At 51.1% G+C, this 115,343-nt stretch carries 85 protein-coding genes and 1 pseudogene (2 of these 86 cut by a window edge); 52 read left to right on the top strand and 34 right to left on the bottom strand.

The annotated features are described in order from the left end of the window. Positions 1 to 104 carry the end of a rhomboid family intramembrane serine protease gene (locus ACG2E4_RS02090; protein WP_395275567.1) on the top strand. It extends 523 nt beyond the left edge of the window, so the window shows 104 of its 627 coding nt (coding positions 524-627); the start codon falls outside the window, past its left edge; it ends in the stop codon at positions 102 to 104. Positions 105 to 436: 332 nt separating this feature from the next. On the opposite strand, the gene ACG2E4_RS02085 is transcribed toward ACG2E4_RS02090, so the two are convergent. Continuing rightward, on the bottom strand, positions 437 to 1,048 hold the full coding sequence (locus tag ACG2E4_RS02085) for an inorganic pyrophosphatase (protein ID WP_395259263.1): 612 nt from the start codon (positions 1,046 to 1,048) through the stop codon (positions 437 to 439). A 123-nt stretch (positions 1,049 to 1,171) separates the two neighbouring features. Between ACG2E4_RS02085 and purB the strand changes: the two genes are divergently transcribed. The 4 genes from purB (at position 1,172) to ACG2E4_RS02065 (ending at position 5,940) form a co-directional block, all read left to right on the top strand. Then, a complete protein-coding gene (gene purB / locus ACG2E4_RS02080; RefSeq protein ID WP_395259262.1) occupies positions 1,172 to 2,467 on the top strand; it encodes an adenylosuccinate lyase in 1,296 nt (431 codons plus the stop codon). Positions 2,468 to 2,512: 45 nt separating this feature from the next. Then, positions 2,513 to 3,313, top strand: coding sequence for a DUF1080 domain-containing protein (locus tag ACG2E4_RS02075; RefSeq protein ID WP_395259261.1), 801 nt, complete (start codon positions 2,513 to 2,515; stop codon positions 3,311 to 3,313). A gap of 64 nt (positions 3,314 to 3,377) precedes the next feature. After that, a complete protein-coding gene (locus ACG2E4_RS02070) occupies positions 3,378 to 4,361 on the top strand; it encodes a hypothetical protein (protein ID WP_395259260.1) in 984 nt (327 codons plus the stop codon). A gap of 505 nt (positions 4,362 to 4,866) precedes the next feature. Further along, a complete protein-coding gene (locus ACG2E4_RS02065; RefSeq protein WP_395275566.1) occupies positions 4,867 to 5,940 on the top strand; it encodes a hypothetical protein in 1,074 nt (357 codons plus the stop codon). Between the two features lie 148 nt (positions 5,941 to 6,088). On the opposite strand, the gene ACG2E4_RS02060 is transcribed toward ACG2E4_RS02065, so the two are convergent. The 4 genes from ACG2E4_RS02060 to rsmI all read right to left on the bottom strand — a co-directional run bounded on the left by ACG2E4_RS02060 (position 6,089) and on the right by rsmI (position 11,685). Further along, complete coding sequence (locus ACG2E4_RS02060) at positions 6,089 to 7,093, bottom strand: metal-dependent hydrolase (protein ID WP_395275565.1); 1,005 nt, start codon at positions 7,091 to 7,093, stop codon at positions 6,089 to 6,091. Between the two features lie 124 nt (positions 7,094 to 7,217). Then, entirely contained in the window at positions 7,218 to 9,179 is a 1,962-nt protein-coding gene (locus ACG2E4_RS02055; RefSeq protein ID WP_395259397.1) for a fructose-1,6-bisphosphatase, read from the bottom strand. Positions 9,180 to 9,413: 234 nt separating this feature from the next. Beyond that, complete coding sequence (lnt, locus tag ACG2E4_RS02050) at positions 9,414 to 11,012, bottom strand: apolipoprotein N-acyltransferase (RefSeq protein WP_395259257.1); 1,599 nt, start codon at positions 11,010 to 11,012, stop codon at positions 9,414 to 9,416. Continuing rightward, a complete protein-coding gene (rsmI, locus tag ACG2E4_RS02045) occupies positions 11,002 to 11,685 on the bottom strand; it encodes a 16S rRNA (cytidine(1402)-2'-O)-methyltransferase (RefSeq protein WP_395275564.1) in 684 nt (227 codons plus the stop codon). Before rsmI ends, lnt begins: the two co-directional genes overlap by 11 nt. A 356-nt stretch (positions 11,686 to 12,041) precedes the next feature. On the opposite strand from rsmI, the gene ACG2E4_RS02040 reads away from it, so the two are divergent. Genes ACG2E4_RS02040 through dnaJ form a run of 4 tightly spaced genes read left to right on the top strand, consistent with a single transcriptional unit; the run spans position 12,042 to position 14,471 of the window. Beyond that, positions 12,042 to 12,434: a VOC family protein gene (locus tag ACG2E4_RS02040; protein ID WP_395259255.1), complete on the top strand. Its 393-nt coding sequence runs from the start codon at positions 12,042 to 12,044 to the stop codon at positions 12,432 to 12,434. Continuing rightward, positions 12,424 to 12,579 (top strand): hypothetical protein, encoded by a 156-nt coding sequence (locus tag ACG2E4_RS02035; RefSeq protein WP_395259254.1) that lies wholly within the window; start codon positions 12,424 to 12,426, stop codon positions 12,577 to 12,579. Before ACG2E4_RS02040 ends, ACG2E4_RS02035 begins: the two co-directional genes overlap by 11 nt. Before the next feature lie 52 nt (positions 12,580 to 12,631). Next, a complete protein-coding gene (locus tag ACG2E4_RS02030) occupies positions 12,632 to 13,282 on the top strand; it encodes a nucleotide exchange factor GrpE (RefSeq protein ID WP_395259253.1) in 651 nt (216 codons plus the stop codon). A gap of 19 nt (positions 13,283 to 13,301) precedes the next feature. Next, positions 13,302 to 14,471, top strand: coding sequence for a molecular chaperone DnaJ (gene dnaJ / locus ACG2E4_RS02025; protein ID WP_395259252.1), 1,170 nt, complete (start codon positions 13,302 to 13,304; stop codon positions 14,469 to 14,471). Between the two features lie 25 nt (positions 14,472 to 14,496). Here dnaJ and ACG2E4_RS02020 read toward each other — a convergent pair whose 3' ends face one another. From ACG2E4_RS02020 to ACG2E4_RS02000, 5 genes are all read right to left on the bottom strand, one after another. Then, entirely contained in the window at positions 14,497 to 15,270 is a 774-nt protein-coding gene (locus tag ACG2E4_RS02020) for a hypothetical protein (RefSeq protein ID WP_395259251.1), read from the bottom strand. Positions 15,271 to 15,322: 52 nt separating this feature from the next. Beyond that, the gene (locus ACG2E4_RS02015) at positions 15,323 to 15,760 is read right to left on the bottom strand and encodes a hypothetical protein (RefSeq protein ID WP_395259250.1); all 438 of its coding nucleotides are present in this window, start codon (positions 15,758 to 15,760) and stop codon (positions 15,323 to 15,325) included. Between the two features lie 4 nt (positions 15,761 to 15,764). Next, on the bottom strand, positions 15,765 to 15,977 hold the full coding sequence (locus ACG2E4_RS02010) for a hypothetical protein (RefSeq protein WP_395259249.1): 213 nt from the start codon (positions 15,975 to 15,977) through the stop codon (positions 15,765 to 15,767). Between the two features lie 136 nt (positions 15,978 to 16,113). Beyond that, positions 16,114 to 16,851 (bottom strand): NYN domain-containing protein, encoded by a 738-nt coding sequence (locus tag ACG2E4_RS02005; RefSeq protein WP_395259248.1) that lies wholly within the window; start codon positions 16,849 to 16,851, stop codon positions 16,114 to 16,116. Positions 16,852 to 17,042: 191 nt separating this feature from the next. Further along, positions 17,043 to 17,726, bottom strand: coding sequence for an MliC family protein (locus ACG2E4_RS02000; RefSeq protein WP_395275563.1), 684 nt, complete (start codon positions 17,724 to 17,726; stop codon positions 17,043 to 17,045). Positions 17,727 to 18,017: 291 nt separating this feature from the next. Between ACG2E4_RS02000 and ACG2E4_RS01995 the strand changes: the two genes are divergently transcribed. The 3 genes from ACG2E4_RS01995 to ACG2E4_RS01985 are packed head-to-tail and all read left to right on the top strand — an operon-like array spanning position 18,018 to position 21,631. Then, on the top strand, positions 18,018 to 19,112 hold the full coding sequence (locus ACG2E4_RS01995) for an efflux RND transporter periplasmic adaptor subunit (RefSeq protein ID WP_395259246.1): 1,095 nt from the start codon (positions 18,018 to 18,020) through the stop codon (positions 19,110 to 19,112). A 13-nt stretch (positions 19,113 to 19,125) separates the two neighbouring features. Further along, positions 19,126 to 20,364 carry an ABC transporter permease gene (locus tag ACG2E4_RS01990; RefSeq protein ID WP_395275562.1) on the top strand — a complete coding sequence of 413 codons (1,239 nt, stop codon included), beginning with the start codon at positions 19,126 to 19,128 and terminating at the stop codon, positions 20,362 to 20,364. A gap of 22 nt (positions 20,365 to 20,386) precedes the next feature. Then, complete coding sequence (locus ACG2E4_RS01985) at positions 20,387 to 21,631, top strand: ABC transporter permease (RefSeq protein ID WP_395275561.1); 1,245 nt, start codon at positions 20,387 to 20,389, stop codon at positions 21,629 to 21,631. Positions 21,632 to 21,651: 20 nt separating this feature from the next. Here the strand turns inward: ACG2E4_RS01985 and ACG2E4_RS01980 are convergent, their stop codons facing one another. Beyond that, complete coding sequence (locus ACG2E4_RS01980) at positions 21,652 to 22,677, bottom strand: Kelch repeat-containing protein (RefSeq protein ID WP_395275560.1); 1,026 nt, start codon at positions 22,675 to 22,677, stop codon at positions 21,652 to 21,654. A 179-nt stretch (positions 22,678 to 22,856) separates the two neighbouring features. On the opposite strand from ACG2E4_RS01980, the gene ACG2E4_RS01975 reads away from it, so the two are divergent. Both ACG2E4_RS01975 and ACG2E4_RS01970 read left to right on the top strand, forming a co-directional pair. After that, entirely contained in the window at positions 22,857 to 23,330 is a 474-nt protein-coding gene (locus ACG2E4_RS01975; protein ID WP_395259242.1) for an aminoacyl-tRNA deacylase, read from the top strand. 502 nt (positions 23,331 to 23,832) lie between these two features. Then, entirely contained in the window at positions 23,833 to 25,356 is a 1,524-nt protein-coding gene (locus ACG2E4_RS01970) for a glycoside hydrolase family 28 protein (protein WP_395259241.1), read from the top strand. Between the two features lie 191 nt (positions 25,357 to 25,547). Here ACG2E4_RS01970 and ACG2E4_RS01965 read toward each other — a convergent pair whose 3' ends face one another. Continuing rightward, positions 25,548 to 26,051: a Fur family transcriptional regulator gene (locus tag ACG2E4_RS01965; protein WP_395259240.1), complete on the bottom strand. Its 504-nt coding sequence runs from the start codon at positions 26,049 to 26,051 to the stop codon at positions 25,548 to 25,550. Positions 26,052 to 26,257: 206 nt separating this feature from the next. Here ACG2E4_RS01965 and ACG2E4_RS01960 point away from each other — a divergent pair, with 206 nt between their 5' ends. Beyond that, positions 26,258 to 28,141: an AMP-dependent synthetase/ligase gene (locus tag ACG2E4_RS01960; protein ID WP_395259239.1), complete on the top strand. Its 1,884-nt coding sequence runs from the start codon at positions 26,258 to 26,260 to the stop codon at positions 28,139 to 28,141. Between the two features lie 160 nt (positions 28,142 to 28,301). Beyond that, positions 28,302 to 28,781 (top strand): hypothetical protein, encoded by a 480-nt coding sequence (locus ACG2E4_RS01955; protein ID WP_395259238.1) that lies wholly within the window; start codon positions 28,302 to 28,304, stop codon positions 28,779 to 28,781. A gap of 10 nt (positions 28,782 to 28,791) precedes the next feature. Here ACG2E4_RS01955 and ACG2E4_RS01950 read toward each other — a convergent pair whose 3' ends face one another. Genes ACG2E4_RS01950 through ACG2E4_RS01940 form a run of 3 tightly spaced genes read right to left on the bottom strand, consistent with a single transcriptional unit; the run spans position 28,792 to position 30,999 of the window. Beyond that, a complete protein-coding gene (locus tag ACG2E4_RS01950; RefSeq protein WP_395259237.1) occupies positions 28,792 to 29,256 on the bottom strand; it encodes a DUF1499 domain-containing protein in 465 nt (154 codons plus the stop codon). A gap of 37 nt (positions 29,257 to 29,293) precedes the next feature. Next, positions 29,294 to 29,836: a TIGR00730 family Rossman fold protein gene (locus ACG2E4_RS01945; RefSeq protein ID WP_395259236.1), complete on the bottom strand. Its 543-nt coding sequence runs from the start codon at positions 29,834 to 29,836 to the stop codon at positions 29,294 to 29,296. Next, positions 29,836 to 30,999: a cysteine desulfurase family protein gene (locus ACG2E4_RS01940; protein ID WP_395259235.1), complete on the bottom strand. Its 1,164-nt coding sequence runs from the start codon at positions 30,997 to 30,999 to the stop codon at positions 29,836 to 29,838. Before ACG2E4_RS01940 ends, ACG2E4_RS01945 begins: the two co-directional genes overlap by 1 nt. A 286-nt stretch (positions 31,000 to 31,285) precedes the next feature. On the opposite strand from ACG2E4_RS01940, the gene ACG2E4_RS01935 reads away from it, so the two are divergent. The 14 genes from ACG2E4_RS01935 to pabB all read left to right on the top strand — a co-directional run bounded on the left by ACG2E4_RS01935 (position 31,286) and on the right by pabB (position 48,755). Then, the gene (locus ACG2E4_RS01935) at positions 31,286 to 32,482 is read left to right on the top strand and encodes a phosphoglycerate kinase (RefSeq protein ID WP_395259234.1); all 1,197 of its coding nucleotides are present in this window, start codon (positions 31,286 to 31,288) and stop codon (positions 32,480 to 32,482) included. A gap of 482 nt (positions 32,483 to 32,964) precedes the next feature. After that, positions 32,965 to 33,414, top strand: a complete 450-nt coding sequence (locus ACG2E4_RS01930; RefSeq protein WP_395259233.1) for a single-stranded DNA-binding protein — start codon at positions 32,965 to 32,967, stop codon at positions 33,412 to 33,414. 248 nt (positions 33,415 to 33,662) lie between these two features. Then, positions 33,663 to 35,063: a hemolysin family protein gene (locus tag ACG2E4_RS01925; protein ID WP_395259232.1), complete on the top strand. Its 1,401-nt coding sequence runs from the start codon at positions 33,663 to 33,665 to the stop codon at positions 35,061 to 35,063. 12 nt (positions 35,064 to 35,075) lie between these two features. Further along, a complete protein-coding gene (murB, locus tag ACG2E4_RS01920; protein WP_395275559.1) occupies positions 35,076 to 36,113 on the top strand; it encodes a UDP-N-acetylmuramate dehydrogenase in 1,038 nt (345 codons plus the stop codon). A gap of 7 nt (positions 36,114 to 36,120) precedes the next feature. Then, the gene (locus tag ACG2E4_RS01915) at positions 36,121 to 38,022 is read left to right on the top strand and encodes a DUF2779 domain-containing protein (RefSeq protein WP_395275558.1); all 1,902 of its coding nucleotides are present in this window, start codon (positions 36,121 to 36,123) and stop codon (positions 38,020 to 38,022) included. Positions 38,023 to 38,181: 159 nt separating this feature from the next. Further along, on the top strand, positions 38,182 to 39,675 hold the full coding sequence (locus tag ACG2E4_RS01910; protein ID WP_395275557.1) for a M48 family metalloprotease: 1,494 nt from the start codon (positions 38,182 to 38,184) through the stop codon (positions 39,673 to 39,675). Between the two features lie 162 nt (positions 39,676 to 39,837). Beyond that, positions 39,838 to 40,689: a rhomboid family intramembrane serine protease gene (locus ACG2E4_RS01905; RefSeq protein WP_395259228.1), complete on the top strand. Its 852-nt coding sequence runs from the start codon at positions 39,838 to 39,840 to the stop codon at positions 40,687 to 40,689. Positions 40,690 to 40,787: 98 nt separating this feature from the next. After that, positions 40,788 to 42,053: a flavodoxin-dependent (E)-4-hydroxy-3-methylbut-2-enyl-diphosphate synthase gene (gene ispG / locus ACG2E4_RS01900; RefSeq protein ID WP_395275556.1), complete on the top strand. Its 1,266-nt coding sequence runs from the start codon at positions 40,788 to 40,790 to the stop codon at positions 42,051 to 42,053. A gap of 225 nt (positions 42,054 to 42,278) precedes the next feature. After that, a complete protein-coding gene (locus ACG2E4_RS01895) occupies positions 42,279 to 43,040 on the top strand; it encodes a hypothetical protein (RefSeq protein WP_395275555.1) in 762 nt (253 codons plus the stop codon). A 43-nt stretch (positions 43,041 to 43,083) separates the two neighbouring features. Next, entirely contained in the window at positions 43,084 to 44,073 is a 990-nt protein-coding gene (gene pfkA, locus ACG2E4_RS01890; protein WP_395259225.1) for a 6-phosphofructokinase, read from the top strand. A gap of 87 nt (positions 44,074 to 44,160) precedes the next feature. Further along, positions 44,161 to 45,930 (top strand): glycoside hydrolase family 13 protein, encoded by a 1,770-nt coding sequence (locus ACG2E4_RS01885; protein ID WP_395259224.1) that lies wholly within the window; start codon positions 44,161 to 44,163, stop codon positions 45,928 to 45,930. A gap of 13 nt (positions 45,931 to 45,943) precedes the next feature. Beyond that, positions 45,944 to 46,480, top strand: a complete 537-nt coding sequence (locus ACG2E4_RS01880; protein WP_395275554.1) for a TlpA family protein disulfide reductase — start codon at positions 45,944 to 45,946, stop codon at positions 46,478 to 46,480. A gap of 26 nt (positions 46,481 to 46,506) precedes the next feature. Next, the gene (locus ACG2E4_RS01875; RefSeq protein ID WP_395275553.1) at positions 46,507 to 47,346 is read left to right on the top strand and encodes an aminotransferase class IV; all 840 of its coding nucleotides are present in this window, start codon (positions 46,507 to 46,509) and stop codon (positions 47,344 to 47,346) included. A gap of 74 nt (positions 47,347 to 47,420) precedes the next feature. After that, complete coding sequence (gene pabB / locus ACG2E4_RS01870; protein WP_395275552.1) at positions 47,421 to 48,755, top strand: aminodeoxychorismate synthase component I; 1,335 nt, start codon at positions 47,421 to 47,423, stop codon at positions 48,753 to 48,755. A 38-nt stretch (positions 48,756 to 48,793) separates the two neighbouring features. Here the strand turns inward: pabB and mgrA are convergent, their stop codons facing one another. Beyond that, positions 48,794 to 49,789, bottom strand: a complete 996-nt coding sequence (gene mgrA, locus ACG2E4_RS01865; RefSeq protein ID WP_395275551.1) for an L-glyceraldehyde 3-phosphate reductase — start codon at positions 49,787 to 49,789, stop codon at positions 48,794 to 48,796. An 819-nt stretch (positions 49,790 to 50,608) separates the two neighbouring features. On the opposite strand from mgrA, the gene ACG2E4_RS01860 reads away from it, so the two are divergent. Beyond that, positions 50,609 to 51,595: a glycoside hydrolase family 43 protein gene (locus ACG2E4_RS01860; protein ID WP_395275604.1), complete on the top strand. Its 987-nt coding sequence runs from the start codon at positions 50,609 to 50,611 to the stop codon at positions 51,593 to 51,595. Positions 51,596 to 51,668: 73 nt separating this feature from the next. Here the strand turns inward: ACG2E4_RS01860 and ACG2E4_RS01855 are convergent, their stop codons facing one another. The 3 genes from ACG2E4_RS01855 to ACG2E4_RS01845 all read right to left on the bottom strand — a co-directional run bounded on the left by ACG2E4_RS01855 (position 51,669) and on the right by ACG2E4_RS01845 (position 54,778). Continuing rightward, positions 51,669 to 52,604, bottom strand: coding sequence for a matrixin family metalloprotease (locus ACG2E4_RS01855; RefSeq protein ID WP_395275550.1), 936 nt, complete (start codon positions 52,602 to 52,604; stop codon positions 51,669 to 51,671). 227 nt (positions 52,605 to 52,831) lie between these two features. After that, the gene (gene purE, locus ACG2E4_RS01850; RefSeq protein WP_395260574.1) at positions 52,832 to 53,323 is read right to left on the bottom strand and encodes a 5-(carboxyamino)imidazole ribonucleotide mutase; all 492 of its coding nucleotides are present in this window, start codon (positions 53,321 to 53,323) and stop codon (positions 52,832 to 52,834) included. A gap of 288 nt (positions 53,324 to 53,611) precedes the next feature. Continuing rightward, a complete protein-coding gene (locus tag ACG2E4_RS01845; RefSeq protein ID WP_395275549.1) occupies positions 53,612 to 54,778 on the bottom strand; it encodes a 5-(carboxyamino)imidazole ribonucleotide synthase in 1,167 nt (388 codons plus the stop codon). A 338-nt stretch (positions 54,779 to 55,116) separates the two neighbouring features. Here ACG2E4_RS01845 and prfA point away from each other — a divergent pair, with 338 nt between their 5' ends. Continuing rightward, a complete protein-coding gene (gene prfA / locus ACG2E4_RS01840) occupies positions 55,117 to 56,190 on the top strand; it encodes a peptide chain release factor 1 (protein ID WP_395275603.1) in 1,074 nt (357 codons plus the stop codon). A gap of 106 nt (positions 56,191 to 56,296) precedes the next feature. On the opposite strand, the gene ACG2E4_RS01835 is transcribed toward prfA, so the two are convergent. From ACG2E4_RS01835 to ACG2E4_RS01825, 3 genes are all read right to left on the bottom strand, one after another. Beyond that, positions 56,297 to 56,989 (bottom strand): NAD(P)-dependent oxidoreductase, encoded by a 693-nt coding sequence (locus ACG2E4_RS01835; protein ID WP_395275548.1) that lies wholly within the window; start codon positions 56,987 to 56,989, stop codon positions 56,297 to 56,299. Positions 56,990 to 57,448: 459 nt separating this feature from the next. Continuing rightward, positions 57,449 to 60,175: a tetratricopeptide repeat protein gene (locus ACG2E4_RS01830; RefSeq protein ID WP_395275547.1), complete on the bottom strand. Its 2,727-nt coding sequence runs from the start codon at positions 60,173 to 60,175 to the stop codon at positions 57,449 to 57,451. A gap of 404 nt (positions 60,176 to 60,579) precedes the next feature. After that, a complete protein-coding gene (locus ACG2E4_RS01825) occupies positions 60,580 to 61,155 on the bottom strand; it encodes a sigma-70 family RNA polymerase sigma factor (RefSeq protein WP_395275546.1) in 576 nt (191 codons plus the stop codon). A gap of 458 nt (positions 61,156 to 61,613) precedes the next feature. On the opposite strand from ACG2E4_RS01825, the gene ACG2E4_RS01820 reads away from it, so the two are divergent. The 12 genes from ACG2E4_RS01820 to ACG2E4_RS01765 all read left to right on the top strand — a co-directional run bounded on the left by ACG2E4_RS01820 (position 61,614) and on the right by ACG2E4_RS01765 (position 92,122). Next, a complete protein-coding gene (locus ACG2E4_RS01820; protein ID WP_395275545.1) occupies positions 61,614 to 63,638 on the top strand; it encodes a PKD domain-containing protein in 2,025 nt (674 codons plus the stop codon). A 36-nt stretch (positions 63,639 to 63,674) separates the two neighbouring features. Then, positions 63,675 to 64,898, top strand: coding sequence for a DPP IV N-terminal domain-containing protein (locus tag ACG2E4_RS01815; protein WP_395260567.1), 1,224 nt, complete (start codon positions 63,675 to 63,677; stop codon positions 64,896 to 64,898). 218 nt (positions 64,899 to 65,116) lie between these two features. Further along, positions 65,117 to 66,823: an IPT/TIG domain-containing protein gene (locus tag ACG2E4_RS01810; protein ID WP_395275544.1), complete on the top strand. Its 1,707-nt coding sequence runs from the start codon at positions 65,117 to 65,119 to the stop codon at positions 66,821 to 66,823. Between the two features lie 50 nt (positions 66,824 to 66,873). Continuing rightward, on the top strand, positions 66,874 to 67,740 hold the full coding sequence (locus ACG2E4_RS01805) for a carbon-nitrogen hydrolase (protein WP_395275543.1): 867 nt from the start codon (positions 66,874 to 66,876) through the stop codon (positions 67,738 to 67,740). 1,039 nt (positions 67,741 to 68,779) lie between these two features. Next, positions 68,780 to 68,998 (top strand): hypothetical protein, encoded by a 219-nt coding sequence (locus ACG2E4_RS01800; RefSeq protein ID WP_395275542.1) that lies wholly within the window; start codon positions 68,780 to 68,782, stop codon positions 68,996 to 68,998. Between the two features lie 236 nt (positions 68,999 to 69,234). Then, complete coding sequence (locus tag ACG2E4_RS01795; RefSeq protein ID WP_395260561.1) at positions 69,235 to 69,405, top strand: hypothetical protein; 171 nt, start codon at positions 69,235 to 69,237, stop codon at positions 69,403 to 69,405. A 413-nt stretch (positions 69,406 to 69,818) separates the two neighbouring features. After that, complete coding sequence (locus ACG2E4_RS01790) at positions 69,819 to 71,591, top strand: hypothetical protein (protein ID WP_395260560.1); 1,773 nt, start codon at positions 69,819 to 69,821, stop codon at positions 71,589 to 71,591. A gap of 50 nt (positions 71,592 to 71,641) precedes the next feature. Next, on the top strand, positions 71,642 to 83,800 hold the full coding sequence (locus ACG2E4_RS01785) for a hypothetical protein (protein WP_395275541.1): 12,159 nt from the start codon (positions 71,642 to 71,644) through the stop codon (positions 83,798 to 83,800). Positions 83,801 to 83,827: 27 nt separating this feature from the next. Beyond that, complete coding sequence (locus ACG2E4_RS01780; protein ID WP_395275540.1) at positions 83,828 to 85,852, top strand: fibronectin type III domain-containing protein; 2,025 nt, start codon at positions 83,828 to 83,830, stop codon at positions 85,850 to 85,852. Positions 85,853 to 85,859: 7 nt separating this feature from the next. Further along, entirely contained in the window at positions 85,860 to 87,935 is a 2,076-nt protein-coding gene (locus ACG2E4_RS01775; protein WP_395275539.1) for a tetratricopeptide repeat protein, read from the top strand. A 22-nt stretch (positions 87,936 to 87,957) separates the two neighbouring features. Continuing rightward, positions 87,958 to 90,918, top strand: a complete 2,961-nt coding sequence (locus ACG2E4_RS01770; protein ID WP_395275538.1) for an IPT/TIG domain-containing protein — start codon at positions 87,958 to 87,960, stop codon at positions 90,916 to 90,918. 127 nt (positions 90,919 to 91,045) lie between these two features. Continuing rightward, on the top strand, positions 91,046 to 92,122 hold the full coding sequence (locus tag ACG2E4_RS01765) for an agmatine/peptidylarginine deiminase (RefSeq protein ID WP_395275537.1): 1,077 nt from the start codon (positions 91,046 to 91,048) through the stop codon (positions 92,120 to 92,122). A 74-nt stretch (positions 92,123 to 92,196) separates the two neighbouring features. Here the strand turns inward: ACG2E4_RS01765 and ACG2E4_RS01760 are convergent, their stop codons facing one another. After that, positions 92,197 to 92,742, bottom strand: coding sequence for a hypothetical protein (locus tag ACG2E4_RS01760; RefSeq protein WP_395260548.1), 546 nt, complete (start codon positions 92,740 to 92,742; stop codon positions 92,197 to 92,199). 242 nt (positions 92,743 to 92,984) lie between these two features. On the opposite strand from ACG2E4_RS01760, the gene gatB reads away from it, so the two are divergent. The 5 genes from gatB to ACG2E4_RS01735 all read left to right on the top strand — a co-directional run bounded on the left by gatB (position 92,985) and on the right by ACG2E4_RS01735 (position 98,842). Then, positions 92,985 to 94,433 (top strand): Asp-tRNA(Asn)/Glu-tRNA(Gln) amidotransferase subunit GatB, encoded by a 1,449-nt coding sequence (gene gatB, locus ACG2E4_RS01755; RefSeq protein WP_395260546.1) that lies wholly within the window; start codon positions 92,985 to 92,987, stop codon positions 94,431 to 94,433. A 32-nt stretch (positions 94,434 to 94,465) separates the two neighbouring features. Continuing rightward, positions 94,466 to 95,845, top strand: coding sequence for a TlpA family protein disulfide reductase (locus ACG2E4_RS01750; protein ID WP_395275536.1), 1,380 nt, complete (start codon positions 94,466 to 94,468; stop codon positions 95,843 to 95,845). Further along, positions 95,842 to 96,627, top strand: a complete 786-nt coding sequence (tpiA, locus tag ACG2E4_RS01745; RefSeq protein ID WP_395260542.1) for a triose-phosphate isomerase — start codon at positions 95,842 to 95,844, stop codon at positions 96,625 to 96,627. The genes ACG2E4_RS01750 and tpiA overlap by 4 nt, the downstream gene beginning before the upstream one ends. Before the next feature lie 226 nt (positions 96,628 to 96,853). Next, on the top strand, positions 96,854 to 98,137 hold the full coding sequence (gene purD / locus ACG2E4_RS01740) for a phosphoribosylamine--glycine ligase (protein ID WP_395260541.1): 1,284 nt from the start codon (positions 96,854 to 96,856) through the stop codon (positions 98,135 to 98,137). An 81-nt stretch (positions 98,138 to 98,218) separates the two neighbouring features. After that, entirely contained in the window at positions 98,219 to 98,842 is a 624-nt protein-coding gene (locus ACG2E4_RS01735; RefSeq protein ID WP_395260539.1) for a bifunctional 4-hydroxy-2-oxoglutarate aldolase/2-dehydro-3-deoxy-phosphogluconate aldolase, read from the top strand. Between the two features lie 516 nt (positions 98,843 to 99,358). Here the strand turns inward: ACG2E4_RS01735 and araD1 are convergent. The 6 genes from araD1 to ACG2E4_RS01705 all read right to left on the bottom strand — a co-directional run bounded on the left by araD1 (position 99,359) and on the right by ACG2E4_RS01705 (position 106,681). Then, entirely contained in the window at positions 99,359 to 100,324 is a 966-nt protein-coding gene (araD1, locus tag ACG2E4_RS01730) for an AraD1 family protein (protein WP_395260537.1), read from the bottom strand. Between the two features lie 81 nt (positions 100,325 to 100,405). After that, positions 100,406 to 101,770, bottom strand: coding sequence for a GntP family permease (locus ACG2E4_RS01725; protein ID WP_395275535.1), 1,365 nt, complete (start codon positions 101,768 to 101,770; stop codon positions 100,406 to 100,408). Positions 101,771 to 101,782: 12 nt separating this feature from the next. Then, positions 101,783 to 102,745, bottom strand: coding sequence for a 2-dehydro-3-deoxygalactonokinase (locus ACG2E4_RS01720; RefSeq protein ID WP_395275534.1), 963 nt, complete (start codon positions 102,743 to 102,745; stop codon positions 101,783 to 101,785). Between the two features lie 455 nt (positions 102,746 to 103,200). Next, positions 103,201 to 104,694, bottom strand: coding sequence for a class I adenylate-forming enzyme family protein (locus ACG2E4_RS01715; RefSeq protein WP_395275533.1), 1,494 nt, complete (start codon positions 104,692 to 104,694; stop codon positions 103,201 to 103,203). A 2-nt stretch (positions 104,695 to 104,696) separates the two neighbouring features. Beyond that, complete coding sequence (gene menC / locus ACG2E4_RS01710; RefSeq protein WP_395260529.1) at positions 104,697 to 105,791, bottom strand: o-succinylbenzoate synthase; 1,095 nt, start codon at positions 105,789 to 105,791, stop codon at positions 104,697 to 104,699. Between the two features lie 2 nt (positions 105,792 to 105,793). Continuing rightward, positions 105,794 to 106,681: a 1,4-dihydroxy-2-naphthoate polyprenyltransferase gene (locus tag ACG2E4_RS01705; RefSeq protein WP_395275532.1), complete on the bottom strand. Its 888-nt coding sequence runs from the start codon at positions 106,679 to 106,681 to the stop codon at positions 105,794 to 105,796. A 440-nt stretch (positions 106,682 to 107,121) separates the two neighbouring features. Here ACG2E4_RS01705 and ACG2E4_RS01700 point away from each other — a divergent pair, with 440 nt between their 5' ends. Next, positions 107,122 to 108,135, top strand: coding sequence for a glutamine synthetase beta-grasp domain-containing protein (locus ACG2E4_RS01700; protein WP_395260525.1), 1,014 nt, complete (start codon positions 107,122 to 107,124; stop codon positions 108,133 to 108,135). A 63-nt stretch (positions 108,136 to 108,198) separates the two neighbouring features. Here ACG2E4_RS01700 and ACG2E4_RS01695 read toward each other — a convergent pair whose 3' ends face one another. From ACG2E4_RS01695 to ACG2E4_RS01680, 4 genes are all read right to left on the bottom strand, one after another. Next, complete coding sequence (locus tag ACG2E4_RS01695; RefSeq protein WP_395275531.1) at positions 108,199 to 109,038, bottom strand: 1,4-dihydroxy-2-naphthoyl-CoA synthase; 840 nt, start codon at positions 109,036 to 109,038, stop codon at positions 108,199 to 108,201. A 231-nt stretch (positions 109,039 to 109,269) separates the two neighbouring features. Continuing rightward, positions 109,270 to 110,097 (bottom strand): 2-succinyl-6-hydroxy-2,4-cyclohexadiene-1-carboxylate synthase, encoded by an 828-nt coding sequence (gene menH, locus ACG2E4_RS01690; protein ID WP_395260522.1) that lies wholly within the window; start codon positions 110,095 to 110,097, stop codon positions 109,270 to 109,272. Between the two features lie 4 nt (positions 110,098 to 110,101). Continuing rightward, positions 110,102 to 111,808 carry a 2-succinyl-5-enolpyruvyl-6-hydroxy-3-cyclohexene-1-carboxylic-acid synthase gene (menD, locus tag ACG2E4_RS01685; RefSeq protein WP_395260520.1) on the bottom strand — a complete coding sequence of 569 codons (1,707 nt, stop codon included), beginning with the start codon at positions 111,806 to 111,808 and terminating at the stop codon, positions 110,102 to 110,104. Continuing rightward, entirely contained in the window at positions 111,786 to 113,267 is a 1,482-nt protein-coding gene (locus ACG2E4_RS01680; RefSeq protein WP_395260519.1) for an isochorismate synthase MenF, read from the bottom strand. Before ACG2E4_RS01680 ends, menD begins: the two co-directional genes overlap by 23 nt. 195 nt (positions 113,268 to 113,462) lie before the next feature. Between ACG2E4_RS01680 and ACG2E4_RS01675 the strand changes: the two genes are divergently transcribed. Then, a complete protein-coding gene (locus ACG2E4_RS01675; RefSeq protein ID WP_395260517.1) occupies positions 113,463 to 114,029 on the top strand; it encodes a GNAT family N-acetyltransferase in 567 nt (188 codons plus the stop codon). A gap of 140 nt (positions 114,030 to 114,169) precedes the next feature. Here the strand turns inward: ACG2E4_RS01675 and ACG2E4_RS01670 are convergent, their stop codons facing one another. Continuing rightward, a complete protein-coding gene (locus ACG2E4_RS01670) occupies positions 114,170 to 114,490 on the bottom strand; it encodes a DUF4290 domain-containing protein (RefSeq protein ID WP_395260516.1) in 321 nt (106 codons plus the stop codon). A gap of 136 nt (positions 114,491 to 114,626) precedes the next feature. On the opposite strand from ACG2E4_RS01670, the pseudogene ACG2E4_RS01665 reads away from it, so the two are divergent. Beyond that, positions 114,627 to 115,343: pseudogene (locus ACG2E4_RS01665) on the top strand (PLP-dependent cysteine synthase family protein); its annotated part runs 270 nt beyond the window's last position; the annotation flags it as partial.

The following is a 115,343-nucleotide window of genomic DNA, read 5'->3' as shown; positions in this document are numbered from 1 at the left end:
TGGGTACCGCCACGGGGGTCGCTCACTTTGCTCACCTCGGTGGAATGATCGTCGGCTATTTCCTGATCAAATACTGGGGATTAAAGGGAGAACAGTACTATTAGGGAGGTCTCTGCAAAACCCTCAATTTCTCGTTCAGAGGGAGTTATACTCCCGTTTAAAGATCAATAAGTTCGGTGGGATAACCACTTCCCAACAACGTAGCAGGTTCTGCAAAGGTCCCTGTTAGTTCCGTGTCCTTCACACCAGGGACACCTTGCAAAACCAGGAGTTTTAGTCCAGGTCGTCTAACAGACATACCATTTTGTTGATGAAGAAATCCGGGCTGGAACGTCCATCGGTTAACAAGTGAATTGGTTTTCTGTACACAACGTTTCAGCCTCTTTCCCAGGGGCGACTTGTAACAAAAGTGGGAGGAACCATCATGGTGATCTCATCATTTTCCAAACGCCCGGTCATAGTCCTCCATCGCGGCGTCGATCACCTTAATCGCCTTTTTCTTGTCATAGACTTCTTCCACCGTCACGGTTTTATCTTCACCCTGCACCAGCTTGTAGGTGGCAAAGTAGTGCCTCAGACGGTCTCTTATATTGTCCGGCAGGTCAGAGATATCGTGGGCGTCAGCCCAGAACTTGTCGTTGTTCAGCACGGCAATGATTTTGTCATCTGCTTCTCCGTTGTCGATCATATGAATACCTCCGACAACCCGTGCTGTCAAAATGACCTCCGATTTACTGATGGGGCGCTCACTCAAAACGCATACATCGAGCGGATCGTGGTCCCCCTCGTCGGTATAGTCGGAGAGCGCTCCCACCCGGTTCCCGCAATAGGTACGGGGGATAAATCCGTAAAGCGATGGCGGGAGCGAGGAGCTCTGCTGGGGGCGGTCAACACGGAGATATCCCGTGGCTTTGTCCACTTCATATTTGACCAGGTCAAATGGAGTGATTTCAATAAAAGCGTTAATAATACCGGAATCTACATCACCGGGTTCGAGTCCGTGCCAGGGGTGCGGGCGCCAGCGGTAAAAAGGGTCGGGAAAGCTCATTGGCTTTATTTATTCGGTTAAGGGGTCTTTGTCACAAGAAAATAAGATAACCTGTTAATTTTACAAGACATCCTGAAGTAAAACCAATATCTTTGGCTCTAATTCGAACCAACAATATATTACATGATTGACCGATATTCGCGTAAGGAGATGGCAGAAATATGGACCGAGGAAAGCCAGTTTCAGGCGTGGCTGGATGTGGAGCTGGCCGCCTGCTGGGCCTGGAGCCAACTGGGGCATATTCCCGAAGAAGATGTCGAAAAACTCTACCAGAAGGCCACCTTTGATGTGGAACGGATTAAAGAGATCGAAAAAGAAACCCGTCACGATGTCGTGGCTTTCACCCGTTCTGTATCAGAGTCGCTCGGTGAGGAGAAAAAGTGGGTACACTACGGCTTAACATCCACCGATGTCGTTGACACAGCCCAGGGAGTACGCCTGAAGCGGGCGAATAAAATTTTGCGTGATGATATCGAGCACATTATTGATGTGCTGGCCGCCAAGGCCAAAGAGCATAAATACACGGTGATGATGGGACGAACCCACGGCGTGCATGCCGAGCCGACGACGTTTGGCCTCAAGTGTGCTCTCTGGTATGCAGAAATGAAGCGGAACCTCGAGCGTTTTGAGAAGGCGGCGCGCGATGTCGAATTCGGAAAAATGAGTGGGTCTGTGGGCACGTTTGCCAACATTCCGCCGGAGGTGGAAGAGCTGGTTTGCGAGCGACTGGGCCTTCAGCCGGCGCCCATCTCCACGCAGACGCTCCAGCGCGACCGCCACGCCCATTATATCGCGACGCTGGCTCTTGTAGGTTCCACGCTCGAAAAAATGGCGGTGGAGGTGCGTCACCTGCAGCGCAGCGAAGTTCGTGAAGCCGAAGAGTTTTTCCGCAAGGGACAGAAAGGCTCCTCCTCCATGCCGCATAAACGGAACCCCGTGGGATCGGAAAATATCAGTGGCTGTTCGCGCGTACTCCGGGGTTACATGCTCACTTCGTATGAGAATATTCCCCTTTGGCACGAGCGCGATATCTCTCATTCCTCTGTCGAGCGGATCGTCTTTCCCGATGCCACAATCCTGCTTGATTACATGCTGAAACGGTTTTCCGGGATCATTGAGAAGCTGACGGTTTACGAGGACAACATGGAGGAAAATATCTACAAAACGTACGGCCTGACATTTTCGCAGCGCCTGCTCCACCTGCTGATTGACAAGGGGATGTCGCGCGAAAAAGCCTATGACACGGTCCAACCGCTGGCGATGCAGTCGTGGGAGGAAAAACGGATGTTCCGTGAACTGGTGGAGGAGGACCCCGCGATCATCGAATATCTCACCACGGAAGAGATCGAGAAGGCGTTTGATCTCGAACATCACACCAAAAATGTGGACCGGATTTTTAGCCGGGTCGGATTGGAGTAATGAATCTCAATATTTTTATAACTGATAGCCATAAATCACAGCATCATGAAAAAAATAATACGTGTTACACTGGTCGTCTTGTTTGGGGTGGCCGCTTTTGCCGTGCAACAGGGAGTAAACTCCACGGGTGAGCGCCAGGAATGGATCCCGATCTTTAATGGAGAAAACCTGGACGGCTGGACGCCAAAATTTGCAGGGCATGAACTCGGGGTAAATTACAAGAATACCTTCCGGGTCGAGGACGGGCTGCTGAAGGCCTCCTACGAAAATTATGATCAGTTTGACGGGGCGTTCGGCCACCTGTATTACAAGACGCCCTATTCACATTATAAAATCAGGGCGGAATACCGGTTTGTGGGAGAGCAGGTTCCGGGAGCCCCCGACTGGGCCTGGCGCAACAGTGGACTCAAGCTGCACAGCCAGCCCCCGGAAACGATGGGAAAAGACCAGATGTCACCGGTATCCGTGGAGGTACAGCTGCTGGGTGGAAACGGCACGGATGAGCGTCCCACGGCGAATATGTGCTCTATGGGAACCCATATTGAGATGGATGGGGAATTGGTTACCCAGCACTGCGTGAATTCCAGCTCCGAAACGTTTCATGGCGACCAGTGGGTTACCGTGGAGGCAGAAGTGCGGGGTAGTGAACTTTTCCGACATTTTGTGAATGGCAGGAAGGTGCTGGAATACACCAACCTTCAGTATGATTCGGAAGATGCCAACGCACAAAAGCTGATCAAAGAGGGACAGCAAAATTTACTGATCGATCACGGATACATATCGCTGCAGGCCGAAAGCCACCCTGTTCATTTTAGATCCGTGGAGATTTTACCGTTGGAGAAGTAGAAATTTTTAAAATGTATGCGAGCCCGTTTCAACGAACGGCGCGCATGTTGAATTTGTCCCTGTTATGACCGACTGGAACGAGCTGATCTTTGATGACGAGGTGGACTTCTCGGCGAAGCTGGAGAACGTGTTCACGTACCAGTATAGAGAGAACAAGGTTTACCGGCGGTTTTGTGATGCGCTCTCCTATTCGTTTGATCCGGATACCGAACCGCCTCTGCTGCCGATCCGGGCGTTCAAGGATGCGGTGGTGACCTGCAAGCCCGATAAAAAACCGGATCTCGTTTTTCAAAGCAGTGGCACCTCCGGCATGGATCGAAGCCGGCACCTGGTGGCTGATGAAACGTTGTACCGGCAATCGCTGCTTCGTGGTTTCCGCCAGTTTTATGAGCTGGATCGATCGGTAATATGGGCGTATACGCCCGGCTATTCCGACAATCCGGTTTCTTCACTCATCTGGATGCTGCATGAGCTGATTGAGCAGGAGCAATCCGGACTGAGCCGCTTTCTCCCCTTGGGTGAACCGCTGGATCGGGCCGATATAAGCCAGGTCGAAAAGACGGGCAAGCAGCTTATACTCTTTGGAGCTGCTTTTGGATTGTTGGACCTGCTGGATATGGGGGCACCTCAACTTCCGGGCAACAGTATCGTCATAGAAACGGGTGGAATGAAAACGCACCGCCGGGAGATCGGCAAAGAGGAACTGCACAGACGGCTGGCGGCCGGTTTCGGGCTGGATCAAAGTCGGGTCCATTCGGAGTACGGCATGTGCGAGCTGCTCAGCCAGGCCTACACCACCGGTGGTCAGTGGTTTAAGACGGTGCCCTGGATGAAGGTGTCAATCCGAAATCCCGACGACCCGCGGTCAGAGATGCCGCCATTCCAGGAGGGGCTGATCGGTGTCATCGATTTGGCCAATGTGCACTCCTGCTCCTTTTTGTTGACCGGGGACAAGGGAATTCGTCACAAGGATGGCCGGTTTAAAATTCACGGCCGATGGAATCCAAAAGACCTGCGCGGGTGTAATTTTTTGATCGATGAGGATTAGAAGATAAACGTAAAGCACACATATTTTAATCCAGGTACTTGAATCGTCATAACCCTTAACCCGGATTATTCACCAGGAAATTCGGTTGTGAACGAGGTGAAGGAAAAAAGACGGCGGAAAGGCACGGTTGTACCTTGAGTACGTCATTTTTCCTCCAACGAAGTGCACGGCCCAATTTCGCAGCCGTTGCAGCTATCTTCTATAAATTTGGGGCATAAACAATTTTCGATATGCAGAGTAATAACAATGACTTACCCATCCATTGTCAGCATTTCGTGAATAATCCGGTTAAAGAAACCATCCGGGGACACTTGTTATTCCCGTTTTGGATTATTTGATTGAGAGCTTTGCAACCCCCCCAATTCCTTGTTTATAGGGAGTTGTACTCCCGTTTAACGGACAATAAGGTCGGTGGTACAATCACCTCCAACAACATAGCAGGTTCTGCAAACGTCCCTAATAATCAGATTTTTTTGTTGAAGGAATAAAACTAAAAATTATCAGTATGCATTTGGAAAAACGGATATCGGCTCTTCTGGAAGCCACTCAAAACTGGCTGAACAAGGATAACGAGTATCTCAGTACCGCGTATGACCAGACGGTTCGGGAGGGTTTTTTTAGTTTTGAAGATGTGAAATACGCCCTCCTGGCAATCAGGGAAGCAGTCAGTGAGACAGCCGTCCGAGATTGGGTCCAACGGGCCGGACTCTCCGATACAAGCAGCGCAGAAGGGCAGAATGTGCTCTGCCTGCATGCCGGAAATATTCCGTTGGTCGGGTTTCAGGACGCTTTTGCCGCGATTCTCAGCGGAGCAACCTATTACGGTAAAATATCGCGAAAAGATCCCTACCTGCTACCTACTTTTTTGAATGAGGTGAAAAAGACCGGGGTTTTTTCAGATATCGATATCCAGTGGGTCCACAGCCTGAAGCACCTGGAAGGCTTGCAGACGGATAAAATCCTGTTCGCGGGTTCCGAAGACTCGGTGCCCGGCGTCAAACAGAGGATTGAGGAACTCCACCTGGCCAGCAGCAAAACCCGGTACCTGGTTCGCACGGCCCACTTTTCGATAGCTTGCCTGGCAAACCCGCAGGATTTACGGATGGAGGAGCTTGTGGAAGCAGTGTTTCGATACGGAGGCAAAGGATGCCGTTCGGTTGCGATCGTTGTGGCTCCTGTTGGACTCGATGAGGTGAAAAGTGAACTGACCGATCATGTCCGCGACTTCTGGTCAAAAAATCCACAACAGGAGTCGCCGGGTCCCCGCCTGAAGTACCGTTATGCCTACAACAGGGCGATAACACGAACCCAGGTGTGGCTGAATGATTTCCTGCTGCAGGAAGGAGGATTGGAGATGGACCAGGATTTTATCTGTTACTGGGTGCAGGGAGATGAGCAGAAGGCTGCTGAATTGGCAGCCGGGGCCGGCGATCGGCTGCAGAGCGTGTATGTGACGGACTCTGAAACCAGGATTCCCGGTTTCGAAGAGCGAACGGAGCTGCTGTCTGTGGCCCAGGCTCCCCCGCTCGACTGGAAACCCGACGGTACGGACACGCTGGAGTGGTTAACAGAAAGGTAACGTGTTGTCCCGCCTGTACTTCCCTTCGACTTGCTGAGGAATAAATTTCTTGATGAGAAATTTGCGCTGGTTCCGGTAAGTCCGTGAAAAAACTCCTGTAAAAAGCCTGCTTGAAGCATATTCAGATTGTATTAACAGTAAAACAGCCCTAATCGGGATATTCTCCCCGTAACATACGCAGAAATGCATTTCGGATCTCGGGACTTGCATCCCGGTAGGTTTTGAATTCGACATGCTGTTTGGCCCGGGTGGTGTCGGCTACAATACCCCACAGTGGCGTTACTGAAGTAGGAAGCATGGCATAGCGCCCGTCGCCGATCACCTGTGGACGGTCCGGGTGCGCCACGAGGAGTCCTTCCGAGAGCGTGCTGAATCGTTTAATATCGTTGTAGAGCGTTGTTCCCTTGTAATGGGCATAGGTTTGCTGCCAGGGAATAAGCTGGGTCGACCGCCCCCGGAATACCTGGGGTTTGGAAAAGGGAATGATCCGCACCCCGTCGGCATATATGCGGTTGCCGCTCACATAGCGGGTGCTCCACAACAGCTGATTGGCAATGGTTGGCTTTACGACAAGTCGCTCGACAAAGTGGTTGCGCTGACTGGCCAGTGCCCGGGCCGTCAGCCGGGCCTGTTGCTGCTGGGTTATCGCAAAAAGCAGGTAAACCGTGATCCAGATAAAAGAGATTCGGGCAACTCCCTTTTGCTTCCGGTACAGGGCAAGTCCGACGGTAAGGATTAAACCGAGAGAGAAAAGCGGGTCAAATACGGAGACAAGATTCCAGGCAAAGCGCTCGTCGGTCAGTGGCCACAGCAGCTGAACACCGTAGCTGGTGAAAACGTCAGCAATGCCGGCCGTTGCAGTACCCAGCAGGGTGAAGCTATATGTTTCTTTAAAGCTCAGTTTCTTTTTGACCAGCCACCAGCAGGCGACAGCGGCGAGCAGGGCACCGACCGGAATAAAGAGGAGGGCGTGGGTAAATTGACGGTGGAACTCCAGGGTGAGCAGCGGATCCGAAGAGGTGCCGATCAATATATCGAGGTCCGGCAGCATGGCACCGGTGGCTCCAGCCAGTGCAGCAAGTCGCAGCTTCTCCTTGTCAGCAAAAGACTGGGAGGCAGAAGCCCCGATAAGGCCGTGAGTAACGGGATCCATTTGGCAGAACGTTTGTTATATGATCGTTATTGAGATGCCTTTATTCCGGCAGTTCACAAAAGATAAACGCATGAAGATAAAGATATTGGATGCTGAGTCCCCAGAAATCGGCAAGTTTTACCCCCTATGATTCCTTGATTAACCCAGACCGATATGCTTCCAGCAGTTGCTTAAGATCCTCAATCTTTCGCTGGATCTCGCGACCGTTGTCGGTATCGCGTACACGGATACGTTCCGTATTTTGTTCCAGTATTCTTGTATTGGAGTGGATGTCGATCTCTTCTTCAATGGCTTTCTGGCGCGACTCAAACGGCTCGTGGGCGGCCAGTATCAAACCGTACGAATTAAAGATGAGGGTATAGCCGGCGATGCCCGTCTTTTCCTGGTAGGCCTTGGCAAATCCCCCGTCGATAACCAGCAGTTTTCCGCCTCCCTTTACCGGGCTTTCACCCCGGGTGACTTTTACCGGAACGTGACCGTTTATGATATGGCCGTTTTCCGTATCTGCGCCAAACTCTTCCAGGATCTTTACGGCTACCTCTTCGTCGCCCCTGTAGTCGTAGTAGGGATTCATCTGCTCTTTGTGGGTAGAGGGATCTTCAATAAAATAGCGTTCAAATGTAGCCATCTTGTCTTTCCCGAAAAGCGGAGACTGGGATCCGCTCCACAGGTACCACATCGTGTCCATGCCGTACTGTTTTTTTTCAGGATTGTCTTTGGCAAAGTATCCCTGGCGGGCCAGCCGGTCCAGTCGATCCATAAAGCTGCTGGGGCTGTGCGCCACCCCGTCAAACGTAAAGTGGCGCAGGCGGCCGTTTTGTGTCATCGGGATACAGCCGTGATACAGGAGGTTGCCGTTATACGCAAGATACATGCTGCCTTTGGAGAACAGGAACCGTACATGCTCCTGCAATCGCTCGCTGTTCTGGAACGAGAGGCGGATTTTATCCATTACCGACTTCTCCTGGGCCGAAAGTGCATATGGATTTTCAGGATCAACTGTGGGAAAATGGGTATCAAGCAGCGGGTAGGATTGATCACCGACCCGGACAGTGCCCTGCTGGAAATCGATCTTGTCGAGCAGCAGCCGATCCTGCATCTGGTATTGAGGCCGCCGCTGTATAATCTGTCCCTCCAGTTTGAGCTGTATCATGGTAATCGCCTTCTGCATCTGGGCCATCAGCAGCTGCTCGTTTTCCGTGAACTCCTCATCAGCATCTTTGGGACGGAACTGCTCGCATGGGTCGTCACCATACACATCCACGGCAAGTGAAATCAGCGGGAGCATGCTGATGCCATAGCCATTTTCCAGGGTTTCCATATTGGAATATCGGAGGGAGACACGAATTACATTCGCAATACAGGCTTCGCTACCGGCCGCCGCGCCCATCCACACGATGTCGTGGTTGCCCCATTGAAAATCGACGGCGTGATGTTCCATCAATTTATCCATGATGATATGCGCCCCGGGACCGCGATCGTAGACATCCCCGATGACATGCAGCCGGGCTATGGTGAGCTGCTGAATCAGGCGGGCCAGGGCGACGATAAAGGCACCTGCCCGGTCGGTCTCAATGATCGATTCAATGATACTGGTGTAATACTGTTCCCGGTTTTTAATGCTCTCCTGTTCGTGCAGCAGCTCCTCAATAATGTAGCTGAAATCTTTCGGCAGGGCCTTGCGAACTTTGTTACGCGTATATTTCGAGGAGTACACCCGGCAAAGCTTTATAAGCTGAAACAGGGTCTTCCGATACCACTGCTTCGGATTTGAGATCTTTTTTAAAATAATGGCCATCTTTTCCTCGGGATAGTAGATGAGGGTGGCCAGGTTTTGTTTCTCCTGTTCATTTAGCGAATATTCGAATATTTCGTCGATCCTTCGTTTAATCGACCCCGACCCGTTGCGAAGTACATGTAAAAATGATTCGTACTCTCCGTGGATGTCAGAAATGAAGTGCTCGGTCCCTTTTGGTAGTTCCAGGATTGCACTGAGATTTATAATCTCAGTTGATGCCGCCTCGATAGAAGGATATTGCCTGGAAAGCAATTTGAGGTAGCGCATTTGACTTTCGGATGCCTGCATGAAATACTCCCGGTGGCTGTTTTTATAAATTGATGCGCAGCGCGGCCGCGTGAAATCCCGTTGTCTTTGTACTGTCAAATCTGATGATTGAGCGTACGGCTGCACTGTTGAATGTACCCCGACATTGAGATGAATTCAATCGATAAAACGGATCTCCCGCTAAGACAGGGGGACAGACCATTAATTCAGACTCCCGCAGCTGCTGCCGTGCCCGATCCCTAAACCGGACCAACATTATGTTGAAGGGACCTTTCTTCTGGTTTCTGCAATAACGATGAACCCGAGCCCGAGGAACGAAAAGGCGATCATGCTAACCGGGAACCAGTCGCCCCAGCGGGCGTAAATTGTTTGTTTTACGAGAATGGGAACAGCGTAGCGAAAGGCGGTTTTTTCCCAGTAGTCGGTCTTAATCTCGATATTTCCGTGGGGATTGATGATACCGGAGATCCCGTTGTTGGCACTGCGGACCACCCACCGCCGGAACTCGATCGCCCGCAGCCGGGCAAAGGCAAAGTGTTGATGGTGCCCGCTGGTATTGCCCCACCACCCGTCGTTGGTGATAATGCTGATAAAGCCGGAACCCTGCTCTACATATTGGCGAACCCAGTTGGGGAAGACCGAATCGTAGCAGACCAGTGCCGGTGTTGCGGTGCCATTGACCTGGAACTGCTGGGCGGTGGTCCCTTTCCCATAGCCCTGAACATCAGCCCAGTTCACCATCCCAAAAATGTCAAGCTGATGGAGCGAGTGGACAAAGGGAACGCGTTCTACGATGGGGACCAGGTTGTATTTCCGGTACACCTCGTATGGCTGATCGGGGTAAAACGCCAATGCCGCATTATAATAAAGGTAATGGGAGTCGCCCGACGTTCGCGCCAGCGGGGGGATGCTGTCCGGCGGAAAGTAGTCGAAGTAGGTGGACCCGGTTATCAGGGTGCTGTTCCACTGTTGGGCAGTATTGCGAAGCTGGTTCTTGATTTCAAGAGCGGTTGACCCCTCCACTTCCCGGGATGTCAATGAGGTGCGCACTGCATTTTCCGGCCAGAGGAGGAGATCTGTGGAGTCGGTCCGGAGTGAATCCGAAAGTTCCAGCAACACTTGCTGGGTTTGAAAAATGTTCTCATAGCCCCCATAGGTTTGGTAGGTGTCAAAGTTGGGCTGCACTACTACCGCTTCAATTTTTTGATCAGAAGAAAAATTGGCTGAATGGTACTGTATTAATGAAAGGGCGGGGAACAGGAAAGCGGCGGTCGCCGCCCCGATAGTGAGCCGGTTGTCATTCGTCCTGATCGCCTGCCACGCCAGGCTTGCCGTAACCAGTATCCAGAAGGAGATACTCCAGTAGCCGGTCAGCGAAATGTACTGGACCAGTCCCGGAACGTTGGACCAGGCGTTGCCGAGGGTCAGCCAGGGCCACGCCAGGTCCCAGTTGTGATGCAGGAACTCGTAGCTGATCCAGGCGGCGGCGTGCAGGGGAGCAGTCAGCCAGGGCGATGCAAGCTTTGCCTGGAACTGCCGCTGGATTACGAAGGGGATCGTCATGACCGCCGAATTGGCCAGTATGGCCGCTATTCCACCGGCCAGGGTCGCCATCATCAGCCAGTAGGTAGTGATCAGGTTCCATATTACGAACGAGATGTAGCTCCAGAAGGCGGCTCCGCGGTTGCTTTCACATAGCTCTGCCAGCCGGAACAGCAGGATCCAGGCCGGAAAGACCAGGAACGGAAAGGGCAGGGGAGGAAAACTGAGTCCCAGCAGCAATCCGGCCAGGATACTTAATCCCCATTTACTGGACCATATATTGGTGGTGATTTTGGTCAGACTACTCATCATATCCCTTTGGTGCCAGGACAATAACAAATTCTCCCTTCAGTTCTGAACGACTGCCAAATTCCCCCAGCAGATCTTTCAGACGCCCCCTGACCACTTCCTCAAACTTTTTGGTCAGTTCGCGGCAGACGGCTGCCCACTGGTTCTCGTCAAAATACTCAACCAGTTCTTCCAGCAGCTTAACTACCCGGTAGGGGCTTTCATAAAATACAATGGTGCGATCTTCGTCCACCAGCTGCTTCAACTGTTTTTGGCGCCCCTTTTTGTGGGGAAGGAACCCCTCATACACGTAGCGGTCGCAGGGCAGGCCGCTGGCCACCAGGGCCGTAGTGGCGGCATCGGGACCAGGAATGACGGAGACGGTATGGCCCTGCTGGTGAGCGGCGCGTACTGCCAAAAAACCGGGATCGGAAATGCCGGGCATTCCTGCATCGGATATCAGCGCTACGGGTTGGTTGGCATCCAAAAGCTGAATAAGATGCTCCACTTTTTGATGCTCATTGTGCTGATGGAATGAAAAAGTGGGTGTATCTATGCCGTAGCGATTCAATAGTACCCCCGAGTTCCGGGTATCTTCACAGGCGATATAGGAAACCGAATTCAGTACCTCGGCCGCACGGGGAGAAAAATCATCCAGATTTCCGATCGGGGTTGCAACGATATAAAGTGTAGACACGGTGGCTCACAGTTGAGGTTCAAGATCTGGATGAAGATAAGAGCTAAAAACGTTATTATCAGGGCTAATGAAGAAAGAGTGAATGACGGACAAATGATTTTGATACGAACAATGTATCCATTTCCTTTGGAAGTAAGAGAGCTTTGCAAAACCAGGGTTTGGTTCAGGGTCAAAGCATAAGCGAATTCGAATCCGCAGTTTATATCTCATAAATGAGGATTTCGAATCCGCGAAAATACAGAGATTGGACAAGACAACGGTTTTGCAAAGATTTCAGTAATTACAGGCAGCCCCGGAGTTCGATGAGGGGTTTACAATACATTCAACATATTAATTTCGATCACAAATAGAAGAATATGGCAAAATTTAATCCTTCAGGACTGAATCACATAACAATCAGGGTGAATGACATTGAGAGAGCTGAAGAATTCTACGGTGAGATTCTTGGCTTTGAGCTGGTTCGAAAAATGGGTAAAAGCATGGCGGTCTACCAGGTGGGTGAAGAAGATACCCTTGTACTGGTGGAAGCTGAAACCAGCTATGATCCCAATTCCCGTGATTACCGCGTGGACCATTTTGGATTTTATGTCGATTCCCCAGAAGAGGTGGATGAAATGGCAGAATATTTCAAAGAACAGGAAGTCAGTATTTTGAGCGGACCCGCGAACCGGAAAAGGGGACGATTTGTCTTTATCTCTGATCCTGATGGCAACATGATTGAAGTTTTTTACGAAGAGGATGAAGACTGAAGCCAGGCAAACAGCCGGACTGGGTAGCCTGGAGACAGGCTCCCGGCGGTTCACTTTTCTGGCCCCGAGCCCGGGAAACATCCGGTATCCCCACAACAGGTTGATGTTTGCCGGCAAGTACGATACTGCGAAACTTTGGCAGTAAAACGGGGTTCAAAACCGGGTGGCATGTTATTTGCATAAAAAGATAGCAGTGCATGAAGCGATTTATTGAATTTTTTAAAAATGACAAGGATATGAGCGACACGAATGAAAAGGTGAAAAAGGACCAGGAAACCCAGGATGAGCCGGAAGAGCTGGATACTGCAGAAGGCAAACAGTCTGCCGACAAAGAAGAAAGTAAATACGCCGATTGGCAAAGGGAAGAGCTGATCGAGAAGCTGGAAGAACAGGACCTGCTTATCGAAGAGCTCCAGAAGGAGATGGAAACAGCCAAAGAAAATCATCTCCGGAAAGCCGCTGAACTGGAAAATGTACGAAAACGGTTCAAACGCGAGCGAACCCAGCTTTTCGAGACAGCCCGCGCCAAGGCCCTTGAAGATTTCCTGCCGATCAATGACGACTTGCACCGGACCCTGAAAGCGTTTGAAGAATCGGAAGTAAATGAGAACTTTATGGATGGAGTGGAGCTGGTTGCCAGTAAGTTCGAAGAGGTATTACATAAATACGATGTGGAGCGAATTGATGAAGAGATGGTCCCGTTCGATGTAGATCTGCACGATGCGATGATGCGCCAAAAACCGGAAGATGACAGCATCGACAGTGATATGGTTTTGAAGGTTGTTGAAAACGGGTACCGCATGGGCGACCGCACCATCCGACATGCAAAAGTAATTGTAAGCGAATAACGGAAGGACATAACTTAGTATGCCCCGCGATTATTACGAAATTCTTGGAGTGACAAAAGATGCCAGCCAGGACGAAATAAAAAAAGCCTATCGAAAGCTGGCCATGAAATATCATCCGGACCGAAACACGGATGATCCCAAAGCAGAAGAAAAATTTAAGGAGGCCTCTGAAGCGTACGAGGTGCTCCGCGACGAGCAGCAGCGTGCCAAATACGACAAATTCGGCCACCAGGGCGTAAACGGTGGCGCAGGATTTGGCGGCCGTGGCCAGTACCAGGATGTTGGATTTGATGATATCTTCAGCCGGTTCAGCGAAATTTTCGGATCTGATTTCTTCGGCGGAGAGTTCAGCGGCGGCGGTCGTGGTCGCTCGCGGGGGCGCCGTTCGTCGGGCCAGCCGGGCTCCGACATGAAGCTCCGTGTTAAGCTCAGCCTGGAGGATATCGCCTTTGGTACCGAAAAAAAATTGAAGGTAAAAAAGCAGGTCAAGTGTGATGAGTGCAACGGAACCGGCGCTGAGACCGAGCACGACTTTGAAACCTGCAGCACCTGCGACGGCATGGGGGAAGTGCGGCAGGTACACCGCACGATGCTCGGACAGATGGTTAACGTGCAGCGATGCCCCGACTGTAACGGGGAGGGACGAATAGTCAAGAACAAATGCTCCAAATGCCACGGCGAAGGTCGCTACAAGGGAAAAGAGACCGTCAAGATTCGCATTCCCGCCGGAGTTTCGGAGGGTAACTACATCACGATGCGCGGCCAGGGGAACGCCGGTATCCGCGGAGGTGAAGCAGGCGACCTGATTGTATTAATTGAGGAGGAAGAGCACGAGGATTTCGAGCGCGACGGCAACGATATTTACTATGACCTGGTCTTGAGCGTCCCCGACGCCATCCTGGGCACCGAGGTGGAAGTGCCAACCCTGAAAGGCAGGGCAAAAATCAAGATTGAGCCCGGTACGCAACCCGGCAAGTTGTTGCGGATGAAGGACAAGGGAATTCAGAAGCTGAACAGTTCGCAGACCGGAGACCAGTTTATCCGGGTCAATGTTTATATCCCGGGCAGTCTTACCAAGGAGGAGCGCGAGCATGTGGAAGCGCTCAGGGGACAAGATCATTTTGCCGCCACCAACAAGGAGGATGACGGCAAAGGCTTTTTCTCAAAAATAAAAGATGTATTTACCTAGCCTGTATTACCGGGCAATCAGATGATTAACCTGGTTCGTGATTCCACCTCATTTCCGGGGTAAATAGCTGGTTCAGGATTATATCCAGGATGTGATTGCTGTTTCTGATTCCCCCGCAATACCGGGGCTCTGTTGCCAGCGTGATCCCTTCCAGGCGTTCCTGCAGAAAGATGAATAAGCGGCTGTTGGGATCGATCAGGCTTTTGATCTCCTCATCCCCGTAGAGCTCGACCTTTTCACGCTGATAGGGAGCGACTTTGTTTTTGATGAAGTAGTCGAGGTCGATGTCGAGGAAAAACCGCTCGTTGTCCCGGCTCACAATCTCTGACTGAAATCTGCTGGGATCCCTGAATTCCAGGATCTGATGGGCATTATCCAGCTGATCAGGCCAGACATCCTGCTGTTCCATCCCGTAATTTTTAAGCAGTATGATGTCCCCCACCAGGTTCAGCCATGCCGCCGAAAGAATTTGCCCGTCGTTGTGGGGATCAAGCCCGTTGGTGGTAAACTCCACGACTGTTTGCAGATTCTGTTGGTGAAGGTCGTTTAACATCCGTTTTTCAGCTTCCGAAGGAGGAGCGAGGTCGCGGTGCCAGTCAATGGTCACGAGCGTGGGTGGCGGGGTATTCCAGCCGTTTTGGAGCTTCCTGGTCCACTTCAGCCAGTAAAAAAAGGAATAACGGTGATCGTTGAAAATCGCCAGTTCAATCTGCCGTCCTGAATCTTCACACGGGAGAATGATATCCTCAGCATATGTCCCGGGGGGAGCGGGGTCCGATATTTTGGGATCTTTATGCATAGGCTGGGCCAATCATAACATTTCTCAATCACTCATTCTTTCAAGTATCAAGTCACTCAATCACCAAATCAGAAACCTTCCACACGTCATCCTCGGTTTGATGGACTGATGCAGTGAAATGCGCTTTGACGGTATCACCAGACCGGGTTTGGTATTCGGCATAACTTTCTACCCGGTAGGTCTGTTTTTTGCCGGTTCGACGGATGCTGACAGCCGAATTCCAGGGAAATTCTACCGGTCCGGTGTCCTTGAGTTGTTCCCGAACTTTGTCCTGAACGGCCAGGTATGCGCCCATCCAGTCATCCTCGTTGCGGAACTCTTTGGCCTGTGACTCCACCTCTTGTTTTTGGGAAACGGTGGAGTCCGTTTGAGTGGTTTGCGAAGAGGGGTTAAATGAAAAGTCACTGCTGTTGATATACTGCATCGCCCACAGGGCCAGCAAGCCCAGTCCGAGGCTGATTACAATTTTTTTAACAGGGTATTGTCTCATGATTTTATCGCTTTTTCATGGTGACTCCCATGCCGGCGCCATGCATCAGCAAGAACATGGTTTCGAGCACGGGATTTTGTGTAATTGCTTCAATATAATCGGGGTCTGGACTGGGATACCGCATGTTGTGGGCGATAACCAGTCTGCCGGGCAACACCGGAAAAGAGACAGCAACAAGCATAAAAAAGGTCGTCAAAAAAATCATTGAATATTTCATGCTATTCTCCCCGGTTTTAACACATGGACGTTGCACAAGACATAACGAACAAGGTATACATTCAAATTTATATTTATTGGTTGCGGCCTATTATTATTCAATTTCCAGTCACTCATTCACTCATTCACTAAATCATTCATTTTCGCCTGTCTTTAATATAGATCGCTTTCGACTGCCCTTCGCCCACGGGACGCTCCTCCATCTCAAAAAGCCTGGTGGCCTGTACCAGTTCACCCAGTTTTTGATACCCGTAATTCCGGGGATCGAAATCGGGTGACTGCTTGGCAATATAGCTGCCCACCGGCCCCAGGTGCGCCCAGTTTGTTTCGTCGGACGAGGCCTCTACGGCATTGCGGAGCAGGTTAACCAGCTTGGTATCCTGCTTCAGCTCGTTGGTGGAGCGGCGCTTCATCTGGGGCTTGTCGTCCTCTTCGTCGCGCAGTACCTCGGTATACACAAATTTGTCGCAGGCCGCTACAAAAGGTTCGGGCGTTTTTTGTTCGCCGAATCCATATACCACCAGGCCGGATTCACGAAGCCGGGCCGCCAGCTTGGTGAAATCACTGTCACTGGAAACCAGGCAGAACCCGTCAAACTTGTCTGAGTAGAGCAGGTCCATCGCATCGATGATCATGGCACTGTCGGTGGCATTTTTCCCCTTCGTATAGCCAAACTGCTGGATCGGCTGTATTGAGTGCTGAAGCAGCACCTCTTTCCAGCTGCTGAGTCGCGGGGAGGTCCAGTCGCCGTAGATCCGTTTTACGTTGGCCGTTCCAAATTTGGCCACTTCTGCAAGCAATCCCTCAACGATCGAGGGCTGGGCATTGTCAGCATCGATGAGTACCGCCAGTTTATCTGTGGTTTCAGATTCCATATCCCGATATCCTGATGTTTTGTAATGATTGATTACTGCAATATAAGGAAAAGCAACCGACTGAATTACATGAGGCGATATAGCTGTTTCTGTTGCTTTTACATTCAAGGTCGTTAAAAAATGAGAGGCATGCAGACTCCCGGGACTTCTTCAAAAAATCGTGGCAGCTCAACGTCCGGGAAAGTCCCCAGTCACTCAAATGACCGTCCACAGCCGCGGTAGGTTTTGTCATCAACCGTTAACAGGGTGGTAGAAGGAAACTCCTTGCCCGAAGGGGCGATACACTCTTGAGCCGTTATCCTGATCGAGATATGGTGATCCGCCACATTCATCTGGTATACCGTCTCCGTGCTATCCGGGTTGTAATCGGGTTCCGTGGTGGGTGCGGAGAATGAATATTCGCCATAGTCAAGGACAAAGGTAGTGGTGTCTGGAAATAGTTCAAGGTGCCACCCCGGCTCAAACCCGGAAGCCCGAAACGCAGCTCCCCGGAATTTGGCATCCTGCCAGACCGCTTCCTCCGGGTCCAGGTCGCAGTAGCCGTAGCTTTTGTCGTCGATCTCGATGATCGCATCATCGCCTTTCGACCAGTACATATAATCCCCGCCTTCAGACATAAACCGTGCTCCCGAAGCCGACCTGCGCCGGGGGAGATGCACCGTGGTGTCCGGGAGTATCAGCCAGGCATCCCTGGTATCCACTTTCACCACCAGGTCCCACTCCACGAGGCAGTCATAAACCAGGGTTTTGCCGGTGGGCTGCGGAGCTGACGGCGTAACTTCGCCGGGCGGCTGATCTTTTTCAGTACTGCCGGTGCAGCCCGTAAATGAGAGAGAAAACAGGAGCAGGAGGGATAGCAAAAGTCGAGATCGCATAAAATGGTTTTGGATTAACATGTTGCCAGGATTAGGGATTGGCATCTTCATGACCCCAGAGGGAGATTCCTATCCACGACATTCTCACATTTTTTTGGAATAACGGCAAAGCTGGAAAATAAGCTTGTGCCCGGAAAAGCTAAAATGTATTCCTTCCTGTGGCCAGAGAAAATAAAATAACTGGCTGCCTGCAACCTTGCGTATCCCAAAGCCGTAGAGCAGGTATGTTTAATTTGAAAGGGAAGCTCATATCAAAACCCCAACTTTATAATCGACCAAAAGATATCTGATATGAAAAAATGGCTTAAAATTACAATAGGGATCATAGTCATCGGCGCAGTGGGAATGGCTGTCTTTGCGATGGTACAAAACGATAACACCGACCAGGAAGAAGTAAAAACGGTGGAGGTAAACCGCAGCAAGCTGCAGGATATCGCCATTGCAGTGGGAGCCATAGAACCACGAGTAGAGGTGGACGTAAAATCCAAAATATCGGGAGTGGTGGAGAAGCTGTATGCCGAGGCGGGAGAATACATTGAAGCCGGCGAACCGCTGATGGAGATCAAACCGACGCCGACCCCGCAGGAGCTGGTGGACGCCCGCCGGGAGCTGGAACGCATGCAGTTGTCGTTCAACAACGCGGAAACCGAATTTGAGCGGATCTCCAAATTAAAGGAGAAAGGATTGATTGCGGATCGGCTGTATGAGGAAACAGACCAGTCGTACCAGCAGGCCCGGGTAAACCTGCAGGCCGCCCGGGAACGGCTGGACCTGATTGAAAAGGGAAGCATTACGACCTATGGACAGGAGATTAAGTCTGTCGTTACAGCCCCGATTTCCGGCTACATACTGGAGAAAGCCATTGAAATCGGTGATCCTGTGGTGCCGCTTACCTCATACCAGGAAGGGACCGTATTGATGACCATGGCGGATATGGACGACCTTTTGTTCCGGGGAACGGTGGATGAAATAGATGTAGGAAAGCTGCAGGAGGGCATGCAGGCAGATATCAAAATCGGGGCGCTGCCGGATGCCGAGGTACGGGGAGTTCTTTCAAAGATTTCGCTTAAATCCCGTGATGAGGACAACACTATCGTTTTTCCTATTGAAATAATGCTCACCGACCTGGGGGGAAATGTGCTCCGGGCCGGATATTCCGCGAATGCCGAAATTATGGTGGAGGAGCGAGATAACGTACTCACGATCCCGGAACGGCTGATCACCTTTCGGGGAGATACCGCACATGTAAACGTGCTGCTGGCCGACGGTTCCCGGGAAGATCGGGTCATCGAGATGGGACTCAGCGATGCGATCAACGTGGAAGTGAAAGAGGGGCTTGCCGAGGGCGAAAAAGTGATTGAAAAAGAAGCGAAAGAGATTGAGTAACCGGAGATCAACGATGTCGATATGGGCCTTTTTACAGCAGTTTTGGGTGGACCTGAAAGCCCAGAAGTTACGGTCAACGCTGACTATACTCGGAATTACGTGGGGTACCGTTTCCGTGGTGGTGCTGCTTGCGTTCGGGATGGGACTGGAAAAACAGAATCGAAAAAACATGCACGGTATGGGGCAGGGCATCGTAATACTTTTTCCCAACCAGACGACCAAGCCATACAAGGGGTACCCCGACGGGCGAAGAATTCGGTTCACCCCGCGTGATGCCGAAATCCTGGAAGCCCAAATCCCCCATATTACCAGTATCAGCCCGGAGTTCAGGCGCTATGGCACACCGGTTCGCTATAAAAACAATCGAACGCTTCCCAATATTATCGGGGCAAATGAGAAGTACGGGGAGATGCGTAACATTATTCCGGACGACGGAGGACGCTATATTAACCGGCGGGATGTGGAGCTGCGACGCAGGGTGGCCGTAATCGGCGACAAGCTGAAGACGTTGCTGATGGGAGATGCACCCGCTATCGGGGAGACAATATATATTGCCCAGTCTCCCTTTACCATTGTGGGCGTCATGAAGCCCAAAGTGCAGAACTCATCCTATGGCAGTCGCGATGAAGACTGCATCTTCATACCAAATACGACCTACCAGTCGCTCTTTGGGGATGTGTACCTGAACAACCTGATCTTCCGGTACGACGACCCGGAGGCTTCTGAGTTTGTGACCGCCAGCGTATATAATACTCTCAGCACTATTCACACCTTCGACCCCACCGACCAGGATGCCGTATTTATCTGGGATACTAATGAGATGGATAAATTTTTGAACTATTTCTTTATCGGATTTAACCTGTTTATGGGAATCATCGGGGCTTTTACCCTGACCGTCGGGGGGATCGGCGTGGCTAATATCATGTTTGTGGTAGTCAAGGAAAAAACCGGGGAGATCGGCATTAAGCGGGCTATCGGGGCCACGCAAAGGACTATACTGGGCCAGTTTTTCCTGGAGAGTTTCGCTATCGTCATGATCGGCGCCCTGCTGGGATTCCTTATTTCGGTCGGGATGGTCGAACTGGCAGGCCTGCTCCCGATAGAGCAGGAGGTGGGTCAGCCGGAAATCTCTTTTGCGGTGGTTGCGGTTACCGTTGTTCTCCTTTCGGTGATCGCCCTGCTGGCAGGATATTTCCCCGCGCGAAAAGCTGCAAAACTGGAACCAGCCGAATGTCTGCGGCAGATCGCCTGAACCTGATAAAAAGGATAACGATATGTGGAAAGTATTATTCCAGGAATTTATTAATGACTTGCGCATACAGAAACTCCGGTCATTTTTGACGATGTTCTCCATTGCGTGGGGAACAATTGCGGTGGTGTTGCTGCTGGCGTTCGGGGAGGGGGTCAAAAACGTAATGTCGGCCGGTTTTACCAACGCGTATGACAATATTCTGATGGTCTATGGCGGCACCACCAGCAAGGAGTACGAGGGGCTGCCCAAGGGGCGGTCCATACGATACAAGCTGGAAGATGTGGAGATGCTGGAGCGGGCAATACCGGCGATCGAAAAAATAAGTCCTTCGTACGGCAAATGGGGCACGAGCCTGCAGACCGACCTGATGAAGCGCACCACGTATATGGAGGGGGTGTATCCCTCATTTGTAGAATTGCGGTCGATGTATCCGGCGGAGAAAGGACGATTTTTAAACGACCTGGATGAAAAATACCGGCGGCGGGTGGTGTTCCTCGGAAATGACATTGCCGCCCAGCTCTTCGGGGATGAATCGCCTGTGGGCAAGCAGGTAAAACTGGACGGTATGCCGTTTACGGTGATCGGCGTTATGATCCCGAAAATACAGAACAGCATGAACAACGGGCCCGATGCCGACCGCGCCATTATACCGGCTTCCACCTTCAAAGCTGTTTACGGCAGCCAAAATATCAACCACATGCTGATACGCCCGCGTTCAACCCAGGAGGTAGAGCAGGTAAAGCAGGAGGTTACCCGCCTGCTGGCCAATCGCTACAAGTTTGACCCGGCCGACCCCAATGCCATATCCATTTGGGATACCATAGAAACAGCGGCGAATATCCGGATGGTGATGCTGGGCATACAGATTTTTCTGGGCGTAGTCGGTTTATTCACGCTCTGCATTGCGGGGGTGGGTATCGCCAACATCATGTATGTAGTTGTAAAAGAACGAACCCGTGAAATCGGTATTAAACTGGCGGTGGGGGCCCGCCGGCTTCATGTCCAGATTCAATTTATGTTTGAAGCACTTGCAATTTCGCTGGCAGGGGGTGGCATCGGCCTGGCTTTTTCGACAGCTGTTATTGCGGCTGTACGCAGCATTCCCGCCGATGACGGGGCTATGCAGTTTCTCACGCAGCCTGAGCTCTCAACCGCCATAGCACTGCTTTGTGCTGCTGTACTGGTGGCAGTCGGTGTTGCCGCGGGCTTTTTCCCCGCCCGAAAAGCCGCTTCGCTTGACCCCGTTGAGTCATTGCGGTACGAGTGATTTGACGGCTTCTCAAGGTGCTATTTTTGGAGCGAATCCGGGATGGTGAGCACTTCCTGGGTGTTGACTTCATCGGCACCGCGCACTTTGGACCCCGCAGCAATATAAATGTTACCGTCGTAAACCACCGCCTGGGTCCCGTGCCGACCGGTATTCAGTGAGGGAAGAGCGGTCCACTCGCGGGTCTCGGTATTATAGGCTTCTACTTCTGCGTGGGCCTGCTGTTGTGCTCCGCTTTCACCGCCAATAACAATGAGATTGGCTCCCACCGAGATGGCAGTAGTACCGGCCCGTTCGGTCGGAAGGTCACCGGAAGGGGGGAGCGGAGACCAGGTGCCGGTCGCAAAATCATAAACATCCACTTCCGGGATGGTGAGCTGGAACGTCTCACCGGTGGCCTGGGAGGTTCGTCGCCCGCCGGCGGCGTAGAGCTTTCCATCAATAATGGAAACCTGGAAATGATCGCGATAGCGGGGAGCATCAGCCAGCCTGGTCCACTCTCCGGTTTCCGGATCAAACGAATCGAACCAGCGCACATGCCCGTCAATGTGGCCGTTCTGGATGCCGCCTACAAGATAGATTTTCCCATTATGGGCGATCGCTCCCGCAGCCCCCCGCCGTCGATCTTTGGGAATAGCGGGCCCCCTGGTCCACTGGTCCGCTTCAGGATCATAAATATAGACGTTGGGTACGGGGTCTTCATCCGGGTAGCCGCCCGTCAGTGCGCCCATGACGTAGATCTTGCCCTCGTAACTGACCGCCTGGAAGTGGTGCATCGGCAGTGGAGGAGTGGCGCCGGTTGACCAGCTGTCGGTGCCGGGGTCATAGATATCCACGGGGCGTTCTCCCCGTCCCCCCAGCAGGTAGAGCTTGTTGTCGACCGCTGCGTAGGCATTTTCGTGCCGGTGGTGAGGTTCTGTGTCGGAAGAGAGCGTGTGCCACCCGGCTTGCGTTTGTGCGTTAGTCATTGATACCGAGCCAAAGAGCATAAAAAGCAAGATGGCTGTCGAAATTGGGGAAATCAGGTTGAATGCTGGAGTCTTCATGCGTGGACTGTTTTTTCAAAGTTGTGAGCCGGAAAATTGACGGGTTTTGGACAGTTATGCAAGCGCAAGACCATAATTTTATCCCCGGTTTTTGTTTCCCGAGAGATCGATAAAACGTATTCCCTAACTTGTGTGTTAGGTATGTTACATATTCTGATCAACAAAGACGGGAGGTTGTGATGCCATTAAGCAGATTAACAAAATATCTGGATGAGAACGATAAAAAGTATGTCGTAATAAAGCACTCGAAGGCGTTTACGGCCCAGGAGGTCGCGGCCTCGGCCCATATACCGGGTAAAGAGATGGCCAAAACCGTAATGCTGAAGGTGGATGGGGATCTCAAAATGCTGGTGCTACCTTCCACCCACCAGGTGGACTTTGAGCTGGTCAAGCAAGAGCTGCAGGCGGATGAGGTGGAGCTGGCTTCTGAACAGGAATTCAACGGGTTATTCCCGGATTGCGAACTGGGTGCCATGCCCCCTTTTGGCAATCTCTACGATATGGAAACCATAGTAGCTGAATCCCTGACCGAAGATGAGGAAATTGCGTTTAACGCCGGCACACACAGGGAACTTATCCGGATTTCCTTTGATGACTACAAAGAGCTGGTAGCTCCTGAAATAATTCACGTTTCAGTCAAAAAACAGGCTTGACAGCGACCGGTATTTCTGTTTCCGGTGCGTGTGAGTACGGATCATCCCTCACTGGCGCTTACGCTGTTTTCGGGCCGTGCTGTTATCAATTTACCTGGATTATTTAAATTTGGCGGGCTTGCCTCGTCTCAGGGCGGTGAAACGAAAAAATATTCTCGCGCGGGAGGGACTTCCGTTCCAACTGTGTTGTATGACATGGAACGGCAAATACGCGGGACGCATCCCTTGCGCAATATTATAAGGTACAGAACCAAGCAAGAGTCTGGATAAGGTTTCAAGACAAAGCAGTTCTTGTCTTCTCAAAAATAATTTCTAACATTTGGGTAGCCTTTACAGGTGGTCCTGGCTCATTTGTTGCGATAGTATATTTTCATAGACGGAATTTATCAGAGCAAAATAACTCAGACAAAAGGGGTAAATCAGAATGCAGCATTCTTTATTCAAGTTTTACGGGAACGTATTGTGTGCCACAATAATTATTTGCGCAGTATCTGCTCCGGGTATGGATCTTTTTGCCCAGCAGCGGGTAATTACCAAAGATATTGAGCCGCTCGACGCCCCGTTCCCGATGGCGGAGCTGCAGCGACCGGGATTCCCAGACACTACGTTCAATATTCAGGATTACGGAGCTGTGCCGTTGGAGAAGGATTCTTCCTTTAAAAATACCGGGGCGATTCATCGGGCTATTGAGGCGGCGCACGACATCGGCGGGGGAACGATTGTTATCCCCAAAGGAGGATGGTTGACGGGACCCATTCACTTGATGAGCAATATCAATCTTTATATTGCCGATGGGGCTACCGTGTATTTCAGTACGGATAAAGAGGATTACCTGCCGGTGGTCCCGCAGCGCTATGAAGGAGTTGAAGCGTATAACTACTCTCCGCTGATTTATGCCCGGAATGTAAAAAATGTTGCAGTCATCGGCCGGGGCACGCTGGATGCACAGGGAGCTCACTGGTGGAGCTGGTTTGAAGAGCACGGGGCTCCCCCTCGGGGTATCGCCACGAAAGTGCCGTTGTCGCGCCGTGATTTTGGAAAGGGAGCAGGAAATGAGGGTATGCGTCCCAACTTTATGGTATTCTGGAAATCGGAAGATATCCTGGTGGAAGGGATCACCCTCAATGACAGCCCGATGTGGAATGTACATCTGGTCTACAGCAAGCGGGCGATTATACGGAATATTACCGTCAACAGCCTGGATGCCCCCAATGGAGACGGGGTGGTGCTGGATTCCTCGAGGGATATTCTCGTCGAATACAACCATTTTGAAACCGGCGATGATGCGGTTGTCCTTAAATCAGGGTTTAACGAAGAGGGGTTGCAGATCGATATACCGACAAAAAATGTGGTGGTGCGTAATTTTGAGGCTCGCGATGTCCGCACCGGCAGCGGGGGTATTGTCTTTGGCAGCGAAACTTCGGGTGGTATCAACAATGTATATGTTCACAATGCGTACTTTGAGGGAGCCGACCGCGGAATCCGGTTCAAAACCGAGCGCGGCCGGGGCAACGTCATTGAGGATATTTTTATCCGCAACATCCGGATGCGGGATATCGAAAACCAGGCCATCAATTTCAACACGTTTTATACCGGTCCCGAGGCCACTGGTCCCGCCCCGCTGATTCGCAATATCGAGATACGGGATGTGCAAATTGACAGCGTGCCAACGGCGATATCACTGATTGGCCTGCCGGAAAAGTGGCTTGAGAATATCACCCTGCAAAATATTCAGGTAAGTAATGCGGGTGAGGGCGCAAGAATTGAACGAGTCAAGAACCTGACTCTTCATAATGTTGATATTCAGTCAGAAGAGCGGGCAATGATTGTGAATGACGTGTATGAGATGTATTTCGAAAATGTGGCTCTCAGCGACAGCATGATGGATAATACCGCTCCGATACTGCTCCAGGGCTCCTATACCGGGAGTATTTTTATGCCGAACTTTCCCGCCAGTCAAATTGAATTCGGCGAGGACGTTTCACCCAACATTATAAAAAGGGAGCCTCAGCAACAAGTCTGGTAATATTACCTGCAGAATACGGTCACGATTTTTTACCCTGGGAATCTGCCGGGCTTCACAAGGTTTTGTTCCCTCGGTGAGTGGTTGCTGCCCGATGTTGTGCCGTATTTACAATCCTGATTGACAAAAGATTGAAAAAAATGAACAAATGGTTCTGTAACCGGGTAATAATAATATTAGGAGAGGGGAAGGACCTAGTTAACGGTACTTCCTTTCTTGGCTTCGATATCCTGTTTTCGTTCGCAGGTCTCCGGATCTTCGCAAGCCCCAAAAAAGTGAAGTGAATGCCCTTCAATGTTAAAATTGTGGATCTTCTCCATCATACTCTTGATTTCCTGGATGCGCGGGTCGCAAAACTCCATAACGGTACCACACTCTTTACAGATAATATGATCGTGCTGCTGGTAGGCGTAGGCGCGTTCGTAAAAATACTGGTTTTTCCCAAATTGCTGGCGCTGAACAAGTCCGCACTCCACGAGAAGGTCAAGTGTATTGTAGACGGTGGCACGTGAAACGCGGCTGCCTGAATCTTTCATGTTGAAGAAAATATCATCGGCATCAAAATGGCCGTCGGCGCGGTAGATCTCCTCCAGTACCATAAACCGCTCGGGGGTTTGCCGCTGATTGTGTTCCTTCAGATATGAGCTGAAGATCTCTTTTACGAGGTCAATTGTCTCTTCTTTTGCTGGATGTGCCATAAAAAATTGATCAATTTTTGTTTCAATATAATGAATAACGCCGGGCATTTGAAAAGATTTTGATTAGCAGGGCAGGATGGTGGTCAGCCCAGTCCCAAACGTTACAGTCCAATCGTTTCAATAATTCTACCATTATCACTGCAGAATGTTATATTCATGAATCTTGTAATTGACCAGGGGAATTTAATCTAACATTCAGGTTATTTATGCCTACAGTTGTTGCCTTTGAGACACTGACGGAACTCTTTATAAATCTATCCAAAAAATATGAAGGAAAGCGAAAAACGGCGTTTGGTCGAAAGCCTTCCACGAACGACCGTTACGAAGCGATAACCTGGGAGACGGTCGCGGAGGATGTCCACGCCCTGGCGGCGTATCTCACGGAGCACGGTATCGAAGCGGGAGACCGCGTGGCGATTCTCAGTGAAAACCGGTATGAGTGGGCGGTGGTGGACCTGGCAATTCAGCTGGTGGGGGGCGTCAATGTTTCCCTGTATACTTCGCTGCCACCGGACCAGTGCAAGTATATCCTGCAAAATTCGGAAGCGGAGCTTTTTTTCGTCTCCACGGGAATTCAGCTAAAAAAGGCGATTGAAATTTTTGAAGACTGTGAGCATGTACGCCAGGTAATCGCTTTTGATGCCCCTCGTGTTCAGCGCCAGCTGGAAGAACCCTACGTGGTGCTTTACGAAGATGTGATGAGCGAAGGCTTCAAGCTGTATCCGAAACATGAGGAAGAGATCCATGACCGGAGCAAGCGTATTGAGCCGGAAGACCTGGCAACGCTGATCTATACCTCCGGAACTACGGGCAAGCCGAAAGGGGCGATGCTGACCCATCGAAACATCGTGAGCAATGTGAAAGCGGCGCATCAGCATATTCATATTGATGAGAACGACCGCGCCCTCTCATTCCTGCCGCTCTGCCATTCATTTGAGCGCACAGCCGGGTATTATGCGCTGCTTGCGGGAGGCGGGGAGATTTATTACGCCGAAAGTGTGGATACCGTTGCCAGGAACTTGACTGAAGTGCATCCCACAATTGTGATGAGCGTGCCCCGGCTGTTTGAAAAGATCTATAACCTGGTTGCCAAAAGCGTGGAGGAGGGCAGCGCTGTAAAGAAAAAGATATTTGACTGGGCATTTGATGTAGGCCAACGATACGCCGATGGTGAGCGGGGACTGGTGGCCATGCAAAAAACGGTGGCCGACAAGCTGGTATTTGACAAGCTCAAGGAGCGTACGGGGGGCAATATCCGCTTTTTTGTATCCGGGGGAGCCGCACTGCCGGCAGAGATCGGTCATTTCTTTATGGCGGCGGGGCTCAACATCCTGGAGGGATATGGACTCACGGAAACCTCACCGATTATGGCAGCCAATTCGTATGGCAATGAGCGTATGGGCACGGTGGGACAGATTTTAAACGGCATAACAGTGGCTATACAGCGGCTGGAGGATAACAAAATAATTGCCGAGATCAGTGGTGAGGACTATCCCACCAAGCTGACCAGCGAGCCGGGAGAAATTTTGTGCAAGGGTCCCAACGTGATGAAGGGGTACTGGAAAAATGAAGAGGCCACGCGCGAGATGATCGACGAGGAAGGGTGGCTGCATACCGGCGATGTGGGACGATTTGTGGAGGGCAACCTGCAGATCACCGATCGCATCAAGCATATGATCGTAAACGCAGGAGGCAAGAATATCTACCCCGGACCGATTGAAGATATGTTCAAAACCAGCAAGTGGGTTGATCAGCTGGTGGTTGTGGGGGAACGCCAACCCTTCATGGCCGCGTTGATAGTACCTGATTTTGAAACCCTGGAAAAACATGCGGAAGAACGTGGGCTCAAGTACGATTCGATGGAGGATCTGATCCAAAAGGATGAGATTCAGTCGATCTACAAGAAAGAGATCCGAAACTATTCAAAACAGTTGGCATCCCACGAAAAGATCCGCGATTTTAGGCTGGTCGCAAATGAGTTTTCAGTAGAAAGCGGCGAGCTGACTCCAACACTCAAAGTGAAGCGCCGGGTTATTGAAGATAAGTACGGCCACCTGATTGATGATATTTTCGATAGTGCCGCTGTCTAGTAAAGTCACTGGATCATTCGTTGTGAGATACAGGTGTGTTTTTTCAGCTCAATTAATTCTGATATTCTATCCAAATTAGCACACCTGTTGAATCACGAATGCAGCAGAAATAACACGAGCCAACTAAACATTGAATTTTCACAATATAAATTGATACGTAATGTCATATAATATTTTTTACTGGGTCCACATTGTCTCCTACATAGCATGGTTGCTGGCGTTTGCAGGTAGCTTATACTTTGCCTGGCGGGCGGGCAAGGCGTTTCAAACCGACGATGAACCCAGACTTATGAAGCTGGAGCGTCGTTCAACCAGCATAGGGGCGCATCTGGGGGCACTCGGCATTCTCATCTCGGGTGGGGCGCTGGCCTCCATTCCCTCGGGACCCCAGTGGGGCTGGTTCAATTTTGAACTGTATGGCTGGCTGGCGGTAAAGCAGGCGATCTTTTTTATCATTCTTATCCTGGTCGGATTTTCCATCAAGCGGAGTGTCGCCTTCAAAAAGCAGCTCAAAACGGAAAATGGCAGTCGTGTGGGCGACGATACCCGTCAAAAATGGCGAAAGGCGTATAACATGTCCCTCATCGTCTATATCCTTGTGGTTGTAAATACCCTTCTGGGACTGTTTAAACCGTTTTAGGGCGAGGTGGTTATTCTCTTGCTTCATTATTATCCGCTTCAACCAGCCTGTTTTCCATCTGCTGCAGGAGATGTCGAACCCTCCGCCGGTTCACTCCAAAGTCACTATGTCCTACTCGACTGGCACTTCGGATGTGGAGATAGGTATTGTTATTTTCGGCTTCCTCCAGTTGCAGGGTCAGGTCATCCTGGAAAAAAACAACCATGAAGATCGCATCGATCCGGTAGGTATCGGGGGTGAGCTCGATATTATACGGCTTCATGGCCTGCAATATCTTGAGAGCGATCTCCCAGGTAGCGTCGACAGAAGCGGGGTATTGTTCAGTTAGCCGTACGCAGTTCGGGGATTCCGGGCAGGGAGGAAGGGGATTGTTCAGATCTTTACGCGAAGGAAAATCCGATGATTGCGAACCGCATGCCGAAAAGAAATAGATCATGAGCTGGAATATAAGCAGTTGTGCAGCCGGTATTTTCATAAAGCTCAATCCGGGGAATATTTTTCGTTACTGAAAATCAGGAAGAGGTCAGCAATTCCAGGCATTCATCCACGGTGGATATCACATATATGGCACTCCACTGCTGTTTCGTGATGAATCCCTGGTCTACCGCCTGGTCTATAAAGCTGACCAGGAGATCATAGTACCCGTCCATATTAAAGATTAGAACAGGTTTTTCGTGCAGCCCAAGCTGAACCCAGGTGATCGTTTCCAGCAGTTCCTCGAACGTACCGAAGCCGCCGGGCAGTGCAATAAAGGCATCCGATAGTTCGGCCATCATCGCTTTTCGTTCATGCATGGAATCGGTGACGTGCAGGGCGGTAAGGTTGCCGTGGGCGTGGCTCATAAGGTGTTCCGGGATAACGCCGTGTACGCTGGCTCCGTAGCTGAGTACGGCGTCCGCAATCACATTCATCAGACCAATTGAGCCGCCTCCGTATACCAGGTCGATATGGTTTGTGGCCAGGGCTTTCCCAAGTGTGCGGGCCTGCGTGGCAAAAGCGGGATTCCGCCCCGTTTTTGAACCACAAAATACACATACCCGTTTTATCTTGATCATCAGGCAGTCACCGTTCGCATTCGGTCTACGACAAGCTTCAGCTTTTCAATCAGATAGTCGATTTCCGCTGCCGTGTTGTCTCTTCCCAGGCTGATGCGGATGCTGGAGTTCGCAATATCGTCGGCCATGCCGATGCCGGAAAGCACATGAGAGGGCTCCATGGCGCCGGAGGTACAGGCGGAACCGTTGGAAACACAGATGCCCTCGACATCCAGGTTCAGCAGCAGCATTTCGCCATCCAGTGCCCCACCGGAAGGATTTGTAAATGATAAATTGATAATATGGGGGACGCCGGCACCCGTCTCCGGACCATTGATTTGCACTGTGTCTCCAAACTGTTGATCCAGTCCTTTGATAAGCCTGGCTCTTAATTTTTTGAAATGCTCGTTTTGTTTTGCCCGCTGCTTGTCGATAAGCTCCAGCGCCGTTGCCAACCCCACGATACCGGGCACATTCAGCGTTCCCCCCCGCCGCCGCCGTTCTTGTGAGCCGCCATGCATCCAGGGGATCCAGGCAGAGCCGTGTCGCATGTACAGCACGCCAACACCTTTGGGACCGTAGATTTTGTGGCCGCTTATGCTCAGGAAATCGACTCCAAGTTCGTTTACGTCCACCGGTAGCTTCCCCACGCTTTGCACAGTATCGGAATGGAGCAGGACCTCATGTTCGCGGCAGATTGTACTGATCTCTGAAATCGCGTTGATTGAACCGATCTCGTTGTTCACATGCATAAGGGTAACCAGCGCTGTTTCGTCGGTGATAGCCTCGGCTACTTTCCCGGGCGCAACGGTTCCGTCATCATCCGGCTCGAGATATATCGGTTTGACTCCGCGACGTTTAAGGGCTTCCACCGCGTGAAGCACGGCGTGATGTTCGATCGGCGAGGTGATCACTTCCGTTTTGCCGGTCGCTTCAACCACTCCCTTTATCGCCGTATTGTCGCTCTCGGTACCGCCGCTGGTAAAAATGATCTCAGCGGGCTCTGCGCCAATAATATCGGCGATCGTTTCGCGAGCCTCTTCCACCGCTACTTTGGCACTGCTGCCCAGCTCATGCGTGGAATTGGCGTTGCCGTATTGCTCGGTGAAGAAGGGAAGCATCGCATCCACTACGCGCTCGTCAACCGGTGTCGTGGCTGCGTGATCCAGGTATACTGTTTGCATTATTCAAAAAATTCATTACTGGAAAATTACCTGTGAAAGAGGGCTTTGAACATGCCGGAGTTGGGCAAACCAACGGTTTTGCAAAGCCCATTGAAAGATATTCAAAAAAGCCCAGAATAACAGGCCGGGAAATCAGATTCCACGACCAATCTTGCAAAAATCAGTTTGATTGCGGTCATGACCCGGCCGGCTTTGCCCGGATAGCAGGTACAGGGTTTGGACGATTTGCAATAAGCTGGTAAATTCCGGCTCCGAATTACTTTCAACAAAGACAGGATGTTCACTAATGGAAAAGATGACGCTTAAAGATGTAGATGTAAACGGCAAGAAGGTATTAATGCGGGTAGACTTTAATGTACCGATTGAGGACGGGGAGATCACCGATGACAACCGTATCGTGCAGGCCTTGCCCTCCATCAAGCACGTGGTTGACCAGAACGGGGTGCTTATCCTGATGAGTCATCTTGGACGTCCCGGCGGGGCCCCGGACCCGGAATTGAGCCTGAAACCGGTGGCCGAATACCTGCAAACGCTGCTGGATGCCAAGGTCCATTTCGCTGAAGACTGTGTCGGTGAAAAGGCGAACTCGGTGATTGCAAAGGCCGGTCCCGGAGAAATTGTGGTGCTTGAAAATGTGCGCTTCCATGAGGGTGAAAAGGCTAATGACGAAGGTTTTTGCAAACAGCTGGCCGCGCATGGCGATCTCTTTGTCAATGACGCGTTTGGCAGCAGCCACCGCGCGCATTCGTCGGTTGCAGGAGTTACCCGGTTTTTACAGCCGGCGGTTTCCGGATATCTGCTTGAAAAAGAGATTAAATACCTCAGTGATGCCATTAACAACCCGGTTCATCCCTTTATCGCCATTCTGGGAGGCGCCAAGGTATCTGACAAGATCGGTGTTATTGAAAACCTGCTGGACAAAGTGGATACCATTCTTATCGGCGGAGGCATGACCTATACTTTTTACAAAGCCAAGGGACTGCCGGTCGGAACTTCGCTGGTGGAGGAAGACAAAGTGGAGCTGGCCGGCGAGCTTATCAAGAAAGCCGCAGAACAGGGCGTGGACCTGGCCCTTCCCGTTGATCACGTGGTGGCCACCGAATTCAAGGCGGACGCCGAGTTCAAGGTTGTGGGAGAAGATGAAATAGAGGAGGGCTGGATGGGGCTCGACATCGGTCCCCAAACTACGATCGCCTTTGGCAACAAGATAAAAAATGCGAACACTGTTGTCTGGAATGGACCGATGGGCGTGTTTGAGATGGAAAATTTTGCCGATGGCACATTCTCTATTGCGGAACACCTGGCCCAAACCACCGAAAATGGAGCCACAACGATCATCGGCGGCGGAGACTCGGCCGCCGCAATTAAAAAAGCCGGGCTGGAAGACAAAGTATCACACGTCTCAACCGGCGGCGGCGCCAGCCTGATGTTTCTCGAAGGCAAAGAACTGCCCGGGGTGGTGGCATTAACTGACAAGGAGTGAGCGTCGACTTTTAAAAAGATCTGACACAGTATAAAACCTTCCGGGAAGCTCCCGGAAGGTTTTTTTGTAGATAGAACTTTTGAAAAGCGGAATCCTGTACAGTACAGGTACGCAAAATCCAGCTTTTTTCGAGGGCCCTTCGCAGAACCTGCTATGTTGTAGGTGGTTGTACCACCGACCGTATTGCCCTTCTAAACGGGAGTACAACTTCCTCAGAACGAGAATTCGAATGTTTTGCAAAGCCTTCTTTGATTGTAAAGCACCATTTGATGGAGCTGCAGTACCCGGGGATGGAATAAAAACCCATGTTGAAAGAGGGTAGTAAGCCTGCACATATTCCCCATTCAGCGAACAAATATGGCCGTTAATAACGGCCAGCGCTAAAATATCGGGCGATATCCAAATTTTTCTGTAAGGATTTCCTCTGAAATATATCTTACCTTATGAACGCAAAGCTAAAAAAATAAAATGAGGTAACAGTTATGAGTTCTTTGAACAAAGCTATGATTATCGGGCGCTTGGGTCAGGATCCTGAAGTACGTTACACCCAGTCGAACACGGCTGTAGCCAATCTTTCGGTAGCTACTTCTGAGCGGTATAAAGACAGCTCGGGAGAGTGGAAAGAGAACACCGAATGGCACCGGGTTGTGGCGTGGGGGCGATTGGCTGAGATCTGCCAGGAATACCTCAGGAAAGGGTCACAAGTATATATCGAGGGTCCAATACAAACGCGACAGTGGGAGGATCGCGATGGGCAAACACGCTATACAACGGAAATCAAGGCCCTTACGCTTACGATGCTGGACAGCAAAAGCGACAGGGACGGAGAACCCCGGGTGGTCCCGGACAAACCGGCCTCCTCCAAGCCGGTGGACAGCAAGGTAGAGCTGGACGAGGACTTCGACGATCTTGACGACGATCTCCCGTTCTAGGCATGTGTGAGATCGCGGAAAAGACAGCACGGGGTCTGGATACACAAAAACATATGCAAGACCCCGTGCAGGCGTTCCGTTTGACCTGAAAAAACCTGACAGGTGATGAGGCATCCGCTTCATCACCTTTTTTATTCCGGCCGGATTATTTATGCGGGCTGGTGTTAGAAACAATATGTGGTAGCAGTTGCACCCGATACCATCAATATGTAGCTTTAACATACTAATCAAAGAATGAAGTAACATAATTGGACGATCCCGGCAGTATAGGTTTACATACGATTGCATACCTGTTACAAGAGGCAGCGGTATATCACGAAACGTTCGACCCTGTCGATCTCTCCATCCAGCTGGTGATTGTGGTGGTGGGATTGCTGTTTTCGGCGATATTTTCAGGTTCCGAGGTTGCGTTTTTTTCGATTTCCAACCAGATCGACCTGCTGGATCAGAGTGAAACAGAGGGAGCCGCGGATCAGCTGATCATCCGGATGCTGGAGAAGCCACGCCGGCTGCTGGCCACAATTCTCATCGGAAATACATTTGCCAATATCATAACATCGGTATTGGCAGCGGTGATAACCGGCAACCTGGCGGTATACCTGGGGTATTCCGAAGTCGTCGTCTATATCGTCGAGGTGGTCGTTCTTACGTTCACCATTTTAATCCTCAGCGAGATTACCCCAAAAATTATTGCGATCAACAACCCGCTGAAAAGTTCTCGCCGGCTGGCCCGTTTTATATACGTGTTTTACTGGTTGCTGAAACCGCTCTCCAAGCTTATCGCCGAAAGTACACTCAGCCTGGAAGAACGGCTCCCCAAGCCGGAGAACCGGATGTCCAGCGAAGATATTATGACGATGGCCGAAGTGGGAGAGCTGGAGGGCTCGATCCGCAGCGATGAGCGCGAGATTATCGAAAATGTGATTGAGTTCGGCACCACCTCGGTGCGGGAAATTATGACCTCCCGCGTGAACATTGTCGCCGTTTCGACTGACGATACGCTGGAAAACGTTTTAAAGCAGATCCGCGAAAAGGGGTTTTCCCGCATGCCGCTTTTTGAGAATGACCTTGATAATATTTTAGGTATAATCTATTCAAAAGACGTACTTCCATATATCAATTCCGATATTGAACGGACAACGATTAACTGGCGGACCATCGCCAGAAAGCCGCTTTTTGTTCCCGCAACCAAGAAATTGGATGATCTGCTGCGGGTATTTCAGCAGGAAAAAACCCACATCGCCATCGTGGTGGATGAATATGGCGGCACGGAAGGACTGATTACGCTGGATGACATACTGGAGGAGATCGTGGGAGAGATCTCTGACGACTACGAGACCAGTGATGAGCAGCTGTTTAGAGAGTTTAAAAACGGCGTGTTTATTTTTGACGCCCGTATCGACCTCGATGATATGGAGGAGATTGTGGGGTTTGAACTGACCAGTGACGAAGATGAATATGAGACGCTTGGCGGACTGGTATACCACCTGACAGAGCGGATTCCGAATGTGGGGGAGCGGGTCTATTTCAAGGGACTGGAGCTGACGATTCATTCGGTCCAAAACAACCGGGTCCGGAAGTTGAGGGTAAAATTGAATCCCGATGACACTTCCCACAGAAAACGAACTCCGCTCAAAAACGAGGATTAAGAGTTCAACGGCATGTCTGATACCACCTTGATGCAACTAAAAGAGAATCACAGCCTGAAACCCTACAATACCCTTGGAGTAGAGGCAAAAGCAGAACAATTCATTTCGATCGGGACAGTGGATCAGCTTGTTCAGGTGTTGACCGATCCGAATTTCAGGGATATTGACAAGTGTGTTCTCGGGGGAGGCAGCAATGTGCTTTTCAGGGATGATGTTAAAGGACTTGTACTCCACATCTCGATCAAGGGAATCCATAAGGTCAGGGAAGATAAAAACCATGTGTGGGTCCGTTCGGGAGCGGGAGTGATTTGGCACGATCTGGTCCTGCACTGCGTTGAAAGGGGATGGGGCGGTATCGAAAACCTCTCCCTGATTCCGGGTACCGTCGGGGCGGCTCCCATCCAGAATATTGGTGCGTATGGAGCCGAGCTAAAGGATGTGTTTGAATCGCTGGAAGCGGTGGAGACGGAGACCGGTGAGGTACGGACTTTTACCTACGATGAGTGCCGATTTGGTTACCGCGACAGTATTTTTAAAAATGAGTTGAAGGGGAAATATATTATTACCCATTGTACGCTACGGCTGTCCAGGCATCCGGAGGTGAACACCTCGTACGGGGCGATACAAGCCCGCCTGGAAGAGCGGGGAGTTACAGATCCGACCATCCGGGATATCAGTGAAACCGTTATCGATATACGCAGAAGCAAGCTACCTGACCCAGACGCGCTGGGCAATGCGGGCAGCTTTTTCAAAAATCCCGTTGTGAGTAAGGAGAAATATGATCAACTGAAACGGCGATATCCCGAAATCCCGGGGTATCCGCTTGAGGGACCGGTCGTGAAAGTGCCGGCGGGATGGCTTATTGAGGAAACCGGCTGGAAGGGGAAGGTTGTGGGCAACGCCGGAACCTATCACAACCAGGCACTGGTGATTGTCAATCACGGTGGAGCCACCGGGACGGAGATATTGCAGCTGGCCGAAAAGGTGAAAACGGCTGTGCATGAGAGATTCGGTATAGAACTGGAACCGGAAGTGAATATCATACCGTAAAGGGCCCATGTCCGCGGAAGAATCAGAACAACAATTGTTTACCAGGCACCTTTTCCGCACCGCCTGCACCTGTCCCACCAAGCTGTATTACAAGGCGAATCCTGCCACCTATCCCGAACAGCGGAATATCTGGCCGTTTATCGCCCATATCCGTTATAACAAGCGCCAGTTGAGGTTGCTGCTTCAGCGGTTGTACCCTGAAGGAACAGCGGTGGAGTCCCGGGCATATCATGATGCGGCGGAAGAAACCCGGCGGAGGCTGAAGCAGAACCGCGTTGTACTTTTTAACTCCACTTTTTTGCACGAGCTGTTTGCAGTACGTATTCCGGTACTCGAGAAAGAGGGGAGGCGCGTTCGAGTTTATAACCTGCAGTCGAAGGTATTTGATCCCGATCGCCATTCCCTGTCCGACCGAAACGGCAGAATTCACTCCAGATGGAGAAAGTATTTGCGGGATTTTTCTTTTCAGCTATTTGTAATTCAGCAACAGTTTCCGGAATGGAGACTGGAGGGCTACCTGGTGATGCCTGACAAGAGAGGAACCGCCGCTGTTGACAACCTGGATCAGATGCTGGCCGCGGGAGAGCCGGTGGAGCGGGATGGGTTGTCGAACCTGCTCGCCTTTGTGCCGGCCATGGAACAGATCGAAGCGCTGTGGGAGGGCAAAGAGCCGCTGTTTGAAAAGGGAAATGCGCCGCTCGGGATGGAGTCGTTATCCTTTGAAGAGGTGGTCTGTCAATCCGCCCGTTGGTATGCGGGCGGAGATAAAATTGTGACCCCCCTGGGCAGGAAGTGTGCAAATTGTGAATACAGGGTGGATTCCGACAAGCTGCGCAAAGGAGAAAAAAGCGGTTTTGAGGAATGCTGGCAGCATATTCTGGAAAACCGGGACGGAGAGGCACATATTTTTGACCTTATCGGCGCGGGCAATGGTCAGCTGATCGAAGACCGGGTATTTCTTCAGCAGGAAATTTCGCTGAATGACAAAGTCACTCCCCGGGAGATTGCAGAATCTGAAGGCCGTATAACAGATCTCCACCGGCGCATATTGCAGGTGGCCCAAGCCCGGGGAGAGCCGGTGCCCCGCGAGATTGTCAAGCCGCCGCTGTTCAGGGAGCTTGAAAAGTGGCAATATCCACTCCACTTTCTCGATTTTGAAGCGGGTAGTTTTGCGGTGCCACTCCGGGCCGGACGAAATCCATATCACCAGGTCGTATTTCAATACTCGTGCCACACGCTTCACGTTGATGGTTCACTCGTTCATCATCAATGGGTACATCCCGGGAGGGGAGGATATGCCCATTATCAGCTGGTCTCAGAGTTAAAAAAGATCCCGGGATTTCGAGAGGGCACTATCATCCACTACTCGGGTTTTGAACGGTCCGCATTGAGACGTATCCTGGCGGAATTCAAAGAGGAATCTGAACAGCACACAGAGTACTCGGAGCTAATCAACTGGCTGGAAACGATTGTTCACGACCGATACTCCAGGCCGCTCATGGCCGATATGGGAAGATTGTTGAAAAATTATTATTACAACGAACAGATGGAGGATTCACTGAGCATCAAAGATATCCTGGTGACCGTCATGAAAGTGAGTCCCGCAGTACAAAAACGGTTTTCAACGCCCTATCACAGCAGCAATTTTAAGAATATCGTCTGGTGGCAGTGTGAGGACGGGAGGCTTCGGGATCCCTACGAGATGATACGAGAGCGACAGGAGCATGCCATTGGTCGCGGAACAGAGGCGATGGTGGCATACGGCCAGTTGCGGACGGGCGAAAATGGAGCCGAAAAGCGAGGTCAGCTGATTGACGGACTGCTCAGTTACTGCGAGCTGGATACCCTTGCGATGGTGATGATCTACCTGCACTGGGAAGCGTTGCTGCGTGAGCAACAAACTGAATAATTCAGAATTTCAGGCATTCCCTGTTTTTTTAAAACGCAGGAAAAACGGATGAGTAAATTTCAGAATTAGTTTATTTTCGGCTTCTACAGTGTCATGGAACTATTTATATTGCAACAGCTTTAAATGGATTCACAAATGAGAGCTCATAAAGGAAATAGTATGGTTCGTTTACTTGCGTGGTTTTCAATACCGGTACTGGTAGTTTCGCTAACGGTATCAGCCTGTGTGGTGCAGAAAAACCCGGTGTCAGGCAAAAAACGGGCGTACGGCTACAGCTGGGAAGAGGAGCTCCGCATAGGCAAGGAAGCTGATGGACAGATTCAACAGCAATATGGAGTGTATGATGACGAGGAAATTATCAATTATGTTGAGGAGCTTGGCCAGGAGGTCCTCGCTGTCAGCCATATGCGCCGGGAGGATACCGATCCCAGGTACAGGAATACCGAATTTTACTTCCGGGTGCTGAGCAGCCCGGTAGTCAACGCTTTTGCCCTGCCGGGAGGCTATATTTATGTCACCCGGGGACTTCTTGCGCATCTCAATAATGAGGCGCAGCTTGCCGTGGTATTGGGCCATGAAATTGGTCACGTAGCCGCACGTCATGCCTCCCAGCGGGCGTTTGAGCAACAGATCGGCCAAATTGCGCTGGTGGGGGGCGCCATCGCCGGACAGGAGCTGCTGGGACTGCCGGGGCAGGATCTTTTGAACCTGGGGAGCACTGCCACGCAGCTGATGTTTCTCAAGTACGGGCGGGATGACGAGCGCGAGTCGGACCGCCTGGGAGTGGAGTATGCCGCCAGGAAAAACTATGTGGCGGCCGAAGGAGCCGCCTTTTTTACCTCGCTCAAGCGACTTTCAGAAGATTCCGGTCAGAATATCCCCTCATTTTTGTCGACTCACCCTGAACCCGGAGAACGCGAGAAAACGATTCCTGAGCTGGCAGAGCGCTGGCGCGAGAAGGGTTTTGAGCAGTCCAAGCTGAATAAAGAAACCTACATGAATATACTGGATGGGATTATCTACGGGAATAATCCCAGAGAAGGATTTACCGAAAACAATCGGTTCTACCATCCTGAACTTGAATTCCAGTTCCCGGTCCCGGCAGACTGGCAGGTCATCAATGAACCGAGCCGGGTTGTGATGGCCAATCAGGAGGGGAACGCCGTGATGATTATGCAGATCGATGCTGAAGCGGACGGGGCCCGGCAATCGGTACAGAATTTCGTGAGCCAGGATGGCATAACAGTGGTAGATCAGGCGGAGACCCAAAGTGGCAACCTGCCGGCTTATGAAGCGGAGGCGGAGGCCGTAACCCAGGATGGAACCGAGCTGGGTATTTATGCCTACGGCGTAGAGTACGGCGGCAATATTTACCGATTTATCTCCTACACCACGCTCGCCCAGTACAATGCACAAAAACCCAATTTTACGGCGACTACCGGTCAGTTCAGCCAGCTTACAGATCCTGAAATTTTGAATATACAGCCGGTAAGACTACAGGTTATCAAGGCCGACCGCACCGGTTCTTTTCGTTCGTTTTTGCCGGATGAGCTTCCGATGGATATCACGGTCGATGAAATGGCGATAGTGAACCAGCTGGAGGCCGACGACCAGGTTGAGCAGGGGAGCTATCTTAAGATTCCACGTGAATAGAGTATTCTCTGCAAGTGAAAACGTTGAGTTGAACTGTCAATCCAGTTGCAAAACAGCTTCAATATGGCTGACGTTATTTGTATTTTATAACCATTCATAAACGAATATACGGGAGATGGCGTTAGTAGCCTTCTCCACATCTTTTGCACCCAACTATGAGGCATGTATAACGATTCGTTCGGAAATTCCATGAAGCGCGGATATTTCGGTCTTCCGATCGCTATCCGTACGATAATCACCATCAATGTGGTGATGTTTTTACTACAGGTATTCGGGTTGAACAGTTTCTTCATCCAGGCGATGGCGTTCAATCCCGACCTGCCCACCGCTGTTATTCAGCCCTGGCGCCTGGTCACGTACATGTTTCTGCACGCCGGTGGATTTCACCTGTTGTTCAATATGCTCTGGCTCTGGTGGATGGGGCGTTCTGTCGAGCAGCATCTTGGTCCGCGTACATTTTCTGTGATCTATTTTGGATCGGGCATCGGCGGGGCCCTGCTCGATATAGCGTTTGCGCAGTTTGTGGGCATTAATCTCGTGATCGGGGCGTCCGGTGCGGTGTTTGGAATAATGGTGGCGTTTGCCATGCTTTTTCCACGCATGCCGATCATGCTGTTTCTGCTTCCCCCGATTGAAGCACGGTATGTGGTGGCCGGCCTTATTGCACTGGACCTGCTGTTCCTGGGATCCTCCGACAATACCGCCCGGATTGTTCACCTGGGAGGAGCCGGAATCGGCTACCTGTTGATGCGCTATCACCAGCAGGGTTTTGATCTAAGTGGCCTGGTTCGTCCGCTGGAACAGTTTTGGTATAACCTGAAAGGGACTTACCAGAAAAAGAAGAGTACAAGAAAATCGAGCAACTTGCGTTCTGTATCGGACGTGGAAATTGTGGAAGAAGAATCGGAACAGTCTGAACTGGACAAGATACTTGAAAAAATTTCCAGGAAAGGGTATGACGGCCTGACCAAGGAGGAAAAGCAGAAACTGTTTGAACTCAGCAAAAAAAATTGAATATGTTTGTGTTTGGCGATGCTGAGACACAAGACCGGAAACAGCGGTATTCCCTGCACGGACCGGTTATTTACAACTCAACAATCAGAATTTAGTCTATGTCCAATATCAAACGACGTAAATCTATCCAGGTGATGGTCGGTGACGTCCCTGTCGGCGGCGGTGCACCGATCGTGGTACAGTCGATGACCAACACCGATACGGCCGATGTAGATGCAACGGTAGACCAGATCAGGTATTTACATGAGGCGGGATCAGAACTCGTAAGAATTACAGTCAATAACAAACAGGCGGCAGAGGCGGTACCCTACATCAAGGAAAAGCTGCTCAATCAGGATGTGACGGTTCCGGTTATCGGTGATTTCCATTACAACGGGCATAAACTGCTGCCCGCTTATCCTGAGATGGCCAAGGCTCTGGCCAAGTACAGGATAAACCCCGGGAACGTGGGGACGCGGCAGCGGGATGAAAATTTTTGCACGATTGTGGAACAGGCCATTAAATACGACAAGCCGGTTCGCATCGGCGTCAACTGGGGGTCACTGGACCAACAATTGCTGGCACAAAAGATGGATGAGAACAACGAGCGCGAAATTCCCAAATCTTCCAAGCAGGTGATGCTTGACACCATGGTTGAAAGTGCCCGCCGTTCGGCTGAACTGGCCGAAGAAGTTGGACTAGGCTCCAACAAAATTATTATAAGCTGCAAAATGAGCGGGGTACAGGATGTGATATCGGTGTACCGGCGGATTGCCGAAATTACCGAGTATCCGCTGCATGTAGGTCTGACGGAAGCCGGAATGGGGATGAAGGGCATTGTTGCCAGTAGCACGGCACTTTCAGTGCTCCTGCAAGAGGGCATCGGAGACACGATACGCGTTTCGCTGACCCCGAAACCGGGCGGAGATCGGGCAGAAGAAGTACGTGTGTGCCAACAGATACTGCAATCGCTGGGAATCCGGAACTTCATCCCCCAGGTTACCGCCTGTCCCGGCTGCGGTCGTACGAACAGCACCTATTTCCAGGAACTGGCCGATGAAATCCAGGAGTATTTGCGCGAGATGATGCCTGTCTGGCGCGAGATGTATCCGGGAGTGGAGGAGATGGATGTGGCCGTCATGGGATGCGTGGTCAATGGGCCCGGAGAATCGCGAAACGCCAATATCGGGATTTCACTGCCCGGTACATTTGAGGAACCTGCCGCTCCCGTATACATGGATGGAGAACACTATACCACGCTGAGGGGAGAAGGGATTGGCGAAGAGTTCCGCAGCATCCTGGATGAATACGTGATGCGCAATTACTCCCAAACCCAAGCCAATGGACAGGAAGCAGAGGAGGAAGAGAGCGGAGTGGAGGGATAGCGCCGCTCCCGTAAGGCTCAAGACCCTGCCACGTTAATTTTTGCCACAACCCTGCCTGCGGTACTGAATTTCGAGATCATGCTGATGGAACAAATTTGTTGATCCTTTTTTAACCATTCTATTGAATCCGTTCGAACACCCCGGCAGAGCCATATTACGCATTCTAGTATTAGCGGTTATTTTATTATATTCCGTTCATTTTGAAACCAGGCTTGTGCAACAGGTATGAAATTTTTTTTCATACTTTTCATGGTATTTATGACCGCCACAGGCGTGGCATCTGCGCAGGATACTGCTGCCGATTCGTTACTGGCGAAAGCAGATTCCCTGTACGATCATTTTTATGAAGCTAAGGCATTGGAATTGTATACCTCCATTTTGAATCGTCATCCAGACCATTATACTGCTCTTTGGCGGGCCAGTTTTTTATACTCCAGGATCGGGTTTCGACTTGACAGCAAAGAGCGGCAGCAAGCGTACTACCAGAAGGGGATCGCATTGGCCGGGCATGCCCTGAATGTTGACTCCACGGATACGCACTCCCACTTTGTAATGGCCGCGGCCCTTGGTCGCAAGGCGATGATATCCGGTGCCAAGGAACGGGTGAAAGCCGCACATTCAATCAAGCACCATGCCGAGCGGGCCATCCGCCTGGACAGCACCAACGCCGGGGCCTGGCATGTTCTGGGCCGCCTGCATTTCAGGCTGGCTAACCTGAGTTTTGTAGAACAGCTTGCGGCAAATACGCTCTACGGTGGACTCCCTGAAAGCGATGAGGCCACGGCGGTCCGCTCAGTGGAAAAGGCTATAGAACTGGAACCCGAGCGCCTGCTCTATTATTATGATTTGGCCAGAATGTACAAACACCTCGGGAAGGAACAACAGGCCATTTCAGCTTGCGAGGACGCCCTCCGACGTGATCCTTTATCCCCTGCCGACCCCGGCTGGCTGGATCAATGCCAAAAAATGATCAAGGATTTTCAATAACGTATCTGACAACTATTTAACAAAAAAGTATAACAGTTGAACTATGTCTGAACAAAAACTCCAAAAAATTGGTGTGCTTACTTCCGGCGGAGATGCCCCCGGCATGAATGCCGCCATCCGGGCGGTGGTTAGATCATGTATCTACTACGATGTAACTCCGTACGGCATCCGTGAAGGCTATGAAGGATTGATACAGAACGATATGTATCGAATGGAAGCGGGATCGGTGAAGCATATTATTCACCAGGGGGGTACCATCCTGAAATCGACCCGGAGCCATCAATTCAGAAATAAAAAGGGCCGGGAAAAGGCGCATGAAAACCTGATTAAGCGCGACATCGATGCCCTTGTGGTTATTGGTGGAGACGGAACGTTTAAAGGGGCCGACATTTTTGGCCGCGAGTTTGATTTTCCCGTCCTGGGTATTCCCGGTACCATCGACAACGATATTTCCGGGACCGATTTTACGATCGGGTTTGACACGGCAACCAACACCGTGGTGGAGGCGGTAGACCAGATCCGGGATACGGCCACCTCCCATAATCGCCTGTTTTTTATCGAGGTTATGGGCCGCGATTCCGGGTACATTGCGATACACTCCGGTATCGCCGCCGGGGCTGAAGAGATCTTGATCCCCGAAAAAGATCGCGGCATGGACAAGCTGATAGAGTCGCTGGAAAAGAGTTCGCGCCGCAATAAGACCTCACGGCTGGTGATAGTGGCTGAGGGGGAAAAATCCGGCAGTATCTATGAGCTGGCCGACAGCGTAAAACAAAAGTTCGGCAAAGAGTATGAAATTAAAGTCACCGTGCTTGGCCATATCCAGCGGGGCGGGCGCCCGAGCTGTGCTGACCGGGTGCTGGCGAGTCGCCTGGGAGTGAGTGCTATCGAAGCTCTGCTGAACGGGGAAAGAGGAGTGATGGTAGGTGTTCAGAACCACAAAGTATGCTATACCGACCTGGACAACGCAACCAAGCAACAGCACACAATTGACGAGGACCTGTTGAAAATTGCTGATATCGTATCAATTTGACATGTAATTTAGTCTGAAAATATTTGTAAAATAATAAAGGTTTAAGGCTTTTTCATTTAACGTTATATAGTGGGTTGAGTTATGCAAATGATGCAGCATCCAAGTAAGGATATCACGGTCAAAGAGACCCGTGAGAAGGTTCCCTATAAGACACCGGAGTGGGCCAAACATGTTATCTGGTATCAAATTTTCCCGGAGCGCTTCAGAAACGGTGATCCCACGAATGATCCCACTGCAGACCGCGTGAACGGCCCTGAAGGATGGGAGATAAGTCCGTGGACCGGCGACTGGTACCAGCGGGCCGAATGGGAAAAAAAGCTGGGACCAAAGTTCAGGGACAGCGTTTTTCACCGTCGGTACGGGGGCGATCTCCAGGGAATTCTGGACAAGCTGGATTATATCGAGGAGCTGGGGATCGGTGGAATTTACCTGAATCCCGTTTTTGATGCGGTCTCACTTCATAAGTACGATACCAGCCATTACCACCATGTCGATCGTTTTTTTGGTCCGGATCCGGAGGGCGATGTGGCAATCATGGAGCAGGAAGACCCGGCCGATCCGTCGACATGGCAGTGGACATCAGCGGACAAGCTGTTCCTGGAACTTATTGAGGAGGTACACAGCCGCGGGATGAGGATTATCATAGATGGAGTCTTCAATCACTCGGGAAGCGATTTCTGGGCCTTCCGGGATCTGAAGGAGAACCAGCAGGAGTCACCGTTCAGGGACTGGTACGATGTAATCTCTTTTAATCACCAGGATGGCAGTGAATTTGCATATCACGGCTGGTGGGGTATCAAGGATCTGCCCGAGTTCCAGGCACAGAATGGAACGCTCATTGAGCCGGTCCGTCAGCATATTTTTGATATTACCCGGCGCTGGATGGATCCCAACAGTGACGGCGATCCCTCAGACGGAATCGACGGCTGGCGGCTGGATGTGCCTGAAGAGGTGGGGCAGGATTTCTGGATTGAATGGCACCAGGTTGTCCGGGGAATAAACCCCGAGGCGTTCACTGTCGGGGAGATCTGGACCGATAACGCCGTCAATTACATCAATGCCGAGCAGTTTAATGCCTCCATGAACTACCGGTTTTTCCAGGCAGTGGAGGAATATATGATTGACCGGGATATCGGGGTGGAAGATTTTAGCAACTGGCTGGATGAGATTCGAAACAGCTATCCCGAAGAAGCAAATTATGTGCTGCAGAACCTGATGGAAAGCCATGACACGCCCCGGCTGGCGTCGATCATCGTAAATTCCGGGCGTAAATTTGACCAGTGGGGATTGCCGGCAGATGGTTTTAAGGTACGCAAGCCGAATGCAAAAGAGCGACAGCTGCAAAAGCTGATTGCCCTATTGCAGTACACCTATATCGGGGCACCGATGGTATTTTACGGAACCGAGGCCGGCATGTGGGGTGCCGACGATCCCGATGATCGCAAACCGATGGTGTGGCCTGATATGGAGTATGAGGATGAAACCACGCATCCAATCAAGGGAATGCAGCGCCCGGCAGACAGCAACGAATTTGACCGGGACCTGTTCAACTGGTACAAAAAGCTTGGGCAGATCCGGAACAGACACGAGCTGTTGCGAACCGGGCAGTACCTCAATATTGTGAGCCGGGACGACCTGTTTGCTTTCGGTCGCCATCGAAAGAAGGAAAATCCAATGATTGTCGTCCTCAATCGTTCCGATAAAGATCGGAAAGTGACGCTCGATCTCTCCCCATTCATTGCCACTCCCGACACCTACCGAAACCTGCTGGATGAAACGATGGTGAAGGTGACCCTGGAGAACAAAGTGACGCTCCAGGTCTCTGCACTGTCGGGAGTCATCCTTGAACCGCAATAAGATCGGAAGTTCAATGCGCATTGATCCCCGGCATTTTAACAAATTTATGGCTGGTGTGGCGGTGGTAGCTGCCATTCTTATTGCGATTGCTACGCTCAACTACACCTCCGGCCGGGAGGATGCCTTCCAGCGGCAGATGATGGAAGCGGATTCTCTCGGATTGGTCAAGTTTCCCCGCATAACGAGTGGCGACAGCCTGCAGCTCAACCAGTTCAGGGGGCAGTATCTGCTGCTGGATTTCTGGTCTACATGGTCAGAGGCTTCGACCGAATCGCACGCGCAGCTCGCTGCAGAAACCCGGGGGGATTTAAGTGATTTGGCAGTGATCGCCGCTTCGGTACGCAATAGCCGGAACGAGATCCTGGAGTACCGGCAAACACACAACTACCCGTTTGAATATGTCGACGGGACAGCGTTTTATCGAACAATGAATTTACCGGGTGTTCCCAGCCAGGTTCTGTTTGACAAAGATGGGGAGGTTGTAGCCACGTTTGTCGGATATACGGATTCAACCCGGTATGACAGCCTGAAAGCCCACATTAGGAAATGAACTCCTCTCAACTCAGATGGATGTTGGTGAGTGGCCGTTACTGCAGGCAGGGAGAGCCCGTGCTCGCAGCGGATTCCCGGGCTGTACGCTATGGAGATGGCTGCTTTGAGACCTTTCGTTCCTACAGGGGCCGTTTTTTTTACCTGGGAGAACACCTCGAGCGATTGCGAAATGGACTGCAATACCTGCGCATTAGGCCCCCGTTCGAAATTGAGCGGGAATCTGTCAAGAAGAAAGTTATTACCCTTCTTCAAAAAAATAATCTTTACGATGGAGAGGCGGTGGTACGGATCCAGGTTTGGCGCGAGGGGAAACGGGGATTCCAGGTCTCAACAAGTGCAAAGGCCGGTTACTGTATTACCGCCGATCCGCTGCCAGCGATTTCATCCCCGGTCAGCCTGGCAACCGTTTCTGTACGACGAATCCCGTCTGAAGCAATAGATCCCCGGTACAAGCTCTCCAACAGCATCAATTACATCCAGGCGGCAACCGAAGCCACCGAGCGGGGTGCGGATGATGCGCTCATGCAGACTACGGACGGATATATTTCTGAAACCACGATCGCCAACATATTCTGGATGCGCGGGAAGACAGTTTATACCCCCTCGGAACAGTGTGATATTCTTCCCGGTATCACCCGGGGCAGGATCCTGCACCTGTTGAAAACGGAATTGAATGCACCTGTCTCAGAGGGCGCGTTTTCCCTGGAGCAGCTAAAAAAAGCAGATGCCGCCTGGATCTGTAACTCCGTGCGGGAACTGGTGCCGGTGGCGTCAGTTGACGGACACACGTTTCCAGGTGCTCATCCGTTTGTAAAAGAGCTGAAAAAAAAAATTAAATCCTATAGACAGAAGTTACTGGTTTGAATACCGTTGCCGGTGGCCTGTAGAGCGGGAATCCATTACTCTTATTCAAATTAATAATTTGAGCACAGCTGTAGTTGAAGTCAATTGACAATGATATCGATCTTTTGAGGTTGATTCCACCTCTGCAGGAAGAGGGGGCCGTGGTGCTCCTGGAGTCGCAGTCGTATACCCATCCGGCAGCTCAAAAAACGCTGCTGGCGGCGCGACCCCAAGCGGAAATATTTGCATACGAGAATCGCATTGTTATCCGGAGAGAAGGAGAGTATCAAGAAAAAACCGGGGCCGATGTGTGGGAAGAGCTGAAACAATTTCAGTCTCAGACAGATGGCTGGTTGTTCGGTTACATGGGGTATGACCTCAAAAACCAGGTAGAACAGCTTTGTTCCGGGAATCAAGACCCGGTTCAGGCCCCGGACTTGTATATGATGAACCCGGGATTACTTGTAGAGGATACTTCAACGGGAAGGAGGATGTTGAAGGGAGATATAACCACCGATTCCCAGGTTCTGGATCTGGATCAAATTCCCACCGAATATACTATTGGAGATATTCGGCCGCAGGTTTCGGAGGAGGAGTATCGTGGCATGATCCGGAAGGCCCAGTCCGCCATTCAGGAGGGAACATATTATGAAATTAACTTATCCCACCAGATGAGAGGATCGTTTTCAGGGGCGCCACTCGGACTTTACGAAGATATGAAAAGCGCGGGACCGGTCCCTTTTGGTGCCTTTATCTCATTTAAAGACAGACACCAGGAATTTAGCATCTGCAGCGCTTCCCCGGAGCGTTTTCTGGGCAAACGGGCAAACCGTGTATTTTCCCAGCCGATCAAGGGAACGGTATCGCGGGGAGTTACAGCCGCAGAGGATCGGGACCTGAAAAGATGGCTCTCCTCGTCCGAAAAAAACAGGGCTGAAAACCTGATGATTGTAGACCTGGTTCGCAATGATCTCGGAAAAATTGCAACGCCGGGTTCGGTCAGGGTTTCAAACCTGTTTGAGGTTCAAACCTTTGAGACGGTACACCAGATGGTATCGACTGTTGAGGCGGAGGCGCCCGGCCGGCACCCGGTAGATATTATCAGGGCCTGTTTCCCAATGGGATCGATGACGGGGGCACCCAAAATAAGCGCGATGCGTGGAATTGAGCACCTGGAGAACTACCGGCGGGGGATATATTCCGGGGCTATCGGGTACCTGGCGCCCGAAGGGGATATTGATTTTAACGTTGTTATTCGTACGGCTGTAATTCGCGGGGAAGAGCTTTTCTACTGCGTGGGGGGAGCGATCACCAGTGATTCCGATCCCCGGGAGGAATGGAGGGAAACACTGGTGAAAGCCAAAGCGTTGACGACTGCCGTTTCTCCGGAAAAGTCCGGTGTGGCCAAAGAGCCTGACATATCCCGGTAGTTGCCGGTTCCCGTTTTACCAGTTGTAAGGCAAGAGTATCAATCGCTTAGGATCTGCTCAATCTGTTGCTCCTCATCATCACTGAGCTCCAGGTTTTGCTGGATCGCTGCGGCTTCTTCGATATGGCTGACCTTGCTGGCGCCGATCAGGGCGGAAGTTACCTGCGGTTTTCGCAGCACCCAGGTGAGCGCAAGCTGGGCCATGGTTTGTCCCCGCGCTTTCGCTATCTCATTCAACTTTTTTACCTTGGAAATTTTTTCTTCGGTGACCCCTTCTTTTTTTAGGAATCCACTTTCCCGGGCCGCACGGGATCCTTCCGGAATACCATCGATATATTTATCGGTCAAAATGCCCTGGTCCAGGGGAGAAAAGACGATACTGCCGATGCCCTCTTCTTCAAGTGTTTCCAGCAGGTGATCCTCCTCTACCCAGCGGTCGAACATGCTGTACCGGGGCTGATGGATGAGACAGGGCGTTCCCAGATCCCGCAGAATTTCAGCGGCTTTTTGGGTTCGTTCCGTCCCGTAATTGGAGATTCCAACATAGAGCGCCCGCCCGCTGCGGACGGCATAGTCGAGTGCACGCATCGTTTCTTCGAGCGGGGTATCCGGGTCGGGCCGGTGACTGTAAAAGATATCCACATAATCGAGCCCCATCCGTTTGAGGCTTTGATCCAGGCTGGCAATAAGATATTTGCGGGATCCCCAGTTACCATACGGTCCCGGCCACATCAGGTACCCGGCTTTGCTGGATATAATGAGCTGATCCCGGTAGGAGCTGAGATCCTGGCTTAAGATTTGGCCGAAAGTTTTCTCGGCGGAACCGGGCGGCGGCCCGTAGTTGTTGGCCAGGTCGAAGTGGGTGATCCCCAGGTCAAATGCACGATGAATCATTTTTCGGGCATTTTCAAGGGTATCCACACCACCGAAGTTGTGCCAAAGACCCAGCGAAACCAGGGGCAGTTTGAGCCCGCTTTTTCCGCACCGGTTGTACTTCATTTGTTCATACCGATGGTCGGCGGGAAGATAGCTCATAAGAAATATAACAGTTTTCGTTTCGGTTTTGACTGGAACATCCTAAATAAAAATTCACGGAATGAAAGGCAAAACAGAATACGGGGGGATGTGGCAGGCAAAGCAGGAAATGAAAAAGGGGAAGCACTATTGAATGCTTCCCCGATACACTAACAGGTGACTATGGCAAGTGAAAGATCAGACCCGTTTATAGCTGGAGCACGGTCCTTCTTCCTTACCATTTTTTTCGCAGTCTTCTCTCGTCTCGAAGCCGCGCTGGGAGTGTTCCTTGATTTCCCCCTTTTGTTTGAGTCTCCATCTCCACTGGTCTAACTGATCCTTATAAATTTCACACTTAGGCATAAATCTAACCTACTTTTATATTTTTGTAATTGGCAAATTATTGGTTGGCGCATATAGATATCAAGGCATGATGTTCTATAGCACAATAAATGGTACGAACCTGAATATCTATATACCTGCAGTTGTTTCCAACCTGTTGAAGATAACAATTTTTGAAACCAAAATCGTTGCCGGCTTACCCCGGCATGCTGCGAGAGGATTTAACATATAAGTGGATTTCTTAACCAAGGTAAGAAACGCGGGTGCAAACGTTTTCATAATTTTTAATATTATTACATGCGAAAAAATGAGTGTGCACATGAAAGATCGGTAAACATTAAATAAAACCGGATTACAATGCTTGTACATTATGATACCAGGATGCAGATTATTACACTTTTGTTGTTATCTGTTTTGGGGATGGCGTGCCAGCAGCAGCGTTCCGGCGAAGACCCCGGGACGGCTGAAAATGAGGCTGACACCACCTTGACCTCGGAGATGAGTGATACGCTGGATGCCATCTCGGAGCCGCTGGTCGATCATATGTATACGGCTGACCCGTCGGCGCACGTATTCAACGGAACACTTTATATCTATCCCTCTCACGACATTGAGTCTGGCGTGCCCCAGGATGATATGGGGAGTCATTTCAACATGAAGGACTATCATGTTTTTTCTATGGAAAAAGTGGGGGGAGAGGTTACCGACCACGGAGTTGCCCTCCATGTAGATGACGTACCGTGGGCAGAGCGACAGATGTGGGCACCCGATGCGGCGAAGAAAGGGGATACCTACTACTTCTATTTTCCGGCAAAAGATGAGAACGGGGTGTTCAGAATCGGGGCGGCGACCAGCGATTCGCCCACGGGACCGTTTGAGCCTGAGCCCGAACCTATTGAGGGGAGCTACAGTATCGATCCGGCTGTCTATAAAGATACGGACGGGACCTATTACATGTATTTTGGCGGAATTTGGGGTGGCCAGCTGCAGCGCTGGCAGACAGGTGAGTATGTAGAAGAGGATACCTATCCCGCAGATGATGAGCCCGCACTGGCCCCCAAAGTAGCCAGAATGAGCGAGGAGATGTTGAGTTTTGCCGAACCTCCCAGGGATGTTCAGATCCTGGATGAAGAGGGCAACCCCATAACGGCCGGCGACAATAAACGCCGTTTTTTCGAGGCGGCATGGGTCCACAAGTATAACGGGAAATATTATTTTTCCTACTCTACCGGCGATACGCACTACATTGCCTATGCCATCGGAGACAGCCCGTATGGCCCATTCACGTACCAGGGAAATATTTTAGAACCGGTGATCGGGTGGACCAACCACCACTCCATTGCCGAGTTTAACGGGCAGTGGTATCTTTTTTATCATGATGCAGAGCTTTCCGGCGGGCAAACCCACCTGCGGAATATCAAGATGACTGAATTGACCCATAATCCGGATGGGACGATACAGACGATCGACCCCTACAGGGATTGATGGGAAAGCGTTATTTTCGGAAATATTTCTGTCGGACAGGTGTCTGTACCATGAGCCCGGCAAGGCCGGGAAATCAGGAACCGCAGACGGTTCGCAACGCTTCCCTGTCTTCGGCCGACAACTGTAGGCCGGAGACATCCTGCCGGTCCATCAGGTAATACATCACGGAGCGGGGGTTTTCAACATGTGGGAGTCCCAGTGCGTGGCCCACTTCGTGAGCGAGCACCAGCCGGAGATTGTCGATATCATCAAACTGGTAGATATTGATCTTTTTTTGCTGGCCGGTCTGCATATAGCTGCCCTGGTTGAACTCGTTCATGTGGCTGTATCGTTCATTGTAGTGGTAGACCAGCGTGTTCTGCCGGTCTGCAATACTATTAAGCTGCTCGGACAGGCGATTTACTTGTTCCCCGAGCGCAGTCAGCTCGCGGCGATCCCGATCCAGCTCCCGTTTGTGTACCTGGAGTTCCTGCTGCTCCTCCTTTATGCGGGGTTTTTCGCTTTCGGGAATCCCGCCCGATTGATTCCATTCCGATATTTTGGTATTGAAACTATCCAACTCCTGGTGGTAGAGGTCCACCTTTTGATTGAATGTATCCAACCGCTGCTGATAGGTTTCTGAGTGTTTTGCATACTCCTGTTTCAGGGCTTTAAAACGCTCACGAGCCCGGGCAATTCGGTTCGAAAGCTGTTTTTCATTTTCTGTGAACTGCTGCTCCGAACTGTAGATAAAATTGATGGTCACTTCTCCCTGTTCATGATAGTATACCAGGTCACCTTCTCCGGGAATTGACCAGAGCGCCTCTACCTCCCGCATGATTTTCTCAAGGGTTGGCCGGGCAATATTGAAACGCGAATCGATATCCCCGAAACGGTACGTAACAGGAGCCCGGCAGGGAGTTGAGGAGGGCGTTTGTTGAGTAGCAGAACCTCCTGAGCTGAACAGGGTGATACCTCCTCCTGCAGCCAGGATAAAAAAACTGAGTGCTATAATGTGGGTTCGATTCACCAGCGATTGTTGAGGCAATCAATATGGAAATTGTATCGATCCGCTCACCAAAGTGCCAAAAATTCTGGAATTCCTGATGCCGGAGTCAAATAAGTATATATGGCAGAGATCAGAATCCGGCACCTTTTGCCGGCAAGAGTGAGAATTTGGATCCCGCAAAACCGTTCAGTAAACAGGGGATTTGTAAAATACAAATGCAGCCCCTCGATATATCAACTACGATAATCTCAGTTGAGGTTTTCGGTTTTTTGGCGCGATTCTTCCGCCATCTGCTCGTGGTATTCTTTCAGCCGCGTGGCCAGGTTTTTATTGTGGGTACTCAATATTCGGGCCGCCAGCAATCCGGCATTGGACGCTTTTCCGATCGCCACGGTTGCCACCGGCACCCCGTTGGGCATCTGAACGATGGAGTAGAGGCTGTCAAGTCCGCTGAGTGTGCTCGTTTTTACCGGAACCCCGATGACGGGTAGCGTGGTATAAGCGGCCGTCATTCCGGGCAGGTGGGCAGCTCCCCCCGCACCGGCAATAATAACCTTGAGGCCCCGGTCACGGGCGGTTTTACCGTACTCCGCCATCATATCGGGAGTGCGATGGGCAGAAACCACCTTTTTTTCATAATCAATTCCGAATGCATCCAGGATATCGCACGCTTCGCGCATGGTGGGCCAGTCGCTGTCGCTTCCCATGATAACACCGACTTCGGGATTGGCTTGGCTCATAATGTAATTGCTTGAATTTTGATTTACGTGTTGAATAAAATATTGAGGGTTTTGCCCCCCATACCTCGTATTTAGAGAGTTCTACTCCCGTTTAAACAATCAATAAGGTTGGTGGTATAACCAACTCCCAACAAAATAACAGGTTCTGCAAAGGATCCCTATAGAAAATATGCCGGGGCCGCCGGGCGAAACGTAACGCTAGAGCGTTACTCTGAAAATGAATATTAGCGCCGTCAACATGCCAACATATTTTCCACCTCTGACCCTACGCCTTCGCTTTCAATGTTGTTAGATCCGGATCGGAGCCGTCAGCTTCCCGGCTTTTTCATAGGTCGCATCAAGAATATCTCCCAGCAGAGTGTAGTGTCCCATCTTGCGACCGGGGCGGCTGTCCAGTTTTCCGTACACATGGAGATGTCCATCGCTTGCCTCCAGGGCGTTCAGCACAAAGTCGACCTGCGCGTCACGCCTGTCGGTTCCCAGCAGGTTGATCATCGCCACGGCGGGGGCCCGCAGGCTGGTACTGCCCAGTGGTAAGCCAAGCACGGCCCGCATGTGGTTTTCAAACTGGGATGTAACCGCCCCTTCAATCGTATAATGGCCAGAGTTGTGGGGGCGCGGGGCCGATTCATTAAGCAGCAGGCTCCCATCTTTTTTCAGGAAAAATTCATAGGCAAAAATGCCTTTCCCGTCGATCGCCTCCGTTGCCTGTACCGCCAGCTGCTGCGCCTTGTTCTGTATCTCGGGGTCAACCGGTGCAGGAGAGAGCACGGCCACGCAGATATGGTCTTGCTGTACGGTTTGACAACAGGGGTACACCTGTGTGCCGGTTTCATTGCGGGCCACCTGCACTGCCAGCTCATGCGTAAAATCGACAAACGCCTCGGCAATGATATCGTGTCCATCTGTTCCGCCAAGATTCTTAAAAGATTGTCGGGCTTCCTCTGCATTATCAACCGTTTCATTGCCGTACCCGTCATATCCCCCTTTTGAGGATTTGAGCAGGTATGGCCAGCCATGCCGTTCTCCAAACGCCTGCAGGTCCTCTTCCGATTCAATGAGAGCGTATGGGGTCACGGGGATGCCCGCATTTTCAAATGTCTGCTTCTCAACAAGTTTATTTTCAATAAGAGAAAAAGAGGAGGGAGAGGGCCAGATCGGTACGCCGCTTTGATCCTGTACCGCCTGCAGAATGTCGGAACTGATAAATTCGTTTTCAAGCGTAAGCACATTCGTTTTCGTGGCAAATACAGCCATATCGTCAACGCTGTCGAATGAGCCAGTCGAGGAGTAGGGAGTCATGAACTGTACCGGTTCGTTTTCCGGTCGATCAGAAAATACCCCGACCTGTATTCCATATCGAAAAGCTTGCAGGGCCGACATGCGCGCGAGCTGCCCGGCGCCCAGAAATCCGATTCTGAAGTTGGCGGAGAGAGGATTGTTGGATTCAGACACAGTAGTGGTTGTTCTTGGGATTTACATTTTTCGGGAATGAGTATAAGAATATTAAGGTATAGAGTACAGAAGTTTAGAACAGAAGGAAATCGGGCGGCCGCAATTTACAGGATTAGAAAAAGTACGGCCGACTATCCCCGGTTGCCATAATATTTTGTGGGATCTTTAGAAGAATGCCATTAATATCTTATTTTATCGATTGATCTGGAACAGGCTGGTTCCGGAAGTAATCGGCGCATATGCCGGAAATATTCAAGATGCCCGGATTTTGGCAGAAGAACGATTCAATTTTTCTGAATCCCAATATGTTGTTTTTGATTTAATACGTATTTATGGATATAGAAGCAAAGCTACAGCAGGTTAAAGAACGATTTGAAGAAGTACAGACCGCAATGAGTGATCCTTCCGTGTATGACGACCCGGACCGTTACACGGAACTGACCAAAGAGCACAGCGACCTGAAGGAGCTGGTAGAATACTACGACGAGTGGGTTGATATTAATAACCAGATCGAAGGGAATACCGAGCTTATTGAAGAGGGAGACGATCCCGAAATAACAGAGATGGCCAAGGCGGAAATTGAAGAGTTGAAGCCGCGCCTCGAAAAGCTGGAGGAGGAGATCAAGTTCAAGCTTATTCCCAAAGATCCCGACGATTCCAAGAACGTGATTGTGGAGATCCGCTCGGGAACCGGGGGAGACGAGGCCGCCATTTTTGCCGGCGATCTGTTTGACATGTACCGCCGGTTTGCCGACAAGATGGGCTGGAAGCTGAATATCATGAACCTGAGTGAATCAACGCAGGGCGGATTCAAGGAGATTATTTTCGGGCTGGAAGGCGATGAGGTCTATAGCAAAATGAAATATGAGAGCGGTGTCCACCGCGTGCAGCGGGTGCCACAAACCGAAACACAGGGCCGGGTGCATACGTCGGCGGCTACCGTGGCCGTGCTGCCTGAGGCCGAAAAGGTGGATGTGGAGGTCAATACGGCTGACTTGCGCATCGATACGTTCAGGGCCAGCGGGGCAGGGGGACAGCACGTCAATAAAACAGACTCCGCAATACGGATTACCCATGAACCCAGCGGCGTGGTGGTGGAGTGCCAGGAGGAACGCTCCCAGCACCAGAACAAGGAGAAGGCGATGAAGATGCTGCGAACCAAACTCTACGAATCCAAGGTGGAGGAACAGCGCCAGGAACGGGCCGCGGAACGCAAAAGCCAGGTGTCGACCGGTGACCGCAGCGCCAAAATCCGAACCTATAACTTCCCGCAAAGCAGGCTGACCGACCACCGCATCAACCTGACGCTCTACAACCTGGAGGATATCATGAAGGGCGACATCGACGAGGTCATCGAAGCACTCCGCGTGGAAGACAATCTGGAGAAGCTGAACGCCATTATGGGAGAGTAGCCGGCCTGCCTGTTGGTGAGTAGGAGATCCTCAAAAAGCTACAAAAGCCTTTTCCCTTGTTTATTGGGGTTGCCTTATAACCTTTCCCTTTTATCATCTATTTATTTTAGTCCGATCTGTGAGCCCGTGCGGATGGAGTTTGGCAACCTACAATAGCGGGTGCTTTTTGGATAAGTTCATCATTTTCAAGAGCCTCCACCATAAAAAGCGCAAAATCGGTTCGGCGGGTCAGGTTGCTTTCCAGGACAGGATCACCCACATGCTCACTCCAAACCGGAAGTCCCTGGCTTTCTCCCTCCTCCAGGTCACTACCCCGTACAACGGTCCATTTCTTGTCACTGGAAAATACCAAATCACAGGCTCTCACCTGGTCTTGAATGTCAACGAGTCGCAGCATTTTGGCGATCCACCCGGCAACATTTAAAAACACCTTCAGCTTCCAGGAGTATTTATCCTTTCCGTCTTTGGTGATGTGCCAGCCGCAGGAAAAAATCAGGCGCGCACCGGGCTCGGCAAAATCGAGTACCGCCCGTGCCGTTCCAGAGGAATAGTTGTTCACTCCCCAGGGGGCCAAGACGGTGAGCACCCCGTCGCATCCGTTTACCGCTTTTTTGATTACTTCCCGGTCATTCGTCATTCCCGGTACCACTGTTATTTGGTCTTTAACCGGGTCCAGCTTGCTGACGCTTTGTTCCCTGCAAACGCCGACAATTTCATAATTTCGGTCCAGTGCATGCTGAACCATGTATTGTCCAAGTTTCCCGGAGGCACCGATTATACAAATCTTTTTCAATCTCATTTTTTTATACTGAGGATTTTGCAACTCCCTCAATTTCTCGTTCTAAGGGAGTTGTACACCCGTTTAAAAAGTCAATAATACAACCACCTCCCAACAAAACAGGAGGTTCTGCACAGGGTCCCATACCAATATTCTCCTGTTAATCTATACAAAAAAGGTGTATGGTGCTTTAAAAAAAAGAAACGGTGATATTCTTGGGTGTTGAATTTTATTCAGGATATATATCCCATCTACCGTGATGCGGTATTTGGTTACATTATTCATACAGCTAAGAACAGACGATATCCCCTGTAAAAGGTTGCACTCAGTGACAATGTGCATAGCCATAGCCGATAGGCGGAGTGTTATGTGAAAACCACCAAACAGGGGTTACCGGGAATACAAGTATGAACATTTTAAATACTGCTCTTTATGTCCCGCAATTGATGGCTTCGAATGCGCGATCCTGCTATCCGCTATTCAAGATTCCAGGTTCTGATACTGCTGCTGCATGAGCACGCGGATCTCCTTTGCTATCGTCATCGTGTCGCTTTTTGCGGAACTGATGGTCTGATACGCCTCTTCGAGTGTTTTTCGGGCTTCTTCCTTGTTCCCCAACTCTAGCATGCACCTGCCCAGGTAGTACTGCGCTTTCCCGTATACGAACGATTGAGCTTCATTGGCAGCTTCCAGTACCTGTTTCGATTCGTTTAGCAGGCGGACGGCCGCCCGGTATTCCTCCTGTTCAAATTTAAAAATGGCATGTCCACTCAGTACTCTGCCCAGCGATGCGTTTTCCGAACCGTAGGTATTCCTGAAGATTTCGGCGGTGGCATTGTAGCTGGAATCGGCCAGTTCCGGCTTATTCCAGTGACTGTACAACTTGGCTTTGATATTCAGAATGTAGGCGTTGTAGACGTGGTCAGCTCCATAGTTCTCTGAAATTATATTGTGTGCGGTGTTGAGGATCTCACCGGCCTGCGTATATTCTTCTGAATCGATCAGGTAGCTGCCGTAGTTTCGCATGGCCATCGCAGGCCTATAGTGACCGTCTCCGAATTTTTCCTTGAGGATACGGACCGATTCCCTGTGATAGGTGGCCGCCTCTTCCGGTTTACCGATATCATTTGCAACGGTGGCCAGACCGCTCAACGTTGAGCCCACCAGCGAGTGGTCTGGCCCCAGGGTTTTTTTGCGAATTTGATAGGCTTTTTGAAACAGCTGGTAGGCTTTTCGGGACAGGTCTCTCCGCATATACACAATGGCAATATTGTGGTAGGAGAGCGCCAGTTCGGGATTATCGGGTTCATATATTTTTTCCTTTAGCTCCAGGGATCGCTCATAATAATCCAGGGCTTTCGAGTAATCCCCCAGCCGGGAATGAACAATCGCGAGGTTATTCAGCTGGTAAGACTTGTTGTGCATCGATTCGATGGTATCTTCGGGAAAATCTCCCGTGGCGGTTAGTACCTCCAGCGCTTCTTGATACCTTCCCTCTTCGATATAGGCATCACCCAGGTTGAGCATGTTTACCCTGTAGGCTTCGGATCCGGTAACCTCCCACGAACGGTACAGGGAATCCGCTTTTCGGAAAAAGTATATTGCCGAATCGACATTGGCCGCCGCCCGGTGCCAGTTTCCGTAGACGGTAACGATGTCGGCAATGGATGCGTCTTGCAGATCCAGGGAGTCCATGGCCAGTGTATAGGCCTGGTTGATCGTTTTTTGAGCTTCCCCCGTCTGGCCGATGTTAAGCTGTATCTGGCCGATGGCACCGAGCAGCAGCGCCCGGTTACTGGTGGTAATTGATTTGTTGTTGAGTTCATCCAGTCCCCGCGAAATAATTTCGCTGACGGGAAAGTCCTGACCGACACTGACACGCGGATTATTGGCTTCAAACAGGGAAAGCAGGAAATCGGTCATTTCGGTGGCTCGTTCACTCTCCAGCCGGGCCCGGTTTCGCTGTTCGGCAATTTGATAGGTGTAAGCGATTGAAATTCCGGTAATGAGCGCCAGGATTAACGCCGCCGCCGAAAGCGTGGCCTTGTGACGTTTAATGAACTTTGAAACGTTATATCGGAAGGTATCGGCGTGGGCGGCAACCGGCAGGCCCCGCTGGTAACGCCTGAGATCTTCCAGCAGTTCACCGGCTGAGTTGTAACGCCGTTCCGCCTCTTTGCGTAGTGTTTTCAGGATAATGGCATCCAGGTCCTCCTTGAGCATTCGTTCCCACTCTGGGTTTTTTGTGGAAGGCGGTTCCGGGGACTGCTGCTTAATAATCTCCTCAATCTCACCGATGCTTTTCTGCTTTAGGTCGAACGGAGCGGAGCCGGTTACGAGCTTATAAAAAAGCGTGCCAAGCGCGTAAATGTCACTGGCCGTGGTTACGGGCGCATCGGAGAGTTGCTCGGGAGCGGCATATCCCAGGGTCAGAACCTGGGCCCCGGCGCGGGTCTGAAAAATTGTTTGATCGGATTTGTCTTGATCGAGCAGCCTAGCGATACCGAAATCCAGGATTTTAACCGATCCCTCGCTGTCAACCAGGATGTTTGCCGGTTTGAGGTCGCGATGGATAACAAGGTTGGCATGCGCATGCTGTACGGCGCTGCAAACCGACTCGAAGAGCTCCAGCCGTTCATTGAGGCTAAGTTCATGCTGACGGCAATAAGCGTCAATCGGAACGCCATCTACATATTCCATAATAAAATAGGGAAGTCCCTCGTCGGTGATACCGCCGTCGTACATCCGGGCTATGTTGGAATGCGTGAGGTTGGCCAGGATGGCCCGTTCGCGCTGGAATCGCGCCCTGTTGTCGGGGGTATCCATACCGCGCCTGATCAATTTTAGAGCTACCTGATGCTCAAATTGATGGTCGGCGCGTTCAGCCAGGAAAACCGATCCCATCCCCCCGTGGCTGATCAGCTCGGTTATACAATAGGAGCCGACCTGTTGACCGATCATGGTGGAGCTGCGCTCTTGGTCCGGAAACTCTTCTGGCAAACCGGGCAGCAGGGCCTCTTTAAACAGGTCCGGATCCTCCAGGAATCCCTCCGACTCCTCGATCGATTTCAGCAGCTCTGTGACCGACCTGAACAGTTCCGGGTTGCCGGTGCAAACTTCCCTGATAAATTCGGTTCGTTCTTCATCGGACAGGGTTAACGCCGTATCCACGATATGTTCAATCTCTTGCCAACGGTTGTTATCCATAAAAAGCTGTAGGTATTTCGCTGTAGATTCTGTAGTGGTGACCCAATATTGTAAATTAATGGTGGTTTTTGAGAAAAGATAAAACGCAGCCATCAGGCCCGGAGTACTTCAGTTACCGGAGTAACGGGAAGCAGTGTTTTCAGCATTCTCGGTTTGTGTTTGATCTGCAAAATGGAATAGATGATCTGTTATTTCACTTAAAATAGGAATCATTGGGTAAAAGGGAAGTCTAAATTGAGCGTGGCAGGAGATGTTTTTTCATACTAACAGGAGAGGTTTTTATAACTGTTGTTTTCAATGTTATACTTTGCAACTGCAGAACAACTATCGCATTTTTAAAAATGCGGTAGCTATTCGTCCCGGGGTACCACCCGATTCAAAATACTGTTCACCCGGTATTGAACCTAAATTTCAAACCGCTCTTTAAGTTCTTTATGGAGCCATCCCCGGGCTTTAGCCCAGTCTCTTTTCACGGTGCTCTCCGAAATATCCAGCGCTTCAGCAGTATCTTCTATAGTCATCTGGCCGAAGAAGCGCATCTCCACCACTTCGGTCAACCGCGGGTTTAGCTTCGAAAGTCGGTCAAGAGCGCTGTCAATACCGATCAATTCGTTAGCTTTTTTCTGCTGGACGCTAAACAGGTGGTCGATATAGGTCAGATCTTTTTGTTCTCCACCCCGCTTCCGGGCATTTTTTTTGCGTGCATAATCAATTAGTATTTGTCGCATGCATTTAGAGGCAATCGCCAGGAAATGTCCCCGGTCATTAAAATTGATCTTGGTCTGGTCTATCATTTTCAGGTAAGCTTCATGAACCAGCTCGGTTTTTGAAAGGGTGTGATCCGACTGTCGGCTCATGTGAGAATAGGCTAATCTCCTCAATTCATCGTAGATGTGAGGATACAGCCGGTCGTATATCTCTTTTCCCCCCTCTTCCTTCAGTTTTAACAGTAATCTCGTAACCTCAGACTTTTTGCCCATCGTTAATAATTGAAGATGATATTTTTATAAAATGAACTGATATCGGTTGGCTTAACGTATCTCTATAAAGGGGTAAAGCCAAATGGAAAAATAGAAGTAAACCTCATTTTGTCAAGAGCCTTCCCCGACATTGAGCATTAATTTATGATCTTGTGAAAACAGCCGGCTAGTGCATTCAGGACCGTTATGTTCAAGTGCTGGCCTTTCTACTTATTAGATGACAAATCCGTTTTTTGGATAAGGATATTCCACCTCTTCTCATCCGCATTCCGGGTCCGAAGGCGGATGAGTAAAAACAAATAATTTAAGTTGACCTGTTTTAGCCGTCCTTGTCGTATTACTAGTGTGATTGTACAAAGAGAGCTGTGAGATTTTATTAAAAATATCATGGAAAATTTTTCCTGCAAACTGAACAATCATCTGCGACCTGTTAAATCAACCAAAAATTATTTAAGACTATGAAACTGACCAGAACGCTAAATTCGCTTTCTTATATCTCCATGCTGATGGCAATGCTGCTTTTTGCCGCCTGCAGCAGCAGTCCCACCAGTACCGGCAATCCGGGAGGATCCAATAACAATGATAATGAAGCGCCCCAGGCTGCTGCCACTGCCGATGTGGACACGATATCCACAGGGGAGAAGGTTACCCTGGACGCTTCCGGATCCACTGATCCCGACGGCGATGCGCTGACCTACAGCTGGCAGCTTGACGGACCCAACGGGAGCAGTTCACAGCTATCCGACCCGCAGGCTGAAAGCCCGACTTTTACCCCGGATGTTACCGGCGATTATATAGCAAGGTTAACGGTAGACGACGGCAACGGCGAAACCGACCAGGATGAGGTTACGGTAACAGCCGAATCAGATGTAACTGAAATAAATAGTGACATAACCGAGGATCAAACCTGGACGGACGATACGTTGTACCGGGTGACCGAATATATAGATGTACGCTCCGGTGCAACGCTCACCATTGAACCGGGTGTAACGGTAGAATTTGCAACGGATGCCGGTATCAATGTGCGTTCCGACAACTCCGTGCTTGTGTCTGCGGGTACGGGAGAAAACCCGATTGTACTTACCGGCATGCAGGAAGTCAACGGCTACTGGCGGGGTATCCGCATTAATTCCAATACGGTGGAAAACGAAATTAGTCATACGAGCATCCTGTACGCCGGCAGCGTCTCGGCCGGAACCTATTTTGAAGCGGCTGCACTAACGGTAGACCAGGCCAAAGTGCAACTGGAGCATGTGACTGTTGCCAACAGCGGGGGATACGGCATTCAGACGCGCCGATCAGGATCCGAATTTCCGATGCAGAACATGACTTTTTCAGGAAATGAGCTGGATCACGCCTATGTCCACATCAGCCAGCTCGGGAATTTTGACGCAGCCAGCAGTTTTGACGGGGGATATGTAACGGCATTTGGCGGCGGAACAACCGGGGATATGACGATTCCCGCACTGAACGGCGCGAAATTCCAAATAACAAATAATGTCGATTTTGAGCACCATATTTCCATTGCGGAAGGGGCTGAATTTGAGTTTGCCGCCGATGCCGGGATCGTGGTCCGCTCAGATGCGGTTATCGAGGCGGTGGGCACCTCCGACAATAAAATTGTATTCACTGGTACTAGCAGCGTACCGGGAGCCTGGCGCGGTATCTTCATCGGCTCTTCGTCGGTAGACAATATCATGGAGCATGTCGATATCCGTTATGGAGGCAGCACCAACATGGCTACGTACTTTGACAAAACCAACATGGTGATAGATCGGGCCAAAATCACCCTGCGGAATGTTTCCCTTACCGGAAGTGCCGGCTACGGTATCCAGACGCGCAGAGACGGCTCAGATTTTGCGCTGGAAAACTGCTTTTTTGACAATAATGCCAACTCGGACATGCTGATTCATCCCACCCAAATCTCCTCTGTCGACAGTCAGACCAATTTTAACGGCGGCGATGTCGAAGTGTACCGGGGCGATACGGAATCAACCGGGTCCGAAACCTGGAGTAATTTAAACAACGGGGTCTACCACGTCACTGGTTCTCTTACGATCGAGAATACCGTTTCTGTCGAACCCGGTGCGATGTTTGAGATGGGCACGGATGTAAAACTGATCGTTTCCGGCGGTTCCAGTCCCGGCGTAATCAAAGCCCTGGGCAGCAGCGACGACCTGATTACATTTACCGGCAGATCAAAAGCGAAAGGCGCATGGGCGGGGATCCTCATATCATCCGGATCAGTTGAAAATGAGATGGACTATGTAAAGATCGAATACGGCGGAGGAGCCGACCTGGCCACCTATATGGATGCGGGCAACCTGGGCATATACAATGATGGCTACCTGAACCTCTCCAATGCCGAGATCGAAAACAGTGCCAATTACGGCATTATCGTACGAGAAGGCCGTGATGCCCAGCTAAATGCGGCGGGAGTGAGTTATTCCGGCAACGACAACGATGACTTGTTTACATATTAATCCTGACATACCTGATAACAAAAAAATGGATTTGGCATGATGAAGAACGTTTTGACATTTATCCTGTTGATAGCAGTAATTGCAGCCTGTGGGGAAAGCACCACGGGACCGGGATCTGATACCGATAATAGTGAGCCCGACCAGGAGGAACCAACCGAAACGACCGGGTCGCTGGAGGTCAGCGTCTCTACATCGGGCAGTAGTACTGACGAGGACGGATACACGATAACGCTTGGTAGCGGGGAATCGGAGTCTGTTGAGCCCGATGGCAGCGTAACTTTTACAGACCTCGAAGAGGAGACCTACAGCGTGGAACTAAGTGGATTGGAGTCATACTGTACCGTCGACGGCGATAACCCCGTTTCAGCAGAGGTTACGGCCGGAGAGACAGCCAGCGTATCCTTTGACGTGACCTGCGAGCAGTCTCAGTCCGAGGCGGATGGAACAATCGTGTTTATGAAGCAGGTAGATCAGTCCACTATCGAATTGTTTCGGATGAATGCCGACGGATCGGACCAGCAGCGGCTGGGAGATGGAATCGAAGCCAGTTTTCCTGCCGTATCCCCCGATGGATCAAAGGTCGCGTATACCCATGAATCGGATATCTGGATTGCGGATATTGATGGGTCCAACCAAACAAGGTTGACCACCAATGCGGCAGGTAACTTCCATGCCGCCTGGTCGCCCGACGGATCTGAAATTGCATACGGCTCCACGCGGAATGACAATCACGATATTTATATCATGGATCTCAATGGGGAAAGTGAGCAACGATTAACTGTACATGAAGCCAGTGATGAACGGCCGTCGTGGTCTCCGGATGGAAATAGCATTATTTTCAGCAGCGATCGGGATGGTGACGACTACACAGAAATCCACAGTATCGATGTTGAAAGCGGAGAGGCAACCCTGTTGATGGAGCCGACACAGGACAACGGCATTAACTTGTACGATCCGGCATGGTCCCCGGACGGATCAAAAATTGCCTACCAGGGGTTCACCCGACTGGGGAATTCCCGGATATTTGTCGCCGATGCAGATGGAGGAAATGCAGGTTACATAACCTCCGATAATGTGGCGGCCCGACAACCATCCTGGTCGCCTGACGGGAATTATATCTCATTTATGTCACTCAGAGACGGGGAATCGCCCGATCAGATCTGGACCGTAGGGGCAAGTGGTGAGAACCAGTTCCTGCTGGTTGAAGGAGAAGGGAACTGGATGGTTAATTTCCCGAGTTGGGGACCAACGGTGGAATAATCTTTAAAATATAATCCCGGATTATTTACCGATATTTTATCCCATTTACACTCTTGCATACCATGTGAGCAGAGATGGCACCGTTTTAACCGGTGCCATCTCTTTTTGTATAAACAAAAAATATTAGAATCAGCAATTTGATTTGATCTTTTCAAAAAAATGCACTGTTTTTGAAATTCATTTAGAACAGTTATCCGTTAAATAAGAACTGCCAGTTTATGAAGAATTACATTCTCCCATTTATCCTGTTAAGCCTGAGCATCATGCTGGTCGCTTGTACCGAAACGCCCGAAGGCCCGGGCGATAGCGTTGAAGATGAGGGAGGACCGGAGATTACCGGTATACAACCGGATGAAGGGCCTGTTGGCATTATCGTGACGATTTCCGGAAATGGTTTTAGTTCTTCTGAGCAGGAAAATATGGTCACGTTTAACGGCACTGAAGCCGAGGTGCAGGAGGCAACCGAATCGGAGCTCAAGGCAGCGGTTCCTGAAGGGGCCGAGACAGGCCCGGTAGAAGTTTCGGTGCGGGGGCAACAGGTCACGGGACCGACATTTACGGTTAATGAAGAGGCGATGAGCATTGAAAGTGTGGAACCCGACAGCGGGAACCCGGGAACAGAAGTGGTAATAAAGGGAAAAAATTTTGGGACGAATCTCCAGGACATCGAAGTCTATTTTGCGGGCACCGAGGCACCGGTATCGGAAGCCACGGACACAGAAATTGTTACCCAGGTGCCGGAGGGAGCTGATACGGGTCCCGTAGAAATAACGGCCGGCGGAGAAACGGCAGCAGGTCCCACGTTTACAGTGACGCAAGCGGAACCCTCCGCTTTTGCCATCAGCGGCACTGTTGTTGACGGATCAACAGGACAGGGAATTGAAGGCGTCGAAATCTCTTTTTCCAGCGATATCGGGCCGGTCTATACAGATGGGCAGGGCAAATGGTCAGCCAGTGAGGTTCAGGCGCCGATAGCTGTTACGGCGAGTGCGGAAGAGTGGGATTTCCCGATCCACACCAAACTGGTTCTCGGTCCGGAACAGGAACTGGATTTTACTGCCCAACAAAGCTATTCTCCGCCCACCGGTACCCGCATCGCCTACCAGTACCGGGAGGGGTGTTCCCAGGGAACGTACTGCGACAAGCCGTTTTCGTTGTGGCTGATGGATTCAAACGGGCTCAACAAGGAGCAGTTGACCGATGAGTCGGCCTCCGACCACGGGCCGACCTGGTCACCCGATGCGTCAAAAATTGCTTTTTATTCAAACCGAGGCAGCGATTCCGACACATACCAAATCTGGATCATCGACCTGGACAGTGGAGAGTTGACGAATACCGGCATTGAGGGAACCCAGCCCGCGTGGTCACCGGACGGCAGCAGCATCGCCTATGTGCATCAGGGCAATATTCGCGTTATGGACCTGGAGGGCGGAGACAGGGAGATATTTGCCGCTGGCGGGGGATATGCCTATGCTTCATCACCTGCGTGGTCGCCGGATGGCACAAAAATTGCGTTTGATCTGACGGAAGAGGAAACCTATGAGACCCACATCTGGGTGATGGAGTCTGACGGCGGGAATGTGACACAACTTACGGATCAAGATGCCCCGAACCGGAGTCCCGCCTGGGAGCCGTCGGGTGGTGGCATCCTTTTTACCAGCAGGCGGTCTGCCGTGGATCGGCTGCGGATTATGGCGGTGGACGGGTCCAATGACCGCAGGAGAAACTGGCCGGATCACGCCCAGACCCAGCCCGCATGGTCGCCGAGTGGCGGGGAAATTGTGTACACATCGCGGCGCATGATCCCGATCAGCGATTACATCCGGTGGATTCCAGCGGATAATGACGCATGGATGAATGTAGCCCCCGATTCAGATGCGGAAGCTGAATTTTGGGCCAACTCCCCCGCCTGGGCTCCGCAATAGGATTCTCATCCGGGAAGTGGTAAATTCGGAAGAAACAACGGGACTGCGATATGGCTGCTCAGCACACTACTCTGGGATTGATTCAACGGAGCTCAACGAATAATCCGGATGAAAACTTCAGTAAAACAATCGCCAATATTAGGGAGGCCGCCTCCGCGGGTGCACAAATCATATTGCTCCAGGAGCTGTTCAATACTACGTATTTTCCGCAGGTGCCGGATGATACCTATTTTGATTGGGCAGAGTCGATTCCAGGTCCCGTAACTGACAAGTTGACTGAGCTGGCTAAAGAACTGGGGGTGGTAATTACAGCCCCTTTTTTTGAGCGCAGGGCAGCGGGATTGTATCACAATTCACTGGTTGTAATCGATGCCGACGGCTCGCTGATGGGAACCTACCGGAAAAAACACATTCCCGATGATCCGGGGTTTTACGAAAAGTATTATTTTACCCCGGGTGAGGATGCCTACCAGGTGTTTGAAACGCGTTACGCCAAGATCGGTCCGCTTATCTGCTGGGACCAGTGGTACCCGGAAGCGGCGCGCATCACCGCTCTGAAGGGAGCAGAGATCCTGGTGTACCCGACCGCCATCGGCACGCTGCCGGATGAGGATGAACAAATGGCAAATGAATTTGTAGATGCCTGGCAGACGATTCAGCGCAGTCATGCCATCGCCAACGGCTGTTTTGTAGCCAGCATCAACCGGGTGGGACAGGAAGGAGATCTTACGTTTTGGGGGCGGTCGTTTGTAGCAGGCCCATTTGGACAAATGCTCAGCCAGGCGGGTGGGGAAGAGGAGATGCTGCTGGCAACGATCGATCTGGCCAAAATTGAAAAACAACGTCAAATCTGGCCGTTCTTCCGCGATCGGCGTATCGATACCTACAAACCAATTCTAAAGCGATATATTGATTAAATTTTAAATCCCTGGTGCCACTCCTCTCTGACTGAAAGATATCTGAGCATTTGACACAGTTGCCCTTTTCTTATTTTGTAATGGTTTAGCAAAAACGGTTGTTCGGACCAGTATCGATTTTTTTGATAATTCGATATCTCCAGTCAGGTGGCATAAACTGTGGTTTCTAACCGGGTCAGGCTTTGGTGGCGGATAAGACCTTCCCAAACTACCAGGTATGCAAATAACTTATTACAAGGCAGATCAATTTAGCAGAGTACAAAATCTTTTTATTATATAAGACATCCTCACACCCATATTAACACGTTGGCTATCAATAAGGTATAGCCATTAGTATTGTAAATTAATGTAAGGAATGTGGCTAATTGTACCCAACAATCTTGCATTTTTTCGGTCCCATCGTGCCAGTTTGGACCTTGGTTGTACAAAATATTTTATCATTGTCTGGTAAGGAGTGTTCATTTTTTGTCTGACTAAAAACAAACCTACAACAGTCACCAAAAGATCCCCGGATATTGTTCTATTGGCACCTCCAACCAACACATTGCTTATCCACACCACGTGGTTTTGCCGGGATTTTCTGGACTTTACGGGTGCTCGCTGAAAATGAGCTTACCCCTCCGGCGTATGGATTTGTGAGCCGTCTCGGGCAAACGCAGCGCAGCCGTTAAGAAAGAAACCCTGCAGTGGATACCAAGAAAGTCCATAAGCGAGGAAAATTTCCTTTTTGGGAATAGATCTGCTAACGCAAGAATCTGGGTTTCTTTTAGCCGCAGCGAAGTGTATCCAGGCGAATAAATCCATAGGCGGTGATTTCTTGGGATTCGTTTTTGTTCACACAAAAAGGAACTACTCTACCATCGGAAAGCAACGATTTTGGCTTTTTGAGCAAGCCCTATATAACCAGTTGGGATTGAACGCCCTTAAATATTTACATAACTTATTGTTAGCAGTAAGTTTTGCCTCGAGAGTGCGATGTCATCTGTAGAAGGCCCACCTCATAAGAGTGTAAAAATTAAAAGTAGCACGGAGGTTGAATATGGAACTGCAATACACCGATTCCTCGACATGGACTGTTACGCTTCAATTACATGAATTTGAAACTCTTTTGGTTGCAGCAAAAAAGTTGTTGCAAGGTTCCGATAAAAGAATTCCAAAACCAGCCAGAAAGCGACTAAAAAATATTGTAAATAGCTACGATGAAGAGTGTAAGAGAGTTTATGACGCCAGCAAATTATTCTCTCGGGCTGATCAATAAAACACCATACGATGCTGTACGAATAAAGTCTTATATCCCTGGCATTATAAACAACAAACGGTGTGCTGGTACACGTATGGTAGGCAGGGAATAAGATTCCACAACGTTTCAATCAGTCATTTACAGAGAACAAGGGACATTATGAGGGAATCTGTATTGGATTCAGATCAAATACTCCCTATCGGTGATCATGGCGATACCTTAGTCGTTATTGGGATGTACCAGGTTAGACTTTTGTGATACCATGGGCATTCTTTTACGCTTTTCTGCCCGGGCCCCGGCGGGTGAGCCTGATCGTGTCGTTCAACAACTGGAATGAGGACCAATACATGGAAAAATTCCTGTTTGACGAGCGGCTGGCTACCTGTCAAACCAACGCCACTTCTATAACACCCCTGAAGGATTAAATTATTCTTGAGTTTTCGGTATTCGAGGAGTTAATCAAGAAGATTTGGTTCGTCTTGGATCACCCCAAAATGAACACCCCCTAGAGTGTCAAAGAGAATAGTCAGGAGTTTATGTGGGTTTAAGGCTAACATCAAGGTTTTATTTTGATTAGGGAAATTATAAAAGCCATTCTCCGGATACCCAAAATGGGCAATATCCGGTAGTAAAATCTAAAACCAGTGGCAAACCCGGGTAACTTAAAATGCTCTTTCAGCACGGCAATTCTTTTCAAAATGTGTTGCCCCACGAGATATGGGAAGATGTGATTTTAGACACTCTTTAATCATCATTGTTAAAGAGTGTTTTAAAAACTGCGGAAGCGAAGACATGAATATTTTTTGAGCCATCCTGCAATTATTTCACGTATTCCAATATGAGTAACAAAATAATTCACTACAGGATGGTTATTACGGTTAAGAAAAAAGCAAGCTTTATTGCCGGGGCTATAGCTGTATTTGTTTTCTGCTCCGTCGGTTTTGCACAGACCGACCCGTTTATTGACGGCTCAGACATACGACCGTTTACCGCATCGGGAAGTATTGGTCTCTCTGCGAGTGCCTACACAGCCTCAGGTATTCAAAATCGGCGTGCTCCAGCCAGTCTTCAGACCAACGCCAATCTGAACTTTTCCGTATTTGGATTCAGTTCAGGTCTGAATCTACTGTATTCCACAGATCAGTCACGCCTGCGACAGAATATGAATAACCTAAGTTTTGATGCCAGCTGGAAATGGCTGACTGTCCAGGCAGGGGACGTGAGTCCGGCCTTCTCGGAATACGGGCTGAACGGGACCACAATCAGGGGCGGCTACCTGCAGGTTAGTCCCGGCAACTGGCTGGTGGAACTCTCCGGCGGGCGGTCCAGGCGCAAGGTCGATTTTCAGCCCCGTGCGGAATTACGAGAGCCGGCCTACGAACGGTGGGCAGTGGCCGGCAAGATCGGGTATGGATCTGACGATGACAGCCATTTCTTTTTGAGTTCCCATTATTCAATTGACAAAAAGCATTCGGTGGATAATCCGGGAACAATCACACCGCAGGAAAATCTTACGATTACCCCCGACGCTCAACTATTGATCTTCGATGGAGCGATCAGCCTGGCCAGCCAGGTAACATTTTCGGCCTACACGCGTGACCTGAACAGCCCGCTCATACCCCTTGGTGGGATCGGGGTTCCTGCCTTTTTAACTAACATTATGTCGGCTCATACGAGCTCACGCATAAACTACGCGGGTCAGGCGTCGGCAGACCTGGACCTGGATCAGTTTGGATTGCAGCTCGGCTACGAGCGGGTACAGCCGGGGTTTATTTCACTGGGTGTTGGACGGACGCGCGATGACCAGCAGAAAGTACGGATTAGCCCCTCGGTGCAACTGTTTGACAATAAGCTGTCTCTGCAGGGAAATATTGTGCTGGGCCGGGATAACCTGTTGAATACTCGTCTTCATACCCAGCAAAATACCACCATTGGTACAACGGCCCAGTTGCAGCTTACCGACCGGATTTCGATCAATGGAAACTACAACCTGATGGTCAACGATATCTCCTCTAATACAAAGTCGGGTACTCCGCAACAGGGAGGTGGTATCGATCAGGTGCAGGTTTCAAATACTTTTATGCTGCAGCCTGCCGCCACATTTCAAAGAGACGAGCATACCCATAACGTCTCAATTTCCGGTTCCTACTTTACACTGACCAATGAGTTTGAAGGACCGGGTTCCTCGACCTCCGGCAACTTCGCGTCCGATACCTATTCCAGCTCGGTTACCTACAGCCTTACATTCCCCTCCGGATTTTCTGTAAACACCATGAGTAACTTCTTAATCAACCGTTCCAACCGCTCGGAAAATATCTCAACAGGAGCGAATTTTGGAGCGGTGTATTCACTGTTTGAGCGCAAAATGACACTGAGTTTGAACGCGGGCATTAACCAAAACCGGAACGAGATCAATCGAGCAGGCCCAAACCAGGATGATCTCACTGTAAAGGCCCGCCAGTTGATGTTGAACATGACGGCAAACTATCGGCTGACCAGTAAAGATACGTTCTCACTCTCGGTACGAAACCGCAGCAACAATGTCCTCCAGGGCGGCAGCAGCAGATACGCCGAGCTGGAAGGTAATTTTAAATATCAGCATCGATTTTAACCAGTTTATCCAATCCCCATTTGCACATGGACCAAACAAGATTTATAAAGTTGAGATGTTTCGCAGGTATAGCTGTTATAGCCGTGTTTATCCTGGGGCTTGGAGGCCTGTTCGGGTCGGCCGCGGGTCAGGGCATGGTGAATATTAATGTGACGGGTATTCCCAGCGTGGTGGACGCACCGTTTACCGACCAGTTTGAACAAAATTTTCGCAACGGACGCTACCAGCTTGTTTTTACCTACAATAACAACAATTCTGTTGCTGTTGACTTCCGGTTTAAATTCAGGGTAACCAAAGGGGGAGATGAGATCCTGGAGGTCACATCCGAGCCCGAAAGTTTTCGGCCCGGGGCATATGTGTTTACATCTGTATTTGACGAGCTTCCTTTCCCCCAGTCGTTTAATAAAACAATGGAACAGGTGGACAGCCGGCTGAAGCAGCAGGTCCTCCAGGAGGGGACCATCCCCGAAGGCAACTATGTCTTGTATGTGGAGGCGGTACCGGAAGAGGGTGCGGGCATGATCAGTTCTCCACAGTCCATGACGCCATTTATGGTTCGCTACCCGCAGCCGCCTATGCTCATTAATCCATCCAACGAATCCAATTTGACGCTGGAAACACCGGTATTCAACTGGACATCCCTGCAGGGGCTCCGGCAATACGCGGTACAGTATGATTTTCTGCTCGTTGAGGTGCTGGAGAGTCAGACGCCGCTACAGGCGCTGAACAGCAACAGGGCACATGCCCGGCAATCAGTAATAGATCAGAATACGTTGATCTATACCCCCGAATATCTGCCGCTTGAAGAGGGCAGTGAATATGCCTGGCAGGTAACAGCGAACACTGTCGACGGCACACTTCCGATTAAAAATGACGGGCAAAGCGAATTCCAAACTTTCACTTATAAAAAAGATGCCGGAGATGAGTTGATTTCTGATATTCGGCAGCTTGACCAGGTTCCGCTGGTGCCGGAATTTGCACGACTGGTCAACCTGGACCAGCTCGAGGTGACCGAGGCAGCCGACTCCTACGTGCTTAACGGCAGGGCGACTCTGGAGCTCAATTTTATCAATTCTGAAGCAGGGCAGCTCCGGGTACAGGTCGATAACCTGCGCCTGCAGAAACAATCCCTTTCCAACCCGGTGCTTATGGGCGGGTCGCTGCGGGGAGATGCCGGACAGGTTGCGTCCATTCCCGGCAACTCCAGCGAGCTCACCGAACTGGATGAAATCATATGGAGATTTGGGGAAGGAGTCACCGCTACTGCCACGCTGTCCGACTATAGTGGGCAAAGCTACCGGGCGCAAGGTACACTCAATCTGACGGCAACCCGGGCCAGCGGTACCGTTCGCGCATCGGGAGAGCCGCTGTTTACAGTCAATGAGGACCTGGCGGAAATTGAGATTACCGAGATGACAGCGGCATTCCCGGAGGGTACCGTTTCGGGTAAAGGGGCATTGCGCGTATTTGGACAGGATACGGGCTGCGAAATCAACAACTTTGCTTTCCTGGATGACAGGATCTCCACGATGTTCCGCTGCGAAACCCCTTTCGCCGTTCCGCTGGCCCGTGCAAGTGACGCCGTCAGCCTGGATGTAAACAGGATATCGGGCACGGTTGACGCCCGTCCGCAAACCGATGAGCTGGACTACCACCTCAAACTGGACGCCACGGCGGGGTTGCTTACTGAAGGTGGTGAGACCTGCGGAACCGATGCCATCATCACCGCAGATTCAGAAACGGGCCTTGCCATCATTCCCGGGCAGCGGAAGTGCAGTGCCGTTCAGCCGCGTATCGACCTTGGGTTCATTCAGCTTGAGCTGACACAAACCGAACTGGAACATCTTTCATACGACCCGGCAAACCAGGACTGGGATTTCGAACTTCTGCTGGGTGCCAAAGTTGAAATACCCGCATTTGATGCCTGGAAATCAACTGAATTGGAAGATATTAGGGTTGATAACGAGGGGATCCATTTTAACAAGTATGCATTTGAAGACGGGCCGTTTTCACTGCCGGAATACGATATCCACGACTACCGGGTAAGGCTGCAGTCGTTACTGATGCGTGAATTTACGTTTCCACTGTTTGAGTGGGATAAAACCGGGCCCGGCCCCTGGGAGCTTGCATTCAGCGGGGAGGTTTCAGTGCCCAATGACAGCAGGTATCCCGAGTGCATCCGGGGAGAAACGATGGAACTGACCGGGGGACACGTGCAGGATATGCTGGTCTTCGGGGAAGTCGGTGTAAATAGTTTTTCGGGCTGTTCGGCAGATTTCGGCACTGGCCACGCGCTGAATATCGATGAGCTCTCAGGGCGCTTTGGCGTAGAATACCATGAAGACGACAGTTTTGAACCGATAGGCCGGCTGGATTTGGGCGGGAGTATCAGTCTGGGACGCCCGTTTACCTGTGATACCGGTGATTCTATTCCGCTTGGAGAACAAAAGTTCTCATTCACAACAGGATTCAACGGCACGCTGGAAAATGTTATTCCCGGATGTGATGTCGCCATCGGTCCATTTACGGCCCGGGTTACCGACTCCGATATTACTTTCTCCCACACACCTGGGTCTGGCAGGGAGGCGACCATGCAAGCCTCGGCGGAACTGGAATTACCCGGCGGCCAGCGGGTACAGGGTTCGTTTGGTCTCAACCTGTTGACCGGTGAGTTTGAATCGGTGTCCTTTAACATCAATGATCCCTTCGAATGGCAGATACCGGGCGAAGATCCTGTCCTTACATTCCTGGTCAACAGCGCCCGGATCGATGAAAATGGTTTTTTAATAGACGGCCGCCAGCAGTTTCTGCTTGAATCGGGAACCCGGATTGGGACCACCTTTGATAATCTGCTGATCGATCTGGAGACCCTGAGGCTCACCGGGGGACGGGTAATTTTTGATGAATCGTTCGGGATGATTGCGGGAATCGATGCCGGTACGCAGTCACTGAATTTCAGGGCGGTTGATGCTGATACTGCTTTAACGGAAGATCCGGGCCTGTTTATGGAGCTGGGCGGGCAGGTAACGCTGGATTCGGCCGGGGTCCATGCTACGGGTACGGCAAATGCGGCGGTCATTTTTGACGGTCGGCAGTATGATGAACTGGCTACGGTTGAATTTTCGGATGAGTTCGCATTTCAGCTGTATCCTTTCAAAGTCGGCAGCGGCCGTGCCGATTTCATGGTGGACGGCAGCCGATTCGCCTACGCAGACCCCGACGGTTTTCATCCCGTTCCCGGGTTTTTCGCCGATATGATCATTCCCGACCTCCTTCCGTTGCCTACGGAAGATATCGCCTACCTCCGGCTCAGGGAGGGTGACAGCCTGCTGGTTGATGCCGTGGAAAACAGTGAAGGGAACTACGTTCTTTCCACCAAACCCAATACACCGCTTTCACTCGTGGCCCCGTTCTTGAATAACGCCAATCCCCCCGTGTTGTCGAATATTACGCTTGACAACGTGGTTATTTCCGCCGACCCGACCAATCCCGAAGTTTTGGAAGGGGCTATTATCGCTGATGTACCTGTGGGGGATCCGAACCTGCAGATGAAGAACCGGAACGTTCCACTGAGCCTGCGACAACTCTATTTCGGCAGCCGGGTAGTGGATGGCAGTCCGTTGACCGCCCTCTACCTGCTCGGCGATCTGCACCTGTTTGAAAGTGATCTGCCGCACGACCAGCAGGCAGCCTTTTATATCCAAAGTGATGGAGCCCTGCAGGCCAGTCTGAACCTGTCGGGCATGGGAGCACAGGTACCGCTGCTGCCTGGCGGCCAGGCAATGCTGATGGTGGATGCGGTGAGCGGGACCTTCTCACTGCAGGAGGGGGCTACTTCGCCGGCCTATGACCTGGATCTGACTGGAGGCCTGGAAATAGATACCGAGTCCGGATTTAGCACCGGCGCGGATATTGGTATCCGCCTGACGCCCGGGACCTTTAATGTCACCAATTTTGTGCCCGATGACTTTGGAGCGGATGCAGAGCTCGATTTCGGGGTATTCGGCCTGCAGCTCGACTCGATCGAGTCACTGCCGCAATTTGGGTACACCCGGGCCAACGGATTTGAGTTTGCCATTGCCCTGGATGCCGGACTGCGCATTCAGCCCGCCACCGGGGACGAGTTTGTATTTCCCCTGCTGGGCCTGGAGCTCCGCAATACCGGTATTCACCTGCCGCCGCAGGATATCGATGAGAGCAGCATCCCGGGGCTGGATCTCCCTGCAATTTCACTGGCCGGCTTCAGCTTCAAGCCGCTCGGATTTGAAACGGCTTCCACCTTTACCTTCGACTGGAGCCAGGGCGTTGCATTCAATCCTGATGTGAGTATGGACTTCGAAGTGGAACTGCCGGAGTTTGAGGGCACGGGACTGAATCCACCGGACGGCCTTACGTTCACGGGCGTTTCCATGGATGACGGATTTTTTACCGGTTCGGTGGCGCCCTTCCAGCCGTTAGGCGGGGCGGAAATCCCATTGATAGGAGGGATGCCCGACTCACCCACGCTGATGATCAGCGAAATTTTCGGCTCGCTCAGCCGGGACCAGGACCAGCAGCTCGTCGATATCCGGGTGGATGCCGAGCTGGGGAATCTGCCGGCGTTTACCGGGGACGATCCGGACGCCTGTGTTGAGGATCCCTCATTTACGCTGGCCCTGGTGGAAAGCAAGTATTTTGAAGGAACCATCAGCGGCGTACAGCCCTGTGGATACGTGGAGATCGGTCCGGCAAAGCTTTCGGTTTCGACGGCTGATCTCATATTCTCTGTGTCCGCGAATTCCCAGCGGGCGGAACTGGACGGCGGCGTGGATCTTACGCTACCCGCCCCGAACGATGGCTCCCCGATCACCGCGAGTGGACTTCTCACTCTTGACCTTATTACCGGTGAAATCAGCGGCGGCTCGGTCGATATCACACAGCCGTTTGCATTGAACCTGCCTTTCGCCTCAGATGATCCGATGTTGAATTTCACCGTCAACCAGGCCACACTGGATGCCAACGGACTTAGCATTCAGGGCGGCGGTAACCTTACTTCGGACGGCGTCCAGGCCAATGTGCAGTTCAACAACTTGCTGATGGGATTTGATCCGTTTGTTGTCGAGGGAGGCTCCGCCACTATCGATTCCGATTTTGCGGCAGAGATCGGCCTCTCACCGTTCTCATTTAGTTTGGTGGATACCACTTCCCAGCTGCCGGCCGACAACGCCATCCGCATGGACCTGAATGCCGATATGGAACTGAATCCGGCCGGGCTGACCTTTTCCGGGACCTCTATAGCTACGATTCTCTTCAGCGGACAGGAATACGCTTCGCTTCGGGCCGAGCTGGTGAACGGGTTCACCCTTAACGTCGGCGGGTTTTCCGTAAACAGCGGAAGTGCCGAATTTTATGATGACTCGGACCAGGGGCAGGCGGTTGATCCGCTGGCTATCCTGGATGATTCAGGCTTCAACCTCGGGTCACAAGTGCTGGCCCTGTTGCCCTCACGCATCCCGCTGCCCACCGAGGATATCGCCTATGTGGATATCAAAGACCAAAACGACAGTCTTCTGGTAGATCTCACGTCCAACCAAAGCGGCGGATATACCATCAGTACCAACGGCCAGCCGCTGCCGGTCGTCATTCCTGCTCTCCCTGATCAATCTGACAATCCCACCGAGGTGAACGTCGAATTCAGTCTCACAACTGATGATGCTTATCATATCACCGGCGGAGCCCTGACGCTTCAGAGCGAAACTTCGCTGGCATCCAGCCTGGATCTTCCGTTGAGCCTCCGGGAACTCGAAATAACGGATGACGGAAACGGTCCCGAGCTGAAGGCCGGCCTGGCACTGGAACTGCCCGGCCTGCTGCAGGAACATGAGGCCCTCGTCAATGCCACGATAAATTCCGGTGGAATCGAATCGGGATCTGTGAGCCTGGGCGACTACCGGACCTCCTATCAGGGCGGGCTTACACCACTGTACACCTATTCGCATTCCGGTTCGGTCTCCGGCAGCAATGAGTCCGATGTTTTTGAGGCTTCCCTGATGGGTATCGAAGCCACATTCGGAAGCACCAGCAGTGTAGCCCTGTCGGGAACGCTGAGCAGCAGTTTGATTATGGATATCAATGCCGGCGATGAGCCGGTGTTCTTTAACGCCTCGTGGTCGAGTGCCGGGTGGGAATTTGACCTGGATCCCGGGAATACCATCCGGGAGATGACGATGGGAGCCGTTACGCTTTCACCCAATGCACACGATGGGATAGGGCTTGAGACGGATGAGGACTCATTTTACCTGGTGCTGAACGGGACGGTCTCCCTGGAGGATGTGCTTGGGGAACCGCTTGATGTGAGCGTGCAAGACCTGGAAGTGGGGGTCAACGACTGGAGCTCCAGTCCCTCGCTGCATTTTGCGCTGGGGCAGTCGGTGGGAACCCTTGCTGATCAGCAGTTTACATTGTTCGAAGGAGCGCTGTCCGGGAATATCATCGCTCCCTCGGTAACGATCACAGGCCGGGCAGTGGCGCTGAGTTCTTCATCCGGGACACTCACCTTCCTGGAAAAGGATATCGATTATCAAAACTTTGTGATCGATACTGACGGGCAGTTCGACTTCGGGCAGATACAGTCGGATGCGATAACGCTTATCGACGATCACCTGGTCATAAACTCAATGACGCTTTCCAACAGCGCCGGGCTTCGGCTCGATACCGAGTTGGCCATTACGCTTCCGGCTCCCGTGGATCAGACCTCCACATCAACCATCAGTATCTACCGCGACGGGCAGGGCCAGGTACAGGTTGAGGCATCTGAACCGGCGTTTAGCCTGGATGAAGAGTTCGCACTCGGTGATTTTGGGCATTTTAAGCTGACACAGGTCGCTGCCGATATCGATCCGTACGACTGGCAGCAGTCCGGGGTATATGCCAACGGGGAGCTGTACGAGGCTGACGAGGTGGATCCGATCATCTATTTCGGTGAGAGCGGTAATTTTCCAAATAATCCCGGGCTCGGTTTCTCTCCGGGACAGTTGCCCATGGTGCAGTACAATGCGACCGGCAACGTATCCTTTGCATTCGATTTCAGCGTTTTTTCCGTCAACATCGCCTTCGATCAGATCGCATCCACACAGGATGGTTTTGAAATCACCCTGAACGGGCAGGCGGATATCAACCTCGACCAGATGTCGGCCAACCTGGGCTACAGCGGGTTTACCGTCAGCCACAACGGGGTAGAGGATGTCGGCAACCTGGATGGTTCCGGCTCTATCGACATGGAGGGAATCGGCACACTGACGATAGGCCAGTTCCTGTATGAGTCCACGCCCAACGGCAAAGAAATTACGATGGCCGACGCGTCTCCCAAAAGTCCGGACGAGCTGGACGGCGGGGCCCAGGATGTACAAACGACCACAAAAAATGTAGTCGAACTGCTCTGCTTCGGTCCCTGTCCGGCAGATACCGGAAGCCAGAGTGCCAACCCGGCCCTGGAATTGTCGATCAGCGTCAATGCCAATAGCGAATCGGGTGGGTTCACCGGGGGCGTGCACAGTATCTATTTCTATGAAACGGTTGGCGGCGAACGCGAGCTCTACATCGAAGATTTTAACGTCAGCATCGATGATTTCTTTACGATGAACGCCAGCCTCAACTACCTGCAGGACGGCAACGACTTTCTGCTGCGTGCCGCCGCCACTGGTACCTTCGATATCGGGGGGAGTACCGCCGGGGCTGCCGTAGCCGGCAAGTTTGCTAACATCGACGGGCAAACTAGCTACGGTCTTTTCGTTGCTGTACAGGCTGACGTAGGAATCCCTATTGTTCCCGGCATTATCGATCTGAACGGCGCGGGAGGCGGATTCTTCTGGAAACCCGACCAGGCCGACCTGGACCTGGTCAGTACGGCCATAGGCGGCTTTGGCCATGAGCTGGTCAACGAAAATGCGATGCCCGCGGCCGATGACGTGGACTTTGCAGTCATGCTCTATGCCGATATCGGCATCGCCGGCAGTGGCAACCAGTATGTGGTAGAGGGACAAACTTTTTTCCAGATTACGAACCAGGGCTTCTACATGGATGCACGTGGCAATGTGCTGCAGATGGACGGCGAGGGGACTGCCAGCGCGCTTGTCCAGGGAGAGATGTACATATCGATGCAGAGAGATCCGTTTTATATACTGGGAGATATCGGAATAGCATTGGAGGTACCGGGAACTGTTTCCGGGGAGGGAAATATCGAGTACTTCCTGCGGGAGACGGATGATGAGGTGGTCTGGGGCATTATCGGGAATGCTGAGTTCGGCATCTTCGGTGATATGCTGGAGGGCGACGGGGAGTTCCTGGCTGCCCAGCAGGGCTTCCTCCTGGAAGTTGGGGTAGGGTTTAACGTCGGTGTGCCGCTTATCTCTGTCAAAAGTGATGTGACCGGTTCTGTCTGGCTGCTCGATGACCCCGACTTCAGCCTGCCGTTCGGGGCGTATGTGGTGTTCAGTGCCGAGGCTTGCCTGGGCGTCTGTATTACCGCAGATGCAAAAGGTGCTTTTGTGACGAAATCTCCCTCAGGTTTTGAAATTTATGCCGCTGTCAAAGGATGTGTAGATCTGTTGGTCGATGAAGCCTGTGTATCGGCATGGGCATCAGTCGCGGATAATGGGATAGATGCGGGATTTGGGAAAGGCAGTCAAAATGATCTGATAGCCCAGGCCCAGGACCAGCGGGACCGGTTCCGCCAGAAGATTGAGGATATGAAAAACCAGATCGCTGCCGCCAAGGCCGCTCTCCAGGAGCCGCCGGGATTTGCCGGCTTCGGCGTGAGTACCTCTGATGTGCGTGACGCCGGGAGAAATTTTTATTCCCAGAGTAAAGCCGTGCGAGACATCGCAGTGACAAGAATACTGAATGATGTGGAGACCAGTCCTTATGGAAGCAGCAGTCGTTCGTATTCTCCGCCTTCACAGCTCCAGCAAATGATGAACACGGTAATGAAGGCAGACCGTACACATAATGGCCTGGTTGAATACATCTTGTCTCCGGAAGACTCCCGGTTTGTACTGGTCAATTATTTTGCCGATGTGGAAGATATGTCTGATAATGTGACCGGGTTACTGGATGAGGGGCTGCAAACATCCATTGAGTACCGCGAGATGGCAGAAAGTGCTTTTGACAGTATGATGACCACCATGACCCAGTCCCCGGTGTCCAATGTTTACAAGCCCGTTCCGTCTGCAAATGTATCCGAATCGCCCTCCTTCCGGGTTGATGAAACTGTCGCATCAGAACAGGCGCAGAGTACAGAGGAGTTGAGGAGTCAGATTGAGGAGATGGATAACCAGTTTCGTGCAAGCATCGCTGACGTCGAGGCCAGCCTGCAGGAGATGCACTCCCTGTTGGATACCAGGGTGGAGGGCTCAATCGCTGAGAACAATTTGACGGTTACCCCCGGTGTAAACAGGCTGACGCAAGAGTATGCTCATGTCATCAGGTTGCTTCAGGAGTACTACGCGATGGAGGCCAACAAGCACTGGCTGGAGTGGGACTGGGCAAGCAACCTTCATTCAACAGTGCAGCAGCAGAGCGGCCAGATCCAGAGCGGCATCCAGCAGCTGAACAACGGCTTCAACAGTGCACTGGCTAATCGGAATAGTAATACGAATGCTTACATGAACGAAGTTTATCGGACTGTACAGCGGGCCCATGCCATCTCCCGTTTTAAGGATTCGACTTTTACATCGTCAATTCCTGCTGTGAATGATCCATATGTAGCACCACAGGAGATGCTGACTGTTTTCAATGAACTTGAGAATCCCAGCTGTACTGATGGCTCCCTGGATTGTGTCAGAGATTCGGTGGCCGTGATGAATAATCGTTTCTGGTATGATATGCACGACCTGGGATTGCAGGATTACACCTATCAGACATCCAGGAGAGTGATCAACGATGTGGTGCCCGCCCATAGCCAGCTGGAAAACAGCCTGCTTGACCCGTTGAAACAGGTCACCGACCTGGCCGATCAGTTTTACAGCAACAAGGCGAACCTCACTTCCATCCTTTACAATATGATTGACAACTACCTGGGATGGCGCCAAAGTGTAGAGGTTGTAACAGAGGGGGCCGTGCAGGATACGACATCGTCCGTTGACTACCAGCAGCGCTTGCAGGGGCTCTCTGATGAACTGGTACCGCCCCAGATAACGGGCATTACAGCCGACCCGGAACGACCTTCTTATTCCGGCGTGAACACATTCTTTAATGAGACGGACATAAGCTGGAATGCCACCCATCCGGCGGGCATAGTCGAAAACAGTATCGATGTGAAAGAGTTTGAGGAAGACACCGATATTTCGGTCGGGTATCACGATTACCTGTCGGTTGGAAGTAATACCTCGATCACACAATATCCATACAAGCGGACGCATCCCAGGGGAAGCAATCCATCACCGGCGGAGCTACAGATGTCCAACACGAGGAGGATGAATGTCGGAGTACGGGTGCGGGGACTGGCCGGCAACACGGCTATCCGGCGGGCCACCTTTAACGTGGATGTGGGACCGGGCGGACAATCGGTAAGCCCGGGAAGTTCTGTACTTTCCAACAGTGTGAGTTCGCCGGACAGACCCGTACTCTGGCTGAGTTCGTTTTACGAGAAGAATACCACTACGCGGTATCAGCAGGTCACCACCCAAACGCAATTCGGTCCCATAAATATGACGGCTCCCGTTGAGGTCGATGAATACTGGACGAATGGACCAACTGCCATCGATCTCCACATCCAGGCCCATGATCCGGAGAGCGGGATTGCCACTTACGAGTACGCGGTGGGCAGCAGCAAAGGGGGCACCGATGTTATTGCGTGGACCGAACTGCAGGGCACCCGCAATTTCCTTTCATATGTGCCAACATCGGAAATGATCGGGCAGACCAGGATGATTAATATGACGCCTGGACAGGAATACTATGTGAGCGTTCGGGTGACGAACGGGGCTGGAATGACCAGTCCGGTTATGGAGAGCAGCACTCCCGTAATCTATGACGGGGAAGCGCCGGGTAAACCGGGGCTGGCCTACGTGGCTGTGCCCATGCAGCAGATGTCCTATGCGATGGGGTACTCAACGCCGGTCGATCCGGTCCTGGAATCGGTGCCTGCTCTTGATACTGATCCGGAACTGCTTAATGACTGGACCGACTCGGCAACACCCGAAATTGAGCGAAGCTGGACGGCTTCATCGGATGATCAGTCCGGGGTTTCCCATTATGAATATGTCGTTTCCACATCGGAGGAGGTACCGCTTGAGGATTTTGAAGATGTTCGGGTCAAAACAACCGAGGGGACCCATCTTGAATACTCGGGCGATCTTCCGGGTTCACTGCTGGAGGATTTTGAAACCGGAATCTATATACACGTCCGCGCAAAAGATTATGCAGGCAATGCCAGCGAGGTGCGCACGCTCGGTCCCAACATAGCCAAAGATCCCACCTCACCCGTCGGCGGCAAGATGCAGGCAAAGGTTGATCCTTTCGACGTCAAGCTCTACCTGGTGGAACTGCCTTATGATCCCGAAACCGACCTGGAAGGCATCCAGTATGCCCTGGGCACCTCTCCCGGGGCAACCGACCTGAGGAGCTGGCCGGATGGCAGCAACGTTGACTTTGCATGGAGCTCCGAACAGAACGGGGAACTCTATTGGTCGGGAATATCGCATACCAACCAGGAGCGGTTCGTCTCAATTCCCCGGAGCCAGCTTCCCGAGGGAGATACATTCTATATCAGTTACCGGGTCGTCAACGGGGTAGGCAAAAAATCCGGTACCCGGGCTACCGGACCCATCAACCTGGACGGGAGCAGGCCGTTGACACCTTCAATCAACCTGAGCTACAATCAATCGAACTCAGAACTGCAGATCGACCTGGAGAATCTCGAAGATCCCGAATCGGGCATCGCTTCCGTCGAGTATTCCGTCCGGTATCTCTCATGGAATACGCTGGTGGGGTGGACCGATATGCACGAACATGCAGGTAACAAACAGGGGAGCTTTGATCTTTCCGGGTCTGTTTCGCTGTCCGGGGACCAGGTCGATGATCCCACTTACATTACAGTTCATGTGCGGATAACCAACGGGGCGGGACTGCAACGTACCGCTCAAAAAAGTGTTACCTTCAGCGATATGTATCAAAATTTAATTCAGGCGGTCCAGCAGCAGCAATATAACGGGTTCCTGATAACCTATTAATTGATTCAACCAGATATCCAGCTTACGATGTTTTCAAAACTTCATTTCCTACTGATACCCTTTCTGGTAGTTGTTTTTACCGTCAACTCGGTGAAGGGACAGAATACACCTGGCGTAGATATTCATGTTGTGACCCGGGAAGACGGTCGCGCCTTTGTTTATCACGGGCAGACCATCCCGCTTTCTCACGGGTTCAATGTTTATCGAAGTGTGGACGGGCAGGACTGGCAGAAACTGACCGAGAGTCCCCGCTTTCCCGCGACCGACGGCTATGAATTTCAGAAGAGGCTGGGCGCGCTGTACCCGCGAGTCCGGGAAATGGTCCGCCGAGATGATCCACAGGCCGTATTCCTGCGCCTGCACAACAGTTCTGATATCGGGCTTATTACCAGTTTTGCGATCCCGGAAGTAGCCGAATCGGTCGGTCGGTTATTCATCGATGAGGAAGCCCCGGTCGGCGATACGGTGTACTACCGTTTTGAGATTGTGGACGACCTGGAACGTCCCACGGGTGAAAAGATCGAGGGACGTGCCGAGCTGCAGCCCGTTGTGCCCCCGCCGCCTTCGGAGCTTGCAGTTGCCAATGATGCAGACGAAGTGGCGCTTACGTGGAACTATCTTCCCACCGGAACCGAAGAAGCGAAGAACGTGATCCGGTTTCAGATCTATTACCGTGAGGAGGGGCGTGGTAACCTGCAGCGGGCGAATGAGGAGTTCATTGCACGCACAAGCGGAGATACCGAGTTTCAGTACAAATTCCGGGTCCCGGAGCTGGGCAAAACCTATACTTTTACGATCCACGCTGTCGATTTTACCGGCCGGATGTCGGAGCCAAGCGATGGAGTAAATATTCGGATTGCTGAAAACCGTCCGCCGGCGATCGTGCGGAACTTAAAGGCACAAACCACAGGTAACTACCACAGCCATATAACCTGGCCGGTGAGTACCGAGCTGGATCTGGCGGGCTATCACCTGTACCGCGCCCGTGGCGACCAGGAAAGCTACACGCGGTTGACCAGGGAGCTGCTCCCTGCACTTGAAACAGCCTACCTGGATACCACGGTTGAGCCGGGAAACCAGTACCGGTATTCGGTAACGGCTGTCGATACGGCCGGCAATGAGGGACCCCGGAGTAACCCGGGCCACCTGCTGATTACCGATTATCGCGTTCCAGACCCGGTAAAGACCTTTGAGGCCGAATTCAACGAAGGTGCTGTTCAGCTTAGCTGGAGTCACGGAGCCGTTCCCGGAAACCTGAGGACCTACTTCGTAATGCGCCGCCAGACCCATCCCCGCAGCGGAGAGAGTTTTTCGCAGGTAAACAAGGAGCAGCTGTCCGATACTACATTGCTGGACAACGGTGTCGGAGGTGAGCGATTTGTGGAGGGCGCGGTTTATCAGTACGGCATCTCCGTCATCAGCAGTAATGGAAATGCGAGTGATACGGTTTATGCAGAACTTCAGATCCCCGACCTTACCCCGCCGGAATCACCCACATTTGCAGAAGCCGAAATGGAAAAGGGGCAGCGGGTGGGGCTCCGGTGGAATGCCTCGTCTTCCACGGATGTGAATCGTTACCGTGTATATCGCTCGCTGGAATCCAGGGCAGATACTCTTCTGGCCGAGCTGCCGCGCGGAAAGCGGTACTTCAGGGATGAAGAGGTTGATTTTGGGAACACCTACCTGTATTCGGTTACGGCTGTCGATTCAATGGACAATGAAAGTATCGATGCCCCGGTTGACACCCTGCACGCACGCCGCTTACAACCGCCGGTGCCGGCCCGCAACCTGCAGGCGATGGAGATGGAGGAGGGCGTACAGCTTCGCTGGGAGCAATCCACCGATGAGCAGGTGGTCGGGTACCGCATCTACAAGTCTTCTTTGGCGACCGGTATCTATGAGACGATCGGCGAAACAGCCGGTAACACCGTTGAGTGGGTGGATCAAGATGGGAGTGCCGGCACCTGGTACAAGGTGTTCCCGGTAGATCGTTCGGGGCGCGAAGCCAGAACGGCAAAACCGACCCAGGCAGTCCAGAATAACTCCAGGTAAATTTGATATGACTATAATCCCCGGTAAACGTACGAAATTGATATTGAGACCTGCCTTTTTGGGTGCTGTGGCCTGGATACTGCTGTTTATATGCGTTTCTGCTCCCCGGGCACAGTATGCAGGAGCGGGTTTCTCCGACGGGGTGTCCTACTATGAACATGGAGATTATGAGAACGCCATCGGGCCGCTCAAGAGAGCTGTTGATGAGAATCCCAGGTTAGTTGATGCATATATCTATCTTGCCTCAGCCTACCTGGGAGCCGAACAATTTGATCAGACAATACAAACGGCCCGTGAGGGATTGAAAGTGGCCCCCAAACACCTGCGTCTGCTACTGTTGAAAGCAGAAGGATATTACCGGAGCGATTACCGGAAGGCGATCCCCGTTTACCGTGAAATTGCAACTATTTTGGAGCGGAATCCGGATCGGCAAAAAGATGGGTTGCATCTGGAACGGATACGAGCGTACCTCGGACATCTTTACCACCGCCGTGCTAATGAATCGTACGGATTGGGGCAGATCAATAAGGCTGTGCAGGATTATGAACAGGCCCGGCAATATTCCCCCGACAGCCTGAACATCCACAACAACATGGCGTACATTTTACTTCAAGAGGAACGGTGGGGAGAAGCCGTTGAGCTGCTTGAGGAGACTGCAACATTATTCCCCGGTGCCGAACGCACCCTGTTTATGAAAGGACAGGCCCACAGGGGGGCGGGAGAGCTGGACGAGATGGTGGAGGCTTATCAACAGCTTTACCAGGCAGACCCGGAAAATCTGAATTATGCCGTCATATACGGCCAGTCGTTGATGGCGGCCAACCAGGCGCGGCGGGCAAACCTTTTTATGCAGAAGCTTATTGACCGGCATCCCCGGGAAAAAAGGCTATACGAAGTGCTGAAGAAAATGAATGAACAGCGCTATGATTTCGGTGCTCGCCGTAATGTGTTAAAGCTTCAGCGACAGGCGTTCCCGCAGGATCGTGCCGTGGCAGAAGACCTGGCCCGGACGCACCTGTTGATACAGGAGTACCCGGAAGCCCGGCAAATTTACGATTCGCTGGCCACGGCAACCCTGGACCCGGAATATGCCATCCAGGCCGCGCGAACCTGGCTGTATGACGAGAATTATGCAATTGCGGCTGAAGTCTATCAAAAAATGACAGACCAGTGGCCCGATGATGCGGATCTGCTGGCGGAAGCGGCGGTTGTGTTTGAAGAAGCGGGAGACACCGAGCGGGCACAGAAGCTGTACAGGCGAGCGTATAATTTTGCCGGGGAGCCCCTGACCGTTGTAAAATTGATCGAATTGTTACTTCAGGATAAAAAGAATGAGGAAGCCTTTGCATACTTGGAGGAACTTGAGGAAAGCGGCTACTCGGGAATTGGGAAATTCTACGAGTTGAAATACCGATCCGGGGAGATGGAAGAAGATGAACGGGCCGAGAAAGCAGAACAGGCCGTCGTTGAAATGCTCCGACTCTATGAGAACGAGCAGCAGGAAGCCCGGGAATTGTCAGCCGGCACTTTTAACAGCGGTCATGCGGGGATGCCGCCCGTGCTTCAAATCCGAAGAGACCTGGATCGCCTGGAGCACTATATCGATGACTGGTATGCCTATCTGCGCTTATCGTTTTCTTCGGAGGAATGTTTACAGATATTGGAAAATGTGATCTCAGAATACTCCTCCAGCCCCAAACTATATCTGTTCCGGGGCCAAACAGCCATTGACTACGGTGATCCGGACCGCGGCATGCAGTCTCTCGAGGAGGCCGTCCGCCTCGGAGCACAGGAGGCCGGGGTGCATCTGGCGCTGGGTAATGCCTACGCACAGCTGGGCAAGGTTCAAGCCGCTATTCTTTCATATGAACGCGCCCTGACACTGGATAATGAGTATAAAGAAGTTTACCACCGGTTGATAAGGATAAGCCGCGAAAACGAACTGCTGGACGAACTATGCAATCGCTGGTTGGCACGCTACAGCAATAACAATGATAACAACATCCTCAAAGAGCACCTGATTGAAGCCCTGCACAAGGCAGACCGAACGGAAGAGGCAAACAGGATCATCAGGAACGGCTGAATTCAGTAAAAGTACCGGTATTATGAAAAAGATTACAGTTTATATCATTGCAGGGTTTGCAGCTTTCCTTTTTATAAAAACGGGATGCAAGGATCTGACGAATGTTGCTCCAAATAAATCCATCCCCGCTGTTAAATCGGTGATTCCGGCTGAAGCACCCTATGGGGGAGAAGTGACTATCGGTGGAACCGGTTTTGGGAGTGAACTGACAGACCAGGTGGTATTATTCAATGAAACCCCTGCACAAATTGATGCTTTGAGTGATACGGTCCTCCAAACGCGGGTACCTCTCGATGCCCAATCCGGCCCGGTAAAAATAGTAACCAGGGGAGACACGCTTGTGGGGCCCTCTTTTACGGTCGATACCACAAGGAGCGTATTTCTGGCTATCGACAGGATAAATCCGAGCCAGGGTCGTCCGGGCGATACAGTGGATGTTGTGGGTACAGGCTTTGACGAAAATCCGGCCCGGAATGAGATGTTCTTTGATCAGGTTTCCGCCTCGGTGATCAGTGCCACCGATACCGTGATTACCACGGAGGTACCTCTTGAGGCTCAGACCGGTCCTGTATCAGTAACAGTAATAGTAAAACAGGATACGGCTGTCGGCCCGATATTTACTATTGAGAAGCAGCAGTCCAGGACCCTCGACGTGTATGTTCGGACTTCCGGAGAGCAGCTTGATGAAGACGGGTATACGCTTTCGGTGAGTGGCAGGGATGACCGTTCTGCGGGTCTGAATGATGAAGTTCAGTATACCGATATACAGACCGGAGAGGTGCAGGTAGAACTGTCTGGAATAGCTCAAAATTGTGCTGTAGACGGGCCGAATCCGCGGAATGTGGTGTTTGAAACAGATAATGCTTCTACAATTTTTACCGTGAACTGCTCCGGGCCTGGCCTTGCAATTACCGGGATTTCGCCCGAATCAGGACCGATGGGCACTGAAGTGACCATCTCCGGAACCGGTTTCAGCCCGACCGCTTCTGAAAATATTGTCACCTTCAACGGTGTGAGAGCCGAGCTGAACAGTGCTTCCGAGACCGAGCTTGCTGCAGTTGTACCGGGCGATGCCACGACCGGGCCGGTAAATGTGACGGTAGGTAATCAGACGGCCGAAGGCCCCCTGTTTACTGTTGAGGTGGCAGGGTCGCTAGAGGTTAACATATCAACCACTGGTTCTAGCCTGGATCCGGATGGCTATCTCTTAAGCCTGGAGGGGAGTAATGACCGGTCGGTTAAAACCAACGACACGGTAATATATGATAAACTCGATGTGGGCAGCTACCAGGTGGAGCTCTCCGACATTGCATCGAATTGCCAGCTTAGTGAAGAGCTGCCGAACCCGCGTACAGTGGATATTACGGAAAGCAGTACTACATTTACCGATTTCAATATAAACTGCAGCGATCCCAATGAGCCGCCTGTGGCAAGTTTTACGGCTGAATGTACCAACCTGAGCTGCCTCTTCGATGCCACCGGTTCTTCTGACAGTGATGGGTCGATCGTCAGCTATGAATGGCAATTCGGGGACGGGACCGGCGGCGCTGAATCAAGCGTTACCAAGAACTACGAACTGCCGGGTACTTACACCGTTCAGCTCACGGTTGCCGACGATGATGGGGCAACGGATTCCAGGAGTGAGGAGATCACCGTAACTCTGCCCGAAATTACCGGTATTTCTCCCGAATCCGGTCCGGTAGGCACAGCAGTAACGATTTCCGGCAGCGGCTTTAGCAGCGTCAGATCGGAGAACAGCGTCACTTTTAACGGGATTGAAGCCGCTCTGGAGACCGCCTCCGAAACGGAGTTGATGGCCATCGTCCCCGAGGGTGCTACAACGGGTCCGGTAGAGGTAACAGTAGATGGATACACCGTTCGCGGACCCGACTTTACGGTTCAGCAGCCCAAAACCCTGGAGGTGACGATTGAAACCATAGGCACCCAGATTGACGGAGACGGATATACCTTGTCCGTCACCGGCAGAGATGACCGGTTTGTTAAGGTCAATGACAACGCGCAGTACAGTGAAATCTATGATGATGAGGTCCAGATAGAACTGTCGGGAATAGCCGCCAACTGCCGCACTGGAGGGGAAAATCCCAGAACGGTCACGTTGAATAATTCTGATAATGCGGGATTCACCGCTTTTGCTCTCGATTGCACCTACGATCTGAGAGGGAAGATTGTGTTTGCCACCGACCGGCACAACTACGGGGAACTTTACAAGCAAAATGGCGATGGGTCTGCCGTTGAAAGGATCACCGAATCGACAGACTACTATGAAGCCGAACCGGCCATTTCGCCCGATGGGTTACGAATTCTGTTTAGCAATAATAAAGGCGGTGGTAAACACATATTGGTTATGGATTCAGATGGAAGTAACATAGAACAGGTTACCAGTTCAGGATATAATACTGCGCCGACCTGGAGTCCGGATGGGAGCAGAATACTATTAGCCAGATCAGGAAGTTCTGATGAGCCCTCAGACATCTATATTATGAACAGTGACGGCAGTAATTTGCAAAATATCACCAATACTGCCACTGCCCGGGAATTTAATCCCGATTGGTCCCCCGATGGGACGAGTATTGTTTACGAGGAATACATAGATGGGAAATATGACATTTATACTATCAATCCGGATGGAACGAATAAAATGCAGATTACAGACAATGATGTTTCTGAATATGACCCGGAGTGGTCGCCAGCCGGCGATAAAATTGCATATGTGGTCAATCTGCCAGATGCGAGCCGCAAGATTCATGTCATGAATAGTGACGGAACAGGTGTTCAGGAATTGACACCTTCAAATGGCAATGAGCGCTCCCCCTCTTGGTCGCCTGACGGCTCAAAGATTGTGTTCTCAAAATATATGGACGGATATACTCACATCTACATTTACAGTGTAGAATTTAACGATATTCTTGTGGCACCCTATACAACGGGCAACGACCGGGCACCGCACTGGAATTATAAGTAATGTGATTTATATGATAAGGGATAACTGGCTCTTTGAAAGTGGTATAGCCATGTTTCTCTTACCAAAAGATCAGATTATATTATTGCCGAAAGAAGTGGTCTCCGTTAATATCCAAGAATACAGTATCTTGACTGACAGCCTGGACCTGAAGCCTTCAGCCTTGAATTATAGGATGCCCCCCGAATGGTATCCACATGCAGCCACGCAGCTGCACTGGCCATCCAACCCCCAAACCTGGCCGGGTGAGCGGCTGCAAAGGGTGGAACAGGTTTACCTTGAGGTTATCGAGGTACTTCTCAAATACGAGCCGATCCATCTTTTTGTGGAGAATGAGGCGATTCGGGATCATGTGTTGGCGCTTTTCCAAAAGCGGAAGATTGACCTGCAGCGTATAACGTTCCACATCCAGCCGATCAATGATGTATGGGCCCGGGATTGTGGCCCTATTTTTATTTGCCGGGAAAAAGCGGGAGCCGAAGAGTTTGCGATTACCGATTGGAGGTACAACGCCTGGGGTGGCAAATACCCGCCATATGAAGATGATAACCGGCTTCCTGCATACATTGCCGGGAAATACGGTATTGAGCGTTTTGAAGCTGACATGGTGCTGGAGGGGGGCGCCATCGAGGTCAATGGTAACGGGATGCTGATGACAACCGAGTCCGTACTCTTGAATCGAAACCGGAATCCGCATATGAGTCGCCGGCAGATTGAGGAGCAGCTCCGCGATTACCTGGGAGTGGAAAAAATAATATGGCTTCAAAAAGGGTTGGCGGGCGACGATACCGACGGACATATCGACGACCTGGCCCGTTTTTTAAATCAATCCACCATATTGGCCGTTACAGCGGAGGATCCCGGGGATATTAATTATGAGGCCACGCAGCAGAACCTGGAGATACTGCGACGGGCCACCGATCAGCACGGTAACAGGTTTAAAATCGAGACCCTGCCGCTGCCGCGTACCGCTATTGAAGGTACCACTGTAGACGGGTCGAGCTATGTGCCCGCCAGCTATGCCAACTTTTATATAGCCAACGGGGTCGTGCTGGTACCGACATACGATGAACAGCTCGATCGGCAGGCCCTGGAACTGTTTGGCCAATATTTCACCGAAAGGGAGGTGGTGGGCATCCCATGCGCCGACCTGGTGTGGGGCCAGGGTGCCATACACTGCATTACCCAACAGCTTTATTGCATTTAGAAATGTTGATGCGTAACTAAGTCGTGAAACTGGTTCTGTAATTCGATAAATCAACAATTCAACAAATTACTCACTCAATTATTAAGAAAAGCTTCTTGCTCTTCCGGCAGCCTGATATCGGCATGCTGACGGCGAATAAACTGAATGATTCGGGCGATATCGGGCACGCGGAGGGTGAATGAAATATCGCCCAGGTCGATCAGCTTCTCAAAACGGCCGGTGATGTGTGATTTGAATATCAGGTGGTAAGTGGGGGAAAAATTAAATAATGCCTGATCGTTCAACTCGGAGTCTTCCGGTGCGAACCTGAGCTCCTCAAATTCACGCATATTGTAGTAAAAATTTTTGACCGGCTGCTCCCCCTTGTAGGTCTCAATCGTGAGCATGTCGCCTTCGGCAGACAGCTCGAACCGGTAAAGCGGGTCGGTAATTTTGAGGATGCCGATGAAGGCGATCATAAACAGAACCAGTGACATCAGCTGGCGGAATCCAATAATAAAAAGGGCCTCATCTACAAAGGCATCTCCCAAAAGATAGGTAGCCAGGGCGGTAGTGCCGACTACAAGCACCCCCCACAACAGGTTGGTGTCCTCCTCGTAAATGGTTAGTGTGGAACTCATGCCCCTTGGTTTTTAGTTGTCCCTTCGCGGAAATACCGATATTGGCCAAAACAGCGGTTTTGCAAAGCTCTCTACTTAATGTAATGCAAAAATTGCAATTAAAAACAATTGGCTTCAACGTCTGGCAATTTTTATACTCAACCTGTTCAAACGAAGGGAAAAATATTAATAAATGTCCCTGATCTTTAATATCTTTTTAATCTGTTCACATCCAGAACAAATCAGCATTTGGCCTTTTATACATGACTGAAGAATTGCACGAAAAGTACGAGGCCGTTATCGGGCTCGAGGTACACTGCCAGCTCTTAACGGAAAGTAAAGCCTTTGCACCGGTTTCCACTGAATTCGGTGGAACGCCCAATACTCAGGTAACCCCGCTCTGTCTGGGACATCCCGGAACGCTCCCTGTGCTAAATGAAAACCTGGTGCGCTATACCATCAAAATGGGAATGGCTACCAACTGCGACATTGCCAAAAAATCGATATTTGCCCGTAAAAATTATTTTTACCCGGATCTGCCCAAGGGATACCAGATCTCGCAGTTTGAAACACCGATCTGCAGCGAGGGGCACCTGGATGTACAAGTCAACGGGCAGACAAAACGGATCGGGATCACCCGCATCCACATGGAAGAGGATGCCGGGAAGTCGATTCACGACCAGGATCCCTACAATACGCTTATCGATCTGAACAGGGCGGGGACCCCGCTCATTGAGATCGTCTCCGAGCCCGACATTCGCAGTCCACAGGAGGCGTACGCCTACCTGACGCGCATTAAGCAAATTGTGCAGTATCTTGAAATTTGTGACGGCAACATGGAGGAGGGAAGCCTGCGGTGTGACGCGAACGTTTCGATTCGACCCAAAGGCCAAAAGGAGCTGAGCACGAGAACCGAATTAAAGAACATGAACTCGTTCCGGAATGTTGAACGGGCGCTGGAGTACGAAATCAAACGACAGATCCGTCTTGTGGAACGAGGAGGAGAGGTCGTTCAGCAAACCCTGTTGTGGGATGCGAATGAGATGAAGACGCGCCAGATGCGAACCAAGGAAGAAGCCCATGACTATCGCTACTTCCCGGAACCCGATCTGCCGCCCGTAGTGGTGACCGACGCCATGCTGGATGAGGTACGTGCGGAACTCCCCGAGATGCCGGATGTGCGAATGCGGCGTTTCGTGGAAGAGTTTGACATGAGTGAAGAGGATGCCCGGAACCTGACCGATGACCGCTACCTGGCGGATTATTATGAGAAGGTGGTGGAAAAGGTGGGAAATCCGAAATCGGTTTCGAATGTAGTTCTTACCGAAGTGTTGCGTGTATTAAATGACAGAAGCATTGATATCGGTGATTTTCCGATTTCTGCAGAACGACTTTCCGGGTTGATACAGATCCGGGAAGATGACAAGATAAATTCTTCGGCGATGACCGAAATATTTAACGAGATGCTCAAAGAGGATACAGAGGCTGAGGACCTGGCCAAGGAGATGAACCTGCTGCAGGTTTCGGACAGCAGCTTTATTGAACCGATCGTCGAAGAGGTCATTGATGATCACCCGGATGAGGTTGAGCGTTATAAAAATGGCAAAAAGGGGCTTGTCGGCTTCTTTATCGGCCAGGTCATGCAGCGCTCCCAGGGCAAGGCAAATCCTCAGTTGGTTCGCGAAATGATAACTAAAAAACTGGCAGACTGATTTTAAACACCTATCTCAACCTGCGTCAGCGCATGCAGTCAAAATCTGGTTTATTTCCCGTACTCCTGGTTACAGCGGGGGCGTTATTATTGAGCGCCTGCACGTTTGACCAGCAGCAGGTGCAGCCTTCTGCACCGGTGATGGGGACTATAACGGTGGCAGATTCTGTTGACAGCAGCCGCGACTTTTCCGGCATCGAAGTCTCCATCACCAAAAAAGATTCGGCCCAGGCGGATGCGGATACGCTGTTCTTCCAGGTAACCGACTCTACGGGACATTTTTCGGGCGTGGCCATGTTCCCTGAAAAACAGTTTTATACGCTCCGCATCGATCGTAACCAGCAGCAGCTCGGGCAGGCATCGGTGATCCTTGCCGATGGAGATACCCTCCGTATTGAGGCAGAGCTTCCCGGATTCCAACAGACATTGACTATTAACTCTGCCGAGCACGAGGCACTTGGCCAGTATCGGCGGGTTAACCAGAACTACCAGCGTGTTGTAAGTTTCATCCAGCGTGGCGTCCTGAAAGGAGATAGCGCCCGAACCGAGCTGCAAAAATTTGCCGATCTGTACTGGGAGATTTACGAAAACAAAACGGGAACCCTGGCCAGCAGAATGGCTGCCGTGGATGCAATAGATATCTACGGCTCTCTCGATGGACGGCAGATGATGCAGAAGCTCCGAGAGGTGCAGGACAATGATCAGCTGGCAGCGGTGGCCGCCCGCTACGGTACCAGCTATCTTGCCGAAAACAAGGGGCTGAACCACACCTTGCAGTACCTGGACAGCCTGCAAACGATCACGGAGGACTCGGTTGCCAGCATGAATATTCAGCAAGAACAGATAAAGCTGCTGTACGACAGCGCGAGGGTGGACCAGGCGAAATCACAACTGGCTGAATTTAAGAAGCGGTTTGGGGATAACAGATCGGTAAAAAGCTGGGTGGAGGGCATCGAATACGATCTGAATTACCTTTCCCCGGGCGATACGATTCCGCCCTTTGCCTTTAAAAACAACGGGAAGCTGATCAGTCGCGACTCGCTACTGGGAACCCCCTATATCCTGGAGATCACCCTCCTTTCAAACCGGTTGTACCAAAACCAGTACGATCGCACATTTGTGATTCACAATATTTACAAGAACTTTGGACTGGAAGTGGTAACCATTCCGCTCGACCAGAGCCAGGTAACGATTGACGCCTTTTTTAGCGAGCGTGAAAAAGCCTGGCCGGTTGCCTCCGCGGAGGCCTTTGACCGCCAGTCAGTAATTGAAAAATTTAATATTCGCCTGGTACCGACCCGTTTTCTCGTTGATCGAAACGGTGAGATTGTACGCAAGTATATCGGGGAGGAATACCAGGATGTAATACAGGGAATTCAAACCATAATTAAGACCGAAGAACCAGCCTCATGAGACGATTTCTTATCGCCGGAAACTGGAAAATGCACAATGGACCCGCCGCAACGCGATCGCTGTTGACCGGGCTAAATGAAGAGATACCCGACATCCCGGAAAGCCTGGATGCGTTGGTGTGCCCGCCTTTTATTTCGCTGGAGGCGGCTGCCGACAAAGTTCGCAAACATTTTGGATTGTACCTCGGTGCCCAAAACCTGCACTACGAGGATGAAGGAGCTTACACCGGCGAAATAACCGCCGGAATGCTGAAAGAAGTGGGCTGTGAGTATGTGATTGTCGGACACTCAGAGCGGCGCGAGTATTTTGGGGAAACGGATAAAACCGTCAACCTAAAAGTTAAGAAAGCGGTTGAGGAAGGATTGAAACCGATTGTATGCGTGGGAGAATCTCTTAAACAGCGGAAAGCGGGTGAGCATGTCCACCTGGTAAAAAAACAGGTGCAGGCCGCATTCAACGAGGTGGAGACTTCCGAAGCCGGAGAGGTGGTCGTCGCCTATGAACCGCTGTGGGCTATCGGGACCGGGGAAACGGCGACCCCGGAACAGGCCCAGGAGATGCATGATATGATCCGGGGAGAATTGAAGGAGCTTTATAATGAAGAGATCGGTGCGCAGATTCGCATCCTCTACGGCGGCAGCATGAAGCCGCATAACGCAGAAGAGCTGCTGAGCCAACCGGATGTGGATGGGGGACTGATCGGCGGTGCCAGCCTCCAGGCCGAAAGTTTTGCCGATATCATCCGGATAGCGGAACAGCTGTCCGTGACCAGTGATCAGTGATCAGAGTGTCGGTGAATATTGTTTCATTGGGAATTGGTGCCGGCATTCCGTGAAGTTGCACCGTGGTATTGCGTACTGGTTGAGCCGTTGTTTCATAAATAGTGCTAAATATGCAGTATTTTGGTTATTTCTTGACACAGCCTTTAGAAATCAGCAGCTTCTGACAACTGACAACTGATTCCCAGCACATTTAACCTCAAACTTCGTAATTGTTCAAAACAAACAGATGAACGTATTACTACTCGGAAGTGGCGGCCGCGAACATGCCCTGGCATGGAAGATTAAACAGTCTCCCAAACTTGATGCCCTTTACATCGCACCCGGAAATCCCGGTACGGCGCAAGTGGGTAAAAATGTGGATCTCTCCCTCTCTAACCATGAACAGATCCTGGCGTTTATTGAAGATAACGATGTGGATTTGACGGTTGTCGGTCCCGAAAAACCTCTCGTAGAGGGAATCACCGATCTCCTGGAAGAGAAGGGACACAAGGTCTTTGGTCCGTCCAAATCGGCCGCCCAGCTGGAGGGAAGCAAAAAATTTGCCAATAACTTCATGGAGAAAAATCGTATTCCCACCGCGGACTATGTAAGTTTTGAAAAGGATGAGTTTGATGAGGCATTGAGCTACGTTCAACGTCGCGATGAATACCCGGTGGTACTTAAGGCTGACGGACTTGCCGGCGGAAAAGGAGTCTTTATCTGCGAGACCGAGGATGAAGTGAAGAAACGGCTGAGGCAGCTGAAAGAGGATGCCAAGCTGAGCGATGCTGCCGAAACACTGGTTATTGAAGAGTTTTTGGAGGGAGAAGAGGCCTCCGTTTTTGTTATCTCGGACGGCGAAACGGCCAAAATTATCCACAATGCACAGGATCACAAGCGAATAGGAGAGGGGGATACCGGCCTCAACACGGGAGGAATGGGGGCTTACTGTCCCGCTCCGGTGATGACCCGAGACCTGCTTATGAAGGTGGAAAAAGAGATTGTGCTGCCCACGATATCTGCCATGTTGCTGGATGAAACGCCTTACAAGGGCATTCTTTACTGTGGACTGATGATTACGGATGAAGGGCCTAAAGTAGTGGAGTATAACTGCCGTTTCGGAGATCCCGAATGCCAGGCGATACTTCCTTCCCTTCAGTCTGACCTGCTGGAACTGCTGGATGCAGCGGCTTCTGGCGAGCTGGCAGAGAAGCAGATTAAGATCGATGACCGGTACCGTTGCTGCGTGGTGATGGCATCGGGCGGTTATCCCAAAGCCTATGAAAAGGGCAAGCCTATTACGGGCATCGGTGAGGTGTCTGAAGATGTGCTTGTATTTCACGCAGGCACGGCGATCAAAAATGGGCAGTTGGTTACCGACGGTGGGCGCGTGCTCAATGTCGTGGGTTCAGGAGACACGCTGCAGGAAGCGATCAAATCTACCTATGCCGAAATAGAGAAAATAAATTTTGAAAACGCCTATTATCGCAGCGATATCGGGGTAAAGGGTCTGGCTCACCTGGAGGCTTAGGTGAACGATTCATAACGATTTCTTAGTTTGCGCTACTAATACCGATATGATGGTTCAATCCTGTAATTAGAGGACCGGTTTATGAAGCATTTGTTTGATAAAAAGATCCTCCCCGCCGTCACCCTCGCCGATGAAGATTCAGCTAAACGCCTGGCAGAAGCCTACCTGGAAGCGGGCCTGAATGTTATGGAGGTAACCTTCCGGACCGATGCTACATTAGCAGCCATCGAAGCGATTGCCCGTTGTTTTCCCGAACTGAAGGTGGGCGCGGGTACGATTCTTCATGCGCGTCAGGTTCGTTCAGCAAAGGATGCCGGTGCTGCTTTTGGACTCTCCCCGGGATTTAGCGAGCGCGTGGTCAGGGCCGCCCGCGATAATAAATTGCCGTTTATTCCCGGGATAATGACTCCCTCTGAAATTGAAGCAGCGTGGAATGCAGGATCTGAACTCCTGAAGCTGTTTCCTGCAGAGACGGCGGGAGGAACGGACTATATCCGCAACCTGGAAGGCCCGTACCTGCATAAAGGACTCCAGCTGATCCCGATGGGGGGCGTTAGTGCCCGCAATATGAGCGACTATCTGGACTGTTCGAGCGTTGTGGCAGTAGGCGGGTCGTGGCTTGCTCCCAAAGACAAGATCAGGGAAGGCGACTTTGGCAGTATTGTTGATATTGTGAGAGAATCATTGAAAAAAGCTGATAATTGATCAGGTCTTGCTAACCCGGATTATTCACCAAGAAATTTGGTTGTGCACGAGGCGTCCCGACAATGGCACCAGCAGGCGTGTTAAGATACGTCGAGGAGCCATTCGTCGGGACAACGACGTGCACGGACAAATTTCGCAGCCCGTTGCTACGGCACCCAAATTTGAGCTATAGATGATTTCCGATATATCAAACAATATCAATGACTTATATATCTATTTTAGTATGATTGTGAATAATTCGGGTTAACACTACACAGACGCAGCGTACCATAGTGTTAACAAGGCATAGTGAATTGTCAGGCAATTAGTCTGGATAGCGAATTGACATTCTATATTTTTGCTTTCTTTTGACCCAGAGGTGGTACAAAGTGCCTCGTAGCTTGGATTAGGCGTAAAACTTTGTGGACATTAGCCCATTTCCCAGTGTGGCCCTGGCAGAACAGCCTGCGAAGTGGAATTTCAGATGGTAACTCTTCTTTTAAATATATCTCCACCAATACGCAGTACGAAATAAAGTCAGGACCCTGTCTCCAATCTATTTCGCAACGGGTGAGCGAAACAGTCGGCCTCAATTTCAAAAAGGTCTCCGTCTTTTGTTTCGATACCATCTCCAAAGCTTAAAACGGACGTGCCAAACAGATGGATATGGACATCGCCCGGCTGGCAAAACAGATCGTATTTGAAGTGGTGATGCTCAATATTGGCGATGTTGTGGGTCATGTTATCCTCTCCAGTCAAAAACTCACGTTCCCAGAGAACTTCATCATTTCTGTAAATCCGGCTTCTCCCGGTAATATGTTTTGGCAGGGGTCCAGTCAGCAGTTCCGGTCCGTAAGAACAGGGACGAAGCTTGGAGTGGGCAAGATACAGGTAGTTGATCTGCTCCATTTTATGATCCGAAAAGTCATTTGACAGGGCAAAGCCGAGCCTCTGTGGCTTGCCGTCCGGATCTATGATGTACAGACCGGCGATTTCGGGTTCTTCTCCACCGTCGAGGGCAAAACCGGGTGACCGAATGGGTTCGTATGGAGGCGTTGCCATAAGCCCATTGCCCTTGTAGAACCACTCAGGCTGTGAAGCCGGCTTTTCGCCCTCCATAACACCGTTCTTCCATCCCATTCGGTACATGCGCATAGAGTCGGTCAGCTCGCTTTCGTCGCTCTCTTTCAGCTCCCTGTGCATTTTATCGCGAGACTCGGCGCTGCCCGTATGTGTCAAGCCGGTACCGGTAATCCAGATGTGGTAGGGGTCCGGGTGGTCGAGGGGCAGCAAAATTCTACCCTCTTCCACCAACTGAGTATAAGGGTGCCGGATACTGGACATTAGCTCTTGCGCAGCCTCCCGAAGGGATACCTGATTCCCTGCCGAATGATGAAAGAGGTCGTATGTGGATGAAACCGTGTGAAGTTCGTAAACCTCACCATCTTCAACAACACCGACACACCGGTTTGAATCTTCTTTTTTGAACTGAATCAGCCTCATGTCAGATTATTTTTTGAATATTTACACTATTATGCCGGGCTGCCACTTTTGCTCCCTGACCTGGAGTGTGGGATGTTTTGCTTAGAAAAACAGGTATGACATGGTCAGGGCCATGGCAAAGCCGGTTAATGAAACGATGGTCATCATCACAGTCCACGATTTAAGGGTCTGTTTCTCCGTAAGTCCAAGGTACTTGTTGACCAGCCAGAAGCCGCTGTCGTTGACGTGCGACAGAATACTGGAACCGGCAGCTATGGCCACCACGACCAGGGCTTTTTCCGGGGAGCTCAGGGTAAATTCACTCATAATGGGGGCCACCATTCCAGCGGAAGTTACCATCGCCACGGTAGCGGATCCCTGGGTGACTCTGATAACGACCGCCATGATGTAGGCCAGAATAATCGGGGTGATGTTGTATGCAAGCAGCAGCTCTGCAAGCGCTTCACCCACACCGCTGTCAATCAGTATCTGCTTAAACACGCCTCCCGCACCCGTCACCAGGATGATAAGGCCGGCCGGGGCCAGCGCTTTGTCCGTGAATTTGAGGACCTCTTTCCCGGTAAAACCCTTCTTGTATCCCAGGAAATAGGCCGCCATCAAGGTTGCGATGGTCAAGGCACTGAAGGGATGGCCGATAAACTGAAGAATTTCAATAATAAGAATGCCCTCTGCTATGGTTCCCTCCTCTACCAGCAGGTCCAGTAGTGTTGCCAGCACAATTAAGACGAGCGGGAGCAGGATCACCGTCAAAATCATAAAAAAGTCGCTTTTATTGGTTTCGGTGACCGATTCTTCGGCCGTTTCACTGAAGTCGGGGGGATCAACGTGAATCTTGTTACCGATATAGTGACCAAAGACAGGGCCTGCGAGAATAGCCGCGGGAATGCCGGTGATAGCCCCGAATAAAATCACCCAGCCGAGTGGAACGGAAAGGATGTCTGCTACTGCAATGGGTCCGGGAGTGGGAGGAATAAAGGCGTGCGTAACTCCCATGCCCGCCAATAAGGGGATCGCATAGAACAGGGTGGATTTTTTTGTTTTCCGGGCCAGCGCATAGACGATAGGGACCAGGATAATGAATCCCACATCCAGGAATACCGGGATGGAGATGATAAATCCGGTAAGAGTTAGTCCCCAGGAGGTTCGGTCGCTGCCGAATGTCTGTACAATGGTTCGCGCCAGTGTTTCTGCTCCCCCGGACACTTCAAGAAGTTTGCCCAGAATCGATCCGAGTCCTACGATGATGGCGATAAAACCGAGAATACCTCCCATTCCCTCTTCAATACTGACCAGAACTTCATCAAAGCCCATACCCGCGGCCAGACCCACAAAGGCGCTGGTCAGCAGCAGAGACACAAACGCGTGGATTTTCAGGCGGGTTACCATCACGAGCAGTAGTGCGATAGAGCATAGCGTGACTAGCAGAAGATAGATCGATTGGTCCATAGATTGCGTGAGTTAAGTATTCCGGTTTATGATTTTAAGGTGTCCCTGTATGATCAGGTCACCGGGATTTGGCACCGTTTCGGGATTAAAATCCAGATATTCGAGTGCGGTTTTATATCGCGTGTTGAGCGGATCGCTCCCGATAATGTATAGATCACCCGGAGATATGCTTAGGAGATCCCCTACCTCACTTCCGATGATCAAACCGCTCAAAAAATCAAAATTTGGTGCCGGCTCCACTCCCGCAAGCAGATCCCGGATCCTGACCTCAAACAGTGCGTGCAGCAGGTTCTCTTCGCAGCCCTTTTTAACCCCCTCCAGGAAGGCATCGGTATGCAGTATGTCGCCGGAAGAAACGGAATCAGACAACACGCTCCGGGATGAAAGGAGTTCGAAAACTTCTCCAGTCATGTAGGTTTTAAAATCTGTGACTTGCTGTTGCCTGATAAAGACATGCTTGCTATGGGTGCCGGGCATGACGGCGACAGCATCTTCCAGGGAAAATCCGGCCGCCAGCCCCAACAGTTGAACCTCTTCCCCGCGCATCACGTCGCTGGAACTCCGGACCCCGGAAATGAGTAAAATATCGCGGGAATTGTGGTCGGAACGGGGAATCAGCCTTGATGACACAGAAGCATCGGCGAGAGAGAAGGGCACCCGGGCGTACGGCAGTTCAACAATACCGATACTTGAGGAGGCCATCCCCGAAATGAGAACAGGGATATTTTTGAGAGTTGGACTGACCTGATCCGCAACCTGCCGAATCTGATCTTCCAGGTATTTCAGGAAAAAAGTTTCTCGATCCGGATGCCCGGGATCCCGGGACCATCGGCCGAACAGGTTCTTGACGCCGCCCGAAGTATCGTGTTGATAAATCACGTTCCGGGTGTTGGAGTCCACCAGGGATAAGCGGAAGGAGGTGGTTCCCCAGTCGCAGCTAAAAAAATAGTTGTTTGCGTTATGTATTTGTCTCATCGTACTGGTAACACGGGTTCTTTGAGCATCTGTATTGTAATAGCTGTCAATCAAGAAAAAGGAGATGATAGTCCCCGGAGAACGACATAGTTCAGCCGTCATAGTGTGTTCATGTGGCTGCGCTAGCTGTACCTTGTATCCCGGCTCCCGTTTCTAAACCCGAATTATTCTATTCACCAGAAAATTTAGTTATGTGCGAGGCAAAGGAAAAATGAGGGCTGGAAGGTACTTTTTTGCACCTTCAGCACATCACTTTCCCTTCTGAGAAGTGCCACGACTGAATTTCGCGGCTATTTTCGGCAATACTCAAATTTAAAGCAACAGGCAGTTTTTCTTACGTGCAAGGACATCAATGGCTTAACCTTGCCTGTACTGTTTCGCGAATAATCCGGGTTAAGCTTTCGCTCCACTATCTATTAAGTATTGTCGGGAGTTGCAAATATTTTTAAGTAAAATTATTTGAATAAACTGGGAAGCTCTGATCGAATAACTTTGCCGGTTCTGTTGGTGGGCAGTTCCCCGACGGCTAAAATCTGTTTGGGGATTTTATAGGCAATCAACCGTTGTTCAAGCTTCTCACGGATCGCTTCCGGATCAAAGGGGGCTCCCTTTTCAACGACTACGGCAGCCACCACCCGCTCGCCCCACTCTTCGTCAGGAATACCGGTAACAGCCGCTCGCCGGATCGTCTCCAGCCTTTCCAGTTGCTCTTCCACCTCGTAGGGCGATACATTTTCGCCGCCCGTTATAATCAGGTCGGATCGGCGCGATTCGATAAAAAGATGCCTGTTGCCGTTTAAATATCCAAAATCTCCGGTATTAAACCAGCCGTGCTCATCAAATCTCTGCCGGGTCAGGTCTTTGTTCAGGTAGCCGTCAAACACCTGCGGCCCTTTAAGCCAGATCAGTCCCGGGGTATTTCCCTTCACGGGTGTGCCGCCCTCATCCCGAATTTGAATATCATTGGGTTCAAAAATGGGTCCCACACTTTTCCTTGGAATATAGGTGCCACTCGGTTTCAACAGGGGATTTGCCGCAATCTGCGCACAGGTTTCAGTCATGCCGTAGCTGGCCACTACCGGCACGCCCTTGGCGACGGCCCGCTCCAGCAGCGCGGTGGAAATAGGTCCCCCGCCAAGTAATATCGCCTTGAATGTCGGGTGCGTCCGGAAAGCGGGGATGTCGATCAGTCTCTTCAACATGGTGGGGACAAGAGAAGCAGCCTGGAACAGCTTGTTTTCCGAGAGAAATGTGCCAACCATCTGCTCATCGAACTTTTTCATCCGGTAAATACCGGACCCGTACAGGAGCGATCGGATGATGATGGAAATTCCTCCCACATGGTTTAGGGGGAGACAAAGAAGCCAGAAATGGTTGGAATCGGGACGGAAGTTCCGGGCTGAGGCGCGGGCGGCGAAAAGCATCTGCCGGCGCCTGAGAGGGACAATCTTGGCTGAAGAGGAGGTTCCGGAAGTAAAAAAGTATCCAAATACTTGATCAGGATCGGGGTCAAAGCTGAAACCCGGTGATACTGTGGAGTCGCCCGGTTCGTTTCTGAATGCGTTTTCCAGGCTGAGTTCTTGAATCGAAAGAACCGGCGGCAATTTTTCTGGTGAGAGTGGCAGATCTCCCTGCGTTATAAGCAGGGCGGGATTCAGCTCCGTAATTTGTGCCTGCAGCTCCTGTGCAGGAGAAGAGGGGTTAAAACAGGCAAATGGCAAGCCGCTTTTCCAGCAGGAGGCGACAGCCATAACCAGCTCGTCACACGAATTGGCCACAAAGCCCACGGGGCGGCTGCCGCTGATATCGAAATCCTGGAGCCGGTGCATGAGATAGGTTCTATAGCGGTTGAGCTGGTGATAGGAATACAGGCCCTCTGCAGACGCTAAAAACAGGTTTTCGGGGTCCGGTGTGCCAAATGAGGGGATGGAAGCAGTATCTTTATCCACGATTACAGCTCTATCTTTTTAACTGCAGGTGCAAGCTTTTCCGGGTTAAACTGCATGCCGAGGCCTTCTTTTTCAGGTAGATGCATGGTCCCGTTTTTAATGTATGGTTGATCATTCCAGACATCCAGGGCCAGGCGGTTTCCTGTAGCCAGTCCCTGTGCAAGTGCTGTAGAACCGGCACCGGCTGCCAAAATAGCCGTCATCATCCGGCCGATGCCGCCTTCCAGCGATGTCGTAACGACGAGTTTGTAATCATGATTGTCAGCAAGGCGAAATGTTTCAAAAAAACTTTTGAATCCTCCCAGGACCATCGGTTTAACCACCAGGATGTCAGCACAACGGCTTTTAATCCAGTCGTCGACATCTTTATTGCAGTATAACGACTCGTCGAGCGCAATCGGGATGGTGACGCTTTGCCGGAGCTTTGCCAGGCCGGCCGGGGTTGGCTGCTTCAGCGGCTCTTCGCAATACTCGATCCGCAGCGGGGTCAGCTTATCGAGTTGGTTGGCCGCCTCCTCCGGGCTCCAGCCCTGGTTGGCGTCTATCCTGATATTGAGATCAGGAAATCGACTCCTTAATGCTTTTATTACTGCAAGCTCGTGGCTGAAATCGGCACCGACTTTGAGTTTTATGGTTCGGTATCCCGCCTCCCGGTATGCCAGGGCCCGGGCAAGCAGCGCCTCTTTCTTGTCGATCGGCAGTGTGGCATTGACTGTAATTTGGGATCGCGATTTTTTGAAAAGCATTTTCGGCAGGGGAACCTGTTTGGCTTTTGACCAGTAGTCAGCCAGCAGCGTGTCGAGCCCGAAAGCCAGGGAGGAGGGGAGTACCGGCAGCAGGTGGTGCATCCCGGTTTCGTATTTTTGCACCGCTTCCCGGATGTATGCATGAAAGCTGCTGTTGTGAACAGCCAGGTAGCGCCGCACCTCATGGAGCGATTCTCCTGAAAAACCGGGCAGGGGGGCTGCCTCTCCATATGCTTCGATCCCCTTGTGACGCAGTATAAAAATGATCCCTTCCCGTTCGGTATAGGAGTCAGAAGCGGTGACAAAGGTTTGTTTGAACGGGAACCGATATTGGTAAAGCTGAATATTCATGGCTATCCGAGAATAATTCCAATACCAAACAGGAGACCGAATATCGTCATAAACTGTGCGGTGCGTTCGAGCGTGTCATTGAGCTTGCGCTTGTCGGTTTCCGTCCATATCTGTTTGAGCAGCAGCAGCGCGGCGGGTATTGTCAGGTACGGGAGGAAGGCAGGCCATCCATACTCCAGCCGGAAGAAAAAGTGGGGGGGAATGGCCAGCGAGATCAGCAGCATAAAAAGGTACTCGAACCGGAGGGCGTTTTCCCCGAACAGGACCCCGATGGTATTCTTGCCGGCGGGGCGGTCCTGCTCAATATCCCGAAGATTATTCACTACCAAAATATTGGTGGAAAGAGCGCCAACCGCCAGTGAGGCCCAGAAAGAAGAGACGGACCACTGCAGGGCATTTACATAATAAGTGCCCATAACCGCAACAATTCCGAAAAAGATAAATACGAAAATATCCCCAAGCCCATTGTAACCAAGCGGGAAAGGTCCGCCCGTGTAAAGCACGCCGCAGATCAGCGATAACACACCGATCAGGAGAATAACCCATCCGGCGTGCCACACAAGGTACAGCCCTAGCAGGAACGCAAGTCCCATGGTAATAACGGTGGCAAAAAGCATCTGGCGAGCGGAGACCAGTCCCGAGGCGGTGGCACGCTCAAATCCTATGCGTGTATCCGTATCAGCACCCTTTTTAAAATCGAAATAATCGTTGGCAAAGTTGGTACCGACCTGGATCAGAAGTGCACAGACCAGTGCCACCATGCTGGGAAGCGCATCAAAAACCCGATCGTTCAACGCAAGCGCCACACCCACAAAAACCGGGACAAAAGCAGCTGCAAGCGTTTGGGGGCGGGCCGCCGCAATCCAGATCTTGAAGTTGTTGTTACTCACAAATATTCGTCTGACAGTTGAAATTTCGGTTAGCGGAAGTTAAGGCTTTAAGGAGTTGTTTTTAAACGAAATTCCGGTGAAACGGGGTATCCGTTGAATCCGTGCGATTCGGACTAGAGTATTAAAAAATTAGGCTCAATAGTTTGCATAGCATTAATGAATTATGCAAAAAAGAAAAAGAAGCTAAATATTTGTTGATTATATGAATAAAAAGTTTTTTATTGGAAACGAATTTGAAGTGCTCGGCAACGAATGGTTGAACCGACGGAAACTAAATTCAGTTGCAGATTGTCATTCTGCCTGAACATTCATATGTAGATGGCAGAAACATTCGACTGATTAATTATGCAATAATAATTAGTTGCTGACAAGGCACTTCTCATTCTGAATGTTTAATTATAAGCATAACATCCAAACAACAACTAATTACTGAAACTCACATGGCATATTCTAAACTTGAATACATCTGGCTTGATGGTTACAAACCAACGCAAACTCTGAGAAGCAAGACCCGTATTTTGCATGATTTCAGCGGAGATCTCGAGGATGTACCTAACTGGTCATTTGACGGAAGCTCAACTGAGCAGGCTACCGGCGAGGCTTCTGATTGCATCTTAAAACCGGTTGCCATCTATCCAGATCCTGCCGTAAAGCATGGCTATCTTGTAATGACAGAAGTACTCAATGCGGATGGGACTCCTCACGAGACCAACGGGCGTGCTCACATCGACGACGAGGACGAAGATTTCTGGTTCGGATTTGAGCAGGAATACTTTATGATTGATCCCGATACCGGCCTTCCGCTGGGTTTCCCTGAAGGTGGATATCCCGCCCCGCAGGGACCGTACTACTGTGGCGTGGGCGCTGATGCCGCGTTCGGCCGCGAACTGAAGGACGAGCACCTGGACTTGTGCCTTGAAGCAGGCTTGAACGTGGAAGGTACGAACGCCGAGGTAGCTGCCGGCCAGTGGGAGTTTCAGATTTTTGGAAAAGGTGCGGCCAAAACAGGAGATGAAATCTGGGTTGGGCGATACCTGCTTGAACGGACGGCCGAAAAGTACAGTATCGTTATCGACTGGCATCCCAAGCCGCTGGGTGATACCGACTGGAATGGTTCCGGAATGCACGCAAACTTCTCTAATGGCGCAATGCGTGACAAAGGCGGTAAAGAACTGATGACCAAGGTCTGCGAAGAGTTTGGTAATCATATTCAAGAGCACATTGCCGTGTATGGTGCCGACAACGACAAGCGCCTGACCGGCAAGCACGAAACGCAGTCTATCGACAAGTTTAGTTACGGCGTTTCTGACCGCGGTGCTTCCATTCGTATCCCGGTCCCTACTGTAGAAGAGGGCTGGAAAGGACGACTGGAAGATCGCCGCCCGGCTTCCAACGCCGATCCTTACAAGGTAGCTGCTCGTATTATCAAAACGACCAAGCTTGCTACCGGCTAAGAACCGATAAACTCGATTTGCAAGCCCCGTGGATAAAAGCACGGGGCTTTTTTATTAAGTAGATTATCCAATCCAGGGAGTATCATCCCAGTTGGGTTTGCGCTTTTCAAGGAACGCATCGCGGCCCTCTTTGGCTTCATCGGTCATGTAGGCCAGGCGGGTGGCTTCGCCGGAGAAGACCTGCTGGCCCACCATGCCGTCATCCACCAGGTTAAACGCGTATTTGATCATGCGGATAGCCGTGGGACTCTTTGCAAGGATCTCCTGCGCCCACTGGCAGGCCGTCTCTTCCAGCTTTTCATGCGGAACGACCGCGTTGACCATGCCCATCTCGTAGGCTTCCTGCGCGGAGTAGCTTCGCCCCAAAAAGAAAATTTCCCGCGCCCTTTTTTGTCCCACCTGTCGCGCAAGCAGGGCGGAGCCGTATCCCCCGTCAAAACTGGCTACGTCGGCATCGGTCTGCTTGAAAATGGCGTGCTCCTTGCTCGCAATGGTTAGGTCACACACCACGTGCAGGCTGTGTCCGCCCCCGACAGCCCAGCCCGGAACTACACAAATAACGACCTTCCCCATAAACCGGATCAGGCGCTGCAGGTCCAGCACGTTGAGGCGGGGGGTGCCCTCATCATCCTTGTACCCGAGTTTATCGCGCACGCGCTGGTCGCCTCCCGAACAAAACGCCCATTTGCCATCCTTGGCGGAGGGTCCTTCACCTGTCAACAGCACCACCCCGATGCTGGTGTCTTCCCGGACATTCAGAAATGCTTCCTGCAGTTCAAAAAGTGTTTTCGGGCGAAAGGCGTTGCGCACCTCCGGCCGGTTAATCGCAATGCGTGCGATGCCCTTCTTTTTCTTGAAGGTGATGTCATCATAATTTTTTACGGTATTCCATTCTGTACTCATAATGTCAATGCTGTAATTTTGAAGAGTTAGCCCGGATTTCTCACGAAATTATAAAAAAAGGTTACCCCTTTGGTATTGTTTGATATATCGAAAATCATATATAGCCCAAATTTCTTGGTGAATAATCCGGATTAGGCGCTGCCGGTAACACTTAATTTGGGGATCAGTTGCTTAATGTGACGTTAAAAAAATGTATTTCATGCTGGTCTTTTTTTTGGGGACCGGGTTTTGTCAGCTGTTGCAGGCAGAAGAAAAGACAAACGCCTTTACCTGGTCAATAAATGCCCGGGGGTGTTCCAGGTGAATACGGTGCCCGGCCTTTCTTATAATATGAAATTTACTCTTGGGAATATCCTGATCCATCTCATTGAGGATGTTACGGTACTTTTTATCATTCTCCCCTGCCAGCAGCAGAACAGGCATGCAAAGCTGGAACAGGCTGTGTTTCACCGGTGGCATGCGTGCCGTCCCAAATCCGCGCAGGCTGCGGGCCATGTTAACGGGATCCTGGCGCTGCTGGATCGCTTTGTATGACGACACCATCTCTTCGGGAATGTCGGCTTGGTGCCTGAAAAGCGGGAGTTGCTGCCAGTCGGAAAGAAAATGGCTGAAGTCCGATTCTATGGCCGCCGCCCGTTGCTCATCAAGTTTCAGGCGGCGGTCTCTTTCCGAGGGATCCGTAATACCGTAGTTGGTACTTTCCAGTATCAGTCCGGCGACCGTCTCGGGATGTTGCAGGGCATAACGCAATGCCAGTCGCCCGCCCATGCTGTAGCCGTGTATAAATATTTTTTCTTTGTTCAGGCAGCTTACGATGGAGTGGAGATCCTCAAGTTGATAGTCAACGTGGTACCGCTCTGCCGAATCGGCCCCCGGGGTACGGCCATGGCCTAGCAGATCAAGAGTAACGGGATTGACGAATCGGGATAGCGGCTTGATGAGATGGTCAAAGACTCTGCCACTGCCCATAAATCCATGCAGTAAAAGCAGGCAGGGCAGGGAGGGATCCTGCTGATGCTTTACCAGATGATAGGAAATACGGTTGATAATCACTTTCATGGCGTTACGAAGAAAAATTCCAGAGTTTATGTCTCAGCTCCATCGAACATTTCGAATCGGTTTTACACTCCAGAAGGTGTATTCCGGGAGTTGTGAAATGGGTTAACTGAATTTGATTCAATTGGTCCACGGTTCTGATTACTGAAAACGGGAGGTTGTGAGCAGTGGCAAGGCCTCGGAAATTAACGTTTTGAGGCGTCTCAAAATAGGGGAGGTACAGCTTTTTATGTTCATATACAGGCAGCATGCGAAAAATATTCCCCCCCTTATTATTCAATAATACAATCACCAGCGGTTCCTCCAGTTCGGCTGCACTCAGGAGCGCATTGCTGTCATGCAGTGCAGCCAGGTCCCCGATAAAAAGAACGCCCGGCTTTTTGCCGGCTAGCGTGGCACCTGTGGATGTTGATATAATCCCGTCGATGCCGCTGGCGCCCCGATTTACGAAGGTGGGATGGGGGGGAGATCCCGCAAACAGCATCCAGTCGCGCACGGGGAACGAGTTGGACAGGAATACATTCCATGAACGGGGAATCTGCCGGCTCAGGTAGTAAAAGACGTGACCGTCACCCAGTTTATTCACGGGTTCCAGCTGCTCTTGCCGGAATGCATTGAACGTTCGCTCTGCTGTTTTCCAGGAATGTATCCACCCTGGATCCGCTTTTGTATAATCCCGCGATTTGCCCACCTGTTTTCCCGGTCCTTCCAGTCGGTGACTGACCGCGTGCGTAGCGTCCTGCCATTCTTCCAGTTCCCCGAAATAAAGATGAGGAATATCATCAAACGCCGACAGGTAGATCTCCAGGGCTTTGCTTACCGGCTGCATGCCGAATCGCAGGACAAGATCGGGTTTTAGTTTCTGGCGCAGCGAGCGATTCCTTAAAAATCCGTCAAATCCGGAGATTATGTTGGGATGACCTGTTGCCGGGAATTCCGCCAGCAGCGGGGCCGACAACGCTTCCGCCAGGGAGACAGCCGGATCCAGATCTGGCTGCACGCCGCCCGGACCTTTGACAATAACAGGGCGGGCAGATGCTGAAATAAGTGATCTGATCTCGTCAGGAACCGAAGGGGAGCCTGTTGTCCGGAAAACGGAGGTCTGGGGAGCAGGGGATTGGTCAATGAGCAGACGGTTTTCTGCCTCGATCTTTTCTACAAACGAGGGAGTGGGCTCCAGCGGCTTCCGGAAGGGGAAATTGACATGAGCGGGTCCACCCCGGCGTAACGAGAGGGTGACACTTTGCGAGGCAGCCATTTTCAGGCGTTTGATATCTTCCGGCTCCATAACCGGTTCTCCCGCCTCATGAAAAAAGACCGGGTAGTCACCATAAATTTTGAGTTGATCGATCGCCTGGGAAGCTCCTGCATTCCGGAGGTGGGGCGGTCGGTCGGCAGTGAGTACCAGCAGCGGGACTCCCGAGTGGCGCGCCTCGATGATGGCGGGAAAATAGTTGGCTGCGGCCGTGCCCGAGGTGCAGATCAGGACGGCGGGAACCCCGGCGCTTTTGGCCATGCCAAGTGCCATGTAGGCTGCTGAGCGTTCATCCAGTACGGTGCGCGTGGTGAATCCCGGGTGCACAGCGGCCGCCATAGTAAGTGGTGTAGATCGCGATCCCGGGGATATAACAACCTGAGATACGCCGTCGGCATACAGTTCCCGCAAAAAAATGGTAGCCCAGAAAAAGGCTTTATTCTGCTTGTCTGTCTCCATTACTTTCCAGTGCTGCAAGAATTGGCATGAGCTTCAGGTTCGTCTCCTCCCATTCGGTCCGGGGATCGGAGTCTTTGACAATTCCACATCCTGCAAACAAGCGTGCTTTGTTGCCGTCGACAAGGCTGCTGCGAATAGCCACCGCAAACTCCCCGCCCCCGTTGAGGTTAAACCAGCCAACCGGACCCGCATACCAGCCGCGGTCAAAATTTTCCAGCTTGCTTATGTAAGGGACAGCCCGGTCTCGCGGATGGCCGCCAACTGCGGGAGTGGGATGCAGTTTTTCCAGGATGGAATAGCGGTCGGTATCCTGCTTGAGCCAGGCCCGCACCGGCGTATGGAGGTGCTGAACATTCTTCAGCTTTTTTACGTCCGGCTGATCTGCACGTTCAATTTTTCGGATAAATGGCGCAAGGTGTTTTTCAATGGCATCGGTCACAAACTGGTGTTCGCTCCTGTTCTTTGAGCTGTTCAACAGGAATTTTTCCAGGTGGATATCCTCAGTGGCCGTTTTCCCGCGAGAGACACTCCCGGCCAGGCTATCGGTCAGCAGGTAGTTTTTTTGGAACGATACCAGCCGTTCCGGGGAACATCCCAGAAAAGATTTCCCTTCGCTGTTCTGGATGAGAAAATTGTAGCAGGCGGGGTACTGCCCGCGCAACGTATTCAGCACCTGTGTGGGACTGATCGGCTGCCGGGTTGTCCTGACAACTTCGCGGGCAAGGACAATCTTGTCGAATGCATTGTTGTTGATGAGCTCTTTGGCCTCCTCAACGATTTTGGTCCATTCCGCTTCCGGTTGATCGGCGGGTACGGTATGCTCTTCCAGATTAATAGTGTTGGACGTGAATGGAGGCGGTTTCATATTCAGACGGAAGAGCTGTTCAAACCTGTGTAACTGCGATGCCAGTTTTTTGCTGGCAGCCGCCTGGTCCTCTCCGTCATCAAGTTTCATATTAATCGTCAAAAGCCCCAGCTTTCCCTCCCGTATCAGCTGCCATCTTGGAACCGTCAGGGATCCCGACCCAAACGGCTTCCACCAGCGGCTTTTAACATTGTCAAAGAATGAAAATCCTCCCAGAAAATGGATCCCGGACAGGGAGTGGTTACAAAGGGTAAAACTGGCCGATGACTGTTCAATTTGAGCAACCCGCCGGGCGATATCCCTGAAGCGATCTCCCCCCTCGTCGCGAATGGTTTCCAGCTCACCTCCCGCCGAAAGCGCTAGTTCCTGATCCGGTTTTTCCCAGTAAAAATTGAACTCGCTGGTGGACTCAGACAGGATTTCGAGGCAGGCCAGGGGATCAAACCGGGGTACGGGGAACGTAAACGAGATAAATTGTTTGTTCGCATCTGGAGCTGTAACCTGTTGTATGAAATGTTGAAGATCAGATCTTTCCAAATACTCGGATAGCATCAGCTGGCCGTCTGTATCGGAAACTGAAGCAGAATCGCTCATGTGGTTCGAGAAAATTGACGTTTTGACATTCATTACTTTCAATATAAATTGAAAATTGAAGATTCCATAACGCAACCGCTAATTTTTAACAAATTTCGGCTTGCAAAAAACATTGAAGTTTGGGACAATTAGAGGAATTAATTTGGCTAACTAGTTTGAAAACACGTTAACAGGGGTAAGAAAAAAGGATCTTTTATGGTTACTATAAAGCCTTTCGACCAGCAGAATGTGGCCCTTCACTACAAGTGGAGCAATGATGAGGAGTTGAACTACTTTGATTCTGAGGATATCCACAAGGTTGAAAGCTTCGAATCCTTTTTACGGCATATCAAATCGGTGGTCGATGAAAAAAATGCGACGGCAGATCTTTTTGAAATACATCTATCCGGGAATGGCAAGCTGATCGGCATTGTGGATCTGCACGAAATTGATCCGCAGAACCGGCGCTGCTATGTGAAATGCTCCATAGGAGATCGAAAATACACAGGTAAAAAGTATGAAGTGGAAGCCCTTCGGAAAACACTGGCCTACTGCTTTAATGAACTTGAGATGCACAAGGTGTGCACGGCGGCCTTCGATTTTAATACCACGTGGATTGAGGAAGTACAAAAGCTGGGGTTCAGGCAGGAAGGCAAACTACGTGAGCATCTTCGCAGGGATGATGGATATTGTGACAAGCTCGTCTTCGGGCTGCTGGACCAGGAATTTGAACAGGCCCAGCAGGAGACTGAACTTCATCCTGTAAACCAGCATGCCGGGTAATGTATGTTATGACCTGTTTATTCGTGCGGTACAGTTTTAAGTTGTTGACCCGAGGCCTGAAAATGGTCAGTAGTCGGCTGATTGCATTGCATATTTAATAACATCAGGCTCTCCCGCACAAATGAAAGTGGTTTCTGTACCTACTGCGCATCATCGTTACTTCCCGAGGTGTAGGGGTTGTAGATGCCGTATTCCTCCGGGTCGTATTCTGCCAGGTGAAAAAAATGCTCCCACGCAGCCTCGCTATTCCCGTTGTCATCCACCCAGCTGGGATGACTTTGTTTGATTAAGCCCACCGCCCGCTTGGCGTACTCCAGCCGCTCATCCTCATCTTTGATGCGGGGAAGGGCCGCGATCATCAGGTCCAGGTTGTAACCGCAATCATAATCTTTTGGCTTGCTTTGTTCAATAAACATGTAATGGTTGCTTCGTTTGGTATCGGTCTCTGCGTTGAATCTCAAAAGTAAAACATTTTTGTCTATCCATAAAATCGGATCTCTGATTAATCCCTTATTTGATATTCGAGTTGGTAAGGCAATTTTCCTATATTCCCTTTCTATCAGTTAAAACAGAAGCAACATCTATTAAATCTTGAATATGTACTATAATTCCATTCTAGAATCAATCGGCAATACCCCGCTGGTGAAACTTAACAAGGTGACAGAAGGCGTTTTGGGAACGGTGCTGACCAAAGTTGAATATCTGAATCCGGGATTGAGCGTCAAGGACCGGATAGCGGTAAAAATGATTGAAGATGCGGAAGAAAACGGACTGTTGAAACCGGGTGGCACCATCATTGAGGGAACATCCGGGAATACGGGGATGGGGCTGGCCCTGGCGGCGGCTGTTAAAGGGTACAAGTGCATTTTTACCACGCAGGACAAGCAGAGCAAGGAAAAGATCGACAAGCTTCGCGCACTGGGAGCCGAGGTTCGGATGTGTCCCACCGATGTCGAGCCCGATGATCCCAAGAGCTACTATTCGGTGGCCAAACGGCTGAATGAAGAGATTCCCAACTCGTTCTATCCCAACCAGTATGACAATATGAGCAACACCCAGGCCCATTACGAGACCACGGGACCGGAAATATGGGATCAGACCGGGGGGAAAGTGACACACTATGTAGCCGGTATGGGCACCGGGGGAACGATCTGCGGTGCGGCTAAATACCTGAAGGAACAGAACCCTGATATCCAGGTGATCGGGGTTGACAGCGTCGGGTCGGTCTACAAACATTATTTTGAAACCGGTGAATTTGACAAGAGCGTGATCCACTCCTACTTGACGGAGGGCATCGGGGAAGATATCATTCCC

The organism is Halalkalibaculum sp. DA384, assembly GCF_043951955.1.
In the GTDB taxonomy this organism is placed as follows: Bacteria; Bacteroidota; Rhodothermia; order Balneolales; family Balneolaceae; genus JAMQKA01.
Note: the sequence above shows the minus strand (reverse complement) of the source record. Positions and strands in the feature narration are given on the sequence as shown.

Bases quoted from the DNA above. Each gene is read 5' to 3' on its own strand.
- ACG2E4_RS02085 (WP_395259263.1), bottom strand. From the start codon at position 1,048: ATGAGCTTTCCCGACCCTTTTTACCGCTGGCGCCCGCACCCCTGGCAC.
- purB (WP_395259262.1), top strand. From the start codon at position 1,172: ATGATTGACCGATATTCGCGTAAGGAGATGGCAGAAATATGGACCGAG.
- ACG2E4_RS02075 (WP_395259261.1), top strand. From the start codon at position 2,513: ATGAAAAAAATAATACGTGTTACACTGGTCGTCTTGTTTGGGGTGGCC.
- ACG2E4_RS02070 (WP_395259260.1), top strand. From the start codon at position 3,378: ATGACCGACTGGAACGAGCTGATCTTTGATGACGAGGTGGACTTCTCG.
- ACG2E4_RS02065 (WP_395275566.1), top strand. From the start codon at position 4,867: ATGCATTTGGAAAAACGGATATCGGCTCTTCTGGAAGCCACTCAAAAC.
- ACG2E4_RS02060 (WP_395275565.1), bottom strand. From the start codon at position 7,093: ATGGATCCCGTTACTCACGGCCTTATCGGGGCTTCTGCCTCCCAGTCT.
- ACG2E4_RS02055 (WP_395259397.1), bottom strand. From the start codon at position 9,179: ATGCAGGCATCCGAAAGTCAAATGCGCTACCTCAAATTGCTTTCCAGG.
- lnt (WP_395259257.1), bottom strand. From the start codon at position 11,012: ATGATGAGTAGTCTGACCAAAATCACCACCAATATATGGTCCAGTAAA.
- ACG2E4_RS02040 (WP_395259255.1), top strand. From the start codon at position 12,042: ATGGCAAAATTTAATCCTTCAGGACTGAATCACATAACAATCAGGGTG.
- ACG2E4_RS02035 (WP_395259254.1), top strand. From the start codon at position 12,424: ATGAAGACTGAAGCCAGGCAAACAGCCGGACTGGGTAGCCTGGAGACA.
- ACG2E4_RS02030 (WP_395259253.1), top strand. From the start codon at position 12,632: ATGAAGCGATTTATTGAATTTTTTAAAAATGACAAGGATATGAGCGAC.
- dnaJ (WP_395259252.1), top strand. From the start codon at position 13,302: ATGCCCCGCGATTATTACGAAATTCTTGGAGTGACAAAAGATGCCAGC.
- ACG2E4_RS02020 (WP_395259251.1), bottom strand. From the start codon at position 15,270: ATGCATAAAGATCCCAAAATATCGGACCCCGCTCCCCCCGGGACATAT.
- ACG2E4_RS02015 (WP_395259250.1), bottom strand. From the start codon at position 15,760: ATGAGACAATACCCTGTTAAAAAAATTGTAATCAGCCTCGGACTGGGC.
- ACG2E4_RS02010 (WP_395259249.1), bottom strand. From the start codon at position 15,977: ATGAAATATTCAATGATTTTTTTGACGACCTTTTTTATGCTTGTTGCT.
- ACG2E4_RS02005 (WP_395259248.1), bottom strand. From the start codon at position 16,851: ATGGAATCTGAAACCACAGATAAACTGGCGGTACTCATCGATGCTGAC.
- ACG2E4_RS02000 (WP_395275563.1), bottom strand. From the start codon at position 17,726: ATGCGATCTCGACTTTTGCTATCCCTCCTGCTCCTGTTTTCTCTCTCA.
- ACG2E4_RS01995 (WP_395259246.1), top strand. From the start codon at position 18,018: ATGAAAAAATGGCTTAAAATTACAATAGGGATCATAGTCATCGGCGCA.
- ACG2E4_RS01990 (WP_395275562.1), top strand. From the start codon at position 19,126: ATGTCGATATGGGCCTTTTTACAGCAGTTTTGGGTGGACCTGAAAGCC.
- ACG2E4_RS01985 (WP_395275561.1), top strand. From the start codon at position 20,387: ATGTGGAAAGTATTATTCCAGGAATTTATTAATGACTTGCGCATACAG.
- ACG2E4_RS01980 (WP_395275560.1), bottom strand. From the start codon at position 22,677: ATGAAGACTCCAGCATTCAACCTGATTTCCCCAATTTCGACAGCCATC.
- ACG2E4_RS01975 (WP_395259242.1), top strand. From the start codon at position 22,857: ATGCCATTAAGCAGATTAACAAAATATCTGGATGAGAACGATAAAAAG.
- ACG2E4_RS01970 (WP_395259241.1), top strand. From the start codon at position 23,833: ATGGATCTTTTTGCCCAGCAGCGGGTAATTACCAAAGATATTGAGCCG.
- ACG2E4_RS01965 (WP_395259240.1), bottom strand. From the start codon at position 26,051: ATGGCACATCCAGCAAAAGAAGAGACAATTGACCTCGTAAAAGAGATC.
- ACG2E4_RS01960 (WP_395259239.1), top strand. From the start codon at position 26,258: ATGCCTACAGTTGTTGCCTTTGAGACACTGACGGAACTCTTTATAAAT.
- ACG2E4_RS01955 (WP_395259238.1), top strand. From the start codon at position 28,302: ATGTCATATAATATTTTTTACTGGGTCCACATTGTCTCCTACATAGCA.
- ACG2E4_RS01950 (WP_395259237.1), bottom strand. From the start codon at position 29,256: ATGAAAATACCGGCTGCACAACTGCTTATATTCCAGCTCATGATCTAT.
- ACG2E4_RS01945 (WP_395259236.1), bottom strand. From the start codon at position 29,836: ATGATCAAGATAAAACGGGTATGTGTATTTTGTGGTTCAAAAACGGGG.
- ACG2E4_RS01940 (WP_395259235.1), bottom strand. From the start codon at position 30,999: ATGCAAACAGTATACCTGGATCACGCAGCCACGACACCGGTTGACGAG.
- ACG2E4_RS01935 (WP_395259234.1), top strand. From the start codon at position 31,286: ATGGAAAAGATGACGCTTAAAGATGTAGATGTAAACGGCAAGAAGGTA.
- ACG2E4_RS01930 (WP_395259233.1), top strand. From the start codon at position 32,965: ATGAGTTCTTTGAACAAAGCTATGATTATCGGGCGCTTGGGTCAGGAT.
- murB (WP_395275559.1), top strand. From the start codon at position 35,076: ATGTCTGATACCACCTTGATGCAACTAAAAGAGAATCACAGCCTGAAA.
- ACG2E4_RS01915 (WP_395275558.1), top strand. From the start codon at position 36,121: ATGTCCGCGGAAGAATCAGAACAACAATTGTTTACCAGGCACCTTTTC.
- ACG2E4_RS01910 (WP_395275557.1), top strand. From the start codon at position 38,182: ATGGTTCGTTTACTTGCGTGGTTTTCAATACCGGTACTGGTAGTTTCG.
- ACG2E4_RS01905 (WP_395259228.1), top strand. From the start codon at position 39,838: ATGTATAACGATTCGTTCGGAAATTCCATGAAGCGCGGATATTTCGGT.
- ispG (WP_395275556.1), top strand. From the start codon at position 40,788: ATGTCCAATATCAAACGACGTAAATCTATCCAGGTGATGGTCGGTGAC.
- ACG2E4_RS01895 (WP_395275555.1), top strand. From the start codon at position 42,279: ATGAAATTTTTTTTCATACTTTTCATGGTATTTATGACCGCCACAGGC.
- pfkA (WP_395259225.1), top strand. From the start codon at position 43,084: ATGTCTGAACAAAAACTCCAAAAAATTGGTGTGCTTACTTCCGGCGGA.
- ACG2E4_RS01885 (WP_395259224.1), top strand. From the start codon at position 44,161: ATGATGCAGCATCCAAGTAAGGATATCACGGTCAAAGAGACCCGTGAG.
- ACG2E4_RS01880 (WP_395275554.1), top strand. From the start codon at position 45,944: ATGCGCATTGATCCCCGGCATTTTAACAAATTTATGGCTGGTGTGGCG.
- mgrA (WP_395275551.1), bottom strand. From the start codon at position 49,789: ATGAGCTATCTTCCCGCCGACCATCGGTATGAACAAATGAAGTACAAC.
- ACG2E4_RS01860 (WP_395275604.1), top strand. From the start codon at position 50,609: ATGAGTGATACGCTGGATGCCATCTCGGAGCCGCTGGTCGATCATATG.
- purE (WP_395260574.1), bottom strand. From the start codon at position 53,323: ATGAGCCAAGCCAATCCCGAAGTCGGTGTTATCATGGGAAGCGACAGC.
- ACG2E4_RS01835 (WP_395275548.1), bottom strand. From the start codon at position 56,989: ATGAGATTGAAAAAGATTTGTATAATCGGTGCCTCCGGGAAACTTGGA.
- ACG2E4_RS01830 (WP_395275547.1), bottom strand. From the start codon at position 60,175: ATGGATAACAACCGTTGGCAAGAGATTGAACATATCGTGGATACGGCG.
- ACG2E4_RS01825 (WP_395275546.1), bottom strand. From the start codon at position 61,155: ATGGGCAAAAAGTCTGAGGTTACGAGATTACTGTTAAAACTGAAGGAA.
- ACG2E4_RS01820 (WP_395275545.1), top strand. From the start codon at position 61,614: ATGAAACTGACCAGAACGCTAAATTCGCTTTCTTATATCTCCATGCTG.
- ACG2E4_RS01815 (WP_395260567.1), top strand. From the start codon at position 63,675: ATGATGAAGAACGTTTTGACATTTATCCTGTTGATAGCAGTAATTGCA.
- ACG2E4_RS01810 (WP_395275544.1), top strand. From the start codon at position 65,117: ATGAAGAATTACATTCTCCCATTTATCCTGTTAAGCCTGAGCATCATG.
- ACG2E4_RS01805 (WP_395275543.1), top strand. From the start codon at position 66,874: ATGGCTGCTCAGCACACTACTCTGGGATTGATTCAACGGAGCTCAACG.
- ACG2E4_RS01800 (WP_395275542.1), top strand. From the start codon at position 68,780: ATGGAACTGCAATACACCGATTCCTCGACATGGACTGTTACGCTTCAA.
- ACG2E4_RS01790 (WP_395260560.1), top strand. From the start codon at position 69,819: ATGAGTAACAAAATAATTCACTACAGGATGGTTATTACGGTTAAGAAA.
- ACG2E4_RS01780 (WP_395275540.1), top strand. From the start codon at position 83,828: ATGTTTTCAAAACTTCATTTCCTACTGATACCCTTTCTGGTAGTTGTT.
- ACG2E4_RS01775 (WP_395275539.1), top strand. From the start codon at position 85,860: ATGACTATAATCCCCGGTAAACGTACGAAATTGATATTGAGACCTGCC.
- ACG2E4_RS01770 (WP_395275538.1), top strand. From the start codon at position 87,958: ATGAAAAAGATTACAGTTTATATCATTGCAGGGTTTGCAGCTTTCCTT.
- ACG2E4_RS01760 (WP_395260548.1), bottom strand. From the start codon at position 92,742: ATGAGTTCCACACTAACCATTTACGAGGAGGACACCAACCTGTTGTGG.
- gatB (WP_395260546.1), top strand. From the start codon at position 92,985: ATGACTGAAGAATTGCACGAAAAGTACGAGGCCGTTATCGGGCTCGAG.
- ACG2E4_RS01750 (WP_395275536.1), top strand. From the start codon at position 94,466: ATGCAGTCAAAATCTGGTTTATTTCCCGTACTCCTGGTTACAGCGGGG.
- tpiA (WP_395260542.1), top strand. From the start codon at position 95,842: ATGAGACGATTTCTTATCGCCGGAAACTGGAAAATGCACAATGGACCC.
- purD (WP_395260541.1), top strand. From the start codon at position 96,854: ATGAACGTATTACTACTCGGAAGTGGCGGCCGCGAACATGCCCTGGCA.
- ACG2E4_RS01735 (WP_395260539.1), top strand. From the start codon at position 98,219: ATGAAGCATTTGTTTGATAAAAAGATCCTCCCCGCCGTCACCCTCGCC.
- araD1 (WP_395260537.1), bottom strand. From the start codon at position 100,324: ATGAGGCTGATTCAGTTCAAAAAAGAAGATTCAAACCGGTGTGTCGGT.
- ACG2E4_RS01725 (WP_395275535.1), bottom strand. From the start codon at position 101,770: ATGGACCAATCGATCTATCTTCTGCTAGTCACGCTATGCTCTATCGCA.
- ACG2E4_RS01720 (WP_395275534.1), bottom strand. From the start codon at position 102,745: ATGAGACAAATACATAACGCAAACAACTATTTTTTTAGCTGCGACTGG.
- menC (WP_395260529.1), bottom strand. From the start codon at position 105,791: ATGAATATTCAGCTTTACCAATATCGGTTCCCGTTCAAACAAACCTTT.
- ACG2E4_RS01700 (WP_395260525.1), top strand. From the start codon at position 107,122: ATGGCATATTCTAAACTTGAATACATCTGGCTTGATGGTTACAAACCA.
- ACG2E4_RS01695 (WP_395275531.1), bottom strand. From the start codon at position 109,038: ATGAGTACAGAATGGAATACCGTAAAAAATTATGATGACATCACCTTC.
- menH (WP_395260522.1), bottom strand. From the start codon at position 110,097: ATGAAAGTGATTATCAACCGTATTTCCTATCATCTGGTAAAGCATCAG.
- menD (WP_395260520.1), bottom strand. From the start codon at position 111,808: ATGGAGACAGACAAGCAGAATAAAGCCTTTTTCTGGGCTACCATTTTT.
- ACG2E4_RS01680 (WP_395260519.1), bottom strand. From the start codon at position 113,267: ATGAGCGATTCTGCTTCAGTTTCCGATACAGACGGCCAGCTGATGCTA.
- ACG2E4_RS01675 (WP_395260517.1), top strand. From the start codon at position 113,463: ATGGTTACTATAAAGCCTTTCGACCAGCAGAATGTGGCCCTTCACTAC.